This window comes from Mycobacterium sp. NPDC050551 (genome assembly GCF_040674075.1).
GTDB lineage: Bacteria > Actinomycetota > Actinomycetes > Mycobacteriales > Mycobacteriaceae > Mycobacterium.
Genome location: NZ_JBFARC010000004.1, coordinates 525,825 through 641,167, shown reverse-complemented (window position 1 = coordinate 641,167; position 115,343 = coordinate 525,825). Strand labels below are relative to the sequence as shown.

Below are 115,343 nucleotides of genomic sequence, written 5' to 3'. Positions count from 1 at the left end.
ACAGCGACTCGACGTACCGGCGCTGGCCCTCGGCGAAGATGGTGTCGAACGCCAGCGACGACTTGCCCGAGCCCGACAGCCCGGTGAAGACGATGAGGGCGTCGCGCGGCAGGTCAAGGTCCACACTGCGCAGGTTGTGCTCGCGAGCACCCTTGACGATCAGGCGGTCAGCCAACTGATATCTCTCCCATTCCGTCTGTGTCGCGGACCCGCATGACACAGCTCATGCCCATGCTATGTGCCCGGTCCGACAACCCGCCCGGACGGCGGCCGGTGGTCGGATACCGTTGCGGACATGACTGCCATCGACGACGACTACACCGGTCACGTGGAACCCCAGACCGCCGCCAAGCGCACGCTGCCTGGCGCCACGATCATCAAGATGTCGGTGGGCCCGATGGACAACAACAGCTACCTCATCACGTGTTCCCGCACCGGCGAGTCGTTACTCATCGACGCCGCCAACGATGCCGACCTGCTGACCGAACTGGTGGAGATGCAGGCGCCGAACCTGTCGCTGATCGTCACCAGCCACCAGCACTTCGACCACTGGCAGGCGCTGTCCGACCTCGTCGACATCACCGGCGCGCCCACCGCGGCCCACCGGCTGGACGCCGAACCGCTGCCGGTGCGGCCCGACCGGTTCATCGACGGTGGCGACACCATCGAGATCGGTGACCTCACCTTCGACGTGATCCACCTGCGCGGACACACGCCGGGCTCGGTGGCGCTGGCGCTGAGCGGGCCCGCCGCCGGCGACAGCGTGCAGCTGTTCACCGGAGACTGCCTGTTCCCCGGCGGCGTCGGCAAGACGTGGCAGCCCGGCGACTTCGAGCAGTTGCTCGGCGACGTCACCAGCCGGGTCTTCGACGTCTACCCCGACACCACCACGGTGTACCCCGGCCACGGCGACGACACGGTGCTCGGCACCGAGCGGCCGCACCTCGGAGAATGGCGCGAACGTGGCTGGTAGGCCGACCCCGGACAGGCCGCTGCCCGGCCAGGAGTCGGTGTGGGACTATCCGCGGCCGCCGCGGCTCGAGGAGTTCCCGGGCCGGATCACCGTCGAGCTGGGCGGCGAGACCGTCGCGTCCACCAACCGCGGCTGGCGGGTGCTGGAGACCAGCCACCCGCCCACCTACTACCTGCCCATCGACGACTTCCGTCCCGGCGCGCTGCGGGCCGCCGACGGCGCGTCGTGGTGCGAGTGGAAGGGCCACGCCCGCTACTACGACGTGCTCGGCGGCGACCAGGTGGCGCCGCGGGCGGCCTGGACCTATCCCGAACCGACCGCGGGTTTCCGTCCACTCGCCGGCGCGGTCGCGGTGATGGCGGCGCAGATGGACCGCTGCACCGTCGACGGCGAAGAGGTGTCCCCGCAGCCGGGCGGCTTCTACGGCGGCTGGATCACCAGCCGGGTGGCCGGCCCGTTCAAGGGCGTTCCCGGTTCGATGGGCTGGTAGGGCGCGTCAGGCGGGCGGGGTCCAGGCCACCGGCAGCCGCTTGATGCCGTGCACGAACGCCGACCTCAGGATCGCCGGTTCTCCCGTGGCGACGATGTCGGGCACCTGGCGGTGCAGCTCGCCGAACAGCATCCGGACCTCGCGGCGCGCGAGGTTCGCGCCGAGGCAGAAGTGGGCGCCGCCCGCGCCGTAGCCGATGTGCGCGTTCGGCGAACGGGTGACGTCGAAGTACCAGGGGTTGTCGAAGACCTGTTCGTCACGGTTGGCCGAGCAGTACCACATGGACACCTTGTCGCCGGCCTTCATCTGCACGCCGCTCAACTCGACGTCGCGGGTCAGGTTGCGGCGCATGTACATGATCGGTGAACCCCAGCGCACGATCTCCTCGACCGCGGTGGGTGCGACGGTGTCGAAGTCCGACCACCAGGTGCGGCGCTGATCCGGATACCGGGTGAGGGCCACCATGCCGTGACTGATCGCGTTGCGCGTGGTCTCGTTGCCTGCCGCGCACAGCAGGATGAAGAACGAGGCGATCTCCGTCGAGGACAACCGCTCGCCGTTGACCTCGGCCAGCACGAGGTTGGTCGTCAGGTCGTCGGCGGGCCGGGACCGCCGGTCCTCGGCTAGCTGCATGCCGTAGCCGGCCAGTTCGGTGGCCACCGAGACGATCTCGTCGAAGTCGCCGGACGCCTCGTCGTCGCCGATCCCCATGATCACCGACGTCCAGTGGAAGACCTTCTCCTCGTCCTCGTCCGGGATCCCCATCATGTCGCAGATGATCTGCAGCGGCAGGGGCGCGGCCACCTCGGCGACGAAGTCGGCGCTGCCGTCGGGATGTGCGGCGATCATGTCGTCGATCAGGCGGCGGGCCCGGTCCGCGACGCTGGCCTCGATCCTCGCCAGCATCTTGGGCGTGAACGCCCGGTTGACGATCGAGCGCAGGCGCTGATGGCGCGGATCGTCCAGCGTGATCATCGAGCCGAAGAACTCGGAGATCTCCGGCGCCTGGTCGCCCAGTGAGGTGCTCGTAGGGCTGGAGCTGAAGAGGTCGGGATGGCGGCTGGCGAAGTGCACGTCGGCGTGCGACGTCAGCGCCCAGTGCCCGGCGCCGGTCGGGAAGCCCGGGAACTCCGGCACCTCGAAGAAGCTGATCGGCGACTCGCGCCGCAGGGTGGCGAACGCGCCGTCACGGCGATCGTCGTCCCACGACCAGAAGTCGAGCGACCCGAGGTCGATGTCGCGCAGCGGCACCTCAGGTGGCGGAGCGCCGTTCTCCCGCGGAGAAAGGCCGATCGGGCGGACCGTAGACGTCATCGTTGACCTCCTCGACAGCCCGATTGTCACACGGGGAGGCGGCCCCTAGGGGGTGGTGTGCACAATCAGCACGTCGGTCTTCGACCGGCGCGCGACGTTGGCGGGCACCGATCCGAGGAGCCGGCCCGCGATGGTGCTCAGACCGACGTTGCCGACGACGAGCAGGTCGGCGTTGACTTCTTCGGCGAGTTCGACGAGGGCGTCGACGGGGGCGCCGACGATGGCCTTCTCCTCGATGTTCTCGGCGCCTGCGGCCTTCGCACGGTCGCGCGCCTCACGCAGGATGGCGTAGATGGGGGCGTTGCCCGACATCTTGTAGCCCTCGTCCTTGAGCACGTCAGCGGCCCGCTGGTCTTCGCTCTGCGGGAAGTACGCCGTCGACACGATCAGCTTCGCACCCGACCCGGCGGCGATCTGGCCGGCGCGGTCCACCGCGCGCAACGAGGAATCCGAACCGTCGGTGCCGACCACCACGGTCTGATAGGCGCTCATCCATGTCCTCCAAGTGTCAGTTGCATCGCCGCCACCCGAGACAGTAACCCGCGCCGCCGTGGAATCGGTGCGATTCACGACACCCGGCAATGGCGTCCGGTCCCGGCGACAGCCGTTCTACCGGCACTGATGTTAGTCACCCGGCGTTGCGCACCGCGCCGCACGGTGACCAACGCGACCCACTGCCCTGCCCCCGCGGCGAACTCGCATCTGGCAACCGACGTGATCCAGGTCATCACAACGAGTTTCATGTCTCCCGGTGGCGGGGATCGAAATTCGACGACGGCGCCTCCCCGACGTCGACGGCAAAGTCGGTGTCGGAGAACGTGTAGCGATACCACGGTTCGTCATCACAGCGGCCCAATTGCGGCCGCAGATTGCTGAACGCCCCGTAGACCACCCTGTAGGGCTGGCCGTTGTACTGCTGCAGGATCTCCTTCCAGGTCCGCGGCGCCGCGCGGATGAAGTCGCCCATGTCGGCGGTCAGGTCCTCCTCGGACATCACCACCACGTCCGGTGGCGGATCACCGAGTTCGAACACTGTGCTCCGGTCGAAATGCGAGCGCACGAATTTCGGACTGATCGGGATGGTGCAGTCCAGCCCGATCTTCGACGCGGTGCCGGGCGCCGCGTCCTCGGCGATCATCGGGTCGACCGTCATCGTGTTGCCGTTCGGGATGGTCACCGTGTCGAGGTGCGGCATGAACCGGAACGCCATCGCGAACTGCACGGCATTGTCGTCCCAGATGTCGACGTCCTCGTCGAACACCATCGCGATCTTCGGGAGCCCCTGCTTCGAGCACGTCAGCATCACCCCGAGCGCCTGCTTCGAGTCGCCGGCACCGCGCGGCCTGATCTTCGCGTACACGATGTTCGACAGCCCACCCAGTGGCGCGCGGACCTCCTTCACGTCGATTCCCGCCATTGCCAGGCCGCCGTACAGGTCGGACTCGATCATCGGCAGCTGCAACATGTTGTCGGTGTACCAGGGGTGTTTTCCGCCGATCGTGGCGTGCTGGAAGATGCCACCGCTGCGGAATGTCATCGCCTTGACCACTGCGCGGTAGTTCGCCTTGATCCCGCCGCCGTACATGCCGGTGAACTCGCCGTAGGGGCCCTCGTCGTGCGTCAGCCCCTCCGTTGCCATCAGCTCGCACTCGAGCACGATCTCCGCGTTGGCCGGCACCAGGAGGTCGATGGTCTCGCACTGCACCAGCTTCGCGGGATGACCGTAGAAGCTGCCGAGCACCTCGAAGTCGTCGGTACCCGGTGGCACGCCCGTCAGTGCGGCCACCTTGTCCACCAGCGGCCCGCCCAGGACGATCGCGAGTTCGAGGTTGTGCCCCTTGGCCTGTGCCGCTTGAGCATTCAGCCGGGCCCGGTGCGACGTGCACGTCATGTCGAACATCTTCTCGGTCCTGGTCCGGAACATGCTGCGGTAGATGCCCCAGTCGTAGACACCGGTGTCCGGGTGCTTGCTCACCACCAGGTTGTCGTTCGTGTAGGCGTGGCCGTCACGATCGTGGTGGAGGAACAGCGGAAGCCGGGTCAGGTCGACGTCGTCGCCGGTGAGGATGACCTCCTTGCACGGTGCGGTGTCGACGACCTCGGGCTTGATCCGGCCCTTGCCGAGCTCGACCATCCGCCGGCCGGTCTCACTCTTCTCGCAGCCCAGCGCCCACGCCGTCTGGTCCTGATTCGAGTACGCGTTGGCCAGGAACTGGAATTCGCAGTCCGTGACGTGCTCGACCAGCACCGCGGTCAGCGGGTTGGCCTCCATCACCGCGGGCAGCTCGTCCACCCGCTTCTCGTCGGTGATGCGGACCAGCATCCCCGCCTTCTCCATCTCGTCGACGAACTCGCTCAGGCTCTGCTGGGGCATGACGCGTTCCTTACTCGAATGCCGGTGCGGCGTCGCCGGTTTCGACATATTCCCGCAGGTGGTGCAGCAGCACGCCCCATGTCGTGTTGCACTTGCGGAAGTTGCCATGGGTACCGGGCCAGCCGGCGTGGACGTGCTCGACGAGCGTGCGGCCGTCATCGGTTCCGGTCAGCGTGAACGTGGCAGTGGTCCCCACCGAGTCGCCGGGACCGCGGGTACATCGCCACTCGACCAGGCGTGGCGAGTCGGAACGCACGATCTCCCAGCCGAATTCGGGATGATCCGCGAACCGGAACACCCATTCGCCACCCACCTCGCCGGTGCCCTCGGCCGCCGGGGTGTGCCACCCGGCCACACCGTCGCGGGTGGTCAACGCCTCGAACACGCGCTCGGGTGTCGCGCCGATCTTGATCTCGTGATGGATCTCGGGCATCGAGAGGCCTTTCGTCTCCGCGGGGTGATCAGGGCGCCAATTCCGGGAAGTCGTAATCGCGCCATCCCGGGACGTCGGCCACTTCTGTGAAGTGGCCGACGAATTCGGCGCCGTGCTCGGCGAGGGAGGGACCGCAGGCGTCGCCGGCGATCTTCACCACCGTGCCGTACGGGTAGGTCGCGTCGATACCGAGTGCGGATCCGGTGCGGCGATCGGGCTCCAGAGATTCGTCGAGCGTCGGATCAAGAGGCCCTCCGGGTAGCCCGTCGACGATGATCACGTCACGGGCCGGCTGGGAACGGAACGCGATGGCCCACTCGACCTCACCCGAATCCTGGACGTCGATGTCGGGGTCGACGACGATCACCGTCTTGGGCCGGACGTTGGAGCCCATTGCGGTGAGGATGGCGTTGCGCGCCTCACCGGTGAACCGCGGACGCATCGCCATCACCACCCGGAAGTTCACTCCTCCCGACGGCGGGATCGCCACCCGTTCGATCGTCGGGAACGTCGCCTGCATCGACTTGAGGAACGACGCCTCGAACGCCAATTGTTTGAGCACGTGGTTCTCGGTGGTCGGTTTGCCGGTGAGCAGCGCCTGGAAGTAGGGGTCGTTCCGGTGGGTCAGAGCCAGCGGCCGGGCGATCGGCTTCATCGAACCCGGCGTGTAGTACCCGGTGTACTCCCCCAGCGGACCCTCGAACACCGTCTCGGTGAAGTCCACCTCGAACTCGATGACGAACTCGGCGCGCGCGGGCACCTCCAGATCGATGGTGCGGCAGCGCACCAGTTCGACGGGCGCGCCGCGCAGTCCGCCCGCCACCTCGAAGTCATTCGTGTTCTCGGGCACCTGGATGGGGCCGGTGTAGGCGAGCATCGGATCGACGCCGATCACCAGCGCGGCGCGAAAGGTCTTGTCGCCACGGGCGAGCGCCTTGGCGAGATGCTTGCCGAAGCGGTGGTTGGGCATCGCCAGGAACGACAGCGTGCGGGAGTCGATGACCTCGAACCGGTAGTGCCCGATGTCCGGCACACCTGTTTCGGGGTCGCGGCTCACCACGATGCCCGGCGTGATGTAGGGCCCGCCGTCGTCGGGGCTGTAGCGGGGCACCGGCAACGTCGTCAGGTCGATGTCATCGCCCAGGATCACGTTCTCGTGCACGGGGGCGTCCTCGACGACCACCGGCGGGATCCGCCGGCCCAGTCCCGCGAGGATGTGCGCCATCACACCGTCCTCGTCGCAGCCGTACGCGATCAGCGCCTTGGCTCGCGAGTTGTACACCCCGCCGACCAACGGGAATCGGGTTCCGTTGTCCCGGAACACGACGGCCGGGCCGCTGACCGACGCGCTCTTGCGCATCGCCTTGGCCACCTCGAGTTCGAGCGCGACGGGCCGGGTGACGTCGATGAGCTCGCCTCGGGACCTCAGCGCATCGAGGAACTCCCGGAAATCCTGGAACGGCATCGCGCGGTGCCCCACTCCTGTCGCCCCGAATCCCCAGCAAAGACAAGCAGGACCTTACTGGGGCGTCGCGGCCGGTGGGCACTTTCGGCGGTGATCCCCAGCAGCCGCCGCTGCGGGCGACGCACCGGAAGAGGACGGACGGGCGAACGGGAACCCGCCGGGTTACGGTTTTGCCGGTCGTCGAGAGGGTAACGAGTCGAGCGCGTGGATCTGTCACTGAAACCGGAGCGTCGTGAGGACGCCCGTCGAGCACTGCGAGCCGGTCGGTTCGACCCCCTGGCGGTGGCGCTGTTCACCGGCGTGGTGAGCGCTGCCGGCGCCGCCCGGCCGTCGCTGTGGTTCGACGAGGCGGCGACGATTTCTGCCGCGACGCGGCCGGTGGCGGATCTGTGGCGGCTGCTGCACAACATCGACGCGGTGCACGGCCTCTACTACCTGCTCATGCACGGGTGGTTCGCCGTGTTCCCGGCGACCGAGTTCTGGATCCGGTTCTCGAGCTGCCTGGCCGCGGCGGGTGCGGCGGCGGGCGTGGTGGTGTTCGCCAGGCAGTTCTCCGGCCGGACGGCGGCGGTCTGCGCGGGGATCTGTTTCGCGATCCTGCCGCGCGTCACGTGGGCGGGGATCGAGGGCCGGTCCTACGCCCTTTCGGCGCTGGCCGCGGTGTGGGTGAGCGTGCTGCTCGTCGCCGCCGTCCGCCGAAGGCGCCGCTCGTGGTGGGCGGTCTACTCCTGCGCGCTGATCCTGTGCACGGTGTTGAACGTCTTCCTGGTGCTGCTCGCGCTGGTGCATGCGGTTCTGCTGGCCGTGCTCGCTCCCCGGCGCGCCGCGGTGCTCGGCTGGCTGGCGGCCACCGCTGCGGCGGTGCTGGCGGTGACACCGTTCCTCATCTACTGCCGCACGCAGATCATCCAGGTGCGGTGGATCGCTCCCCTGAGCACCGACACCGTGGTCGAGATCGCCGAGGAGCAGTACTTCGACCACAGCGTGCCGTTCGCGGTCCTCGCCGGCCTCACCCTCGCGGCTCCGGTGGTGCTGCGGCGGGTCCGGCTGATGACCGACGGCGACCGGCGGCTGGCCCTCCTGGCCGCCGCGTGGATCGCGCTCCCGACCGCGGTCTTGGTGGCCTATTCGGCGCTGGCCGGACCGATCTACTATCCGCGCTACCTGACCTTCACCGCACCGGCGATGGCGCTGCTCCTCGGCGTGTGTGTCACCACCGTCGGCCGCAGCCGCGAGCGGATCACCGCGTGGCTGGCGGTGTTCGCGGTGGCCGCCACACCGAACTACGTGTTCGTCCAGCGCGGGCCGTACGCCAAGGAGGGCATGGACTTCAGCCAGGTCGCCGACGTCGTCTCCGCCCATGCGCGGCCGGGCGACTGCCTGGTGCTGGACAACACCACCGACTGGCTGCCCGGCCCGATCCGGCCGCTGACCGCCGCACGTCCGGCGGCCTATGCACAGCTGGTCGATCCCGGGCGAGGCCGGCGCGCCGCAGAACGGGGCTGGTTGTGGGACACCCACCTCGGCATCCGGGGCGTCGCTGACCGCGTCCGCGAGTGCACCGTGCTGTGGACGGTCTCCGAGCGCGACGAGACGGTGCCCGACCGCGAGTCGGGGGCTGCGCTGGACCCCGGGCCGCGGCTGGGCGGGGCGCCGGCCTACCGGGTGCCCGAGCGGATGGGTTTCCACGTCGTCGAGCGCTGGCAGTTCAGCTTCGCCCAGGTGACCAAGTCGACCCGGTAGCCCGATAGAACTCCGTACAGGCGGGTAGTCCTGCCGACATGGCCGCTCGTCCACCCGGCGCTCAGGAATTCGTTCCCGCCACCGCCGATCTCGCGGTGCTCGCCGACGCGGCCCAGGGCTGCAAGGGCTGCGACCTGTACCTCGACGCCACCCGGACCGTCTTCGGGGCGGGCAGCACAGCGGCGACGATGATGCTGGTCGGCGAACAACCCGGCGACCAGGAGGACCGGGCGGGTGCGCCGTTCGTGGGTCCGGCAGGCAAGCTGCTCGACCGGGCGCTCGTCGCCGCCGGAATCGACCGCGACGCCGTCTATGTGACCAACGCCGTCAAGCACTTCAAGTTCACGCTGCCCGAGCGGGGCACGCGCCGGATCCACAAGACGCCGAGCCGCACCGAGGTGGTGGCCTGCCGCCCGTGGCTGATCACCGAACTGGACGCCGTCGAGCCCGACGTGGTGGTGCTGCTCGGCGCCACCGCCGCGAAAGCGTTGATGGGCAACGATTTCCGCGTCACGACCCATCGCGGCGAGGTGCTGCGCCTGCCGCCGTCGACCACCCACCTGGACGTCGACCCGCAGGTCGTCGCCACCGTGCACCCGTCATCGGTGCTGCGCGGCCCGCCCGAGGACCGCGAGAAGGCGTTCGAAGGCCTGACCGCCGACCTGCGGGTGGCCGCCGGCCTGCTGGCTCAGCCGCGACCGAAGTAGACCTCCTGGGTCACGGTGCACAGCAGTTCGCCGCCGCGGTTGAACATCGTGGCCGTGGCCAGCCCGCGGCCGTCCACACCGCTCGGCGAGACCTGGTCGGAGAGGATCCAGTCGGACAGCCGGGGCGGCCGGTGGAACCACATCGCGTGGTCGATCAGCGCGTTGAACACACTGGTCTGTGTGGTGCGCCGCATCGTCATCGTGGTCTCGAGCACGGTGGTGCCCGAGACGTAGACGAGCAGTGCGGTGTGGATCAGCGGGTCGGCCCCGGTCAGGATGTGCGCGTCGCCCGCCGGTCGCCACCACATCCGGATCCGCGGCGACGGCTCAGGGAGGTCGAGCGCGAGTCGCGGCGGCGGGTCGGCGTAGCGCAACTCGAACGGCTGCGGCCGCACCCAGTAGCCGTTCACCTCCTCGGCGTATGGCCGCAGCTGCTCCTGGATCGGCGTCAGATCCTCTGGCGCGGGCACCTCGGGCAGCGGCTGGTGATACTCCAGGCTGTCCACCGGCGTGGTGAAGGAGGCGAGTGCCTCGAGCAGCACCTTGCCGTCCTGGCGGCCCGTCAGCCGCCGCGTGGCCAGCGTGCCGCCGTCACGCAGCCGGCTCACCTCGAACTCCACCGGGTAACGGGCGTCGCCCGCACGCAGCAGGAAGACGTGGAAGCTGTGCGGCAACCGGCCGGTCGCCGTCCTTCCGGCGGCGACCAGCGCCTGACCGGCGATGTGGCCACCCACGATGTGGTGGTGGGCGTTGTCGAGCTGGGTGGCGAGGAACGCGTCCTCACCCACCTGCGCGACGTCCAGGGTGTCGACGATGTCGGCCAGTTGCGGGGACTGCACCGGGGCATCATGCCCGACGCCGCGCGGCGCGGCTCACCGCCGCCTCCCGGTCAGGCAAGATGACCACGTGGACGGACAGGGTCGCTGATGCGTGTCGATGACCGCATCTACCGGCTGCTGCGATCGCCGATGCCGGTGTTGTCCCTGCGCACGATCGTGATCGTCGCCGCGGTGTCGGTGGTCGCGCTGGTGATCACCCTGGGGGTTTGGGTGTGGGTCGGCGTCACCAACGACCAGTACAGCCAGCTCGACCGGCAGCTCGACTCCGTGAGCAGCCTGGGCGACATCAGCACGCTGCTCAACCCGCAGCCGCTGCCCACCGGGGGAACGATCCCGAACGGCACCCTGATCCGGACCGCCCGCATCAGCGGCGTCACGCTGTCGGTGCCCCGCGAGACCGTGCTGCCCCAGCTGCCGGACGGCTACGCCGACACCACGATCGACGGCGTCGAGTACCGGGTGCGCACCTTCACCGCGGGGCCGGCGTCGATCGCCCTCGGCGCGCCGCTGGCCGAGACGCAGAAGCGGATCGATCAGCTGCACCTTCGGGTGCTGCTCATCTGCGGCGGCGTCCTCACCGCGACGGTGGTCGTCGTCTGGGTGATGTGGCTGATCATGATCAACCCGTTCCGGCTGCTCGCCGAGCAGGCTCGGGCCATCAATGCGCAGTCGAATCCCGACGAGGTGCAGGTGCGCGGCGTGTGGGAGGCCGTCGAGATCGCCGAGGCGGTCGAGGGCATGCTGGCGCGCATCGGCGACGAGCAGGCGCGCACCAAGGCGGCGCTGGAGTCGGCGCGCGACTTCGCTGCGGTCGCCTCACACGAGCTGCGGACACCGCTGACCGCGATGCGCACCAACCTCGAGGTGCTCGCCACGCTGAACATGACCGACGATCAGCGGGCGGAGGTCATCGGCGACGTCATCCGGACCCAGAGCCGCATCGAGTCCACGCTGACCGCCCTGGAGCGGCTGGCACAGGGTCAGTTGATGACCGCAGCGGACCATGTGCCCGTCGACCTCACCGAACTCCTCGACCGGGCGGCCCACGACGCGGTGCGCAGCTACCCCGGCCTCGACGTGTCGCTGGTGCCGTCGGCGCCCGTGCACATCCTCGGGCTGCCCGCCGGGCTCCGCCTCGTGGTCGACAACGCCATCGCCAACGCTGTCAAGCACGGCAAGGCGACCGAGATCCGGTTGAGCGCAATACAGTCCGGCGGCAACGTGGAGATCGCCATCGACGACAACGGCGCGGGCGTGCCCGAGCAGGAACGCACGCTGGTGTTCGAACGGTTCTCCCGCGGGTCCACCGCCTCGCGGTCGGGGTCAGGGCTCGGCCTGGCGCTCGTCGCGCAGCAGGCCGAGTTACACGGCGGGACAGCGTCACTGGAGACCAGCCCGATGGGTGGTGCTCGGCTCTTGCTGAAGCTGCCCGCGGTGCGCTGAGCCGGATCTGCCGATATCGCCACGGCGGCTCGCGTCGGCGCTAACGTTCGAAATGGTGTGGCTTTTCCACGCCGGGGGGAGGTTCCGCATGCCCGAGGACGCCATCACCATCGGCGGTGTGGATTTCACCGATCCGGAGACCTATGCACGCGGCGCGCCATATGAGGCCTTCGCCGCGCTGCGCCGCCGCGCCCCGGTGGCCTGGCACCCGCACGGCGACAGCGGCTTCTGGGCGCTGACCGGGTACGACGAGGTGCGCGCGGTGTCGCGGGACAGTACGACGTGGTCGTCGCAGGCGACCGGAGTGTTCTTCGACGTGCCCCGTCCCGAGAACGCCTACCAGCTCGAACTGATCATGGTGAGCATGGACCCGCCGCGGCACACGGCGCTGCGCGCGCTGGTCAGCAAGGGATTCACGCCACGTCACGTCGCCCGGCTGAGCAGCCACCTCACCGACATGGCACGGAAGATCGTCGACGACGTGATCGAGCGTGGTGAATGCGACTTCGTCGAGGACGTCGCCGGGGCGCTGCCGTCGTACGTCATCGCCGAACTTCTCGGCATCCCGCTGCAGGACGGCCGCCGGCTGTATGCGCTCTCCGAACAGATGAACACCGGGGACATGAGCCCGGCCGTTGAGCGGGCTCAGATGCAGGTCTTCGAGTACGCCAACGACCTGGCGATCTGGAAGCGCGCCGAGCCTGCCGACGACATCGCCAGTGCGCTGCTGCATGCCGAGGTCGACGGCGAGCGCCTGACCGACTTCGAGTTCAACATGTTCTTCCTGCTACTGCTCAACGCGGGCGGCGACACCACCCGGAACCTGATCGCCGGAGGCACTGTCGCGCTGCTGGAGCACCCCGACCAGCGGGCCCGGCTGATGGACGACCCGTCGCTGCTGCCGTCGGCGATCGAGGAGATGCTGCGCTACACCAGTCCGGTCGCGGCATTCACCCGGACCGCGACCTGCGACACCGCGTTGGGCGGCATCCCGATCCGGGCGGGCGAACGGGTGGCGATGTTCTACCCGTCCGCCAACCGAGACGAGGCCCACTTCGACGATCCGGACCGCTTCGACGTCGGCCGGACACCGAACACGCACCTGGCCTTCGGTGGCGGCGGCACGCATTTCTGTCTGGGCGCCAACCTCGCGCGGGTGGAAGCCGCCGCGATCTTCCCCGAGGTGCTCACCCGGATGGCCGACCTGGAATTGGCCGGACCGGTCGAGCGGGTGCGTTCGGTGCTGATGAACGGGATCAAGTCGATGCCCGTCCGCTTCACCCCGGCCACGGTCGCGGTATGAAGAAGCTGCTCGAGATCTTCCTTCGCCACTTCGAGTTCATCTACGCGGATTCGCGGTACCGGTTGACCGACTCACGGACGCACGCGCCGAACGCATCGCTGACCGTTTCGGGGCCAGATCTCACCTGGTTGATCGTCCTCGACCGAGGGCAGCTCGAGCTGTCTGCGTCGCCGACCCGTCTTCCCGGCGATGGCTTCGGAATCTCGTTGATCAGGCAGTACGTGCTGGGCGACGACGACATCCGCTACCTGTCCGCCGCCGAGGAAGTCGACTGGGCGCGTGCGAACCTCGAACTGATCGAACGATTGTTCTCCGACATTTCGGACGTGGAGTCGGTCACGAGAACGCTCGCGGATCTTCGCCGGAGGAACGCGGAGAAATACTGGGGACCCGCAGCTTCGACGTAACGCCGCGTGCACTTATTCGGAGCGAGTGACGGGATTCGAACCCGTGTGAACGGCTTTGCAGGCCGGTGCCTAGCCACTCGGCCACACCCGCGATGTTCTCCACCATGTCAGCAGGTGAACGCCTCCGCCAGGGTTTCGATCACCGTGATCGGCGGTCGGCGCGGCACACCGGGCCCGGCCGCGGGTGCAGCTAACTTGATCGGCATGGAGGCGTGGCTGGCGGCCGGTGACCCGTTCTTCGGCGGTCCCGGGCAGGGGCCCCGGCAGATCGTCGAACTGTTCGTCGCATTCGCCCTGACCGCGCTCATCGGCATCGAACGCGAGATCCAGGGCAAGAGCGCGGGATTGCGCACCCAGACCATCGTCGGGACCGCCGCGGCGCTGATCCTGCTGGTGAGCAAGTACGGGTTCCTCGACGTCGTGGTGCCGGGCACCGTCGAGGTGGACCCGTCGCGGGTCGCAGCCCAGATCGTCTCGGGCATCGGATTTCTCGGCGCAGGCATCATCATCTTCCGTCGCGGCTCGGTGCACGGGCTGACCACCGCGGCCGCGGTGTGGGAGTCGGCCGCGATCGGCATGGCCGCAGGCGCCGGCCTGCTGCTCCTCGCCTGCACGGTGACGGCCATGCACTTCATGATCGTGCTCGGATTCATGCCGCTGACACGCCGCCTCGCCGCCCGGTTGAGCGGATCGATTCGCCTGCACCTGACGTATGCGGAGGGCCGCAGCGTGATGCGCGACGTGCTCGCTGCCTGCGACCGGCGGGGATGGCAGCTCTCCGAACTCGCCTCGGACACCGGCGGCGAGCCCCTCGGAGCGCCCGCCCACAGTGCCGGTGTGCTGTTGACGCTGTCCGGCAACGGAATTCTCAACGCGCCGACCGTGCTCGCCGCGATCGACGGCGTCACCTCGATCCGCCAACTCGAGGACGACCCCGACTAGGTGGTGCGACTCGCGCGGTAAGAGGCGAGCAGACCGATCGCCGCCAAGGCCGCGAACACGGCGAACAGCCATCGGGCTGCGCCCACATCGCCGCCGTCGGCCATGTTCACCACCACGCCGGCCAGCCCTGCGCCGATGGCGCCCGACACCAGTTGCACGGTGTTGATGGCCGCTGCGGCGGCACCGCTCTCGACCGGGTCGTCGTCGACCCCCATGATCCAGGCGGAGAGATGCGGCCACGCCACTCCGACACCCACACCGGCGACGAACAGACCGACCGCCCATACCGCGATCACCGGCCACCGTGGGCCGTCGTCGATCGTGAGTGCCGTCACCGCCAGCCCGACGGTCATCAGCAACGGCGCGACGGCGACCAGCCGGGCGGCGCGCCGTCCGTGCGCCGATGCACTCATGATCTCCGAGGTGGTCCAGCCGATCGCCAGCACCGCGCCCAGGAATCCCGCCATCACCGGCGCCATGCCGGCCAGCCGCTGGCCGAACAGCGGCACGTACATGTCGGCCATCGTCGCGGCCATCAGGATGCCGATCGTCAGGTACATCCACTTGAGCGGTCCGGGTCTGAACGCCGCGCGGGGCAGCACCCAGGCCTTCGCGCGGCGGTCGACGAACAGGAACGCGGCGATCAGCAGAGCGCCTGCGGCGAGCATGCCGGCCGTGGCCGCAGGGTGGTGCTGCACGCCGGCGACGCTGATGGCCAGCGCCGACGCGCCGAGCAGCAGCAGCGACCACAGCGGGATCCCGGTGCGCGCCGACGGCGCCGCGCCACCGGTGTCGGGCAGCGCGATCGGTACCAGGGCCATCATCGCCACGGCCAGGATCGCCAGTGAGCCGAATGCCCATCGCCAGAGCCCGAATTGGGCGAACAGGCCACCCATCGACGGGCCGATGATCACGCTGACACCCCACATGGCCGACACCAGCGCCGACGCCCTGGTCCACAGCCAACTCGGCAGCGCGGCGTTGATCACCGCGTAGCCGAGTCCGGCCAGCACGCCTCCCGCGGCACCCTGCAGCGTGCGGGCGAGGAGCAGCAGTTCCATCGAGGGGGCCAACGCGCAGCCGACGGTGCCCACCGCGAACGAGGTCAGCGTGACCAGGTATGACGCCCGCGCGCCGAATCGCAACAGCAACGGGTTGACCGCGGTGGCCGCGACCACCGAGCCCACCAGGTACACCGCGACGACCCAGGCGTAGAACCGTTGGCCGCCGATGTCGGCGACGGTGCTGGGCAAGAGGCTGATGGTGAGGAACTCGTTCGTCGCGTACAGCCCGACGCCGCCCGCCAGAAGCGTTGCGGTTCCCAGTCGTTCGCGGCCGAGCAGCGAGCGCCAACTGCCGGCCGGGACGGTGCTCACGTCATTCACATCCGCCACGCTAGGAGCTCAACCGCTGTTCAGGTCAAGCCCCGCGGCCGGTCACTTCAGCCCCGCGGCGTCCATGCCGCGCAGTTCCTTCTTCAAATCGTGGATCTCGTCGCGGATCCGGGCGGCCAGCTCGAACTGCAGATCCCGTGCGGCGGTCATCATCTGCGCGGTCAGGTCCTTGATCAGGTCGGCCAATTCGGCCCGCGGCATGTTGGACGTGTCGCGGCCCTCGATGATCCCCGCGCTCACCGCCCGGCCTGGCTCGCCCTGCGCGCGCCTGCCCCGAGAGGCGTTGCGACCCGAACCGCCGACCTCGACGGTCGCGTCGGTGTCGTCGGCCTCGCGGTACACCTGGTCGAGGATGTCGGCGATCTTCTTACGCAGCGGCTTTGGATCGAGCCCGTGCTGCGCGTTGTACGCGACCTGCTTGGCCCGGCGGCGGTCGGTCTCGTCGATGGCCTCTCGCATCGAGTCGGTGATCTTGTCGGCGTACATGTGCACTTCACCTGACACGTTGCGCGCCGCGCGACCGATGGTCTGGATCAGGCTGCGCGCCGAGCGCAGGAACCCTTCCTTGTCGGCGTCGAGGATCGACACCAGCGAGACCTCAGGCAGGTCGAGACCTTCGCGCAGCAGGTTGATACCGACGAGCACGTCGTACTCCCCCAGCCGCAGCTGCCGCAGCAGTTCGACGCGGCGCAACGTGTCGACCTCGGAGTGCAGGTAACGCACCCGGATGCCCGTCTCCAGCAGGTAATCGGTGAGGTCCTCGGCCATCTTCTTGGTCAACGTCGTGACCAGCACACGCTCGTCGGCCGCCGTGCGCTTGCGGATCTCGCCGATCAGGTCGTCGATCTGGCCCTTGGTCGGCTTGACGACGATCTGCGGATCGACCAGCCCCGTGGGACGAATGACCTGCTCGACGAACTCGCCGCCCGTCTGACTCATCTCGTAGGGCCCGGGGGTCGCCGACAGGTACACCGTCTGGCCGATGCGGTCGGCGAATTCCTCCCACGTCAGGGGGCGGTTGTCGACGGCGGAGGGTAACCGGAAGCCGAAGTCGACGAGATTGCGCTTGCGGGACATGTCACCCTCGTACATGCCGCCGATCTGCGGGACGGTGACATGCGACTCGTCGATGACGAGCAGGAAGTCCTCGGGGAAGTAGTCGATCAGCGTGGCGGGTGCGGTGCCCGGTCCGCGACCGTCGATGTGCCGCGAATAGTTCTCGATGCCCGAGCAGAACCCGACCTGCTTCATCATCTCGAGGTCGTAGTTCGTCCGCATCCGCAGCCGCTGCGCCTCGAGCAGCTTGCCCTGGCCTTCCAGTTCGGCCAGCCGTTCCTCGAGTTCCTTCTCGATGCTGGAGATGGCCTGGGCCATCCGCTCGGGCCCCGCGACGTAGTGGGTGGCCGGGAAGATGCGCAGCGAGTCGACCTTGCGGACCACGTCACCGGTCAGCGGATGCAGGTAGTAGAGCGCCTCGATCTCGTCGCCGAAGAACTCGATGCGCACCGCCAGCTCCTCGTAGGAGGGGATGATCTCGACGGTGTCGCCGCGGACCCGGAACGAGCCGCGGGTGAAGGACATGTCGTTGCGGGTGTACTGCACGTCGACGAGCAGGCGCAGCAGTGCGTCGCGCTGCACCTCGTGCCCGACCTGCAGTTCCACCGACCGGTCCATGTAGGACTGCGGCGTGCCCAGGCCGTAGATGCAGGACACCGAAGCCACCACGACGACGTCGCGCCGGGACAGCAGGCTCGACGTGGCCGAGTGCCGCAGCCGCTCGACGTCGTCATTGATCGAGCTGTCCTTCTCGATGTAGGTGTCGGTCTGCGCGATGTACGCCTCGGGCTGGTAGTAGTCGTAATACGACACGAAGTACTCGACCGAATTGTGCGGCAACATCTCCCGCAACTCGTTGGCCAGCTGAGCGGCCAGTGTCTTGTTCGGTGCCATCACCAGCGTGGGACGTTGCAGCCGCTCGATGAGCCAGGCGGTGGTGGCCGACTTGCCGGTGCCGGTGGCGCCGAGCAGGACGATGTCGCGTTCCCCCGCCCTGACCCGGCGCTCGAGTTCCTCGATGGCCGCCGGCTGGTCACCTGCGGGGTCGTAGGGGCTGACCACCTCGAACCGGTCACCGGTGCGCACCATCGCCTCGACAGGCCGGTACTCGGAGTGCGCGAGTACGGGATGTTCGGTAGCGAAAGCCATGTTCACCAGGGTAAGCGCGAGGTACGACAAGTTCATTCCCCGCGGCCCTCCGCACGCCTTATCCTGACGCCATCCACCCGCCGAAAACCGAGACATTCGACCTGCGCGCCCGCACGAACACCGACCCCAAGGGCATCGTGCGGGCCGTCGACGTCTACACGGTCACTCCGTGGGGGCTGTACCTCGCGCGCCCGACGCCCGGCCGCGAGCAGTTCCACTATCTCGAATCGTGGCTGCTCCCCGCGCTGAACCTGCGGGCCACCGTGTTCCACTTCAACCCGGGTCACGAACGCGACCAGGACCACTATCTCGACGTCGGCCACTTCACCGCCGGGCCCGACGTCTGGCGATCCGAGGACCACTACCTGGATTTGGCAGTACGCACGGGCCGCGGAGTCGACGTGCAGGACGTCGACGAGTTGCTGGCCGCGGTCCGTGACGGCCTGCTCGCTCCCGAGGTTGCTGAAAGGGCGGTGCGGACGGCGCTGGACACGGTCGAGGGACTGACCCGGCACGGCTATGACCTGCACAGCTGGCTGGCGGACAACGGCGTGGCCCTGACGTGGCGCGGGTAGTAAGGTCGGCTCATGAGTTTCGTGAAGCGCGGATGGGTGGTGGCCGCCGCGACGGCCACGCTGTTCGCGGGCGCGCAGCTGACCCCGGCTTTCGCGCCGGCCGATCCCGACGGCCAACCGCAGGTGGAGACCCCACCGGGTCCCGAGGTGCTGCACAACATCATCTACCGGGCCCGTGTCGACGGGGTGTCCCGCGGGGCGACGATCACCTACGCCGCCGAGGGCGACCAGACCCAGACCGCGAACCCGACGATGGTTCCCGGTCGGGTCGTCGACATCAACACCGTGCTGCCCGCTTCCGGCCTCGCCACGATGAAGGTCCAGGTCAAGTGGCCGTACTCGGCGAACCTGCACTGCGAGATCCTGGTCGACGACCAGGTGGTGGCCCAGGCGGACGACTTCGTCGCCCCGCGACTGATCCCCAACCGCGACGACCCGGACTTCGGCTCGCTGTCCTGCCAGGCTCCGGTGACCGCTGAGGCGCTGCCCGCACCGGCGGACCCGGCCGCCCCCGCGCCGCCCGCCGAACCGCCCGCCTGACCGATAGGACCGTCGCCCGGACGTCGCGCCCGGGGCGTGTCAGAGGGTCGTCGTACACTCGAACACATGTTCGAAAAGTTGGCGACGATTCCTCCCGGTGCCGGTGAGGCGCGGTTGCGGGCACGCCTCGAGGAGTTGGAGACGGCGAAATCCGCAGCCGCGGCCGGTCAGGCCCGGGTCACCGCCGAACTGGACCGGATGCGTCGCGCCGCCGAGGCCGCCGCCGGAATGCCCGCCGCCAAGCGGGGCCGCGGACTGGCCGCCGAGATCGCGCTGGCCCGCCGCGACTCCCCCAACCGCGGTGGCCGCCACCTCGGATTCGCCCGCGCCTTGGTCCACGAAATGCCGTACACCTTGGCAGCTTTGGAGTGCGGGGCGCTCTCGGAGTGGCGGGCCACCCTCATCGTGCGGGAATCGGCCTGCCTGAGCATCGCCGACCGCGGCACCCTCGACGCCGAACTGTGCGGGAACATGCGGCAGTTGCACGGGTGGGGCGACAAGCGGATTACCGCCGAGGCCAGAAGATCGCCTATCGCCTCGACCCTCAGGCCGTCGTGGACCGGGCCGCCAAAGCGGTCGGTGAGCGTACGGTGACCATCCGCCCCGCACCCGACACCATGACCTATGTGACCGCGCTGCTCCCCGTCGCCCAGGGAGTCGGCGTCTACGCCGCGTTGAAGAGGGCCGCCGACACCACCTTCGACGACCGCTCCCGCGGACAGGTGATGGCCGACACCCTCGTCGCTCGCATCACCGGCACCCCTGCCGACGTCGCGGCGCCGGTCGCGGTCAACCTGGTGATCTCCGATCAGACCCTGCTCGGCGGCGACGAGACACCGGCCCATCTGCAGGGCTACGGCCCCATCCCGGCCGCCGTGGGCCGGGGCCTGGTCAACGCCGCCGTGCGAGACAAACGGTCCAAGGCCACCCTGCGCCGACTCTACCGGCACCCGCGAAGTAATGCGTTGGTGGCGATGGAGTCCCGCTCCCGCTGCTTCCCCAAAGCACTCGCGACGTTCATCGACCTACGCGACCAGACCTGCCGCACCCCCTACTGCGACGCCCCGATCCGCCACCACGACCACGCCCACCCCCACCACAGCGGCGGACCCACCAGCGCACTCAACGGCCTCGGGGAATGCGCGGCCTGCAACTACACCAAAGAAGCCGACGGCTGGCAGGTCACCACCACCGAACGCGACCGCATCCACGGCGCCACCTTCAAAACCCCCACCGGCGGGACCTACCACTCCACCGCACCACCACCCCCGGGCACCATCGAGATCTACGACAGCCACGTCGAACTCCACATCGCCGTCGAGATCGCGAAAGCCGCCTGACGGAGCTACCTCACCGGGTGCTCGCGTTGCGGTAGCCGGCGACCATCGGCGCCGCGCACACCGCCGCCGTACCGACCGACCACACCAGCACGCTCAAAACAGGGGTAGCCACCGGGCCACCGAGGGCGAGGCCCTTCATCGCATCGATGGCGCAACTCATCGGCTGGTACTGAACCACCGGTTGCAACCACGCCGGGTACTGCGTGAGCGGGACGAACCCGGTCGAGAAGAACACCAGAAGTGCGATGCCGAGTCCGGTCGCCTCGGCGACCACGACATTGCTCAGCCGCACAGCCACGGTGACGACCAGCACCGAGAAGCCGAGTCCGAACAACACCGGTATGCACACGTACAGCGGCAGCACCCAAATACCTTGTGTGAAGCGGAAACCCAGCGCGACCCCGGCGACCAGCACCACCGCCACACTCAACAGGATGCGTGCGGCCTCGGCGGCGAAACGGGCCAACAGGCCCGAGGACCGGCTGATCGGCAACACCCACATCCGCGCGAGCAGACCCTCATCGCGTTCCCGCATCAGCGCGATGCCGGCAGCGGAGGATCCGAAGACCGCGCCGACGAGAGCCGTCATCGGCACGGTGCCGTAGAGCGCATCGTGGCCGGAGACCGCGGTCACCGGCCGCCCGAACACGAGGTCGACTGCCAGCAGGAACATCACCGGCAACAGCAGCGCCTCGATGACGGTGCGCGGGTCGTGTCGCCACGAGATCAGCAGCCGGTGCCACTGCACCCACGTCTCGACCGCGACCCGCCTCATCGTCGGTTCCTCGCCGTCAGCCTCCGGTGCCACACGACGGCGGCCACCGAGAGGACGACCACCCAGCCGCATGCGGCGGCCACCGCCCGACCCGACCCACCCGCGTCCCCGGCCAGTGCCCGTAGCGCCTCGACGAACACCGAGACCGGCTGGTGGCGGACGACCGGCTGGATCCAGCCGGGGAACTGCTCGGCGGGCTGGATGCCCACCGACAGGTAACCGAGTATTAACTGCGGCACCAGGAGCAGGTGCGGTGTCGCCTCCGGCCTGCGGACGGCCACGCCGATCACGTCGCCGACCAGAGACACGCTCAGGCCGATCGCGATCACCAGCATGCAGAAGCCCGCAGTGCTGTAACCGTTGCCGTAGAAGCGGAATCCGATGGCGTAGCCACAGCCGATGGCGACGGCGAGGGCGACCGTGCACCGATACCCGTTTGCGGTCATGCGCGCCGCCAACGGGACGAACGGCGACACCGGCAGGGTGCGGAAGCGTCGCTCGACCCCCTGCACGGCATCGGTGGCCGAGCGGATGGCGGCCGACATCGCCGCGAAGAACACCGCCTGTACGGCGATGAGCGGCATCAGGTACTGCGCATACCCGCCACGTCCCGACACGAACGCACCCATCACCTCTCGCAAGGGCACGTAGAAGCTGACGGTGAACACCGCGGAGAGTGCGATCGCGATGGCCAGTTCGCCGTTGCGCAACGTGGGGGCGACGACGCGCACGGTGAGCACCCACCACTGCTGCAGACTCGACGGATCAGGCCGCGTGACAATCGATCTCACGACAGCGCGTCGACGGCGGGGGCCGCCCCGTTCCCTGTCAGCGAGAGGAAGACATCGTCGAGTGAGGGCCTGCGCAGGACGACGTCGGCGACGTCGACACCGGATGCCGCCAGCTCGGTGAGTACACGAAGCAATGTGGTCGCTCCGTCCGGCGCCGGCATGGTCACCCGGTCCCCCGCCACCGCGACCGCCACATCGCCGCGGTCTGGCGGCAGCAGCGGCCGCATCAACGCGGCGACCCTCGCCACGTCGGCCGGGTCTCGCGGCACGACCTCGCAGAAGCTAGCGCCCGTGCGCCCCTTGAGCGTCTGAGGCGTGCCTTCGGCGATCACCACCCCCTGGTCGATCAGGATGATGCGGTCACTCAGCGCGTCGGCCTCCTCCAGGTACTGGGTGGTCAGCAGCGTCGTGATTCCTTCGGACTTGAACCGCCGCACCATGTTCCAGACCCCCTGCCTGCTGCGCGGGTCCAGCCCCGTCGTCGGTTCGTCGAGGAACACCACATCGGGGCGGACCACCAGTCCGCATGCGATGTCGATGCGGCGCCGCATCCCACCGGAATAGGTCGACACCCTGCGGTCCGCCGCCCCCGTCAGCTCGAACTCGGCGAGCAGTTCGTCGGCGCGAATCCGTGCCGCGGCTTTGCGCAGTCCCTGCAGACGGGCGAACATCACCAGGTTCTGCCGACCGGTGAGCATGGTGTCCACCGCGACCTGCTGACCGGTCAGCATGATCTTCTTGCGCACCTCGGCAGCCCGGGTGGCGACATCGAACCCCGCGACAAGGGCGCGGCCGGTATCGGGTCCGGTGAGGGTGGACAGGATGTCCACCAGGGTGGATTTGCCGGCGCCGTTCGGCCCGAGCAGTCCCACCACCTCGCCGCGGTCGATGTGAAAGGTGATGTCCCGCACGGCCGTCACGTCACCGAACGACTTGCCCACTCCCTCGACCGCGACCGCTGGGTGGGCGGCCCCAGCGGGTTCCGTGGTCACAGACCGGCCGCGCGTTCGAGATCTTTCAGAGCCGTTTCGAAGAGGTCGAGGAAACGCGCGAGCCCGGGCACCGACGCGGTGTTGCCGACCGCGGAGAACGTGACGTTCTCGCCGTCGCTGATGAGGCCGAAGTTCAGCGCCTGCCCGCTCAGCGTCGGGGCGAGCGCGTACGTCACGAGGAGTCGCGCTCCCCCGCGGTACAGCGCTTCCCGCGGCGCAGGAACCTGGGAGATGGACACGTTGAACACCGGCGGGATGCGGCCACTTCCCACCGGGGCGCAGATCAGACCGGCCAGGTGGATCGCGACCTGCTGCGGCAGCGATCTGATGAACCGCTTGTTGTAGTCCATCGAGCGGTTGATGATCCGCAGTCGCTGCGCGGGATCCTCGAGGTGTGTGCCGAGATTGCACACCGCGCTGCCGAAGATGTTGCGTTCGTTGGCCTCCGTCCCGGTCCGCATGCTCACGGGCAGCATGCCGAGCATCGGAGTGTCCGGCAGCGCGTCGCAGTCGGTCAGGTAATCGCGGAGCGCGCCGGAGATCATCGCGACCGACACGTCGTTCGGGCTGACGCCCACCGCCTTCGCCACGTCGGTGATCCGGGCCATCGGCCACGATCGCACCGCCACGCTGCGCTCGCCGCCGGCGGGCGCGTTGAACATCGTGCGTGGCGCGCGGAACACCGGGAACAACTCGCGCTCCCGCAGTGCCGCCCGGATCGCCGACGCCGACCGGCGCGCCGCCCTGGCGGTGCCGGCCGCCCTGGTCGCCCTGCTGCGGGGCGCGGGCCGCACGGCCGGAGCCACCGGGCTCGCGGGCTGCCTGGTCCAGGACGCCCGCACTTCGCGCTCCTCGGGGTCCGTACTCAGCGACTGGTGCAGCATGCGCATTCCGGACACACCGTCGAGCAGGGCGTGGTGGGTCTTGGTGTACACGGCGAACCGTCCGCCCTCCAGACCGCCGATGACCGTCGCCCTCCACAGCGGCCGGGTGCGATCGAGCAGGCCACTGTGCAGCCCGGACAGCACCCGGAAGAATTCCGCTTCCCCGCCGGGAGCGGGCAGCCAGAGCATCTCGAGGTGGTCGTCGAGGTCGATCTCGGTGTCGTAGGACCACCGCACCGCAGAGGTGCCGCGGCGCGTCTGCCGCGGGTGACCGGTGAAGACCGTCGCCACATCGGTGCAGGCCCGCATCTTCGCGAAAATTTGCTCGACGAAGCCGGGTCCGGCGTCGGCCGGTGGCTCGAAGATCTGCAGGGAGGCGATGTGCATCGGATGCCGAGCAGTCTCCAACGTCAGCATGACTGCCGCTTCCGGCGTGGCGAACTGCAGCAAAATAGTTTCCCCTTCAAGCGAATTCGTGCGGAAACGCAGACGGGCGCCCGGAGTCGGAACCAAGGAACCCAGCTGCGGCGGCACGATGTGCCGGCATCCGGTACCACCTGGTGACTCAAGCGCCCACCGCGATGCTACGCAGGGAATTGCTTAGCCGCGCGATGAAGCGGCAAATGGTGCCCGACGCTAAGGCCGCCAACCCGTGTCGTCGGCCCAGGCGCAGGCGCGCCGGTAGGCGTCGACGAACCAGGGCTCCTTGGCGTCCGCGTACTCGGCGCTGCCGGCCGGCGCAGCGGCCACCACCCGGCGTTTGAGCGCGAGGTACTCCTCGCGCGCCGATTCGTCGGCCCGCAGCCAGTCCCGGAAGATCAGTGCGAACCGCTGATTGGGCCAGCCGTCGACCCGAAGGTGCACATTGGTCGGCCGGCCGGGATCCGCCGACGCGTGAACCCGCTTCTGCCACAACGCCGCATCCTCGGTATGCGGGGTGTCCGCGGAGATCGGCGCGATCCGCGGGTAACCCGCCGCCGACAGTGCGTCGCGCAACTCGTCGGCGACATCCAGCGACGCGACGGTCACCTGCACGTCGATGACGTCCTTGGCGTCCAGGCCGGGCACCGCCGTCGAGCCGATGTGGTCGACGCGCACGGCGCGATGCCCGCAGGCGGTGGCCAACCGGGCCCGGATGCGGCCCGCCTGGTCCGGCCAGGTCGGATCGGCCGGCACCAGCCGCGGCTGAGCCGTCGCGCAGCGTCCGGCGTCGACGTTGGCCGCGAACGGAACGATCCGGTTGTGCCACAGGTCCCGCGCACGCGCGACGAGGTCGTCGGCGGTGCCGGAGTTGTCCAGCCACACATCGGCAACGGCGCGGCGCTGCTCCTCGGTCGCCTGGGCGGCGATCCTGGCCCGTGCGTCGGCCTCGGTGAAGCCGCGGTGTTCGATCAGCCGGGCCACCCGCACGTCCTCGTCGGCGTGCACGATGATCACCAGCGGGAACATCGGCGCCATCTGCGACTCGACCAGCAGCGGGATGTCCTCGACGATCACCGCGTCGGCGGGGGCGGCCGCGATGAGTTCTTCGCGGCGTCGCCCCACCAGCGGGTGCACGATGCCGTTGAGGGTCCTGCGCTTCTCGTCGTCGCTGAAGGCGACCGCCGCCAGTGCTGGGCGGTCGAGCGCACCGTCGGGCCGCAGGATGCCGTCGCCGAACGCCTCGACCAGCGCGGCCAATCCCTCGGTTCCGGGCTCGACCACCTCCCGCGCGATCACGTCGCCGTCGACGACGATGCCGCCCAGTTCGTCGAACGTCGACGACACCGTCGACTTTCCCGCACCGATTCCGCCGGTCAGTCCGATTCGCAGCACGTTGACAGTCTGTCAGGACCCGGTGAAGAGGAGCGAAGCGACTCGAGCAATCAATGCCCCGGCGACGACCGACGCCCCGGCTCAATGAGCCGGGGCGTCAGCCGTTCTGACAGGTCTGTCAGGTCAGGCAGCTGGATCAGGCGTTGCCTGCGAGCTTCTCCCGAAGCGCTGCGAGCTGCGCGTCGCTGGCGAGCGATCCGCCGGCCGACTCGCCCTCGGAGCGCGACGAACCGTTGGCCGATGCGGGCCGTGCGGCCTCCTCGGCCTCCGCAGCGGCGAACTTCTCCATCTGCGCGGTGTGCATCTTGTGCCTGCGCTCCGCCTCGGCGTAGCGGGACTCCCACTCCTCACGCTGCTTCTCGAAACCCTCGAGCCATTCGTTGGTCTCGGAGTCGAAGCCCTCGGGGAAGATGTAGTTGCCCTGGTCGTCGTAGCTGTCGGCCATGCCGTACTTCGACGGGTCGAACTCGTCGGTGTAGTCCTCGTTGGCCTGCTTGAGGCTCAGCGAGATCCGGCGACGCTCGAGGTCGATGTCGATGACCTTGACCATCGCGTCGTCGCCGACCTGGACCACCTGGTCCGGGACCTCGACGTGCCGCTCGGACAGCTCGGAGATGTGCACCAGGCCCTCGATGCCCTCCTCGACGCGGACGAACGCACCGAACGGCACCAGCTTGGTGACCTTGCCCGGCACGATCTGACCGATCGCGTGGGTGCGGGCGAAGTGGCGCCACGGATCTTCCTGAGTGGCCTTGAGCGACAGCGAAACCCGCTCGCGGTCCATGTCGACGTCGAGCACCTCGACGGTGACCTCGTCGCCGACCTGGACGACCTCGGACGGGTGGTCGATGTGCTTCCAGGACAGCTCGGAGACGTGCACCAGGCCGTCGACGCCGCCGAGATCGACGAACGCGCCGAAGTTGACGATCGACGACACGACACCCTTGCGGATGGCGCCCTTCTGCAGCTGGTTGAGGAACTCGCTGCGGACCTCGGACTGCGTCTGCTCGAGCCACGCGCGGCGGGACAGCACCACGTTGTTGCGGTTCTTGTCGAGCTCGATGATCTTGGCCTCGATCTCCTTGCCGATGTACGGCTGCAGATCGCGGACACGACGCATCTCCACCAGCGACGCGGGCAGGAAGCCGCGCAGGCCGATGTCGAGGATCAGGCCGCCCTTGACGACCTCGATGACGGTGCCCTTGACGGCCTCGTCCTTCTCCTTGAGCTCCTCGATCGTGCCCCAGGCGCGCTCGTACTGAGCACGCTTCTTGGACAGGATCAGGCGGCCTTCTTTGTCCTCCTTGGTGAGGACCAGGGCCTCCACCTCATCGCCGACGGACACAACCTCATTGGGGTCGACGTCGTGCTTGATGGAGAGTTCGCGGGAAGGGATGACACCTTCGGTCTTGTACCCGATGTCGAGCAAGACTTCGTCGCGATCGACCTTGACGATCGTCCCTTCGACGATGTCGCCATCGTTGAAGTATTTGATGGTCTTGTCGATGGCGGCGAGAAAATCCTCGGCCGAGCCGATGTCGTTGACGGCTACTTGCGGCGAGGTGGCGACGGGACTTGGCATATTGTTGGGTTGCTCCGGACAGCTTTGGTAGTAGGGACCGTGAATGGGACTGTGCTGAACCCGCGATAGTGCACACAGGTACGCATCGAGGCTACTCGACTAGGCACACGCAGGACAAACTCGGGTCTGCCGAGCGGCCGTCCGCTCAGACCAGCCGACCGTCGTGATCCTTCCAGTATTTCTCCCGCAACTGGCGCTTGTAGAGCTTTCCGGTGGGCAGGCGGGGCAGCTGCGCCTCGAAGTCGACGGTGCGCGGGAGCTTCTGCCGCGCGAGGTGGTCCGCACAGAAGCGGATCAGCTCCTCGGCGAGCTGCGGGCTGGGGGTGACTCCGTCGATCGGCTGCACCACCGCTTTGACCTCTTCCCCCAGATCCTCGTTGGGCACCCCGAACACCGCCGCGTCCGCCACCTTCGGATGCGTGATCAGCAGGTTCTCGCACTCCTGCGGGTAGATGTTGACGCCGCCGGAGATGATCATGAAGGTGGCGCGGTCGGTGAGGTACAGAAAGCCGTCGTCGTCGACATAACCGATGTCGCCCACGGTGCGCAGCGATCCGTCGGCGGAACTGCCCTCCGCGGTCTTCACCGGATCGTTGAAGTAGGAGAACTCGGCGCCCGCCTCGAACCACAACGTGCCGGGTTCACGGGTGGGCGACGGCCGCATGGCCTCGTCGAGCACGTGGAGTTCGCCGAACACCACCTTCCCGACGGTGCCGGGATGACTCAGCCACTCGTCGGCGTCACACGCGGCGAAGCCGAGCGCTTCGGTGGCGCCGTAGTACTCCATGATGATCGGCCCCCACCAGTCGATCATCTGCTCTTTCACCTGAACAGGGCAGGGCGCAGCGGCGTGAATGGCCACCTCCAGGGACGAGACGTCGTAACGGGCGCGGACGTCCGCGGGCAGTTTGAGCATGCGCCAGAACATCGTCGGCACCAGTTGGGTGTGGGTGGGCCGGTAGTGCTCGACGAGCCGCAGGAAGAGTTCGGGGTCGAAGCGCTCCATGATGACGGCGGTGCCGCCCATCCGGAGAGTGAGGTTCACCCCGGTCCAGGGCGCGGAGTGATACAGCGGCGCGGGCGACAGATACGTCATCCCGTCGCGGAACCGCCACAGCCCGGCCATGAAGTCCATCACCGGCAACGACCGTGCGGGTTCCTGCTCGGGTAGCCGGCGCAGGATCCCCTTCGGCCGGCCGGTGGTGCCCGAGGAGTACAGCATCGCGGTGCCGAGCGATTCGTCGGCGATCGGGATGTCCGGACAACCCACGGTCGCCTCGTCGAGGTTCAGGATGCGGCTGCCCGTTCCCGGTCCGTCGACGACGAGCGCGACCGTGACGTCAGGACACTGCTTCAACGCCTCGACGGCGACGGCGCGCTTCTCCTCCGAGAAGATCAGCACCTTCGATTCGCTGTTGTTGACGATGTAGGCCACCTCGTCCGCCGTCAGGAACGAGTTGACGCACGTGTAGTAGAGGCCGGACCGTTCGCCTGCCGCACAGCACTCGATGTGCCGCGGATTGTTCTCGGTGAAGACGGCGTAGTGGTCGAGGCGCCGGAGTCCACGGTCACGCAGGAAGTGCGCGAGCCTGTTCGAGCGGGAGTCGAGTTCCGCGTAAGTGACCGACTCACCCGTGTCCGCCATGATGAACGCCGGTTGTTGCGGGCGGAGTTGCGCGTGCTGACCTACGTACATCTGTTCCCGAGCCGATCCGGACCGTCGACGACACGGCGCGTGTGCCGTTGACCTGGAAAGTAGACCTCCGCCGGCGCAAGCACCGAGGATTCGGCAAAGCCGTCGGTGGGGACGCAACCGGACGCACCCACCCTCGCGGGTCGCCACAGATACCCTGCTCTGGTGTCCCATCCTGCGACGACACCGTATTCACACCCGTATCTGCCCGGCTTCCCCAGGCGCGTGCGCAAAGTCGGTGCACCGGTCGGCGTGATCATCCTGCTCGGCACCGTGGTGGGGCTGCTGATCATCGGCATGACCGCGCTCAACCCGGTCGGCGCGGCGATCGGTTTCGTCATGTCGAGCGTCGCCATCGCGGTCGTGGTGCTGGCCTACCTGTGGCTCGACCGCTGGGAACCCGAGCCGCTGCGGCTGCTGATCTTCGCCTTCCTGTGGGGCGCCTCGGTCGCGGTGGTGGTGTCGGTGGTGCTGGGAGCGATCTTCGAGGCGGTGCTCGACCCCGGCGGGGACGGGAACAGCGCCGTGTCGACGTGGCTGGGCGCGCCGCTGGTCGAAGAGGCCGCCAAGGGCGCGTTCCTGCTGCTGATGATGACCGGCAGACGGCGCAACGAACTGAACTCGCTGACCGACTGCCTGGTGTACGCGGGCATCGTCGCGGCCGGCTTCACCTGGCTGGAGGACATCCTCTACATCTCCGCAGGCGAATCGCTCGGCGACTCCCTGGCCACGGCGGCGATGCGGCTGGTGATGGCGCCGTTCGCGCACTCGCTGTTCACCACCATGTTCGGGATCGGGGTCTACTACGCGCTGCACCGGCGCGGCGCCGGCGCCAAGTTCGGCTGCATCCTGCTCGGCTACGCCGCCGCGGTGTTCATGCACGCCCTGTGGAACGGCTCGTCATTGCTGAGCTGGCAGTTCTACTTCGCGGTCTACCTGCTCTGGATGGTGCCGATCTTCGCGCTGGCGATCGCCCTTGGGGTGACCAGCCGGCGCAGAGAGCAGCAGATCGTGGCCTCGAAGCTGCCCGGCATGCTCGCGGCCGGACTCGTGACACCGAACGAGGCGACCTGGCTCGGGTCGATCGGCACCCGCAAGTCCGCGGTCACCGAGGCCTCCCGGCTCGGTGGCCGGCCCGCGGGTAAGGCGGTCAAGGAGTTCGCCGCTCAGGTCGTCGAGCTGGCGTTCGTGCGCGACCGCATCGACCGGGGCTTCGGCGATCCGCGGGTGTTCGCGCTGCAGAACGAGGAGGCGTACTGGGTCGGCGCCGCGCGTGCGGGCGCACCGGTGCTGCACACGATGGCGGGCTACCGCGCGATGGGCGGCCGGCCCCGCCGCTGAGCAGCGACTGGTCGCCTAATGGGCGGCGGCGTCCCAGCTGCGGCCGTATCCGACCGACACCTCGAGCGGGACGTCGAGCGGGTAGGCGCTGCCCATCTTGTCGCGCACCAGCGCCTCCACCGCGTCGCGTTCGCCCGGCGCCACCTCGAACAGCAGTTCGTCGTGCACCTGCAACAGCATTCGCGACGACAACCCGGCGTCCTCGAGCGCGGCCGCGGTGTCGATCATCGCGACCTTGATGATGTCCGCCGCGCTGCCCTGGATCGGCGCGTTGAGCGCCGCCCGCTCCGCCGCCTCGCGGACGTTGCGATTGCTGCTGTCGAGCTCGGGCAGGTAGCGGCGCCTGCCGAACACCGTTTCGGTGTATCCGACCTTGCGGGCCTGGTCGACGACGGACTGCAGGTAGTCGCGCACCCCGCCGAAGCGCGAGAAGTACTGATCCATCTGGACCTTCGCCTCTTCGGTCGAGATCTTCAGCTGAGCGGCCAGACCGTAGGCGCTCAGCCCGTACGCCAGGCCGTAGGACATCGCCTTGACCCGCCGCCGCAGCTCGGCGGTCACCTCGTCGATGGGCACCGAGAACGCCCGCGATGCGACGAACGAGTGCAGGTCCTCACCGGTGCGGAACGCCTCGATCAGGCCGTCGTCCTTGGACAGGTGGGCCATGATCCGCATCTCGATCTGGCTGTAGTCGGCCGTCATCAGTTCCGCGTAGCCCTCGCCGACGACGAACGCGTCGCGGATCCGCCGGCCGGCCTCGGTGCGAATCGGGATGTTCTGCAGGTTCGGCTCCGTCGACGACAGCCGGCCGGTCGCGGCGATGGTCTGGTTGAACGTGGTGTGGATCCGCCCGTCGGACGCCACCGAATTGAGCAGCCCGTCGACGGTGACCTTCAGCCGGGTCGCGTCGCGGTGGGTCAGCAGGTGCTGCAGGAACGGGTGCCCGGTCTTGTCGAACAGCGACTGCAGCGCGTCGGCGTCGGTGGTGTATCCGGTCTTGGTGCGCTTGGTCTTCGGCATCTCCAGCTCGTCGAACAGCACCGTCTGCAGCTGTTTGGGTGAGCCCAGGTTGATCTGCTTGCCGATCACTTCGTACGCCGCCTCCGCCGCATCACGGATCTGGTCGGCGAATTCGCTCTGCAGCTGCTGCAGCTGGTCGAGGTCGACGGCGATGCCCGCGTGCTCGAGGTCGGCCAGCACCCGCTGTACCGGCAGCTCCATCCGGTCCAGCAGCGACGAGGAGTCGATGCGGGCCAGTTCCTCGTCGAGCGCCTCGGCCAGGTCGAGCACCGCGACGGCGCGCAGGATGACCGTCTGGACGGCCTGGTCGTCGACGCCGTCGGAGTCGTCGAGCAGTGAGAGTTGTTGTTGCTCAGGGTTTTCCGCACGCAGCTCGCGGCGGAGGTACCGCAGCGACAGATCGTCGAGGGCGAAGCTGCGCTGACCGGGGCGCACCAGGTAGGCCGCCAGCGCGGTGTCCGAGGTGACGCCCCGCAGCGTCCAGCCGCGTCCGGCCAGGTCGTGCATGGCCAGCTTGGCCTCGTGCAGCGCCTTCGGCGGCCCGGGGTCCGCCAGCCAGGACGCCAAGGCCGCCTCGTCCTCGGGATCCAGTGTCGCGGTGTCGATGTAGCGGCCCTCCCCGTCGGCCGCCACGATGGCCAGTGCGGTCGCGTCCGCGTCGTAGGCCAGGTGGGTGCCGACGACGGCGAGTCCGAACCGGTTGCCCAGGCTGTGTTCGGAGAGCCAGGCCGCCAGCTCACCGCGCTCCAGGGCCCGTCCGCGGTAGTCGAATCCGTGCTCGACCTCGGGGTCGACCGAGGCGAGCGTCTCGAACAGCCGGTCGCGCAGCACCCGGAACTCCAGGTCGTCGAAGAGCCGGTGGATCTGGTCGCGGTCCCACGGCTGCATCTTCAGCGTGTCCGGGGTGTGGGCCAGCGGCACGTCCTTGACCAGGTCGGTCAGTTCGCGGTTGAGCACCACGCTGGACAGGTTGGCCCGCAGTGCGTCGCCGACCTTGCCCTTGACCGTGTCCACCTGGTCCACCAGCGCCTGCAGCGATCCGTATTCGGCGATCCACTTGGTGGCCGTCTTCTCCCCCACGCCCGGGATGCCCGGCAGGTTGTCGCTGGGGTCGCCCCGCAACGCGGCGAAGTCCGGATACTGCGCCGGGGTGAGGCCGTACTTCTCCTGCACGGCCTCGGGGGTGAACCGGGTGAGCTCGCTGACCCCCTTGCGCGGGTAGAGCACGGTGACGTTGTCGCTGACCAGTTGCAGGGCGTCGCGGTCACCGGTGACCACCAGCACCCGGTGCCCCTCGGCCTCGGCCTGGGTGGCCAGGGTGGCGATGATGTCGTCGGCCTCGAACCCCGGCTCGGCCAGGACGGCGATGCCGAGCGCGACGAGCACCTCCTTGGCGATGTCGATCTGGCCCCGGAACTCGTCGGGTGTCGACGAACGGCCGGCCTTGTACTCCGGGTACTTGTCGACACGGAACGTCTGCCGCGACACGTCGAACGCGGCCGCGACGTGGGACGGGCTCTCGTCACGCAGCAGGTTGATCAGCATGGCGGTGAACCCGTACACGGCGTTGGTGGTCAGGCCGCCCTGGGTCTTGAAGTTCTCGGCGGGCAGCGCGTAGAACGCCCGATACGCCAGCGAATTGCCGTCCAGCAGCATCAACGTCGGCTTGTCGTCCGTCGCGGCGGCGGCCTTCTTCTTGTCGGTGGCGGTACGGGCGGGGCTCACCCGCCTAACTCTAGGCACCGCCCCCGACACGCACGTGCTCCCGGGCCATGCCGACCAGGACGCGGGCCGCCGGGTTCATCGGACCCCTGGCCCGCCATGCCAGCACCAGGCGGCCGCGCAGCTGCGGCGTGATCGCCACCGGGTGCACGTCGTCGCGGGACCGCGACACCGACTGCGGCACGATCGCCACGCCCAGCCCGTGGGCGGCGAGGTCGGCGAGTGCATCGGGCGTGCTCGCCTCGAACGCGATCCGCGCGGTGACGCCAGCGGACCTGCATGCCTCGTCCAGCCTGCGGCGGATGCCCGTGCCCACCGGAAGCGCGATGAGGGGCCGGGCGCTCAGCGCGGGCACCGACGCCCGCGAGCGGCCCCACCACGGGTCGCCGCGCCCGACGACCGCCTCGATCGCCTCGTCGGTGGTCACCTCGACGGCCAGGCCCGCGGGCACCTCATCGGAGCCGACCGACACGATCGCCAGGTCGAGCCGTCCGGACAGCAGGCCGTCGACCAGCGCGTCGGAATCCTCGCTGCCGAGCGTGATCTCCACCGCCGGGTGCGCCGCGTGGAACGCCGCGAGCAACGCGGGCATGTCGACGTTGTGCGCCGTCACGGTGCCGATCGCCACCGAGCCGCGCACCAGGTCGCCGATCTCCTCCATCGCGGTCCTCGCGTCGGCCACGGCGGCCAGCGCGGCACGCGCGTGCGGCAGCACCGCCGCACCCGCCGCGGTGAGCCGTACCGCCCGGCGGGTGCGGTCCAGCAGCGGCTGGCCCAGCTCGCGCTCCAGGCGGGCGATCTGCGCGCTCACCGCGGGCTGGGCGACGTGTATCCGCGCAGCCGCCCGGGTGAAGTTGGCCTCCTCGACGACTGCGACGAAGTACTCGAGCTGCCGGAATTCCATAAGCGTTGATTATAGTTTTTCGCAGATACTGGTATTGGACTTATAGCCGGCCTTCCCGCACCGTCGAGGTATGAGCGAAACGACGGTGCTGATCGCCGGTGCGGGCATCGGAGGGCTGACCACAGCGCTCACCCTGCACCGGCGCGGGATACCCACCCTCGTCGTCGAGCGGGCGCGCGAACTGCGCCCACTCGGCGTCGGCATCAACCTGTTGCCGCACGCGGTGCGCGAACTCGACGCGCTCGGGCTCACCGGCGCGGTGGCCGCCGCGGCGATCGCGCCGAGGGCGATCGGATACTTCGACAGCACCGGCACCGAGTTGTTCCGCGAGCCACGCGGCGTCGACGGCGGATACCGGCATCCGCAACTCTCGGTGCACCGCGGCCTGCTGCAGATGATCCTGCTCGACGCGGTCCGCGACCGCCTCGGCGGCGACGCGGTGACGACAGCGGCAGCGCTGCGGTCGTTCACCCGCGACGGCGCCCGGATCGTCGCGCACACCGACTCCGGCGACGTCACCGCCGACGTCCTGGTCGGCGCCGACGGCATCGACTCCGCCGTGCGCACGGCCCTGCACCCCGTCGGCGACCCGTTGCTGTGGTCGGGAGTGCGGATGTTCCGTGGGGCGGCCGCGCGGCCGGCCTTCCTCGACGGGCGGACGATGGCGATCGTCAAGGGCGACAACGGCATCGACCTGATCGCCTACGCGATCGGCGAACACCTGGTGAACTGGGTGCTTCAGGTTCCCGCAGGCGACCCCGGCGTCCTGCGCGGTGGTGCCGGTTGGAACCGTCCCGCCGACCCGGCCGCCGTCGCCGGCCTCGTCGGGCACTGGCGCGTCGACTGGCTCGACGTCGCAGAGATGGTCGGCACGACGGCCGAGGTGTTCGAGTACCCCATGGTCGACAGGGATCCGTTACCGCACTGGGGCGACGGACGGGTGACGCTGCTGGGCGACGCCGCGCATCCGATGTACCCGGTCGGCGCGAACGGCGGCTCACAGGCCATCCTCGACGCCCGCGTGCTGGCCGACGAGCTCGCCGCCGGTGACACCGAGCGCGCGCTGCGGCGCTACGAGGATCAGCGCCGCCCGCAGACCGCCGACGTCGTCGCCGCCAACCGCCGAATGCTCTGTGAGGGCACGACTTTTCGTCCCGACAAGCTGGCCCGGGTGACCGCCCGGTACCGGTCCGACACTCACGCAGACAGGAGACGAGCATGACCACCTACATCCTCATCCCCGGCGCCTGCCACGGCGCCTGGTGCTTCGACGACCTGACCGACGCGCTGCGCGGGCGCGGCCACCGGGTGTTCGGCTACACCCTCACCGGTGTCGCCGAGCGCGCCCACCTGGCGCACGCCGGCGTCAATCTGGACACCCACATCACCGACGTCGTCACGGCATTGGCCGCCGACACCGACGCCGACGATCTGGTCCTCGTCGGCCACAGCTACGGCGGCATGGTGATCACCGGTGTCGCCGACCTCATCCCGGACCGGGTCGACGCGCTGGTGTACCTCGATGCGCTGGTGCCCCGTGACGGCGAATCGTGCTGGCACCTGGTCAACGACGAGGAACGCGAGTGGTACCTCGACGTCGACGACACCGGCTACGGGGTGCCGCCGATGCCGTTCTTCGACCCCAGGGCCACCGCGCACCCGCTGGCGTCCTTCCTGCAGCGGATCAAGCTCACCGGCGACCTCGGCCGGTTCCGTCGTCGCGACTTCGTCTACGCCCTCGACTGGCCCGGTGAATCACCGATGCGGAAGTCCTACGATCGCGTCCGCGACGACGACTCCTGGAGGGTCCACGAACTCGACGGCAAGCACAATCTGATGCGCGACAATCCCGACGACGTGCTGCGGATCCTGCTCGACGCGGGGACTCAGTAGCCGAGGAGCTTGCGGAACCGCTGCCCCACCGCCATCGACTGGCCCATCCGCTGCACCCAGCCGTCGAGCGCCGCCTTGGTGTCGGCCGGCTCGAAGCCCTTCTCCTGCGCGATGGCGATCATGCCGGCCTCATCGGTGACGCCGCGGGCCTGCGCCTGGCGGGCGAGGTCCGCGTAGTCCTGCAGCGAGAAACCGTTGATCGGCTGCCAGATCGCGTCGTCCGCGGCGACCGACCGGGTCGACGGCCCACCGAAGATGGCCGGGTCGAGGGGTCCTGCGCCCCGCACATGCACGGTGCCGGCCTGCTGTGCCTTCTTGAACAGTCCCATGATCTCTCCGATGCTCTCCCGGCTCCCCGACGCTGGTGTCGAGGCGAATTTCCGGTGCGAGGCCCAGTCCACCCGGCGGTGACCGCTACCGATCCCGACTTCGCAACGATGATCAAACTGGAACACGTTTCAGTTCTGCCCGGTGGATCGGTACGCTGACCGCGTGTCAGAAGCAGCAACGCAGCCAGCCGTCGACGGCTGGTTCGCCACCGACGGGTCCGGAACTCCCTATCTGCTCGGCGGCAAGTGCCACCAGTGCGGCACCTACGTGTTCCCGCCGCGTTCCGGTAACTGCCCCAACCCCGGTTGCGACGGCGACGACCTGGCGCAGGTGCCGCTGTCACGGCGCGGCACCCTGTGGAGCTACACCGAGAACCGGTACGCCCCGCCACCGCCGTACCCGTCCCCCGATCCCTTCGAGCCGTTCGCCGTGGCCGCCGTCGAGCTGGCCGACGAAGGCCTGATCGTGCTCGGCAAGGTGGTCGACGGCACGCTCGCCGCGGACCTGCGGGTGGGCATGCAGATGGAACTGACCACCATGCCGCTCTACACCGACGACGGCGGCGTCGAACGCATCGTCCACGCCTGGAGGATCGCCTGATGAGCCCAGCAACAGCCCCCGAGCCGCTCTACATCCTCGGCGCAGGCATGCACCCCTGGGGCAAATGGGGCCGCGACTTCACCGAGTACGGCGTCGTCGCCGCCCGCGCCGCGCTGGCCGAATCAGGACTGGACTGGACCCAGATCCAACTGGTCGCAGGCGCCGACACCATCCGCAACGGCTACCCCGGCTTCGTGTCCGGGGCGACCTTCGCCCAGAAGCTCGGCTGGAACGGCGTGCCGGTGTCGTCGAGTTACGCGGCGTGCGCCAGCGGATCGCAGGCCCTGCAGAGCGCGCGCGCCCAGATCCTCGCCGGATTCTGTGACGTCGCACTGGTGATCGGCGCGGACACCACGCCCAAGGGCTTCTTCGCGCCGGTGGGTGGCGAACGCCGCAACGACCCCGACTGGCAGCGCTTCCACCTGATCGGCGCCACCAACCCGGTGTACTTCGCGATGCTGGCGCGCCGCCGGATGGACCTCTACGGCGCCACCCTGGAGGATTTCGCGTCGGTCAAGGTCAAGAACGCCCGACACGGCCTCGAGAACCCGAACGCCCGGTTCCGCAAGGAGACCTCGGTCGACGACGTGCTGGCCAGCCCGGTGGTCTCCGATCCGCTGCGGCTGCTCGACATCTGCGCCACCTCCGACGGCGCGGCCGCGCTGATCGTGGCGAGCAAGGCGTTCACCGAGAAGCACCTGGGCTCCACCGAAGGAGTGCCCTCGGTGCGGGCCGTCTCCACGGTCACGCCGCAATACCCGCAGCACCTTCCAGAACTCCCCGACATCGCCACCGACTCCACCGCGGTGGTGCCCGCGCCCGAGCGCGTCTTCAAGGACCAGATCCTCGACGCGGCTTACGCCGAGGCGGGCATCGGACCCGAGGATCTCAGCCTCGCCGAGGTGTACGACCTGTCCACGGCGCTGGAACTGGACTGGTACGAGCATCTCGGCCTGTGCCCGAAGGGTGAGGCCGAGCAGCTGCTGCGCAGCGGCGCGACGACCGTCGGCGGGCGGATCCCCGTCAACCCGTCGGGCGGACTCGCCTGCTTCGGCGAAGCCATTCCCGCACAGGCGATCGCGCAGGTCTGCGAACTCACCTGGCAGCTCAAGGGCCAGGCCACCGGGCGGCAGGTCGACGGCGCGAAGGTCGGCGTGACGGCCAACCAGGGGCTGTTCGGCCACGGGTCGTCGGTGATCGTGGCCCGCTGACGGTCCTGCGGCTCAGCGCTTTCCGACGTCGTAGAGCCAGACGGTGGGATCGCTCAGCTCACCGTCGGCCGCCCACCGGTAGCGGTGCGCCACACCCTGTCCGTCGTAGCCGCGGAGCCAGTCGGCCATCTGCGGCCGGGTCAGCATGCCGGCGTCGATGCCGCGCAGCATGATGGTCGCCAGGTCATAACCCACGGCCGTCAGATCGCCTGGCGCACGGTCGAACTTGGCCGCGAAGTCGTCGGAGAACCAGACCGGATCCGGACCGTACGGCAGCGCCACCGACACCCCGCGCGGGTCTTCGCCGACGTAGCCGAACAACGCCGCACCGTCGGCCTCGGCAGCCGACAGCAGCGCCGCACCGACACCGCGCTCCCGCAGCCGCCGCAGCAACTCGCCGGCCTGCGTCGCCGATCCGCCGAAGTACACGGCGTCGGGCGCCGCGGCGCCGATGGACTCGGCGATCGCGTCGATGCTGTTGTCGCGCAACGTCTGCGGTCCCCCGCAGCCGACACGGGACGGATCGATCGCGGTGCTCACCGCCTGTGCGAGCCCCGAGCCGTGCGGCGTCCCGTCGTCGGCTACACAGACCCTGCGGTAGCCCGCAGGACCGGTCAGATAGCGGGCGACGGCGCTGCCCTGTGCGGTCAACCCGGCGAGGCCACGGAAGAACGCGGCGCGCCCGCCCGCAGGCGCGGTGTGGGTGCCCGCCGACGCGGCGACGGTGGCAAGACCGCTGCGGGCCAGGGCGTCTCGCAACTCGCCGCTGATCTCCGAGGCCGCGGGTCCGATCAGCCCGATGGTGTAGACGTCGTCCACGATCTGCAGGCCCGCGCCCGGCGGCATCTGGTCGGCGCCGTCGGTGTCGAGTTCCTTGAGCTGCACCTGGCAACCGGGGTTGGCGTCGTTGTGGTCGTCGACGGCCATCCGCACCCCGTCGCGGACGGCCGCTCCGGTCGGCGCGCGGGCGGCGGTCAACGGCCCCGCCACGGCGATCGACACCAGGGCGCACACGGCCCCGCCGTCACCGGCCGGGTTCACCGGCCCGGGCGCCGGATCCGGCCTGTCGACAACCGCGCCGTCCACCCCGATCTCGGCCCTCGGCACCAGGGCGAATCGGGTCGGTTGCAGCCGCACGGCGGCCACCACGCCCGCGACGAGCAAGCCCGCCAACACGACCGCGGCCAGCACGGTCACCCGGCGGCGCGACCGCGGCACCCCCGGCTCACTCACGCCGCACTCTCTTCCCCCCGCTCACCACCGACGAGCCCCTACGCTCACCCCACCTTAGGGCGTGCGAGCGCGGCTTCGCCGGTTTCAGGCGACGCCGAGGTAGGCGGCCCGCACCGCGTCGTCGTGGAGCAGTTCGCGCGCCACACCCTCCCGGGTGATCTCACCGGTCTCCAAGATGTAGGCCCGGTCCGACCGGCTCAGCGCCTGCTGGGCGTTCTGCTCGACGAGCAGCACGGTGGTGCCCTCGGAGTTGATCTGGGCGATGATGCCGAAGATCTGCGAGATCACCATCGGGGCCAGGCCCATCGACGGCTCGTCGAGCAGCAGCACCCGCGGCCGCGCCATCAGGGCCCGGCCGATGGCGAGCATCTGCTGCTCACCGCCGGAGAGGGTGCCGCCGACCTGGTCGCGCCGCTCCCCCAGTCTGGGGAAGGTCTCGAACACCCAGTCCAGCCGCTCGCGATGAGCGGCCCGGGTCGGGAATTTGCGTCCGTAGCAACCCATCTCGAGGTTCTCGGTGACGGTCATTCCGGGAAAGACGCCGCGGCCCTCCGGCGCCTGGATGAGTCCGTCGCCGACCCGCTTGTGCGCCTTGACCCTCGAGATGTCGCGGCCCTCGAACCAGACGGAGCCGGAACTCAGCGGGCGCAGACCCGAGATCGCCCGCATCGTGGTCGTCTTACCCGCCCCGTTGCTGCCGAGCAGCGTGACCAGCTCGCCCTCCCGCACGGTCAGCGAGATCCCGTGCAACGCCTGGATTCTGCCGTAATGGACGGCGACGTCGCGCAGCTCGAGGATCGGGTCGCCACTACTCGAGCTCGTCATCGGGCACCCCCAGGTAGGCGGCGATCACCGCAGGATTCTCACGGATCTCGGCCGGCAGGCCGTCGGCGATCTTGCGGCCGAACTCGAGCACCACGATCCGGTCGGTGACACCCATGACCAACCGCATGTCGTGTTCGATCAGCAGCACGGTGTAGCCGTCGTCCCGGATCTTCTGGATCAGCTCGATCAGCGCCGACTTCTCGCCCGGGTTGAACCCGGCGGCGGGTTCGTCGAGGCACAGCAGCTTCGGCTCGGTCGCCAGTGCGCGGGCGATCTCCAGCCGGCGCTGATCGCCGTAGGGCAGGTTCTTCGCCTTCTCCTCACCGCGCGCGGCGATGCCGACGAACTGCAGGAGTGCGGCCGCGCGTTCCACGGCGTCGCGCTCCTCCCTGCGGTGCCGCGGGGAGCGGATCAGCGCTCCCGGCACCGAGGTCTTGTGCCGGGCGTCGGTGCCGACCACGACGTTCTCCAGGGCGGTCATCTCGCCGAAGAGCCGGATGTTCTGAAAGGTGCGGGCGATGCCGCGGCGGGTGATCTGGTGCCGCTTGATGCGGCCCAGCGGCGCGCCGTCGAAGGTCACCGTTCCGCCACTGGGGCGGTAGACGCCGGTGATGGCGTTGAAGCAGGTGGTCTTGCCCGCCCCGTTGGGACCGATGAGGCCCAGGATCTCGCCGCGCCGGATGTCGAAGTTCACCGCGTCGAGCGCGACCAGCCCACCGAACCGCACCGTGAGGTCCTGCACCTTCAGCAGCGCCTCGCCCTCGTCGACGGCGATCTCGCGGTGCAGCGCGGCGAGTTCCTCGTCGATCAGCGTGCCGTCGCCGGCGACGGGTTCGGTCACGGCGTCGCCTCCGTCGTGTCGGTGGTGGACCGCAGCATTCGTTTGGCCGCCCTGCTGTAGGCCAGTAACTGCTGGCGCACCGGGAACAGGCCCTCCGGGCGGAAGATCATCAGCACCACCAGTGCGAGTCCGAAGAACAGGAACTTGAGCTGGTCCATGTTGACGCCGAGGAACTCGACGCCCATCAGCCGGTTCGGCAGGTAGACGATGACGAAGGCGCCGAAGACGACGCCGAGTTTGTTGCCGGACCCACCGAGCACCACCGCGCACAGGAACAGCATCGAGTTGATGATGTTGAAGCTCATCGGCGAGACGAACTGGACCTGCCCGGCATACAGCGCGCCGGACAGGCCGCCGATGCCCGCGCCGATCACGAACGCCCACAGTTTGAACTTGAAGGCGTTGACGCCCATCACCTCCGCGGCGTCCTCGTCCTCGCGGATCGCCACCCATGCCCGGCCCACCCGGCTGCGTTCCAGGTTCCCGACCAGCAGCAGCACGGCCGCCAGCAGGACCAGGCCCAGCCAGAACCACCAGGTGCCGGAGTTGGTGTTGGCGGCGGTGTTCCCGCTGGAGAAGTAACCGGGGAACCCGGGGTGCTCACCGACGTGGGGGTATGCCAGGCCGCCGAGCCCGCGCGGGCCGTTGGTCACGCTCTGCAGGTTGTCGGCGACGAGGCGGATGATCTCGCCGAAGCCGAGTGTCACGATCGCGAGGTAGTCGCCCCGCAAGCGCAGGGTCGGCGTGCCGAGGATCAGGCCCGACAGCGCGGTGAACGCCATGGCCAGCGGCACGCACGACAACCACGCCCAGTCGGAGTTGAAGAAGGCGTTCCAGCCCATCAGGTTCCACGGGCTCGACGGGCTGGTCAGCAGGGCGACGGTGTAGGCGCCGACCGCGTAGAAGCCGACGTAGCCGAGGTCGAGCAACCCGGCCTGGCCGACGACCACATTGAGGCCGACGGCGATCAGCGCGATCATCACGAACTGCGCCATCGTCACCCCCAGGCTGGTGCCCGGCGTGTCCAGGAACGGCGGCGGGAACAGCGGCAGCAGCGCCAGGAATCCGAAGAGGAAGACGCCTGCCACCCACTTGGCGGGCCGCGGCAGATCATCCCAGCGGCGGCGAAGCGCGTCGCCGGGGGCCAGCAGTGCCTTCGACTTCGGGGTCGTCGGGGCGGTCATGCGCGTGCCTTCCCGAGGCTCTCGCCGAGGATGCCCGTCGGCCGGATGAGCAACACCAGCACCAGCAATCCGAACGCGATGACGTCGCGCCACTGTGTGCCGAACAGCGCCTGGCCGTAGTTCTCGATGACGCCGAGCAGCAGCCCGCCGAGCAGCGCGCCACGCAGGTTGCCGATACCGCCGAGCACCGCCGCCGCGAATGCCTTGATGCCGAGCACGAATCCGCCGTAGAACACGATCGCCTGGGGCACCTTGAGCGTGTACAGCAGCGCGGCCACGCCTGCCAGCAGGCCGCCGATGAGGAACGTCAGCATGATCACCCGTTCGCGCGACACCCCCATCAGTGTCGCGGTGGTGGGATCCTGTGCGACCGCTCGGATCCCGCGACCGAACTTGGTGCGGTTGATGGCGGTGTCGGCCAGCAGCGCGAACGCCATGGCGGCGATCACGATGATGAGCGTGATGTTGGTGACCGGCGCGCCGAAGATCCGGAACTGGATCTCGGGTTCCACCAGCCGGATCGGCTGCTGTGCGTTCGGGCCGCCGTAGCCGGGGATGATCCGCGGCAGGATGAACAGCACGAACTGCTGGAGGATGAAGGACATCCCGATCGCCGTGATGAGGAACGTCAGCGGCCGCGCATTGCGTTTCCGCAGCGGCCGGTAGGCGACGGCTTCCAGGCCGACCGCGGCGCCGCCGGACACCAGCATCGCGAACACCGCTGCGACGATGAGATAGAAGATCGTGCTGACGATCCCGACCGCGTAGGCGTTGCCGCTCGGCCGGAAACCGAGGACCATGTCGAGCGCGAAATAGGCGCCGAACATGCCCAGCATGAAGATCTCGGAGTGGGCGAAGTTGATCAGCCGCAGCACGCCGAACACCAGCGTGTAACCCACCGCGACGAGCGCATAGATCGCCCCCCACGACAACCCGTCGATGGTGAGGCCCAGGAAGCCACTCCGTAGCGCGTCGACATCGAAATTGATGTCGGCCGCGGACATCACGCACTGGGCCAGGCAGTCGTGAATCATCCTGCGCGAGAGCTCCTTTTCACATCTGTTCGACGGGTTCGGAAACGAGAACGCGCCCGAGCCTTTCGGTCCGGGCGCGTCCCGTCGTCACCGTGCTGTTACGACTGGACCTTGTAGATCCAGATCAGATTCGTGGTGAGCTCACCGTTGGGCGTCCACTGGTAGTTACGCGCCACGCCGGGGGCGTTGTACGTGCGGACGTGCTCCAGCAGGTCCGGGCGGGCGACCTTGCCTGCGTCGATGCCCTTGAGCAGGATGGTGGCCAGGTCGTAGCCCTCGGTGCTGTACGTGCCCGGCTCGGCGTCGAACTTCTCGGTGTACTCCTTGGCGAACTCAGCCGGGGCGGGCCCGCACGGGCAGGACAGCAGCGCATCCTTGGAGGAGTCGCCCGCCTGGTCGACGAACTGCTGATCCTTGGTGCCGTCTGCCGAGACGAATGTCGCGGTCACGCCGCCGTCGCGCAGCTGCTGCACCAGCGGTGCGGCCTCGGAGTAGTAGCCGCTGAAGAAGATCGCATCGGGCGAGGCGCTGCTGACCTTGTTCACCGTGGCCGAGAAGTCCTTCTCACCCTTCTTGATCTGGCCGCTGCAGCCGGCGTCGGCGGCAGGCCCGAGGGTGGTGCGCAACGTCTCGGCCAGGCCGGTGCCGTAGGCCGTGCTGTCGTCGATGACGCAGACCTTCGAGTACTTCAGGTTGTTCTTCAGGTAGTTCGCGACCGCCGGTCCCTGCACCCCGTCGTTGGCGAGCCCGCGGAAGAAGGTGCGCCAGCCGTTCTCGGAGAGCGAGACCCGGGTCGCCGAAGCGGTGGTGGCGACCAGTCCGGCATCGCTGAACTGCTTGCCGGTGGCCTCGGTCTCGCCGGAGAACGCCGGCCCGATCAGGGCCCGGATCGACGCGTCGTTGATGATGCGCGGCGCGATACCGCTGGCGGTCTGCTCGTTGCCCTGGGTGTCGAAGGTCTGCAGGTTCACCTGGCAGTTGGCGTTGGCGGCGTTGTGCTTGTCGATGGCCAGCCGTGCGCCACGCTCGATGTTGATGCCGAGCGCCGCGTCCGGACCGGTGAGCGCACCGGCCATGGCGATCGAGACCGGCTCGCAGCGGGCCTGCCCGTCACCGGCCGGGTCGGCAGGCGTGCCCGTGTTGCCCGCAGGCACCTCGGCGCCCGCCTGGTCGATCTGAACCTGTTCGACGATCTTCAGATTCGATTGGCCGCCGCCCTCCTGTTCGGGCGCGGACTGCTCGGAGCAGCCGGCGATGCCGAGGACGAGCAGGCCTGCAGTGGTCAGAGCGAAAGCACTCCGTGTCGCGCTACGGCGCACGTGTCACCTCCTGGTCGAGGGGCAATTCGGGGCAGAGCATGGATCGGGCATACGTCGATCGGAAAAAGTACGTCGTTTCGGGAAAGAACATAGCCGCCGCATGGCCGCGGTGCGTCGTGTTGGGAAATGCGTGCCGCGATCGACGCCTGGTGACCGCGCCGAACGACGCGTTGGGAAACGCAGTGTTTACGTGTGCTGCGGCGGCTGGCCGGCCGCGGGCCCGCCTGCCGGCTCGTCGAGCGTCTCCAGAACCACCTCGGCGACGCGCTTCATGGTGGTCCGGCGGTCCATGGCCGCACGCTGGATCCACTTGAACGCCTCGGGTTCGGTCATCCCCTGCTTCGACTGCAGCAGGCCCTTCGCCCGCTCGACCAGCTTGCGGGTCTCCAGCCGCTCCGACAGCGAGGCGACCTCGGACTCCAGCGCACTGATCTCACTGAACCGGCTGACCGCCACCTCGATCGCCGGGATCAGGTCGGAGGCGTTGAACGGCTTGACCAGATAGGCCATCGCGCCGGCGTCGCGGGCCCGCTCGACCAGGTCGCGCTGGCTGAACGCGGTGAGGATGACGATCGGCGCGATCCGCTTGCCTGCGATCTCGGAGGCCGCGTCGATGCCGTCCCGGCGCGGCATCTTGACGTCCATGATCACCAGGTCGGGGTTGAGGCGCTCGGCCAGTTCGACGGCTTCCTGCCCGTCACCGGCCTCGCCGACGATCTCGTAGCCCTCCTCGCGCAGCATCTCCGCCAGATCCATCCGGATGAGCGCCTCGTCCTCGGCGATGAGAACCCGGCGTGCTGGCGCTGCGCCCGAAGGGGGTCCGGTGTGGGATGCCGTCATGGCTCACATTGTGGCGGTTACCCACGCGATCAGCGACCTCGGGGCCATCCTCTATCGTGGTAGGCCGCCAGGCCCTCGTATCCCAACTGGCAGAGGAAACGGATTCAAAACCCGTGCAGTGTGAGTTCGAATCTCACCGAGGGCACCAACCCGCGTCTCCTGCGGCGATACGCTTCGACCGTGGCGATCAGCGAGTTCCGGCGGGCGATCTGCATGCCCGACGTGGCCCGCGAGAATCGCATGCCTGCCCGCACCCAGCACTACGCGCAGAGCGTGCTCAGCCGGCTGCGGGTGCTCACGATCGCGACGTACATCTCCGCCGCGGTGTCCGGCCTGTTCGGGCTGTTCCAGCTCACGTTCGCCGGCAAGTTCGCGGCGCTCGGCTGGCTCAACCTCGCGTCCACGGCGGTGTTTCTGCTGATCCCGGTGCTGTACCGGTTCGGCGCGCTGGTCGCGCCGCTGGCGTTCTTCTTCTCCGCCTACCTGTCGGTGGCATTCATCTGCTTCTCGATCGGCACCGACTCCGGCCTGCAGTTCTACTTTTTGGTGTCGGCGTCGCTGGTGGTGCTGGTGCTCGGGATAGAGCGGCTGGCACTGTCGGCGATCCTGGTCACGCTGGGCGTGGCGGGCACCATCGCGCTCGAGCTGACCGTGCCCCACGACCGCGGGATCGCACCCGCGTGGACGTTGACCGTCGGCTTCATCTCCTCCGCCGTCTTCTCGACGGTGATGGTGTTCGCGACGGTGTGGTTCGCGCTGCGCGAGATCGACCGGGCCGAGGCCGCCATGGAATCGGAGTACCAGCGGTCGGAGAAGCTGCTCGCCAACATCCTGCCCGCCAGCATCGCGGCGCGACTCAAGGACCCGGCGCACACGATCATCGCCGACAAGTACGACGACGCCTCGATCCTGTTCGCCGACATCGCGGGCTATACCAGGTGGGCCAGCGACACCTCACCGACCGACCTGGTGCGGTTCCTCGACCGGCTCTACACCGACCTCGACGCACTCGTCGACCGGCACGGCCTGGAGAAGGTCAAGACCAGCGGCGACTCGTACATGGTGGTCAGCGGGGTGCCCAGGGAGCGGCCCGACCACGTCGAGGCACTGGCCTGCCTGGCTCTCGACATGGCCGCCGCGGTGGCGGATCTGACCGACCCGGACGGGCGGGCCGTGCCGCTGCGGATCGGGCTCGCGGCCGGACCGGTGGTGGCCGGCGTGGTGGGCGCGCGCAAGTTCTTCTACGACGTGTGGGGCGACGCCGTCAACATCGCCTCACGAATGGAGAGCACCGACGTCGAGGGCCGGATACAGGTCCCCCATCAGGTCTACGAACGCATCCGCCATGCGTTCGAGTTCGAGGAGCGCGGCGACGTGGACGTCAAGGGCAAGGGCCTGATGCACACCTGGTACCTGACGGGCCGCCGCGACGACGAGGCCGTCCGGGACGCGGTCGAGGTGCCCGCGCCGACCATATCGTCACCCCTCGGCTGACGCCCGCCGCTCGGCGATGAACGCCAGCCGCCGCAACGACTCCCGGTTTCGCGGCCAAGCCGCCATGTCGGAGAGCTTGTCGGGCATCAGCTTGCCCAGTCCGCTGACCGGATACTCCTCCATCTCCACCCGGCAGCCGTCGGGGGTGTCGGACAACGTCAGGATCACCCGGGCGCCGCCGAACGGCCTGCCCTTGGCGTGCAGCACCAGCTCGGCGGTCGGAACGGCTTTCTCCACCACGGTCTCGTCGTCCAGGACGGCGGGCCACACCCCGATGGAGTGGTGGATCTTGCTGCCGGGGCCGGGCCAGTTCGGATCGACGGCCCGCATCCGGCTGTTGCCCACGACCCACTGGGAGTAGGTCCATCCGTCGGCCAGCACGTCCCACACCTGTCGGCGTGACGCGGCGATGTCTCGTGTCACAGTCACGCCGCAGGTGTACCCGCCCGTCGCGTCGGCTAGACCTTGCGGTTCTCGGATTTGATCAGCCAGGCCAGCTTCTCGAGTCCGTCGATCAGTCCGTGCAGCATGTCGGCGGTGCTGGGATCCTCGGCGTCGACCGCGTCGTGGACGCTGCGCAGGGTGCCGACCGTGGCGTAGATCCGGGCGGTGATGAAGTCCACCACGTCGGCGGTGCTGTGCTCGTAGGCCGGGAACTCCGGCAGCGTGGTGGTCGCCGCCACGGTGTCCGACCGGCCGTCCGGAACGGAGTCGAGTGCACGCATCCGCTCGGCGACGGTGTCGCTGCCCTCGCGCGCGAAGTCGACGAGTTCGTCGAGTTGCAGGTGCAGGTCGCGGAAGTTGGTGCCCACGACGTTCCAGTGCGCCTGCTTGCCCTGCAGGTGCAGTTCGACGAGGTCGACGAGGACCCGTTGCAGGTTGGCGCTCAGTTCGGTGGAGGCCACAAAGCCCTGGATCTCTGCTTCGGTGCGGCGTGCCGCCGTCTTCACTGTCGTTGTCGTCATGATCGATACAACGCCGCCTTTTCTGGAATGAGTCCAGTTAATGTGGTGAGTCATGTCACACCCTGCTGGTCCTGCTGTGCGAGCAGCCGCGCATATCCCGCACCCATGCCGAGCAGCACGAGACCGGTGACGATGAAGACGGCGACCCGGAAGATGCCGTCCAGCGTGCCGAGGTCGAACAGGAACAATTTCGCCATGGCGGCCACCACCAGCGCCAAGCCCCCGGCGATCGGCAGTGATCGCTGCGCCTTGGGTCTGCGTGCCGCGAAGCGGAACAGCCCGGCCGCCATGGCGATCCAGAGAATCGTCGCGGCCATGTGCCCGGCGAAGAAGCCGCCTCCGGTACCGCCGAACAGCACGCCCGCCGTGACCGCGAACGTCGTGACGGCATATCCGCACGCCGCCGCCGCGGACAGGCACAGCAGCCGCAGCACGTCCGCGTCGATCCCGTCGCGGCGGGCCCACGACCACCCGATCGCCGCCGCGGCGCCGACCAGCAGGACGCTGGCGGCCAGGATGGACACCGCGTCCGGAACGCTCGACTCGGTGGCCGTCACCAGCAGGCTCGGCGGCGCATAACCGAGGTACAGGCCGGATCCGACGACGGCGAAGGCGATGGCAACCCAGCGTGCCGCATCGGTGCGGCGGCCTCCGGTGCAGGCGTGAACGGCGACCACGAACGCCATCGCCAGCAGCAGTGGCGCCGCCACCTCACCGTCGAAAGCGACGTTGACGGCGATCAGGGTGCAGACCGCTGACAGCGCTGTCCAGATCTGCCGCACCGCGCCGGGCACACCGGGCAGCCGGTCGCCGATGGCGACGACGGCCAGCAGGGCGGCGGCCAGCGCACCGATCATCAGCGCGGCGACCGTCCGGTCCACCGCCAGCGGCACACACAGCACCGGCGACATTCCTGCGCTCGCCAGCAACGCCAGCATCCCCCGGTTGGCGGTGCCCGGCAGCACCAGCAGTGCCCCGGCGAGCGCCAGCAGCGCGGCGATGCCGCAGGCACCGGCGAGCCAGAGGTCGTGCCGAGAGCCGACCCCCGCCGCCGCGAGCGCGATCAGCAACGGCAATGTCGGAGCGGCCGTGCGGGACGCGTGCAGCCAGAGCCAGTCCCTGCCCAGCTGCACCAGCAGGGCAGCGGCCGACAGCGACAGCATGAAGCCGACCAGCAGCAGTGTGATGCCGTCGGTGACCACCGGCGCCAACCCGATCAACGGGACCAGCACCAGCACCGCGAGATGCTCGGAATCCCATCGTCGGGCCAGGGTCAGTCCAGCCGCGCCGACCGCGGCGGCGAGCAGCAAGCCGGCCGGGGCGGGCACCCAGCTGTAGACGGTGGTGACGGCGATCAGGTCGATGTAGGCGGCGGCCACCCCGGTGGCGGCCAGCGCAATCGCTCCGACCCGCCCGCCTGGCCGCGACATCATCCGCGTCGACATCGCGACCAGCACGCCGGCCAGCACCGCGCCCGCGGCCACCCGGAACTCGGGCCGCAGCACGCCGGCCTGGGCGGCCAGCACCAGCAACAGCACCACACCGATCAGCGTGACGGCGACTCCGGCGACCGCCAGCACCTTGCCGATCCAGCCTTCCGACGCGGCGTTCCGCGGCGCGCTGGGCACCGGCCCCGGTGCCGGCGGCGGAGGCGGGGGTGGCAGTGGCGGCGGGGTCGGCGGCCCGTATTGCGGTGCGTAGTACGGCGCGTAGTACGGCGTCGGCGGGGCGGGCGCCTGCTGCGGAGCGGAATTCGCGGCGGCCAGCAGCCGGTCGAGCTCACCCAGTTCGCCCGACACCCGTACCAGCTGCTGGGACAGTGCGGCGAATTCCGCGGACAGCCGGGCGATCACGGCGCGATGCGGTTCGGTCATGGCGCCATCGTCGCAACGCGACCACCGCGGGCGGATGAGTAGGACTACCCGATCCGGCTACTCGTCGAGGCCGTGCTCGATCGCATAACGCGCCAGTTCCACCCGGTTGGCCACCTGGAGTTTGCGGAATGTCGCCTGCACGTGGTTCTCCACCGTGCGGTGACTCAGCGACAACCGGCTCGCGATCTGCTTGGCGGACAATCCTTTCGCGACGTGACGGAGCACCTCGGTCTCCCGTTCGGTGAGACTCGGCGTCGCCGGGCCGTCCGCGGGCCGCTGGGCGATCTTGCGGTACTCCCCCAGCACGAGTCCGGCCAGGCCCGGCGTGAACACCGCCCGGCCTTCGGCGGTCGCCCGCACGGCCGCACCGAGTTCGGTCTTCGACGCGCTCTTGACCAGATATCCGGTGGCGCCGGCCTTCACCGCCTCCAGCACATCGTCGCGCTCGTCGGAGGCCGACAGCACCAGGATCCGCGACTCGGGTGACACGGTGAGCACCTCGGCCGTGGCCTGGGCGCCGTCGCCGTCGCCGAGTCGCATGTCCATCACCACCACCCGCGGTTGCACGACGGCGGCCCGCCGCCTGGCCGACGCCACACCGTCCGCCGTGGCCACCACGTCGAAGCCGTCCTCGGCCAGATCGCGGGCCACCGCGTCGCGCCAGATCGGGTGGTCGTCGACGACCATCACCGTCGTCGGCCGGTCCTGCTCAACCATCGTGCCCTCTCGTGTGTCCGTCCCGCCGCGGCACCGTCAGTTCCCACTCCGTTCCGCCGCCGGGTTCGGTGTGCAGCACCGCGCCGCCTCCGAGCCATTCCATCCGTCCGACGATCGAGGCGGCGACCCCGAGCCGCCCTTCGGCCCTGGCCTCCGCCAGCCGCCCGGTCGCGATGCCGGGCCCGTCGTCGCGCACACTCACGGTGACGGTGTCACCGAGGTCTTCGACGAGGACGTAGGCGTGCGCGTCGGGGCCGGCGTGGGCGGCGACGTTGTCGAGCGCATTGCCCACTGCCGCACAGAGTTCCGCGGCGACGGCAGCGTCGAGCTGCACCGGATCGGCGGGCAGGCTCACCGACACCCGGTCGGACGCCCTGCGGCGCAGTTCCGCGCCGACATCGGTGACCGCGCCTGCCTCGGGTGCCGCCGGTCCGGCACTCATCAGCCGCCGCAGCGCGCGCTCCTGCTCACCGGCCAGTTCGGCCAGTTCGGCTGTGGCTCCTCCGATCTCGCGTCCACGACGGGCCACCAGCGCGAGCACCTGGATGGCACCGTCGTGCACCTGCCGCGACAGCCGTTCACGCTCCTCGAGCGCGGCGGCCAGCCGGGTGGCCCGCTGCAGTTCGGCATGTGCGCGCCGGGCCGTCTGCGCGGCCATCCCGACCGCCAGCCCGACGGCCAACTCGATGACCACCGTCGCGTTGCGGCCGAGATTGATGCTGACGTAACCCTTCAGCCCGGCGTACGCGGCCATCACCAGCAGCCCGGTCGCCATCCCGACGAGCGGGCCGCGCAGGATCGCCGCCGAGATCACCGCGTTGGTGACCCACAGTGTGGTGGGCCAGGACTGGTTGTCCTGCACCCATTGATCGGACGCGACGAACTGCGTCGACGACATCAACGCGATCGCGACCACGACCTCGGCCACCACCCACGCCGCCCGGCGCCCGAAACCGACCAGGTAGGCCACCGCGCACGCCGCGCTCCACGCGATCAGCACGCCGAACAACACCCAGGCGGTGACGGGCCGCCGCAGGTCGTCGTTGATCGCGATGTGAAAACCCAACGCGTAGAGACAACTCAGCAGCCGGAAGACCTGAGCCGCCCGCCACAGCGGGGTGGTGGGGTCCCGTCGTGGATCTGCCGTGACGGCCGCAGCCACCTACATCACCTTGGACAGGAACGCCTTCGTGCGGTCTTGCTGCGGGTTCTCCATCATCTCGCGGGGGTCGCCGCTCTCGACGATGACGCCACCGTCCATGAACACCAGCTTGTCGGCGACCTCGCGGGCGAATCCCATCTCGTGGGTGACCACCAGCATGGTCATTCCCTCACCGGCCAGCTTCTTCATCACCGCGAGCACCTCGCCGACGAGTTCGGGGTCGAGCGCCGAGGTCGGCTCGTCGAAGAGCATCAGCTTCGGGTTCATCGCCAGTGCCCGGGCAATCGCGACGCGCTGCTGCTGCCCGCCGGAGAGTTGCGCGGGGTACGCGGTCGCCTTCTCTGCCAGACCGACCTGTTCGAGCAGGTCCTTGCCACGGGCGACCGCTTCGTCCTTCTTCACCCCCTTCACCTGGATCGGCGCCTCGACGACGTTTCCGAGCGCGGTCCGGTGCGGGAACAGGTTGAAGTGCTGGAAGACCATGCCGACATCGCGCCGCTGCCGTGCCGCCTCACGGGGCGGGAGCTCGTACAGCTTTCCGCCGCGCTCGCGGTAACCCACCAGTTCGCCGTCGACGTAGAGCCGGCCGGCGTTGACCTGCTCCAGGTGGTTGACGCAGCGCAGGAATGTCGACTTGCCCGACCCGGACGGGCCGACGATGCACAGCACCTCACCCTTCTCGACCTCGAGTGTGACGCCCTTGAGCACGTGCAGGGCGCCGAAACTCTTGCAAACGTTCTCGGCCTTGACCATCGGCGTCATGGGTGCGGTTCTCCCGTCTGCGCATTGGCCAGCACTTGCAGCTGTTTGGTGGTCAGCTTCCGCGACGCGCCGCGGGCGAAGTACCGCTCCAGGTAGAACTGGCCGATCATCAGCACGCTGGTGATCGCCAGATACCACGTCGAGGCGACCAGCAGGAGCGGGATGGGCTGAAACAGCTCCACACCGATGTCGCGGGCACGGCCGTACAGCTCGAAGCTGTAGGGCACCGCGGTGACCAGCGACGCGGTCTTGAGCATGCTGATGAACTCGTTGCCGGTCGGCGGGATGATCACCCGCATCGCCTGCGGGAGCACGGTGCGCCGGATGGCCAGCCCCCACGACATGCCAAGCGCTATCGAGGCTTCCGCCTGCCCTTCGGGCACCGAGTTGATGCCGGCCCTGATGATCTCGGCCATGTAGGCGGCCTCGTTCAGCCCCAGGCCGATCACAGCCAGCATGAAACCGACCGACAGCGCCTGCAGGTTCAGGTGGAACAACGACGGGCCGAACGGCACACCGAACTGGAGGTTGGCGTAGATGGTCGGCACCAGGCCCCAGAGCACCAGCTGCACGTACACCGGTGTGCCGCGGAAGATCCAGAGGTAGCCCCAGGAGACCGCCTTGAGCACCGGATTGGGGGACAGCCGCATCACGGCCAGCAGCACGCCGAGCGTCAGCGCCAGCAGCATCGCGAGGATGGTGAGCTGCAGCGTATTGAAGGCTGCTTCCGAGATGCGTTGGTCGAACAGATATTTGGCGTACGTCTCCCAGCCGTACGCCTCATTGGTGGCGGCGCCGTAGATGAACAGCCCCAGCAACGCCAGGATGACGAACGCCGCCACCCACCGCCACGGATGTCTCAGCGGGACAGCGTGTATGGCAGGCGGCGGCGATGCGTCGGTCATCGACGACTCAGCTGATCGCGCCGTTGATGACGGGCTTGTCGATCATCCCCTGCTCGGCGCCCCAGTTCTTGGCCACCTGCTCGTAGACGCCCGATTCGATCAGATGCTCCAGCGCAAGCTTGAGCGGCTCGGCGAGTGGTGATCCCTTCTGGACCGCCCAACCGTAGGGCGCCGAGTCGAAGAGCTCACCGGCCGCCTCGAGTTTGCCCTCGCTCTGCTTGATCGCATACAACGTCACCGGGGAGTCGGCCGACATCGCATCGGCCTGACCCAGCCTGACCGCGGTGGTCGCCGCGGTCTGGTCGTCGAACTTCACCACGTTGATCGCCGGCTTGCCCTCCGAGATGCACTTCTGCGTACGCTTGGGCATCTCGTCGGTGTCCTGCACGGTGGCCGTCTGCACGGCGACGCGCTTGCCGCAGGCGTCCTCGGGGTTGATCCCCGCACCCGCCCGCTGAGCCCAGGCGGACCCGGCCTCGAAGTAGGTGACGAAGTCGACCTGCTCCTCGCGCTCCTTGGAGTCGGTGAACGACGACATGCCGACGTTGTACGTGCCGCCCTGCACGGACGGGATGATCTTGTCGAACGCCGACTGCCGGTACTCGGCGGTGAGCCCGAGTGTGGCGGCGATGGCGTTCATCAACTCGACGTCGAAACCGATGACCTGCCCCGCGGAATCCTTGAACTCGTTCGGCGGGTAGGTCGGATCGGTGCCGACGACCAGCTTGCCGGTCGACGTGACGGCGTCGGGGACGGAATTGGCGATCTCGTCGACCTTCGTCGCGGTGGCCGCGGTGTTACCGCTCCCCTGTTCCGAGGATTCGGAGTTGTCGACGCAGCCGGACAGGGCCAGCGCGCCGCTGGCGGCGAGCACCGTTGCGATGCGCCACAGCTTGCCTCGCCGGGTGCGACATTCAGCTAACACGATTGCCTCTTTCTCCTAGCTCGGGTCGTCTGGTCGTCCCGAACCGACGACGTTAACGACCGTGGACCCGGCGCGCAGCGCCGGTAACGGAACATTAACGACCGCGCACCGCCGCCACAGCCGTACTACCAAATCCGCCCTGGCCAGGCGGCGTTGTGCCACACTCCGATCATGGAATCCACCACTGCCCCAACCATGTTGCCGCACCTGTGGAAGGCGGCGCTGTTCACCGGCGTCGCGGCGCTGATCCTGGGCGTTCTGGTGTTCGTCCGGCCGGGCGCGGCGATCCTCGTCACCGCCATCTTCTTCGGCGCCTACCTGCTGGTGACCGGGGTGTCGCAGGTGGTGCTGGCCTTCAGCGTGCGCTCGTCGCTGGGTGGCCGGGCACTGCTGTTCATCAGTGGCGCTGCCGCACTCGTGCTTGCCGTGCTGTGCTTCATCAACCTGCAGAACTCGATCGATCTGCTGGCGATCTGGATCGGCGTCGGCTTCATCTTCCGCGGCGTGGCCACGCTGATGTCGGCGATCGCGGACAACACCCTGCCGGGCCGGATCTGGGAGATCATCGTCGGCGCGCTCGGGATCGTGGCGGGCATCATCATGTTCGCCGCCCCGCTCGAGGGCCTGGTGGCCGTGACCCAGGTGACCGGCATCATCCTCGTCGTGCTGGGCGTGGTGGAGATCGTGACGGCGCTGCGAATCCGCAAGGAGTCCCAGCTCGCCGGCCCGGCGAGCGGTCCGGCGGCGGGCGCCGGCACCACGGTGAGCTAACGCACAGGGCATCTACTACAAGTTGTCGTAGCCCTGTCGTAGGCTGGTCTCACAGCCCACGGAAGAGGGTCAGATGGACGCGCTCGATGTGTCACGGTGGCAGTTCGGGATCACCACCGTCTACCACTTCATCTTCGTCCCGCTGACCATCGGCCTGGCCCCGCTCGTCGCGCTCATGCAGACGCTGTGGCTGGTCACCGACAATCCCGCCTGGTACCGGCTGACCCGGTTCTTCGGCAAGCTGTTCCTGATCAACTTCGCCATCGGCGTGGCCACCGGCATCGTCCAGGAATTCCAGTTCGGCATGAACTGGAGCGAGTACTCCCGCTTCGTCGGCGACGTGTTCGGTGCGCCGCTGGCGATGGAGGGCCTCGCGGCGTTCTTCTTCGAGTCCACGTTCATCGGCCTGTGGATCTTCGGCTGGACCCGGCTGCCCCGCCTGGTGCACCTGGCGTGTATCTGGATCGTCGCCCTGGCGGTCAACGCGTCGGCGTTCTTCATCATCGCCGCGAACTCCTGGATGCAGCATCCGGTCGGCGCACGGTTCAACCCCGACACCGGCCGCGCCGAGCTCACCAGCATCGTCGGGCTGCTCACCAACAACACGGCGGTGGCGGCGTTCTCGCACGCGGTCGCCGGGTCCTTCCTGACCGCGGGCGCCTTCGTCGCGTGCGTGTGCGCGTGGTGGATGGTGCGGGCGCACCGCGCGGACAAGCCGGAGACGCCGCCGCCCGGCATGTTCCGTCCGGCGATGCTGCTCGGCTGCGTGGTGACGCTGATCTCCGCCGGTGCACTCGCATGGACCGGCGACGTCCAGGGCAAGCTGATGTTCGAGCAACAGCCGATGAAGATGGCGTCGGCGGAGTCGTTGTGCCACAGCGAGACCGACCCTGACTTCTCCGTCCTCACCGTGGGTACGCACAACAACTGCGACAGCGTGGTGCACGTCGTCGAGGTGCCCTACGTGCTGCCGTTCCTGGCCGAGGGCCGATTCGACGGCGTGCATCTCGAGGGGGTCGAGGACCTGCAGCAGCGGTACGAGGCCACGTTCGGACCCGGCGACTACCGGCCCAACCTGTTCGTCACCTACTGGTCCTTCCGGGCGATGATCGGACTGCTCGCGGTGCCCGCCCTGTTCGCCCTCGTGGCGCTCTGGCTCACCCGCGGTGGGCGCACCACCGACCGGGCCTGGTTCTCCCGCTTGGCGTTGCTGACCATCCCCACACCATTCCTGGCCAACAGTGCGGGCTGGGTGTTCACCGAGATGGGCCGTCAGCCATGGGTGGTGGTGCCCAACCCCACCGGGGACCCCGACATCCGGCTCACCGTCGCCGAAGGGGTGTCCGGCCACGCCACCGGAATGGTGCTCACCTCACTGGTGAGCCTGACCCTGGTCTACGGGGTGCTCGCGGTGATCTGGTTCGGGCTGCTGCGCCGTTACGTCATCGCGGGTCCGCAGGAACACGATTCCGAACCGGCGCCGCCCACACCGCCGAAAGACGATGACGTGGCCCCGTTGTCGTTCGCGTACTGAGGAGGCACCGTGGCTGACATCTGGTTCGTCCTGCTGGCGCTGCTGTTCCTCGGCTTCCTGGTGCTGGAGGGCTTCGACTTCGGCGTCGGCATGCTGATGGGTCTGATCGGCCGGATGGGCGCCGAGTCGGGCGCCGATGCGGTCGAGAAGCGCAGGCGCGCGGTACTCAACACGATCGGACCGGTGTGGGACGGCAACGAGGTCTGGCTGATCACCGCCGCCGGAGCGATGTTCGCCGCCTTCCCGGACATGTACGCCACCATGTTCTCCGGGCTCTATCTGCCCCTGCTGCTCATCCTGTGCTCGATGATCCTGCGTGTCGTCGCGATCGAATGGCGCGGCAAGATCGACGATCCCCGCTGGCGGTCGCGCGCCGACCTCGCCATCGCCGCCGGCTCCTGGGTGCCCGCCGTGCTGTGGGGCGTCGTATTCGCGGCACTGGTGCGGGGCCTGCCCGTCACCGCGGACAAGCAGGTCAGCCTCACCGTGGGAGACCTCCTCGGCTACCCGCTTCTCGGCGGGCTGGCCACCGGCGGCCTGTTCCTGCTGCACGGCGCCGTCTTCATCACCCTCAAGACCGAGGGCGGTGTGCGCACCGACGCGTTGCGGGTGGCGACGCGGCTCTCAGTGCCGGTGACCGTGGTGGTCGCCGGATTCGGGCTGTGGACCCAGCTGGCATACGGCAAGAGCTGGACCTGGCTGGTGCTCGCCGCCGCCGCGGTCGCGCTGCTCGCAGCGACGACCCGCATCTGGAGCGGCTCGGGTGACGGCTGGGCATTCGTGCACACCACCACCGCGGTCGCCGCGGTCGTGGTGCTGCTGTTCGCATCGCTGTACCCCGACCTCATCCCGTCCACGCTCGACCCCGCCTGGAGCCTCACCGTCGACAACGCGTCGTCGTCGCCGTACACGCTGAAGATCCTGACCTGGGCCGCGGTGATCCTGGCGCCGCTGGTGATGGTCTACCAGGGCTGGACGTACTGGGTGTTCCGGCAACGCATCTCGGCCGAACGCATCCCCGAGCCGACAGGATTGTCATGGCGGAGTCGCTGAGCCTGCCCCGGGTCGTCGCCGCCTCACCGGCGGTGCGCCGTCACGTCATCGCCTCGGTGGCGTGCGGTGTGGCGACCGCCGCCGCAACCATCGCCTCGGCCGTGCTGCTCGCCCACCTGGTGGCCGGCATCGTCACCGACCCCGGATCCGGCGGCCTGGCGCGGTGGACTCCCGCGCTGTCGTTGCTGGCCGCGCTCTACGCCGTGCGCGTCGCGGCCCAGTGGGCGCAGGGACGGTTGTCGCAGCGCGGGGCGACCGCGCTGATCGCGGACCTGTCCGGCCGGGTGCTGCGCGCGGTCACCGCTGCGCCGCCCCGCCGGCTCGCCGCCGACCGGGATGCCGCGGCGGTCCTCGTCAGCCGCGGACTCGACGGGCTGCGACCGTTCTTCACCGCCTACCTGCCCGCCCTGCTGCTCGCGGCGGTCCTCACACCGGCCGCCGCGCTGGCCATCGCCGTCTACGACTGGCGCTCCGCGCTGATCGTGCTGATCGCCCTGCCCCTCATCCCGGTGTTCATGGTGCTGATCGGCCTGCTGACCCGCGACCGGTCGGCCGCCTCGCTGGCCGCGCTGACCACACTGCAGTCACGCCTGCTCGACCTCATCGCAGGCATCCCGACGCTGCGTGCGCTGGGACGGGCCGACGGCGCCGCCGGGCGCATCGCCGAACTGTCGGCCGCGCACCGCCGTTCGGCGATGGCCACGCTGCGGATCGCCTTCCTGTCCGCACTGGTGCTGGAACTGATCGCCACCCTCGGCGTGGCGCTGGTGGCGGTCGGTGTCGGCCTGCGACTGGTGTACGGCGAGCTCACCCTGTCGGCGGGGCTGACCGCGCTGCTACTGGCACCCGAGGTGTTCTGGCCGCTGCGCCGCGTCGGTGTGGAGTTCCACGCCGCCCAGGACGGAAAGGCCGCCGCGGAGCGGGCTTTCACCCTTCTCGACCAGCCGGCGCCTCCGAGCGGCAGCACCCGCGTCCACGCGGCGGGCGCCACCATCACCGTCGACGACCCCGCGGTGGAGATCGTCCCCGGTGCGGTCACCGTGCTGACCGGACCGAACGGGTGCGGCAAGACCACCACCCTGCACACCATTCTCGGACTGGCCCCGCCGGCATCGGGCCGGGTGCGCGTCGCAGGTGTCGACGTGGCCGACCTGGACCTGCCCGCCTGGTGGGCGCAGGTGTCCTGGCTGGACCACCGCCCGGTTGTGGTGCCCGGCACGGTGGCCGACAACCTCGAGCTGTTCGGCCCGCTCATGAACATCGACGAGGTATGCCGCGCAACGGGATTCGATGCGGTGCTGGCCGACCTGCCCGCGGGGGCGCAGACCGTGGTCGGACGCGACGGTGTCGGCCTGTCACTGGGCCAGCGCCAGCGGCTCGGGCTGGCGCGCGCGCTGGGCTCGTCGGCACCCGTGCTGCTGCTCGACGAACCGACCGCGCACCTGGACGCCGCCTTTGAGGCCCGGGTGCTCGAGGCGATCACCGCGCGGGCACGCGCCGGGGCGACCGTGGTGGTGGTCGGACACCGCGACCCGGTGCTGGCGATCGGTGACCAGGTGCTGCACATCGGGGGTGATGTCGGTGCCGACGCCGTTGCCGCACGGTGACTTCCTCCGGCTGGCGGTCGCGCTGCTGCGGCCGCGATTGTCCCGACTCCTGGTGGCGACGACGCTCGGGGTGCTGTCGCTGGGTAGCGCGCTCGCGCTGACCGCCGTGTCGGCGTGGCTGATCACCCGCGCGTGGCAGATGCCGCCGATCCTCGATCTGACCGTGGCCGTCGTCGCCGTCCGGGCGCTGGGCATCTCCCGCGGTGTCCTCGGGTACTGCCAGCGGCTCGCCGCACACGACACCGCACTGCGGTCGGCCGGGAACGTCCGCGTCGACCTGTACCGGCGGCTAGCGGCGGCGCCCACGGAGGTCGTGATGCGGCTGCCGAGCGGCGAACTGGTGGCCCGCGCAGGCGCGTCGGTGGACGAGCTGTCCGATGTGCTGGTGCGCGCCGTGCTGCCGATCGCGGTGGCGGCGGTGCTGTCCGTGGCCGCGGTCGGCCTACTGGTGGTCATCTCCCCCGCCGCCGCCGGTGTGCTGGCGGTCTGCCTGCTGATCGCCGGCGTCGCGGCGCCCGCCGTCACCGCCAGGGCCGTCGGCGCCGCCGAAACCGTTGCCGCCGAACATCACTCGCGCCGTGACGTGGCCGCGATGCTGGCCCTGGAGCACGCGCCGGAACTGCGCGTCGGCGGCAGGCTCGACGACGTGCTCGCCGAGGCGCACCGCAGGCAGTGCGACTGGGGCGAGGCCACCGACCGCGCCGCGGCGCCCGCCGCCACCGCCGCGGCCACGCCCACCGCGGCGACGGGTGTCAGCGTGCTGGCCGCCGTCGTCGCCGCGGTGTCGCTCGCCGGTGCCGTCGCGCCCACCACGCTCGCCGTGCTGATGCTCGTCCCGCTGGCGGCCTTCGAGGCGACCGGCGCCCTGCCCGCCGCCGCGGTGGCGCTGAACCGCGCGCGGATCGCCGCGCACCGACTGCACGACCTGGTCGACCCGCACGACGTCGCACGGCGTCGCCCGCCGGTGCCGCCGCTCGACGTCCGGCCCGGCGACCGCATCGCCGTCACCGGCCCCAGCGGGTCGGGCAAGACCACGCTGCTGCTCGCCATCGCCGACAGCGAACGCGAAAACGGATCGTCCGCAGGCTTTTTCGGTGAGGACGGGCATCTGTTCGCCACCACGGTCCGGGACAACCTGCTCGTCGCCCGCGGCGACGCGACCGATGACGAGCTGCGATCGGCACTGGACCGCGCCGGCCTGACCGACTGGCTCGAGGCGTTGCCCGCCGGCCTGTCCACCGTGCTGGTGGGTGGCGGCGCGGCGGTGTCGGCCGGCCAGCGCAGGCGGCTGCTGCTGGCGCGCGCACTGGTGTCGACCTTCCCGGTGGTGCTGCTCGACGAACCGACCGAACACCTCGACGCCGCGGACGCGCAGCGACTGCTCGCCGAACTGCTCACCCCCGGTGCCCTTTTCCCCGCCGATCGCGCGGTGGTGGTGGCCACCCACCACCTGACACGCGACATCGACTGTCTGCGACTCGACCTCACCCCCGGGCGGGTAACCTCCGACGCATGACCGACCCGGACAAGCCAGAGCAGTCGCCGCCACCAGGGCCCCCGCCGGGCTACCAGTACGGCGCACAGCCCGGTGCCTATCCGCCGCCCCCGCCACAGCCCTACGGCGGCTACCCCTACTCTCAGCCGCCGACCGCTCCGAAGAACGGCATCGGGATCGCCGCGCTCGTCGTCGCGATCATCGGGCTGTTCACCGTGTTCGGCGGCATCGTGCTCGGCGCCGCCGCCATCGTCCTCGGCTTCGTCGGGCGGGGCCGGGCCAAGCGCGGTGAGGCCACCAACGGCGGCATCGCCACCGCGGGCATCGTGCTCGGATTCCTCGGCGTGATCGTGTCGATCGTCGCCATCGCGCTGTCGATCTGGGGTTTCAGTGAACTCGGCGGGGCCGACCTCGTCGACTGCCTGCAGCGCGCGGGCAACGACGTCGAGGCTCAGCAGCAGTGCGAGGAAGAGTTCACCAACAACATGGAGGACCAGTTCAGCGTCACGCTGACACCGACGCCCACTCCTTAGCGGCCGGGGAAGTACTTCACCACACCCTCCTGCACCACCGTGGCCAGGATCGCGCCGGACCGGTCGAAGAAGTGCCCGGTGCCGAGTCCGCGGGACTCCGCGGCGACTGGTGAGGTGGTGGAGTAGAGCACCCATTCGTCGAAACGCACCGGGCGGTGGAACCACACCGAGTGGTCCATCGTCACCGCGAAGATGCGGTCATGGCCCCAGGACAGGCCGTGGGTGGTGATGATCGAGTCGAGCACCGTGGTGTCCGAGCTGTAGACGAGCGCCGCGGTGTGCAGCACCGGGTCGTCGGGCATCGTGCCGTCGGCCTTGAGCCACACCTGGTTGTAGTCGAGCCGCTCGCCCTTGTCGCGCATCACCCAGGCCGGGTCGTTGGTGTAGCGCCACTCGATCGGGCGCAGCGCCTCCACGAAGTGCGGCACCGTCTTCTCGTAACCGCGGAGCAGGTCGTCGATCGTGGGCAGGCTGTCCGGTCCGGGAACCGGCGGCGCCTCGACGGCGTGCTCGAGGCCGCGGCCGCCGTTCATGAACGACACCATCGCCGTGGTCAGCAGCAGGTCACCCTGGCAGACGTCGACCCGCCGGTTCGCGAACCGGCGCTCGTCGCGCAACCGGTGCACGTGGAACTCGAGGTCGCGGGTGGGATCACCGCCTGCGATGAAGTGCGCCGACAACGCACTGGGCGCGATCGGGACGTCCAGCGACCGGCCCGCCGCCACGAACGCCTGCGCCATCATCTGGCCGCCGAACGTGCGGATCGGGTTCTTGCTCGGATGCCTGCCGAGGAACGTCGCGTCGTCGACGCGGTGGAGGTCGAGGACCGCCAGCAGCTCGTGGAAATCCGCTGCCGCCAAGAGTCCCCCTCATCCCGTCGTCCGACTAGACCCGCACCGGACTACACATCGTCCTCCCCGATCCGGTGCACATGGATCAGATTGGTGGAGCCTACTGTGCCGGGCGGAGCGCCCGCGATGATGACCACCAGGTCGCCGCGCTTGTAGCGGCCGAGTTCCAGCAGCGACTTGTCGACCTGCCGGATCATCCCGTCCGTGGTCTGGATGTGCGGGACGATGAACGTCTCGGTGCCCCAGCTCAGGGCCAGCTGACTGCGGACCTCGGGCAGCGAGGTGAAGGCCAGCAACGGCAGCGGCGTGTGCAGCCGGGCCAGCCGGCGCACCGTGTCCCCCGACTGGGTGTAGGCGACCAGCGCCTTGGCGTCGAGGCGCTCGCCGATGTCGCGGGCCGCATACGAGATGACCCCGCGTTTGGTGCGCGGCACGTGGGTCAGTGGCGGCACCACCACCGAGTTCTCCTCGACCGCGCAGACGATGCGCGCCATGGTCCTGACGGCGTCCAGCGCGTACTTGCCGACCGACGTCTCACCGGAGAGCATCACGGCGTCGGCGCCGTCGAGCACGGCGTTCGCGACGTCGGACGCCTCGGCGCGGGTGGGCCGGGAGTTCTCGATCATCGACTCGAGCATCTGGGTGGCGACGATCACCGGCTTGGCGTTCTCCCGCGCCATCTGGATGGCCCGCTTCTGCACCAGCGGCACCTCCTCGAGCGGGAGCTCGACACCGAGGTCACCGCGGGCGACCATGATCGCGTCGAAGGCCAGCACGATCGCCTCGAGGTTGTCGATGGCCTCGGGCTTCTCCAGCTTGGCGATCACCGGGACCCGCCGGCCGACGCGGTCCATCACCTCGTGCACCAACTCGATGTCGGCCGGTGAGCGAACGAACGACAGCGCGACCAGGTCCACGCCGAGCCGCAATGCGAACTCGAGGTCCTCGATGTCCTTCTCCGACAGCGCGGGCGCCGAGACGTTCATCCCGGGCAGCGACATGCCCTTGTTGTTGCTGACCTTGCCGCCCTCGGTGACGGTGCACACGACGTCGGTGCCGTCGATGCTCTCGACCGTCAGCCCGACGTTGCCGTCGTCGACCAGCACCCGGTCACCCGGGTTGGCGTCCTCAACGAGCCGCTTGTACGTGGTGGAGACCCGGTCGTGGGTGCCCTCGATGTCGTCGACCGTGATGCGGACCGTCTCGCCCGCGGCCCACTCGGTCGGACCGTCGGCGAAGCGGCCGAGCCGGATCTTGGGCCCCTGCAGGTCGGCGAGGATGCCGACCGCGTGGCCGGTGGCGTCGGAGGCCGCGCGCACCCACTTGTAGTTGGCCTCGTGGTCCGGGTAGTCGCCGTGGCTGAAGTTCAGCCGCGCGACGTCCATTCCCGCCGTCACCAGCGCTTTGACTTTCGCGTCGCTGGCGGTGGCCGGGCCGAGGGTACAGACGATTTTTCCGCGTCTACTCACGTTGCCTCAATATAGTCCCTAATCGATTCAGACGACGGCCAACGGCAGCGCACCGGGGATGACGGGTGCGGGCAGATCCGATTCACCCATCAGGTGGGCGTCGACGGCGTGCGCCGCGCTGCGGCCCTCCGCGATGGCCCACACGATCAGCGATGCGCCCCGGTGTGCGTCACCGCACACGAACACGCCGGGGGCGTCGGTCTGCCAGTCCGAACCGCACGGCAGCGCGCCGCGCCGGTTCAGTGCCAGGCCCAGTCCGTCGAGCAGCGGCATGTGGTCCACACCGTCGAACCCGATCGCCAGCAACGCCAGCTCGCACGGGATCTCCAGGGACTCCCCGACCGGCACGATGTGCCGCCTGCCCTCGGCGTCGCGCTCCACCTTGACCTCGGCGATCTCCAGCGCCCGCAGGTTGCCGTCGCCGTCGCCGATGAACCGCTGCACGGCCACCTCGTAGCGCCGGTGCCCACCCTCGGCGTGTGCCGGTGAGAGCCGGGTGCGCAGCACCAGCGGCCACGTCGGCCACGGTGAACGCGTGTCGTCGCGCTGCTCGGGCGGTTCGGGGTTGTAGTCCAGCTGGGTGACCGACGCCGCGCCCTGTCGGTGCGCGGTGCCCAGGCAGTCGGCGCCGGTGTCGCCACCGCCGATGATGACGACGTGCTTGCCCGCGGCCGAGATCGCCGACGGCCCGTCGCCCTCGCACTCCTTGTTGGCAGGCACCAGGTGCTCCATCGCCAGGTGGACGCCGTTGAGCTCGCGGCCCTCGACGTCGTTGTCACGAGCGCGCAGCGCGCCGACGGCGAGCACCACCGCGTCGTAGCGGGCACGCAGCTGCTCGACGGTGAGGTCGACACCGACCTCGCACTCGGTGACGAAGCGGGTGCCCTCGGCGCGCATCTGGGCCAGCCGCTGATTGAGCGTCGACTTCTCCAGCTTGTACTCCGGGATGCCGTACCGCATCAGGCCGCCGAGCCGGTCGTCGCGCTCGTAGACGGTCACGTCGTGGCCGGCGCGGGTGAGCTGCTGTGCGGCCGCCAGGCCCGCGGGCCCGGAGCCGACCACCGCGACACGCTTACCGGTGGCGATGGCGGCAGGCTGGGGTTCGACGATGCCCATCGCCCAGGCATGGTCGGCGATGGTGTTCTCGATGCGCTTGATCGTGACGCTGCCGCCGGTGCGGTCCTCCCCGATCGACAGCACGCAGGCCGCCTCGCACGGCGCCGGGCACAGCCGCCCGGTGAACTCCGGGAAGTTGTTGGTGGCGTGCAGCCGGTCGCTGGCGGCGTCCCACCGGCCGCGGCGCACCAGGTCGTTCCACTCCGGGATCAGGTTGCCCAGCGGACAGCCCGCGGTTCCGGAGTGGCAGAACGGGATTCCGCAGTCCATGCAGCGGCGGGCCTGCTGGGACACCTCCGCGGCGCGGTCCTGCGCGCTCTGCCGTTCGTAGACCTCGCGCCAGTCGCCGACCCGTTCGTCGACCGGCCGCTTGGGCGCCTCGACCTTGTGCACCTTGAGAAATCCGCTGGGATCAGCCACGGCTCGCCTCCATGATCGCGGTGTCGACGTCGCGGCCCTCGGCCTTGGCCATCCGGGTCGCCTGCAGCACGCGCTGGTAGTCGCGCGGCATCACCTTGGTGAACTGGGCGCTGCGGCGCGGCCAGTCCGACAGCACGGACGTCGCCAGTGTGCTGCCGGTGCGGCGGGCGTGCTCGGCGACCACGCCGTGCAGCCACACCAGGTCCTCGGGTTCCAGGCGTTGCAATTCGACCATCGCCGGGTTCACTCGCGCAGGGTCGAGGCCGAGCACGTAGGCGATGCCGCCGGACATTCCCGCCGCCATGTTGCGCCCGGTGCGGCCGAGCACGACGACCCGCCCGCCGGTCATGTACTCGCAGGCGTGGTCGCCGACGCCCTCGACGACCGCGAGTGCGCCGGAGTTGCGGGCGCAGAACCGTTCTCCGACACGGCCGCGCAGGAACACCTCACCGGAGGTGGCGCCGTAGAGCAGGGTGTTGCCTGCGATCACGTTGTCCTCCGGCAGGAACAGCACGTCGTCGGGCGGCCGCACGATCACCCGGCCGCCGGAAAGGCCCTTGCCCACATAGTCGTTGGCGTCGCCGACCAGCTCGAGGGTGATGCCGGGCGGCAGGAACGCCCCGATCGACTGGCCGGCCGATCCGGTGAGGCTGATGTGGATGGTGCCGTCGGGCAGCCCGGCGGCGCCGTAGCGCCGGGTCACCTCGGCGCCGAGCAGGGTGCCGACGGTGCGGTTGACGTTGCGGATCGGCAGTTCCAGCCGCACCGGGTGGGCGTCCTCGAGCGCGCCCTCGGCCAGCTGGATCAGCGTCTGGTCCAGCGCCTGATCGAGTGCGTGGTACTGGTCCTTGACCTTGTGCCGCTGGGTGATCTCGGCACCGTGCGCGTCGGTCGGCACCGCGAAGATCGGGGCCAGGTCGAGCCCCTTGGCCTTCCAGTGCGCGACGCCTGCGGCGGTGTCGAGCATCTCGGCGCGCCCGACGGCCTCGTCGATGCTGCGGAACCCGAGATCGGCCAGGTAGCGGCGGATGTCCTCGGCGATGAACCGAAAGTAGTTCTCCACGAACTCCGGCTTGCCGTTGAACCGGGCCCGCAGCTCGGGGTTCTGGGTGGCCACGCCGACCGGGCAGGTGTCGAGGTGACAGACCCGCATCATGATGCAGCCGGACACCACCAGCGGTGCGGTGGCGAAGCCGAACTCCTCGGCGCCGAGCAGCGCGGCGACGATCACGTCGCGAGCGGTGCGCATCCCGCCGTCGCACTGCACGGTGATGCGGTCGCGCAGGCCGTTGAGCATCAGCGTCTGCTGCGCGTCGGCCAGGCCGATCTCCCACGGCGCGCCTGCGTGTTTGAGCGATGTCAGTGGCGCCGCGCCGGTGCCGCCGTCGTAGCCGGAGATCAGCACCACGTCGGCGTGCGCCTTCGACACCCCCGCGGCCACGGTGCCCACCCCGACGCTGGCGACCAGCTTGACGTGGATGCGCGCCTGGTCGTTGGCGTTCTTGAGGTCGTGGATGAGCTGCGCGAGGTCCTCGATGGAGTAGATGTCATGGTGCGGCGGCGGCGAGATGAGCCCGACTCCCGGGGTGGAGTGCCTGGTCTTGGCGATGTTCGGGTACACCTTGTAGCCCGGGAGCTGGCCGCCCTCACCGGGTTTGGCGCCCTGGGCCATCTTGATCTGGATGTCGCTGGCGTTGACCAGGTAGTCGCTGGTGACGCCGAACCGGCCGGAGGCCACCTGCTTGACCGCACTGCGTCGGCGGGGGTCGTAGAGGCGGTCGACGTCCTCGCCGCCCTCGCCGCTGTTGGACCGGCCGCCGAGGTTGTTCATCGCGATGGCCATGGTCTCGTGCGCCTCGGCGCTGATGGAGCCGTAGCTCATGGCGCCGGTGTTGAACCGGGTGACGATCGAGTCGACGGACTCCACCTCGTCGAGCGGGACCGGCGGGCGGACGTCGGTGCGGAATTCGAACAGCCCGCGCAGTGCACCGCCGTCGCGGGCCAGCCGGTTCACCTCGTCGGAATACTGGCGGAACACCTCGTGGCGGCCGGTGCGGGTCGAATGCTGAAGCAGGAAAACGACTTCGGGGGTGAACAGGTGGAGCTCGCCCTCGCGGCGGAAGGCGTATTCACCGCCGACCTCGAGGCGCCGGTGTACGCGTTCGGTGGGATTCTCCGGGTAGGCGCGGCGGTGCCGCAGCTTGACCTCCTCGGCGATGACGTCGAGGCCGATGCCGCCGAGCTGGGTGGGGGTCCCGGTGAAGTACTCGTCGATCACGTCACGGTCGATGCCGACGGCCTCGAAAGCCTGGGCGGCGGTGTAGGACGCCACGGTGGAGATGCCCATCTTGCTCATCACCTTCGTGACGCCCTTGCCCAGCGCCTTGAGGTAGTTGCGGACGGCGGTGGCCGGTTCGATGCCGGTCAGTTCGCCCTCGCGGATGAGGTCCTCGATCGACTCGAAGGCCAGATACGGGTTGACGGCGGCGGCGCCGAAGCCGATGAGCATCGCGATGTGGTGGACCTCGCGGGCGTCGCCGGATTCGACGACCAGCGCCACGGCGGTGCGCTCCTTGGTCCGCACCAGGTGGTGGTGCACCGCCGACACCGCAAGCAGCGACGGGATCGGGGCGCGGGTGTGGTCGGAGTCGCGGTCCGAGATCACCAGGGTGCGGGCGCCTTTGGCGATGGCGTCACAGGCGCGGTTGCGGAGCTCGTCGAGGGCGTCGGCCAGACCTTCGCCGCCGCGCTCGACGTCGTAGAGCGCCTTGAGCACGGTGGTGCGCAGACCGGGGTGCTCGCCGTCGGCGTTGATGTGGACGATCTTGTTGAGTTCGTCGTTGTCGAGCACCGGCCACTTGACCAGGATCTGGCGACACGACGCGGCGGTGGGTTCGAGCAGGTTCTGCTCCGGGCCCATCACCCGGGACATGCTGGTGACGACCTCCTCGCGGATGGCGTCCAGCGGTGGGTTCGTCACCTGGGCGAACAACTCGACGAAATACTCGTAGAGCAGGCGCGACCGTTCCGACAGCACCGCCGTGGGGGTGTCGGTGCCCATGGAGCCCAGCGGTTCGGCGCCGGAGGCGGCCATGGGGGTGAGCAGGATGCGGAGCTCTTCCTCGGTGTAGCCGAAGGAGATCTGCCTGCGCACCACCGACTCGTGGTTGGGCTGCACCCGGGCCCGGTCGGGCAGGGTCGCGAGGTCCAGGAGGCCGGCATGCAGCCATTCGCCGTACGGTTCGGCCGCCGAGAGCTGTTCCTTGATCTCGTCGTCGGGAACGATGCGACCCTGGGCGGTGTCGATGAGCAGCATGCGGCCCGGCTGCAGGCGGCCCTTGGCGACGATCTGGCCGGACGGCACGTCGAGCACTCCGGCCTCGCTGGCGAGGATGAGCCGGTCGTCCACCGTGCGCCACCAGCGGCCGGGCCGTAAACCGTTGCGGTCCAACACCGCTCCGACGACGGTGCCGTCGGTGAACGTGACGCAGGCCGGACCGTCCCACGGTTCCATCAGAGAGGCGTGGAACTGCCAGAACGCCCGCTCGGCGGGGTCCATGGCGGAGTCGTTCTCCCACGCCTCGGGGATCATCATCAGGACGGCGTGCGGCAGCTCACGGCCGCCGAGGTGCAGCAGTTCGAGCACCTCGTCGAACGACGCCGAGTCGGACGCCTCGGGCGTGCAGATCGGTGAGAGCCGGGTGATGTCGCCGGGGATCTTCGCGCCGGCCAGCATCGCCTCGCGGGCGTGCATGCGGTTGCGGTTGCCGCGCACGGTGTTGATCTCGCCGTTGTGGGCGACGAACCGGAACGGGTGGGCCAGCGGCCAGGACGGGAAGGTGTTGGTGGAGAAGCGGCTGTGCACGATCGCCATGGCGCTGATGCAGCGCTCGTCGCGCAGGTCGGCGAAGAACTGCGGCAGCTGGACCGTGGTGAGCATGCCCTTGTAGGCGATGGTGCGGCTGGACAGCGTCGGGAAGTAGGCCTGCGCCTCGGCTTCGGCGCGCTTGCGCAGGGGGTAGACGCGGCGATCGAGCTCGATGCCGCCGGGACGGGTGCCGTGGTGTTCGGGGGCGGCGACGAAGAGCTGGGAGAAGTAGGGCATGCAGCTCAACGCGGTCGCGCCGACACCGGCGCCCTCGGGGGCGACGGGCAGCTTGCGCCAGCCGAGGACCTCGAGACCCTCTTCACCGGCGATGACCTCGATGCGCTGGGTGGCGGCGGCCCGGGCGGTCGAATCCTGGGGCAGGAAGCAGAGTCCCGCGGCGAAGGTGTTGCAGCCGTCGTCGGTGGGGTCGGGGAGGTCGAAGTCGACGACGTCGCGGAAGAGTTCGACCGGGAGCTGGATGAGGATGCCTGCGCCGTCGCCGCTGTTCGTCTCCGCGCCGGCAGCGCCACGGTGGTCGAGGTGTTCGAGCGCGACCAGGCCGTCGGCGACGATGGCGTGGGTGCGGCGGCCCTGGATGTCGGTGATCATGGCGACGCCGCAGGAGTCGGCCTCGTTGGCGGGGTCGTACAGACCCTGCGGTTGAGGAAATGCCGAGAACAGCATTCGTTTGGTACCTCCGCAGTCCGGATTCTTTCGATTCCGGGACTGCACCGGCCCGAAGAGCAAGTGTATCAGCGGAGGTGGGTTGCTACCCGTCGAGAAGAGTCGGGACCAGCGGAAACCCGGGGAGGTTGCGCACCACGGTCCAGGTCGTCACGGTGACCACGAGCACAGCGATGGCCGCGACCGGCATGAGACGGCGCCCGAGCCGCCAGCGCATTGCGAACCACAGCGCCAGCAGCGGCAGCCCGACGAGCAGGAAGACGTTGTCGGTCACCGCCGCCGCGACGTCGCCGTGCAGCAGGTCGTGCGTCATGCGCAGGCCGCCGCAGGCCGGGCAGTCCCACCCCGTCAGCTGTTTGAAGGGACAGCCGGGGAACAGGAAGCCGGGGCGGTGCGGGTCGGCGATGCCGATGTAGGCCAGGGAACCGGCCACCACCGCGCCGGCACCGAGCGCGCCGTACAGCCGGGTGCGGCTGCTCGATGCGACGCTAGGTTCCATCGCGCAGCGGACGTCCCAGCGGATCGCGCACCTTGTCGGTGAGGATGAGGATGGCGTCGATGATGCCCCAGATGACGGCGCCGATGCCGCACGTCACGAGACCGACGACGAGCTGAATGACGCCCAGTTTGGTGTCACCCATGTAGATGCGGCCGATGCCGACGAGCCCGAATAGCCCGATGAGCTGCAGTAGTCCTGCGACGATCTTCGACTTGTCGGAGAACGGCTCACCGGTGAAAGGGTGGCGGCCGTAGGGCGCCGTCGGGTCGTACTGGCCTGTTGCCGGCGGCGGGTACTGGCCGGGCGGGGTGCCGTACTGACCGGGCGGAGTGCCGTACTGACCCGGCGGGTTGCCGTACTGGCCGGAGGTGCCGTACTCGCCGGGCGGGGTGCCGTACTGGCCGGGAGGTGTTTCGTGCTGGCCGGGAGGTGGCGGGTACTGCCCCGGCGGAGGGGGCGGGTTCGTGCCCTCTGAGCTGCTGCCGAACTGCGCGGGGTCGGTCATGCCGCCAGCATGCCAGAACCCCCGGTTCCCCATAAGGGAGGGAAACCGGAAAAGGTCGTGGTGGCTTTCAGAAGGGAGGGGGTTCGTCACCGGGTTGGGGAAGGCAGTGCCGGAGCGAACAGTGCGTCGAGTGCTTACCGGCGGGCGCGGCGGCGGGCTTCGCGGTGGTCGCGATTTTGTTGGCGTTCGGCGGCGATGCGGGCTGCTTTGTTCTGGGCTCGGGTGCGTTGCCGTTTCGGCATCATCGCGGTGCGTTCACCGCATGGGTCGTCGGGCCGCGGGGTGATCACCGCCGGGGCGGTCGGGGTGCACAGGTACGGAAACAGCAGCGCCGCTCCGGGTCGGGTGGTGTAGGTCTGCCCGGCGGGGCTGGTCCAGATGACGGTGCCGTCGCGGTGTTGTCGGTCGTGCCAACCCCAGAACGTTTTGATCAGATGGTGCAGGCGGCACAGGCATTTGAGGTTCGATGCCTGGGTCGGTCCGCCCTGGCTGTAAGGGATGGTGTGGTCGATGTCGGTATTGAAGGCCGGCACATCGCAGCCGGGGAATCGGCAGCCCATGTCGCGGCACCGCACGAACTCCGCCAGATTCCGCGACGGGGTGTAGCGCGGCTCGGGGGCGGCGTCACCGGGGTGGATCAGTGGCCGGGTGGCGGCGTGTTCGGCGAGGCCGGTGAGCTGTTCAGGCGGGAGGATGCCGTCGTTGTGCACGAGGCTCGCCACCGACTGATCGGTATCGGCATCGGCGGCATCGGCAGCGGCGGCATCGGCAGTCGAGTTGGCATCGGTGTAGGTGGCGGCATCGGCGTCGACCGTGACATCGGTCTCGCCGGCCTCGGTATCCACGTCAGCCTCGGCATCCGCGTCGTCGGCGTGGGCATCGGCGTCAGTGCTGGGGCCGGTGATGGTGTGGATGACGAAGGGGGCGGGGACTGCGTCCTTCTCAGGGCACTCGGGGTTCTCGCATTGGCAGGGCAGGCGTTGGGCACCGCTGCACACCGCGGCGATCGCATCGACACGACGCTGCCGCTTGGTGCGGGGGTCATCGGGGCACACGGTGCCGGCCATCGCGTCGACACTCCGCTCGAACACCCGGGCATCGACAGTGCTCATGGTGCCGCCGAAGGTGCTCATCCCATCGAGTCCGTCGTTGACCCAGAACTCACGGAGCTCCCGGGCTCTCTTACGCCGCCGCACCGCATCCCGATCCACCCGGGCGATGATTCGGTCGACGTGCCCGCACAGCTGACCGGGACTCATTGCCATCAACCGCACCGCCGCACCGGCCAACCGTGCGTCAACGCCGGCCAAGTTATCGGGATCAGTGATCAAGCTGGTGCGATGCAACAACACATCGACCACAGCCAGGCTCAGATCACCGGCCCGGAACACGGCCGCCACCAGCGGGAGCCGTTCCCGCAATCCGCGGGCCAGGTTGACCTGAATCGACGCCGACCCGGGGCCGATGTTCAGCGCGGCAGCGACTTCGGCGGCCACCGCGCATTCGGTGTCAACCGCCCACTGGTCACTGATCTCGTCGCGCTGAGCGAACCGCACCCCGTAGAGCTCACCGATGATCGTCAACCGGGCCGCGGCCTGCTGGTTCTCCCGACGCGTCGTCGTCACCAGGTCGGCGATCAGGGCGTCGACTGCGGCCGGGCGTGGGCGCGGCGAGGTCAGTACCTCGTCGAAACTCGCCTGCGCCGGATCGAACATACATTCGATTATTGCAGAGGGGTGTGACACGCGAAAGCAGCGAAAAGGAGTTGTGGATAACCGATCAGCGGTTGCGACGCCACCAGCGCCGCCGCGGCGTCGAGGGCGGCGGGGCGACCTGGATCTCGTACTTCGACGCCTCTGCCTCGTCGACACCGGCGACTGCACTGTCGTGGGCTTCCTCAGCCGCAGCCTCGGCATCGACGGCGTCCTCGCCCTCGACCGAGCCCACCCCGCCCACGTCGGCGGTCTCAGAGACCGCCACCGCACTGTCGGCTGACGTTTCGTCACCGGCTTCGGTGGCCACGTCGTCGGCGTCGACAGCGGGCGTGTCCCCAACAGGCTGAGCGTGATCGTCAACCGGCTCCGCGACCTCGGTAGCCGCTTCGTTAGCGGCGCCGGCCTGCTCGTCGGCTGCGAGATCATCGGCTTCTGCAGCCGCCGTGGCGTTTTCACCCAACGGTTGCTCCACGTCGGCCTCGGCTACCTCTGCCTCAACCGCCTCAGCCTCATCGACACCCTCGACCGCCGCCTCATGCACCTCCGCGGCAGCCACCTCAGCCTCGACCGCCTCCTCGCCCTCGACCGAACCCACACCACCGACATCATCGGAAGACTCGGCCAGTGGCTCGTCGGCGACAGCATCGGCCTCGGCTACCTCTGCCTCGACCGCCTCAGCCTCATCGACACCCGCGACCGCCGCCTCATGCACCTCCGCGGCAGCCACCTCAGCCTCGACGGCATCCTCGCCCTCGACCGAGCCCACACCGCCGACCTCGGCGGACGTGTCGCTGTCCTGATCCACGGCGATGTCTTCGGCGTCGGTCGCAGCCGCGGCGCTCTCGCCTACGGGGAGCGGCTCTTCGACGACATCATCGGCTTCGGCGCCCTCGTCGGCGACAGCATCGGCCTCGGCTACCTCGGCCTCGACCGCCTCGGCCTCATCGACGCCCGCGACCGCCGCTTCATGCACCTCCGCGGCAGCGACCTCAGCCTCGACCGCATCCTCACCCTCGACCGAACCAACACCACCGATGTCGTCGGGAGTTTCCGCCGACGACTCATCGAGGCTCGCCAGGGCGGCCTCATGCGCTTCCTCGGCGGCCTTCTCGGCCTCGGCCGGATCATCGCCCTCGACCGCACCGAGGCCCGTCTCGTCCGCTTCGTCACCTGCGACGGCGAACTCGTCGGCCTCGGCGATCTCCTCGGCGGGCGCCTCCTCGACATCGGCGGTCAACGCCTCCGCCTCGAGCACCGCCTCCGCCTCGCCGCTCTCACCGTCGGCTTCGTCACCCGCAGCCGCGAACTCGTCGGCCTCGGCGATCTCCTCGGCCGGCGCCTCCTCGACGTCGACCGCCAGCGCATCGGCCTCCAGCGCTGCCTCGGACGACGATTCGTCGTCTCCGGCCCCGTCGGAGTCATCCTCGCGGCCCGCGACTTTCGCCGCGGCGACCACGGCGCCAGCGGCGGCGGACGTCCCGGCGACCACCTTCACGAGCTCCTCGACGTCGGACTCCTCGTCGTCGGTCTTCCCGCGCAGCGTCGCCGGATCCTCCCGACCGCGTGGCGCGGCCATGATGTAGATGATCGCCCCGATGAAGACGAATCCCGACGTGAACGAGTTCACCCGAATCCCGGCGAACTCCGTGGCGAAGTCGCTGCGCAGCAGCTCGATCCAGAACCGGCCCAGGCAGTAGCCCGCGACGTACAACGCGAACAGCCGACCATGACCGATCCTGAACCGGCGGTCGATCACGATGAGCAACGTGAAGATCAGCAGGTTCCACAGCAGCTCGTAGAGGAACGTGGGGTGGACGGTCTGCACCAGCGTGCCGTTGGACACGCCGTTGAGGTCGTCGGGCACCCGCTGGTAGATCTCCAGCCCCCACGGCAGCGTGGTCTGCCTGCCGAACAGCTCCTGGTTGAAGTAGTTGCCGAGCCGGCCGATGGCCTGCGCCAGGATGATTCCCGGCGCGATGGCATCGCCGAACGCAGGCAGCGGGATGCCGCGCCGCCGGCAGGCGATCCACGCACCGACGCCACCGAGCGCCACGGCGCCCCAGATTCCGAGGCCGCCCTCCCAGATGCGCAGCGCACCACCGAGTCCGACGCCGTACTCACCGAAGTACTTCTCCCAGTCGGTGATCACGTGGTAAAGCCGCCCACCGATCAGCCCGAACGGGACCGCCCACAGCGCGATGTCGTAGATGACGCCCGCTTCACCGCCACGGTTCTGCCACCGGCGGTCGCCGATGATCAGCGCGGCGACGATGCCGACGATGATGCAGAACGCGTACGCGCGGATCGGGAGCGGACCGAGATACCACACGCCCTGGGCCGGGCTGGGAAATGAGGCCAACATCGATGTCACGCGGTGATCCTCTGCCTTACCCCGTCCGCAAGTTCCTCGGTCAGTGCCCGCATCGCGGGGATGCCGTCGGTCAGCGCCGACACCAGGGCCGACCCGACGATGACGCCGTCGGCGTACGCGCCGATCTCGGCGGCCTGCTCGCGGGACCGCACGCCAAGGCCGACACCGACCGGAATGTCGGTGACCGACTTGACCCGGGCGACCAGCTCGGGTGCGAGGTTGGACACTGCATCGCGGGCACCCGTCACGCCCATGGTCGATGCCGCGTAGACGAATCCGCGCGACGCCTCCACCGTCTTCGCCAACCGCTCCTGCGTCGACGACGGCGCGACCAGGAAGATGCGGTCGAGGTCATGGGTCTCCGACGCGGAGAGCCACTCGTCGGCCTCGTCCGGGATGAGGTCGGGCGTGATCAGCCCCAGGCCGCCTGCCGACGCGAGATCACGGGCGAAGGCGTCGATGCCCAACCGCAGCACCGGATTCCAGTACGTCATCACCACGGCGCGGCCACCCGCACTACTGATCGCCTCGACCGCCGCCAGCGTGTCCCGCACGCGTACCCCGCCCTGCAGCGCGACCTCGGTCGCTGCGGCGATGGTCGGCCCGTCCATCCCGGGATCCGAGTAGGGCACCCCGACCTCGATGAGGTCACAGCCAGCCTCGACCAGCGCCGTCATCGCCTCGATCGACCCCGGCACGTCAGGGTAACCCGTTGGCAGATAACCGATCAGTGCTGCACGGCTCTCCGCGCGGCACTGGTCGAACAGCGCTGCCAGCCGGCTCATGGCGCCGCCTTGTCGAGCAGTCCGAACCACTTCGCCGCCGTCTCGACATCCTTATCGCCACGGCCGGACAGATTGACCAGGATCACCGCTCCGGCACCGAGTTCGACGCCCAGCTTCAGCGCACCGGCGATCGCGTGCGCCGACTCGATCGCGGGGATGATGCCCTCGGTCCGGCACAGCAGCGAGAACGCGTCCATCGCCTCGGTGTCGGTGATCGGCCGGTACTCGGCACGGCCGATGTCCTTCAGGAAGGCGTGCTCGGGACCCACCCCCGGATAGTCCAGGCCCGCCGAGATCGAATGCGACTCGATGGTCTGCCCGTCCTCGTCCTGCAGCAGGTAGGAGAACGAACCCTGGAACGCACCCGGCGACCCGCCGGTGAAAGTCGCTGCGTGCCTACCGGTTTCGACGCCATCGCCGGCGGCTTCGTATCCGATGAGCCGGACGCCGGGATCGTCGATGAAGGCGTGGAAGATGCCGATCGCATTGGAACCGCCACCGACGCAGGCGGTCACCGCGTCGGGCAGCCGGCCGGCCTGGTCCTGGATCTGCACCCGCGCCTCGAGCCCGATGACCCGCTGGAAGTCACGCACCATGGTCGGGAACGGATGCGGTCCGGCGGCCGTGCCGAAGCAGTAGTAGGTGTCGTCGGCGTTGGTGACCCAGTCGCGGAACGCCTCGTTGATGGCGTCCTTCAACGTCTTCGAGCCCGCCTCGACGGACACCACCTCGGCGCCGAGCAACCGCATCCGGGCCACGTTCAGCGCCTGCCGGGCGGTGTCGACCGCGCCCATGTAGATCACGCAGTCCAGATCGAGCAGCGCGCACGCGGTCGCGGTCGCCACCCCGTGCTGGCCGGCGCCCGTCTCGGCGATGACCCGGTTCTTGCCCATCTGCCGGGCCAGCAGCGCCTGCCCCAGCACGTTGTTGATCTTGTGAGAACCGGTGTGGTTGAGGTCTTCCCGCTTCAGGAAGATGCGCGCACCACCGGCGTGCCTGCCAAGGGCTTCGGCCTCGTACAGTGGCGACGGCCGCCCGCTGTAGTGCCGCTGCAGCCGGTCGAGTTCATCGAGGAATGTCTGATCGCCGCGGGCCTTCTCGTAGGCGGCGGTGACCTCCTCGATCACCGCCATCAACGCCTCGGGGACGAAACGTCCTCCGTAGGCGCCGAAATGGCCACGGGCGTCGGGTTCATGGCCGCTGGGTTCTGCCACGGCCGCGCTGGAGCGCGGCAACTCCGGGCCGGCGAGGTCCGCCACGGGCTAGCGTGCGGGTTTCGGGCAGGACGGATGCGTGCCTGCGGTGACCAGATCGGCGACGGCGCTGCGCGGGTCGCCGCTGGTCACCAGGCCTTCGCCGACGAGCACCGCGTCGGCGCCCGCGCCCGCGTAGGCCAGCAGGTCACCGGTGCCGCGCACCCCCGACTCGGCGACCCGGATGACATTCGAGGGCAGCCCGGGCGCGATGCGCGCGAAGCAGTCCCGGTCGACCGCCAGGGTCTTGAGGTCGCGGGCGTTGACGCCGATCACCTTGGCTCCGGCCTGCAACGCGCGGCTGGCCTCCTCCTCGGTGTGCACCTCGACCAGCGCGGTCATCCCGAGTGACTCGGTGCGCTCCAGCAGCGACTCGAGCGCCGGTTGCTCCAGCGCTGCGACGATCAGCAGCAGCATGTCGGCGCCGTGCGCCCTGGCCTCGTGGATCTGGTAGGGCCGGACGATGAAGTCCTTGCGCAGGACCGGGATCGACACCGCGGCCCGCACGGCGTCGAGATCGTCGAGCGAGCCGTGGAAGCGCCGCTCCTCGGTCAGCACGCTGATCACGCGCGCGCCACCCGATTGGTACGCGCGGGCGAGTTCGGCGGGGTCGGCGATCGAGGCGAGCGCCCCACGCGACGGGCTGGCCCGCTTGACCTCGGCGATGACGCCGATACCGGGTTCCCGCAACGCCGCCATCACGTCCAGCGGCGCCGGCGCACGGCCGGCCCGTTCCTTGATCTCGTCGAGGCTGACGAGGGCTTCCCGAGCGGCGACGTCGGCGCGGACTCCTTCGATGATGGAGTCGAGCACGGTGGCCGAACTCATAGCCCCTCGGTTCCCTTCCGGTACGCCGCCCCCAGCGACGGACGATCTTCTCCGAAGGGTAGTCGGCACCCCACGATCCGCTGTCACCGACCCTGGTTGTCGGGACCGGTCGGGTCGCGCCCCTCGTCGAGTGCGTCCCAGATCATTCGTTCCGACATCCCGCCGGGCCCCGAAGCACCCTCGCCGTCCTCCTGGCGGGCGGCCGCTTCGCGTCGCGCGGCCGGTGCCGCGTACTTCCCCGGCGTCGCGCGTGCCCTGGCGGCCGAACGCATCAGCAACACCGCGCCGACCAGCGCGCACACCGCCGCCACCACGGTGATCCCCGCCCCGGTGTGGTACCTTTGCGCGCCGGTGAGGTCGGCCACCGGCACCTCGGCCAGATCGGCGCCACGCGGCCCGACGTCGCGCACCACCCACAGGCTGATCGCCAGGTAGGCCATGCCCGCGCTGGCCAGCGCCACCAGCAGGGCCAGCAGCCGCAGCGGCCAGCCCCGCACCGCCAGCGCGGCGACCGCGGCGGCCAGCACCAGCAGCGCCAACGGGATCAGCGCGGTCGACCAGGTCGCCCCGGTCAGCGCAGTCGTCCGAGGGTGGGTCAGCCCGTCGAACGAACTCACCTGCACCCACGTCATCCGCGATGCCAGCCACAGCGCCGCCGCGGCGAGCACCAGGAGCAACTGCGCGACCCGGATCACGGCGCGGGCGATTCGGCCTCGGGTGCGGTCAGCGTCTCCGCGGCGGCGATCGCGTTGAGGACCGCGCGGGCCTTGTTCGCCGCCTCGGTGTACTCGTAGGGGCCGTTGGAATCGGCCACGACTCCCCCGCCGGCCTGCACATATGCGGTGCCACCGCGGATCAGCGCCGTGCGGATGGCGATCGCGAAGTCGGCGTTGCCCGCGAAGTCGAGATAGCCGAGCACGCCGCCGTACAGCCCGCGCCGGGTCTTCTCGACCTCCTCGATCAACTCCATCGCGCGGACCTTCGGAGCCCCCGACAGCGTGCCCGCCGGGAAGCAGGCCGTCACCGCGTCCAAGGCGGTCCGGCCGTCGGCCAGGCGACCCTTGACCGTCGAGACCAGGTGCATGACATGGCTGTAGCGCTCGATGTGGCTGTAGTCCTCGACGCGCACGGTGCCCGGTTCGCAGACCCGGCCCAGGTCGTTGCGGCCCAGGTCGACCAGCATCAGGTGCTCGGCGCGTTCCTTCTCGTCGGAAAGCAGTTCCTTCTCCAGCAGCAGGTCGTCCTCCTCGGTGTCGCCGCGCCACCGGGTGCCCGCGATCGGGTGGGTGGTGACCTTGCGGTCCTTCACCGTGACCAGCGCCTCCGGGCTGGACCCGACGATCGAGAAGTCCAGGCCCCCCGTGTCGTCGGGGACGTTGAGCAGGTACATGTACGGGCTGGGGTTGCTCACCCGCAGCATCCGGTACACGTCGAGGGGATCGGCGTCGGTGTCCATCTCGAACCGCTGCGACGGCACCACCTGGAACGCCTCGCCGGCCTCGATGTCGCCGACCAGCTTGTCGACGATGGCCGTGTACTCCTCGACCGTCCGCTGCGCCCGATGGCTCGGAGCGGGCCGGGTGAACGTCGCCACCGTCGAGTGCAGTGGTTGACCCAGCGCCTCGGTCATCACGTCGAGCCGCGCCACCGCGTCGTCGTAGGCCCAGTCCACCCGCTCGTCGGTGCCGTTCCAGTTGACCGCGTTCGCGATCAGCGTGATCGTGCCCTCGTGGTGGTCCACCGCGGCGACGTCTGTCGCCAGCAGCAACAGCATGTCGGGCAGGCCGAGGTCGTCGACGGCCAGTTCGGGCAGCCGCTCCAGCCGGCGCACCATGTCGTAGGCGAAGAAGCCGACTAGCCCGGACGACAACGGCGGCAGACCCGGCAGGGCGGCAGTCTCCAACAGCGTCAACGTGTCTCGCAACGCCTGAAGGGGATCACCGCCGCGCGGTGCGTCCTGCGGCGTCACACCGAGCCAGACCGCCTCGCCGTCGCGAACCGTCAACGCCGACGGCGCACCCGCACCGATGAACGACCAGCGCGACCACGAGCGGCCGTTCTCGGCCGACTCCAGCAGGAACGTGCCCGGCCGGTTCGCGGCGAGTTTGCGGTACGCCGACAGCGGTGTCTCACTGTCGGCCAGGACCTTGCGCGTCACCGGCACCACGCGGTGTTCGGCGGCCAGCGCGCGGAAGTCCGCCCGTGAGGTCGTCACTGTCGTCTGCACGGGCCGATTCTCCCAGACCGGTCCGATCACACCGACAGTCAGTGCGCGTAGCGTGAGCGCCATGAAACGTGGTGACCAGGTCACAGAGTTCGAACTGCCCGACCAGACCGGCGCCGTGCGCAGCCTCACCAGTCTGCTCGCCGACGGTCCGGTGGTGCTGTTCTTCTACCCCGCCGCGTTGACACCGGGCTGCACCAAGGAGGCCTGCCACTTCCGCGACCTCGGCGCCGAATTCGCCGCACTCGGCGCATCGCGGGTCGGTATCAGCACCGACGCCGTGGCCAAGCAGGCCAAGTTCGCCGACACCCAGCGCTTCGACTACCCGCTGCTCTCGGACGCCGACGGCGCCGTGGCCAGTCAGTTCGGCGTCAAGCGCGGCCTGCTGGGCAAGTTCATGCCCGTCAAGCGCACCACCTTCGTGATCGACACCGACCGCACGGTGCTCGAGGTGATCTCCAGTGAGATCAACATGGACACCCACGCCGACAAGGCGCTGGAGGTGTTGCGCCAACGGCAGTCCGCCTGACGGGCGCACGCAGGCATGACTCCCGTTCTCGAGCTGGCCGACGTCACCTTCCGCCGCGACGGCAAGCAGATCATCGACGGCATCTCGCTGACCGTGCAGCCCGGCGAGCACTGGGCGTTGCTGGGTCCCAACGGCGCGGGCAAGAGCACCCTGCTCAACTTCTGCGCCGCGGAGACGTTCCCCAGTTCCGGCACGGTGCACGTGCTCGGCGAGCAGATGGGGCGCACCGAGCTGGCCCGGCTGCGCCGGTCGATCGGTCACGTCAATCCCCGCCACCGCCTGCAGTATCCGCTGACCGTCCGCGACGTCGTCCTCACCGGCATCACCGCGACCATCGACACGCCGAACCACTGGACGCCCTCGCCCGGCGAGCAGCGCCGCGCCGACGCCCTGCTTGAGACGGTGGGGCTCACCCGACTGGCGGACCACGTCTGGCCGACGCTGTCGCAGGGTGAACGCGGCCGCACTATCATTGCCCGCGCGCTCATCTCGGACCCGCGGCTGCTGCTGCTCGACGAACCGACCACCGGTCTGGACGTCGCGGCGCGCGAACAACTGCTCGAGACCATCGACTCCCTCGGAGACGCGCACCCCGACGTGGCGTCGATCCTGGTGACCCACCACCTCGAGGAACTGCCGACCACGACCACTCATGCGCTGCTGATCGCCGGCGGCCGCACCGTCGCGTCCGGCCCGGCGCGCGACGTCGTCACCACCGACAACGTCACCGCGGCGTTCGACCACCCGGTGCGGGTGACCTACGACGACGGCCGCTGGACCGCCCGTGCCAAGGCCAGCCGCATCGTCTGATCAGAGGTACGTGCGCAGGTGGCCGATCATCGCGGCCTGGAAGTCCCTCATCACCTCGGACTGCCGGCCGAACAGTTCCGCCCCGTGGTACATGCCCGGTACCGCGACCAGTTCGCACGGCACACCGCACGCCGTGAGCCGATCGGCGTAGTCGACGGACTCGTCGTACAACAGGTCCTGGTCGCCGACACCGATCCACGCGGGCGCCAGGCCGGTGAGATCCGTCCTGCGGGCCGCTGCCGAATACGGTGGCGCCGCCGAATGTGCGGGTTCGCGACCGAGGTAGGCGTGCCAGCCGAACCGGCTGCCCGCAGCGGTCCACAGGAAACGCCCGCGTCCGCCGTTGTCCCGCAGGGTGACCCGGTCGTCGAGCATCGGGTAGACGAGCGCCTGCGCCCGCAGCGTGATGCCCTCGTCGAGACAGCGTTGGGCCACCGCGGCCGACAACCCGCCGCCTGCGCTCGGGCCCGCGACCGCGATCCGGTCGGCATCGATGCCCAATTCACCTGCGTGCGTACGCATCCAGGCCAGCGTCGCCATGCAGTCGTCCAGCGCCGCGGGGAACGGATGCTCGGGCGCCAACCGGTAGTCCGGCAGCACCACGACCGCGCCGAGCTCACGCACGAGCGGGCCGGCCAGCCCCAACTCGAACTGCGGTGAACCCACCACCAGCCCGCCGCTGTGGATCCACAGCACCGCGGGCCGCAACGGGACCCGCTCGACCGGTTCGGCGACGAGCACCCGCAGCCGCACGCCGTCGCCCGCGTCGCGCTCGGTCACCGAGACGCCGGGTCCCGGTGGCGTCCGCAGACGTGAAACGGCCCGAACGACAGGCAGGGTGCGGGCAGTCACGCCGGGGATGAACGGCAGCAACGGGCTGCGCAGCTCCGGCCGGACGGCGGCGAGGGCCTCCCTTGCCGACCACCACCGCCGCAATACCGCACCCGCGACTGCTCCGGCCGCCACCCCGGCGGCGATCCCCCTCATGACCGGGGAAGTCACCGCGGGTCGGCGGGCGCGAGCAGCAGATCGGCGTCGAAGCAGGTGTGGGTACCGGTGTGACAGGCCGCGCCGACCTGGTCGACCTCCAGCAGCACGGTGTCGCCGTCGCAGTCCAGCCGCACCGAGTGCACGTACTGGGTGTGGCCGGACGTCTCGCCCTTGACCCACTGCTGCTGCCGGGACCGCGAAAAGTAGGTTCCCCGACGGGTTTCGAGCGTGTGCGCCAGCGCGGCGTCGTCCATCCACGCGACCATCAGCACCTCACCGGTGCCGCGTTGCTGTACGACGGCGGTGAACAGCCCGTCGGCGTTGCGTTTCAGCCGCGCCGCGATGTCCGGATCCAGGCTCATCGCACCGTGATCCCTTCCGCGGCCATCGCCGCCTTCACCTGGCCGATGGTCAGCTCACCGAAGTGGAAGACACTTGCCGCGAGCACGGCGTCGGCACCCGCCTCGACCGCTGGCGCGAAGTGCCCCAAGGCACCCGCCCCGCCGCTGGCGATCACCGGCACCGTCACCGCGCCGCGCACCGCGCGCAGCATCGGCAGGTCGAATCCCGCCTTGGTGCCGTCGAAGTCCATCGAGTTCAGCAGGATCTCACCGACACCGAGTTCCGCACCGCGGGCGGCCCACTCCACCGCGTCGATCCCGGTCCCCCGTCGCCCACCGTGGGTGGTGACCTCCCAGCCCGACGGCGTCGGCTGCTCGCCCTGCGGCACGGTGCGCGCGTCCACCGACAGCACGATGCACTGCGAGCCGAACTGACGGGCCAGTTCGGCCAGCAGCTCGGGGCGGGCGATCGCGGCGGTGTTCACCGACACCTTGTCCGCGCCTGCGCGCAGCAGCGAGTCGACGTCGGCCACCGACCGCACGCCACCGCCGACCGTCAGCGGGATGAACACCTGCTCGGCGGTGCGCCGCACCACCTCCAGCATCGTGGTCCGGCCCGACGACGACGCCGTCACGTCGAGGAAGGTCAGCTCGTCGGCGCCCTCGGCGTCGTAGACGGCCGCCAACTCGACGGGATCCCCTGCGTCGCGGAGGTTCTCGAAGTTCACCCCCTTGACCACGCGGCCCGCGTCGACATCGAGGCAGGGGATGATGCGCACCGCGAGCCCCGCGCCGGCCGTCACCGGTACCCCTGCGGGTCGCCTGCGGACTTCACGATGTCGAGGATCTCGCCGTGCACGCGGGGCAGCCCGGCGAGCGCCGAGCGCGACCGCGGCGTCCACGGCGCTCCCTCGAGGTCGGTCACGACGCCGCCGGCGGCGCGCACCAGCGCCACCCCCGCCGCGTGATCCCAGACGTGGTGGCCGAAACTGATGGAGCCGCCGAGGATTCCGGCGGCGGTGTAGGCGAGGTCGACTCCGGTCGCGCCGTGCATGCGCATCCGGGAGCACTGCCGGCTCAGGCCCTCCAGCACCGCGATGCGGTAGCGGCCCGGGAAGCGGCCCTTGGAGTCGACGTTGAACGTGCCGGTGCCCACCACGCACTCGCCGAGCGCAGCGGCATCCAGCGGCTTCTGCGCCACACCGTTGGCGTACAACGGTTCACCGACCACGGCGGTGTACCGCTGCGAGGTGAACGGCAGCCAGGTCAGCCCGGCGACGGGCTCTCCGTCGCGCAGCAGGCCCAGCAGGATCGCCGACGTCGGCAGGCCCGCGGCGTAGTTGAAGGTGCCGTCGATCGGGTCGAGCACCCACACCAGCGGCGACTCGATGTCGGCGCCGCCGTACTCCTCGCCGTGCACACCGATACCGGTGGCGGACTCCAGCCTCTCGACCACCTGACGTTCGATGGCCAGGTCGACCTCGGTGGCGAAGTCGTTGCCCTTCTTCTGCACCGCGGAATCCGCGCCGTGGCCCGCCACGAACGGGACGGCCGCCTCGTCGAGGATGGCCGCAGCCTCCCTGACCAGACCCTGCAAGTCGGCCGCGCCGAGTGCCATCGAGTGTTACTCGCCCACTGCTGCCAGCGCCTGCGGCAACGTGAATCGCCCCGCGTACAGCGCCTTGCCGACGATCGCGCCCTCGACGCCGCGGCCGGTGAGGGTGGCGATCGCGCGCAGGTCGTCGAGACTGGAGACGCCGCCGGAGGCGATCACGGGTGCGTCGGTGCGCTCGGCGACGGCACCGAGCAGATCGAGATTCGGTCCGGTGAGCGTGCCGTCCTTGGTCACGTCGGTGACCACGTAGCGAGAGCAGCCCTCCCGGTCGAGCCGGTCGAGCACCTCCCACAGGTCACCGCCGTCGGTCTCCCAGCCACGCCCGCGCAGCCGCTGCCTGCCGTCGTCGATGAGCACGTCCAGGCCGACGGCCACCTTGTCACCGTGCTCGGCGATCGCCTGCGCGCACCACTGCGGGTTCTCCAGCGCGGCGGTGCCGATGTTGACCCGGGCGCACCCGGTGGCGAGCGCCGCGCGCAGCGACTCGTCGTCGCGGATACCGCCGGACAGCTCCACCGCGACGTCCAGGCGGCCGACCACGTCGGCGAGCAGTTCCCGGTTGGAGCCGCGGCCGAAGGCGGCGTCGAGGTCGACGAGGTGGATCCAGTCGGCGCCGTCACGTTGCCAGCCCAGCGCGGCGTCGAGCGCCGAGCCGTACTCGGTTTCACTGCCCGCCTTGCCCTGTACCAGGCGCACGGCGCGGCCCTCGACCACGTCGACGGCGGGCAGCAGGATCAGCGGGGTGTCGGCAGGCACGGTCGGCAACCTTAGCTCAGCCCGCGGACCCAGTTGCCCAGCAGCGTCGCCCCGGCGTCACCACTTTTCTCCGGGTGGAACTGCGTCGCCGCCAGCACCCCGTCCTCGACGGCGGCCAGGAAGGGGACGTGGTGGGTGGCCCACGTCAGCTTCGCGGCGGGGTCGCCCTCCCACTGCTGCGCGGCGTATGAGTGCACGAAATAGAACCGGGTGCCGGGGTCCAGTCCCGCGAACAACGTGGTGCCCGCAGGCGCATCCACCGTGTTCCAGCCCATGTGTGGGGTCACCGGGGCGTCGAGGCGGACCACCGAACCCGGCCACTGCCCGCAGCCGGCGCTCTCCACCCCGAACTCGACACCGCGGGCGAACAGGATCTGCATGCCCACGCACACCCCGAGCACCGGCCGGCCCGCCGTCACCCGTTCGGCGATGATCTTCTCGCCGCCGATCTCGCGCAGCCCCACCATGCACGCCTCGTACGCACCGACTCCCGGCACCACGAGGCCGTCCGCGTTCAGGGCGGCGTCGGCGTCGGCGGTGACCTCCACGTCCGCGCCGGTGCGTTCCAGCGCGCGCTGGGCGGAGCGCAGATTGCCCGAGCCGTAGTCGAGCACGACGACTCTTGCTGTCACAGCCTGCCTTTCGTGGACGGGACGCCGGTCACCCGGGCGTCGTACTCCACGGCCTGGCGCAGCGCCCTGGCCACCGCCTTGTACTGCGCCTCGGTGATGTGGTGCGGGTCGCGGCCGTAGAGCGTGCGGACGTGCAGGGCGATGCGCGCGTTGAACGCCAGTGACTCGAACACGTGCCGGTTGATGACGGTGTGGTACGGCGCGCTCGAGCCCGCGATCGTGAACTCCACCATGAACTCCGGCTCACCGGTGTGCACGAAGTACGGTCGCCCCGACACGTCCACCGCGGCATGGGCGAGCGTCTCGTCCATCGGGATGAACGCGTCGCCGAACCGGCGGATGCCCCTCTTGTCGCCCAGTGCCTCACCGAGGGCCTGGCCGAGCACGATCGCGGTGTCCTCCACCGTGTGGTGCGCCTCGATGTCGACGTCGCCGGTGGCGTGCACGCTGAGGTCGAAGCTGGCGTGGCTGCCGAGCGCGGTCAGCATGTGGTCGAAGAACGGCACGCCGGTGGCGATGTCGACGATGCCGGTGCCGTCGAGGTCGAGTTCGACGACGATGTCGGACTCCTTGGTCTTGCGTTCGATCCGGGCGCGGCGGGTGCCGGCGAGGATGTCGGTCATGATGCTCCTAGGGGCTGGACCAGCTCGGCGGCGGCGAGTTCTGCGCTGGCCGCCAGCAGCGCGTCGTTCTCTTCGGCGAGACCCGTGGTGGCCCGCAGATAACCCGGGATGCCGACGTCGCGCACCAGGATGCCTTCGTCGAGGTAGCGCTGCCAGCTGGCGGGTGCGTCGGCGAACTCACCGAACAGCACGAAGTTCGCATCGCTGGGGATGACGCGAAAACCCATGCCGGACAACGCCGCCGACACCCGGTCACGCTCACTGATCAGTGTGGCCACGCTGGCCAGCGTGTCGTCGGCATGCCGAAGGGCCGCCCGGGCGGCGGCCTGGGTGACCGACGACAGGTGATAGGGCAGCCGCACCAGCAACATCGCCTCGATAACGGCGGGCGCGGCGATCAGGTAGCCGAGCCGACCGCCCGCGAACGCGAAGGCCTTGCTCATCGTCCGGGTGACGACCAGCCGGGTCGGATACTCCTCGACCAGTCGCACCGCGCTGGGCTGTGCGGAGAACTCGCCGTAGGCCTCGTCGAGGATCAGGATCCCGGCCGGCATCGCGTCGAGCAGCCTGCGCAGGTCGTCGAGCGGGACGCTCTCGCCCGACGGGTTGTTCGGGCTCGCCACGAACACGATGTCGGGCCTGCGCTCGGTGACCGCGGCGACCGCGACCGACAAATCGAGGCCGAAGTCGTCGGAGCGGGCGGCCTGCAGCCACTCGGTCTGGGTGCCGTCGGCGATGATCGGGTGCATCGAATAGGACGGCACGAATCCGATCGCGGCGCGGCCGGGGCCGCCGAACGCCTGCAGCAGCTGCTGCAGGATCTCGTTGGAACCGTTTGCCGCCCAGAGATTCTCGACGCCGACCGGACAACCGGTCTGCAGCCCCACGTAGTCGGCGAGGTCGGTGCGCAGTGCGACGGCGTCGCGGTCCGGGTAGCGGTGCAGGTCGGCGGCGGCCGCGGCAACCGACCGGGTGACGTCGTCGACCAGCGCCTGGCTCGGCGGGTGCGGGTTCTCGTTGGTGTTCAGCCGCACCGGCACCGCCAGTTGCGGTGCGCCGTAGGGCGACTTGCCCCTCAGGTCGTCGCGCAGCGGCAGGTCGGCCAGGCCGACGCGTTCTCCGACGGTCATCTCTCGAACCTCCGGCGCACCGCTTCGCCGTGGCCGGGCAGGTCCTCGGCGTTGGCCAGGGTGATGACGTATCCCGACACGTCCTTGAGCGCGGCCTCGGTGTAGTCGACCACGTGGATGCCGCGCAGGAATGTCTGCACCGACAGGCCGCTGGAGTGACGCGCGCATCCCGCCGTGGGCAGCACGTGGTTGGAGCCCGCGCAGTAGTCGCCGAGGCTGACCGGCGAATACGGTCCGACGAAGATCGCCCCCGCCGACCGGATGCGCAGCGCCACCTCGGGGGCGTCGACGGTCTGGATCTCGAGATGCTCGGCGGCGTAGGCGTTCACCGTGCGCACACCCGCGTCGAGGTCGTCGACGAGCACGATCGCCGACTGCCTGCCCGCCAGCGCCGTCGCGACCCGCTGCCGGTGCACGGTGGTCCTGAGTTGTTCGGCCAGTTCGCGTTCGGTCGCGTCGGCGAGCGCGATGCTGTCGGTGACCAGCACGCTGGCGGCCATCTCGTCGTGTTCGGCCTGACTGATCAGGTCGGCGGCGACGTGCACGGGGTCGGCGGTGTGGTCGGCCAGGATCGCGATCTCGGTCGGTCCGGCTTCGGCGTCGATGCCGACCTGCGAACGGCAGATACGCTTCGCGGCGGTGACGTAGATGTTGCCTGGCCCGGTGATCATGTCGACCGCGGCGAGTTCGGCGCCGTCGGTGTCGGCGCCGCCGTAGGCCAGCAGCGCGACGGCCTGCGCACCGCCCACCGCCCACACCTCGTCGACGCCGAGCAGCGCGGCGGCGGCGAGGATCGTCGGGTGCGGCAACCCGCCGAACGCGGCCTGCGGCGGCGAGGCGATGACGAGTGACTCCACGCCGGCGATCTGCGCGGGCACGACGTTCATCACCACGCTGGACGGGTAGACCGCGTTGCCGCCGGGCACGTACAGCCCGACCCGCTCGACCGGAACCCAGCGCTCGGTGACCGTGGCCCCCGGCCCCAGCGTGGTGGTGGTGTCGGTGCGGCGCTGGTCGGCATGCACCGCGCGGGTGCGTTCGATCGCGACCTCGAGCGCGACCCGCACGTCGGCGGGCAGTGCCTCCAGTGCGGCGCCCAATTCGGCGACCGGGACCCGCACGGCCGCGGGGCGGACGCCGTCGAACGTCTCCCCGTACTCCAGGGCGGCCTCGGCGCCGCGCTCGGCCACCGCGTCGACGATCGGACGGACCCTCGGCACCACGGACTCCACGTCGACGCCGCCGCGTGGCAGCGCGGCCCGCAGCTGCGCCGCGGTCATGGTGCGGCCGCGCAGATCGGTACGGGCGATCACCGTTGCCGCGCTGGTGGCGACCTCGGAGCCGGTCGGCGATACATTCACATCGACCATTGTCCCAGAGCTGCACAAATCGATATGGAGGCGTCGTGGCCGACCTGCCGAGAATGTTCCCCGAGTGGCTGGACCGCATCCAGATCAAGTTCATGAACCCGGTGATCAGGCCGCTCGCCGGCAGGCTGCCGGGCATCGCGAAGCTCACGCATCGCGGCAGGCGGAGTGGCCGCAGCTACCAGACCCCGGTCACGGCCTACCGCAGCGGCGGCGAAGTGGCGATCGTGCTCGGCCACGGCGAAACCGACTGGGTGCGCAATGTGCTCGCCGCCGGTGAGGCCGACCTCCAGCTGTTCCGTGACCGCGTGCACCTCGGCAATCCCCGCGTGGTCCCGCCCGGCTCACAGGTCGCGGCGCTGCCCGGATTCGCCCGGCGTCAGGCCAAGAATCTCGCGGTGTTCGTGGCGGACGTCACCTGACAGACTGCTGACATGGCTTTCCAGGTGTGGCTGACGTTCCTGGGCGCGGCGGTGCTGATCGCGTCTCCCCGGGGGCGGGCGCCGTGCAGTGCATGGCGACCGGCCTCACCCACGGGGTCCGGCGCGGGTACTGGTCGATCGCCGGCCTCGAGGTCGGGCTGATGCTGCAGTTGGCGCTGGTCGCCGTCGGACTCGGCGCGGCGGTGGCCAATTCGATCCTGGCGTTCCACGTCATCAAGTGGATCGGTGTGGCCTATCTGCTCTACCTCGCGGTGCACCAGTGGCGCGCCGCCGCTGTGGATTTGCGCGCCCAGGTCGGCAGGACCGTCGACGGCGGCCGCGTCGCGCTGCTGGTCCGCGGCTTCCTGGTCAACGCCACCAACCCCAAGGGCCTGGTGTTCTTCCTCGCGGTGCTGCCGCAGTTCGTCATCCCCACCGCGCCGCTGATGCCGCAGTACCTGGCGATCGGGGCGACGATGGTCGCGGTCGACCTCGTCGTGATGGGGCTCTACACCGGGCTGTCGGCCCGGCTGATCCGCTGGCTGCACACCCCGCGGCAGCAGACAGTCCTCAACCGGACGCTGTCCGGGTTGTTCGCCACCGCCGCGGTGGTGCTGTCACTGGTCCGCCGCGGCGGGCCCGCGACCGCCTGACGCACTTCAGACGTCCAGGCCGACGTCGAGCACCCGCACCGAGTGGGTGAGAGCGCCGACCGCCAGGTAGTCCACCCCCGTGCGGGCGTAGTCGGCCGCCGTGTCGAGGGTCAGCCCGCCCGAGGACTCCAGCCGGGTGGCAGGTGCGGCGTTGTTGCGGCGCTGCACGGCGATCTGGGTCTGCCAGACCGGGAAGTTGTCGAGCAGCACCAACCCGTCGGCGCCCAGGCCTTCCGCCAGCACGTCGTCGAGCTGTTCCAGCGAGTCGACCTCGACCTCGCACGGCAGGTCGGGCGCCGCGGCCCGCACCTGGCGCAGCGCTGCCACCACCGAGCCTGCCGCCGCGACGTGGTTGTCCTTGATCAGCGCGGCGTCGCCGAGGCCCATCCGGTGGTTCTCCCCGCCACCGACCCGCACCGCGTACTTCTGCAGCGCCCGCAGGCCCGGCAGCGTCTTGCGGGTGTCGCGGATCCGGGCGTCGGTGCCGGACACCGCGTCCACCCATGCGGCGGTGGCGGTCGCGATGCCCGAGAGGTGGCAGACCAGGTTCAGCATGGTGCGCTCGGCGGTCAGCAGGCCGCGGGTGGGCCCCTCGACCGTGAGCAGCGCGTCTCCGGCGTCGAGCCGGGCACCGTCCTGCACCCGGTGGGTGATCCGGTAGCCGTCGCGGCCGATCACCTCGTCGAGCACGAGCACCGCGAGGTCGAGTCCGGCGGCTACGCCGGGTTCGCGGGTGACCATCGCCGCGGTGGTGGTGGCGTGCTCGGCGACCGTGGCCCGGGTGGTGACATCCGGGCCGTAGCGCAGGTCCTCGTCGAGCGCGCGGGCGACGATGTCGCGGGCCTCGCGCAGTTCCGCCTCGCTCAGCGTCGTCAGCAGCATGCCGCGATCTCCTCCTGTGCGTGCACCCGGCCGTCGGCGTCGCGGGTGATGCCGATGCTGACGGCCTGCTGCGGGTCGGTGTCCGGGTGGTCGACGCGGTGGTGACAGCCCCTCGACTCGGTGCGGTGCGCGGCGGCCACCGCCACCGCCCGCGCGGTCAGCGTGAGTGCCGCATCCTCGGCGTCGGCGCGACCGCGGATCCGCCGTACCGGCGCGCCGTCGAGCGTGTCGACCAGGTGCCGTAGACCCGCCGCGTCGCGGACCACGGAGGCGTGCGCGCTCATCGCGGACTGGAGTTCGGCGCGAGGGACCGCGAGCACCGGGGCCCGGTCGGTGACCTCGGCGCGCGGGGCGCCGGACGCCGCGGCGTGCCCGGCGGCCGCACGGCCCGCGCGGCCGCCCACCACCAGGCCTTCGAGCAGGCTGTTCGACGCCAGCCGGTTCGCGCCGTGCATGCCGGTGCGGGCCACCTCGCCTGCCGCGAACAGTCCGGGCAGCGAGGTGCGGCCCGCGACGTCGGTGACCACGCCGCCGCAGCTGTAGTGCGCGCCCGGAACCACCGGGATGGGCTCGCGAGCGGGGTCGACGCCGGCCTCGCGGCACGCCGCGGTGACCGTGGGGAACCTGCGCTCGAAGTCGTCGATGCGCCGGGCGTCCAGGAACACGCATGGGTCACCGGTCCGGCGCAGCCGGTCGTCGATCGCCGCGGCGACCACGTCGCGCGGCGCGAGATCCCCCATCGGGTGCACCCCGGCCGTCACCGGAGCACCTCGCCCGTCGACCAGGTTCGCGCCCTCACCACGGATCGCCTCGGTGACCAGCGGGCGGCGGCCGCCGCCGGGCCCGGTGTACAGCATGGTCGGGTGGAACTGGATGAACTCGACGTCGCTGACCGCGACGCCCGCCTCCAGCGCCAGTGCGACGCCGTCACCGGTGGACCCCTCCGGATTCGTGGTGGCCGAGTAGAGCTGGCCGAGTCCGCCCGTCGCCAGGATGACCGTGGGGGCGTGCACCACCCCGAGGCCGTCGGCGTTGAGCACCAGCAGGCCGGTCACCGCGGCGCCGTCGTGCAGCACCTGCAGCGCGACGTGGTCACGGCGGATGTCGAGGCGGGCCGCCGCCCGGTCGAGCGCCCGCTGCACCTCGGCGCCGGTGGCGTCGCCGCCCGCGTGGATGATGCGCCGCCGGGTGTGCCCGCCTTCGCGAGTCAATGCCCAACGCCCGCTTGCACTTTCGTCGAAGCGTGCGCCGTCGTCGACCAGGTCGGCGACGGCACGGTAGCCGTCGGCGACGATCGACCGGACCGCGTCCGGATCACACAGCCCGCCACCTGCGGCCAGCGTGTCGGCGACGTGCGCGGTCACCGAGTCGTCGGTGTCGGCCAGGCCGTCCGGCAGCACCACCGCGATGCCACCCTGGGCGTAGAAGGTGGCCGTCACCCCTTCGGACTCCGAGGCCTTGCTGAGCACGAGCACCCGGCTGCCGCGGCGCTGCGCGGTGAGCGCGGCAACGAGTCCCGCAACCCCGGTGCCGACCACCACGACGTCGGCGCGGACCTGCCACATGCCGCCGCCGCACGCGGCCTGCCGCGTCATTCCCCGCCGCCGGGCTGACCGATCTCGATCATCCGCTGAACGCTGCGCCGGGCCAGCCGGGCGGTCTCGGGGTCGACGTCGACGACATCGGTGCCGTGGGTCAGGCTGCGCAGCAGCGCACCGGCGGTGATCATCTTCATGTACTTGCACGACGCCCGGTCGTTGACGGCCTGGAAGTCGATCTCCGGTGCGGCGCGGCGCAACTGGTGCAGCATGCCGACCTCGGTGGCTACCAGCACCTGACGTGCCTTGGACTCGCGAGCGGCGTCGAGCATCCCGCCGGTGGACAGGATCTTCACCCGGTCGGCGGGGAACGACCCCTCGCCGGCCAGGTAGAGAGCCGATGTGGCGCAACCGCATTCGGGATGAACGAACAGCTCGGCATCGGGGTGGGTGCGGGCCTGCTCGGCCAGCTCGTCACCGTTGATGCCTGCGTGCACGTGGCACTCGCCCGCCCACACGTGCAGGTTCGTCCTGCCCGTGACGCGCCGGACGTGGGCACCCAGGAACTGGTCCGGCAGGAACAGCACCTCGCGGTCCTCCGGAATGGAGGCCACCACCTCGACGGCGTTGGACGACGTGCAGCAGATGTCGGTCAGCGCCTTCACCGCGGCGGTGGTGTTGACGTAGGACACCACCACGGCGTCGGGGTGTTCGGCCTTCCACTCCCGCAGATCGTCGGCGGTGATGGAGTCCGCCAGCGAGCAGCCCGCCCGCTGGTCCGGGATGAGCACCGTCTTCTGCGGCGAGAGGATCTTGGCGGTCTCGGCCATGAAGTGCACGCCGCAGAACACGATCGTGTCCTCGGGCGCCTCCGCGGCGATCCGCGACAGCGCGAGTGAGTCGCCGACGTGGTCGGCCACGTCCTGGATCTCGGGCAGCTGGTAGTTGTGCGCCAGCACGGTGGCGCCGCGCTGCCGGGCCAGCCGCCGGATCTCGGCCGCCCACTCCTGCGTGGGCACGACGTCGTCTGCCAAGCTTCCGGAGTGGTCTCCTGCGAACGTCCGGTCCAGAACCGTCACGGTCGCCCCCTTCGATCGGTGAGGTTTTCGACTTATGATCGAAAACATGCCCAATCGTAGCACTGCCCACGAGGTTCTCGCCGTCGTGTTCCAGGTTCGCGGGCTCGACACCCGGCAACCCGCCCTCCACGTGCTGTTATGGCAACGCGCGCTGGCTCCCGAACGCGGCAGGTGGTCACTGCCGGGCGGACGGCTCGGTGACGACGAGGACCTGATCAGCTCGGTGCGGCGCCAGCTCGCCGAGAAGGTCGACCTGCGTGAACTCGCCCACCTTGAGCAGCTGGCAGTGTTCTCCGACCCGTCCCGGGTGCCGGGTCCACGCACGATCGCCTCCACCTTCCTCGGCCTGGTGCCCTCCCCCGCCACGCCTGCCCTGCCCGCCGACACCCGCTGGCACCCGGTCAGCGCACTGCCGGAGATGGCGTTCGACCACGAACCGATGGTGCAGCACGCCCACGCCCGGCTGGCGGCCAAACTCTCCTACACCAACATCGGATTCGCGTTGTCTCCCAAGGAATTCGCACTGTCCACGCTGCGTGACATCTACGGCGCCGCACTCGGCTACCAGGTCGACGCCACCAACCTGCAGCGGGTGCTGGAACGCCGCCAGGTGATCAGCCGGACGGGCACCACCGCGCGCTCGGGCAAGAGTGGCGGCCGCCCGCCTGCGCTGTTCCGATTCGCCGAATCGCGCTACCGCGTCACCGACGAGTTCGCCGCATTGCGCCCGCCGGGGTGAGTCGACTGGCTTCTTAACGACCTCTTAAGGGATAGTGGCCGGATGGACTTGGGCAATGTGGCACGGGACACCGGCGCCGAGTGGATCGGCCAGCCACTGCACGAGGACGTCGTGCCCAGGACCCGACCGGTGCTGCCGAACAGGGATCCCTTCTATCAGCCACCCTCCGGTTTCGAACACGCCCGGCCCGGCACCGTGCTGCGCTCGCGCGACGTCGAGCTGGCGTTTCTCGGCCTGGTCCCGCAGAAGTTCACCGCGACCCAGCTGCTGTACCGCACCACCGACCTGCACGGCGCCCCGTCGGCGTCGGTGACCACCGTGGTGGTGCCCACCGAGCGCACATCGGAGAAGCCCTGCCCGATCGTGTCCTACCAGTGCGCCATCGACGCGGTGGCAGGGCGCTGCTTTCCGTCCTACGCGCTGCGCCGCGGCGCCAGGGCCGTCGGCGCGCTTGCGCAGTTCGAGTTCCTGCTGGTCGCCGCGGCGCTCGCGGAGGGCTGGGCGGTTTCGGTACCCGACCACGAGGGCATCAACGGCATCTGGGGCGCTCCCTACGAGCCCGGCTACCACATCCTCGACGGCGTGCGGGCCGCCCAGAACTGCGAGCGTCTCAACCTCTCGGCGAACGCGCCGGTGGGGCTGTGGGGATACTCCGGCGGCGGGCTCGCCACCGCATGGGCGGCCGAGGTGTGCGCCGAGTACGCGCCCGAACTCGACGTCGTCGGCGCGGTCCTCGGGTCACCGGTCGCCGACCTCGGCCACGCTTTCCGCCGGCTGAACGGCAGCTTCTACTCCGGCCTGCCCGCGATGGTGGTGGCCGCGCTGACCCACATCTACCCCGAACTCGACGAGGTGATCCAGGAGCACGCCACCGAAGAGGGCAAGGCGATGCTGCTGCGCATCGAGAAGATGACCACCGCACACGCAGTGCTGCGCTGGATCGGCATGGACATGGACAAGTTCGTCGACGCGCCGCTCGAGCAGATCCTGCAGACGCCGCAGGTGCAGGGCGTGTTCGACCGCATCAAGCTCGGCACCGCCGTGCCCACCCCGCCGGTGCTGATCGTGCAGGCCGTGCACGACCGGATCGTGTCGGTCGACGACATCGACGAACTGACCGAGACCTACTGCAGCGGCGGCGCCAACGTCACCTACCACCGCGACATGTTCAGCGAGCACATGCTGCTGCACCCGATGTCGGCGCCGATGACGCTGCGCTGGCTGCGCGACCGGTTCGCCGGCAAGCCGCTGCGCGCGCACCTGACACGGACCAAGTGGCCGACCATGCTGAACCCGTCGACCTACCGCGGCATGCTGAGGCTCGGTGTGATCAGTGCGAAGGTGATCGCGGGCCGACGGGTCGAGCGTCGTCCGCTGTCCCAGTTCGATCAGTAGCTGGCTGCCAGCCATCCTGCGGCGGCCATCCGCCCAGATCATCACGCGCGGTGGACACCGCCAGCAGCGCGTACACCAGCGCCGCGACGGCCGCCGGGAACAGGATCGTCACCAACACCTGCAGCGGCGAGTGACCGAAGAACACCGCGGGCGCCTCGGTGACGTAGTGCACCCGGTGCTCGGGTGAGACCGGGGCGGCGGCGACGTCGACCGCGCCGTAGCGCAGCCGCGCGATCCCGGCGCCGACACCCGCGGCCACCGCGGCAGCGCCACCACATCCCACGCTGAGGGCGGCGACCAGCACGGGCCCGCGGTGTGCCCGCCACTGCCAGAGCAGGACCGCGGCCACCACCGCGACCACCAGCAGCATGCCGACGAGCAGGGCGGCGGAGGTGAAGAAGTGGTCGGCCTCGTCGCCGAGGAACGCCTTGACGCGCTCGCCTTGGCGGCTGAGCACCACCACGCCCTGCACCGGCGGCGCGAGGAACGCCCACAGCGCCCCCACCAGCGCGCCCGTGACGACCAGCCCTCCGATCACCAGCAGCACCGCGCGCCGGCGGCCTGCGTCGAGCGGCAACGGCGCGCTCACCGCTGCGATTCCAGATCGTGGGAGTCGACCAGACCGTGCCGCGAGCACTTGGCCCACCACCCGTCGGGCCGCACCTGGACGATCATCCGGCGCCCGCAGCCGGCACAGAAGCGGGGCGGCTCGAGTCCCAACTGGGCTGCCGTCGGCACGACGCTGCCCGCGGGCCCGCCGGTGTAGACGTTGTAGACACCGGCGCTCACCGGCGCGGGCAGTTCGTGGGTCATCACCTACGGTTCTACAGGGTCGCGTTGAGAGCCTTGATCGGCATCTGCAGATCCTCGAGCAGCGCGAGGTCGGATTCGGCGGGCCGGCCCAGCGTGGTCAGGTAGTTGCCGACGATCACGGCGTTGATGCCGCCCAGGATGCCCTGCTTGGCCCCCAGGTCCCCGAGCGTGATCTCGCGGCCGCCGGCGAAGCGCAGCATGGTCCGCGGCAGCGCCAGCCGGAACGCCGCGACCGCCTTGAGTGCCTCCGACGCGGGCAGCACATCGAGGTCGCCGAACGGTGTGCCGGGACGCGGGTTGAGGAAGTTCAGCGGCACCTCGTGCGGGTCCAGCTCGGCGAGGTTGGCGGCGAACTCCGCGCGCTGCTCCAGCGACTCCCCCATGCCGAGGATGCCGCCGCAGCACACCTCCATGCCGGCCTCGCGGACCATCCGCAGCGTGTCCCAGCGTTCCTCCCACGAGTGGGTGGTGACGACGTTGGTGAAGAACGACCGCGCGGTCTCCAGGTTGTGGTTGTAGCGGTGTACGCCCATCGCCGCCAGCTGCTCGACCTGCTCCTCGGTGAGCATGCCCAGCGAGCACGCGATCTGGATGTCGACCTCGTTGCGGATGGCCTCGATGCCCGCGGCGACCTGCGCCAGCAGCCGCTCGTCCGGGCCGCGCACCGCCGCCACGATGCAGAACTCCGTCGCGCCGGTCTTGGCGGTCTGCTTGGCGGCCTCGACCAGGCTGGGGATGTCCAGCCAGGCGCTGCGCACCGGCGAGGCGAACAGCCCGGACTGCGAACAGAAGTGGCAGTCCTCGGGGCAGCCGCCCGTCTTGAGGCTGATGATGCCCTCGACCTCGACGTCGGGTCCGCACCACTTCATCCGCACGTCATGGGCGAGCGCGAGGAGGTCGTCCAGGCGATCGTCGCCCAGCTGCAGCACCTGCAGCGTCTGGTCCTGCTTGAGGCCCTCGCCGCGTTCGAGCACCTGCTCGCGTGCCACTGCCAGAATGTCGCTCACCCGTACTCCTCACGTCTTGAACAGTGTTCAGGTTAGGGTAATCGTGTGCAGCTGCACAAACGCGACGTGGTCGACGCGGCGACCACCATCCTCGACGAGTACGGCATCAGCGACCTGACCATGCGCCGGCTCGCCCGTGAGCTCGCCGTCACCCCGGGGGCGCTGTACTGGCACTTCGCCAACAAGCAGCAGCTCCTCGGCGCGGTGGCCGACCGCATCCTCGAGCCGGTCGGTGAGGTGCGCGGCGACTGGCGCGACCGCGTCGCCGGCCTGTGCGGGACGCTGCGCGACGCGCTGTTATCGCACACCGACGGCGCCGAGCTGGTCTCGGCGAGTTTCGCCGCAGGCCAGTCCGAGGCGATGATTCGGATCGTCGGCCACCTCGGCGCGGCGGCGGCCGATGCCGGTGTCGACCCCGCGCACACCGGCCTGGCGGCCCGCACGGTCGTGTACTACGTGCTCGGCTTCACCGCCGACGAGCAGTCCCGGCTGCAGTGGGACGCCGCAGGCGCAGAGCTTCCCGATGGCCAGTCCCCGTTGGCCGACGATGCCAGCGGCCGGTTCCGCTTCGGCGTCGAACTGCTCGTCAACGGCATCGGGGTCGCCGAACACGAATGGGTGCGCGGGATGCGACCGTGATCACCGTCGACGACGTGCGCGCGCTGTCTGGCGGCGACGGTCAGCTGATCGGGTACTCGACCTTCTCGTCGCCGTCCCAGTGCCGCAGCCCGACCGCGTGGCCACGCACGTCGCGCGCCACCGACGGAAGCGCGAACGCAGTGGGCAGCTGATCGGCCGGAACCCGCCGCGCCAGCGTCACGTGTGGCGTCCAGTGGCCCGGATCAGCGTGCGGCAGAACGCCGTTCGGCATGTGCGGCAGGCACAGCCGATGGACCTCCTCGTGCAGCGCCAATAATTCGGTCGAGGGAACGAGAAGCCGCACCAGGGTGAAGGCGCGGCCGCCGAACAGCATCGGCGCGCCGATCGTGCACTCCAGCGGCAGTCGCTGCAGCACCGGCCGCAGCGCCGTGTCGACCTCGGCGTCCATCCGTTCGGCCACCGTCACCGTCGTGTGCGGACGGTTGCTCGGTGACCTGTGCCCCGCCTGACTCCGCACGCCCGCCGCCATCAGGTCGTCCCACACCCGCCGGATCGCGGCGTCGGTGTCGTCGTCGAAGATCAACTCGACGCTGTGCACCATCTACAGGCTCGCGATCCAGCCGGGGTCGAACGCCGCGGCGCTCATCGCCTCGAACTCCGCGGCGCTCATCGTTCCCGCGCCCGCAGGCAGGACGGCCCGCACCGGGGCAAGCACCGACAGCGAGTCCCGGTTGTCCGTCTCGGCCACACCGGGCTGCGCGGGCCACGCACCGATCACCACGCCCGCACACGAAACACCTTCGCGGGCGAGCGCTTCCAGCGTCAGCGCGGTGTGGTTCAGCGTGCCGAGGCCGGCCTTGACCACCACCAGCACCGGCGCGGACAGCGAGACCGCGAGGTCGCGCAGCGTCGCGCCGTCCGCGCCGACGTGCACGAGCAGGCCGCCCGCACCCTCCACCAGCGTCAGCCGGCCCGGGGCGTCCACCGCGCGCACCGAGTCCGCCAGCTCGTCGAGGGTGGGCAGCGGCAGGCCGGCCCGGCGGGCCGCGGCCACCGGTGCCAGCGGTTCGGGATAACGCCAGGACCCGTGCAGCGCCGTCACCCCCGAGAGGCGGCGCACCTCGGCCAGGTCGTCGTCACCGGGACCGTCGTCCGACCGGGCGCCCGTCTGCACCGGCTTGCACACTGCGACGTCGACGCCGGCCAGCCGCGCCGCGCAGGCCAGAGCGGCGGTCGCGACCGTCTTGCCGACTCCGGTGTCGGTGCCGGAGACGAGGCAGACGGTCACCCGCGGGCCGCGGCCAGCGCGCGGGTCAGCACGTCGCGGGCGAGGCTCATGTCGTCGTCGGTGAGCGACGCCCGTGCGGTCAGCCGCAGCCGCGACGTCCCTGCGGGCACCGTCGGCGGCCGGAAACACCCGACCCGCACGCCGTGGTCCAGGCAGTCGGTCGCCGCCGCCAGTGCGACCTCCGGCTCGCCCAGCACCACGGACACGACCGCGGACTCCGGGCGTTCGGTGACACCGCACACGTCGGCCAGGCCTGCTGCCCGATCCAGCACCGCCCCGGCCCGCCACGGCTCGGCGGTCAGCACCCGCAGCGCCGCCCACGCCGCGCCGACCGCGGCCGGGGCCAGCCCGGTGTCGAAGATGAACGGCCGCGCCGCGTCGATCAGATGCGCGCGCACCGCCGCCGGGCCGAGCACCACGCCGCCCTGACTGCCGAGCGCCTTGGACAGGGTGGTGGTCATGACCACATCGGGGGCGCCCGCAAGGCCGACCTCCTGCAGCAGCCCACGTCCGCCGCTGCCGCGCACCCCGAGGCCGTGCGCCTCGTCGACGACGAGCAGTGTGCCGTGGCGCCGGCACACGTCGTGCAGCGCGCGCAGCGGCGCCATCACACCGTCGGCGGAGAACACCGAGTCGGTCAGCACAACGGCGCGGGCCTCGGTGCGCCCGGCCAGCGCCTCGGCGACGGCGTCGACGTCGCGGTGCGGCGTCACGGCCACCCTGGCCCGGGACAGCCGGCAGGCGTCGACCAGGGAGGCGTGCGTGAGCGCGTCGGAGACCAGCAGCGTGCCGGGCCCGGAGAGCGCGACGACGGCGCCGAGATTGGCGGTGTAGCCGGACGAGAAGACCAGCGCCGACTCGGCTCCGACGAAGTCGGCGAGCGCACGCTCGAAACCCTCGTGCAGCTCGGTGTTCCCGGTGACGAGCCGCGAGCCGGTGGAGCCTGCGCCCCAGGTGCGCAGCGCGTCGACGCCGCCGGCGATGACGTCGGGATGTTGGGACAGGCCCAGGTAATCGTTGGACGCCAGGTCGAGTTCGGCGCCGACGGGCGGGCGGGACCGCAGCGAGCGGCGCAGTCCGTCGGCGCGGCGTTGCTGCTCGACATCGGCCAGCCAGGCCAGCGGCGAGAGGCCTGCGCGCGTCATCCAGCCCCTCCTCTCGACGACTTGAACACCGTTCAGGTTAGCGCACGGGCGACCGCGACCATCGCGGCGGTGATCGTGTCCACCTCGTCGGCGGTGCAGATGTACGGCGGCATCACGTACACGAGGTCGCGGAACGGCCGCAGCCACACGCCGTGCTCCAGCGCGGTCACCGTCGCCAGCGGCACGTCGACGGGCCGGTCCAGCTGGATGACACCGATCGCGCCGAGCACGCGCACGTCGGCGACACCCGCCAGGTCCCGAGCCGGGGCCAGGCCGGCACGCAGGCCCTCCTCGATGGCGCGCACCCGGGCCCGCCAGTCCCCGGCGAGCAGCAGCTCCACCGACGCCACCCCGACCGCGCACGCCAGCGGGTTGGCCATGAACGTCGGCCCGTGCATCAGCGCGCCGGGCTCCCCCGCGCTGATGGTGTGCGCGATGTCGGCGGTGCACAACGTCGCGGCCAGGGTGATGTACCCGCCGGTGAGTCCCTTGCCGACGCACATCACGTCGGGCCGCACGCCGGCGTGGTCGGCGGCGAACAGTTCGCCGGTGCGCCCGAAGCCGGTGGCGATCTCGTCGAAGATCAGCAGCACGCCGTGCCGGTCACAGATCGCCCGCAGGTCGGTCAGGTAGCGCGGGTCGTGGAAGCGCATGCCTCCCGCACCCTGCACCACCGGCTCGACGATCACCGCGGCCACCTCGTCGGCGTGGGCGGCCAGCAGCCGCTCGAACTCCGCGGAGTAGGCCGGGTCGTGGCGTGCGGGCACCGGCGGCGCGAACACCTGCCGCATCATCACGTCGGTCCACAGCGAGTGCATCCCGCCATCGGGGTCGCACACGCTCATCGGGGTGAACGTGTCGCCGTGATAGCCGCCCCGCCAGGTCATCAGCCGGTGCTTACCGGGCCTGTCCAGGCTGCGCCAGTACTGCAGCGCCATCTTGGCGGCCACCTCCACCGACACCGAACCGGAGTCGGAGAAGAACACCGTGTCCAGACCTTCGGGCGTCACCTCGACGAGCAGCTGCGCCAGCCGGGCCGCCGGTTCGTGGGTCAGGCCGCCGAACATCACGTGGTTCATCGTCGCCAGCTGGTCGACGATCGCCGCGTCGAGCACCGGGTGCCCGTGGCCGTGGATGGCGGTCCACCACGACGCCATCGCGTCGAGCACCTCGAGCGGGCGCTCCTCGTGCACCACGGTCAGGTAGGCACCCCGCGCACCCACCGCGACCACGGGCGGAAACGCCTCGGCGCCGATGGTGCTGTAGGGGTGCCACACGTGGGCGGCGTCGATCGCGCTGATCTCCGCGGGCGTCAGGGGCACGGGCTCCGAGCCTACTTTCCCGCTCCGGAGCAGGGCGGCGACCACCGCGACATGAGTCAGCGGCCGAAGTTGGGTAAATTGCTTGTCGACCATGATCACCCTCGCCGCCCCCAGGCCGGCGCCCACCAAAACCGGTTCCGGTCCGCGCGCCGCCATGGGTTCCCGAACGTCGGGCTTCTACCGACACGACCTCGACGGTCTTCGTGGTGTCGCGATCGCGATGGTGGCGGTGTTCCACATCTGGTTCGGCCGGGTGTCCGGCGGAGTCGACGTCTTCCTGGCGCTCTCGGGTTTCTTCTTCGGCGGCCGGCTGCTGCGCGCGGCACTCACCCCCGGCGTGTCGCTGCGGCCGGGGCGCGAGGTCATCCGGCTGGGCCGGCGGCTGCTGCCTGCGCTGGTGGTGGTGCTCGCCGCCGCCGCGGTCCTGACGATCCTGGTCCAGCCCGAGACCCGGTGGGAGACCTTCGCCGACCAGAGCCTGGCCAGCCTGGGTTACTACCAGAACTGGGAGCTGGCGAACACCGCGTCGGACTATCTGCGCGCCGGCGAGACGGTCAGCCCGCTGCAGCACATCTGGTCGATGTCGGTGCAGGGCCAGTTCTACATCGCCTTCCTGGCGCTGATCCTCGGCCTGGCAGTGCTGCTGCGGCGCATTCTGCGCCGCCACCTCAAGGCCGTGTTCGTGGTGCTGCTGACCGCGCTGACCGTCGCGTCCTTCGTGTACGCGATCCATGCCCATGACGCCGACCAGGCCACCGCCTACTACAACAGTTTCGCGCGGGCCTGGGAGTTGCTGCTCGGTGCGCTGGCCGGCGCACTGGTGCAGTACGTGCGCTGGCCCATGTGGTTGCGGACGATCATCGCGACGGTGGCGCTGGCGGCGATCCTGGCCTGCGGCGCCCTCATCGACGGGGTCAAGGAGTTCCCCGGCCCGTGGGCACTGGTACCGGTCGGCGCCACCATCCTGTTCATCCTGTCGGCCGCGAACCGCCTGGCCGACCCGCACACCGGCGGCCGGCTGCCCGCCCCCAACCGGCTGCTGGCCACCAAGCCGTTCGTCGCCCTCGGTGCGATGGCCTACTCGCTGTACCTGTGGCACTGGCCGCTGCTCATCTTCTGGCTGTCCTACACCGGCCACCAGCGGGCGACCCTCCTCGACGGCGCGGGCGTGCTGCTGGTGTCGGGGGTGCTGGCCTGGCTGACCACCCGCTACATCGAGGAGCCGCTGCGTTACCGCGCGCCGGTGGCGACCAGCCCCGCGGTGCCGCTGCGTTCGCGGTTGCGCAGGCCCACGATCGTGCTCGGCTCGGTGGTCGCGCTGCTCGGCGTCGCACTGACCGCAACCTCCTTCACGTGGCGCGAACACGTCACCGTCGAACGTGCCAGCGGCAAGGAGCTGTCCGGGCTGTCGGCCCGCGACTACCCCGGTGCGCGGGCACTGCTCAACCAGGCGAAGGTCCCCAAGCTGCCGATGCGGCCCACCGTGCTCGAGGCCAAGAATGACCTGCCCGCCACCACCAACGACGGCTGCATCAGCGACTTCGACAACATCGGTGTGATCAACTGCACCTACGGCGACAAGACCGCGACCCGCACCATCGCCCTTGCCGGCGGCTCGCACGCCGAGCACTGGGTCACCGCGCTCGACCTGCTCGGCAGGCTGCACAACTTCCGGGTGGTCACCTACCTGAAGATGGGCTGCCCGCTCACCACCGAAGAGGTGCCGCTGGTGATGGGCGACAACCGGCCATACCCGAAGTGTCACCAGTGGAACGAGCGGGTGATGGACAAGCTGATCGCCGACCACCCCGACTACGTCTTCACCACCTCGACCCGGCCGTGGATCACCAAGCCGGGCGACGTCATGCCGGCGAGCTACCTCGGCATCTGGGAACGGTTGTCGCAGAACCAGATCCCGATCCTGGCGATGCGCGACACGCCGTGGCTGGTGCGCGACGGCGAGCCGTACTTCCCGTCCGACTGCCTGGCCGGCGGCGGCGATGCGATCTCCTGCGGCATCAAGCGCGCCGAGGTACTCTCCGACCACAACCCGACACTGGACTTCGTCGCTCGATTCCCGATGCTGAAAGCCCTCGACCTCAGCGATGCGGTGTGTCGCCAGGACTACTGCCGCGTAGTGGAGGGAAACATATTGCTGTACCACGACTCTCACCACATCTCGGCGACGTACATGCGCACCATGACCAACGAACTGGGACGACAGATCGCCGCTGCCACCGGCTGGTGGTGACCCCGTGACCGCAGCATCCCCCGCGCCGAACCCGCGCAGCGCCACCACCGTCTGGCCGGGTGAGGCCTATCCTCTCGGCGCCACCTATGACGGTGCAGGCACCAACTTCTCGCTGTTCTCCGAGGTCGCCGATCGCGTCGAACTCTGCCTGATCGCCAAGGACGGCACCGAGGAGCGGATCGACCTCGAAGAGGTCGACGGATACGTGTGGCACGCCTACCTGCCCACCGTCACGCCGGGACAGCGCTACGGGTTCCGTGTGTACGGCCCGTGGGATCCGCCCGCGGGGCACCGGTGCGATCCGAGCAAGCTGCTGCTCGACCCGTACGGCAAATCCTTCCACGGCGACTTCGCGTTCGGCCAGGAGCTGTTCTCCTACGATCTTGCCGCCGACGACCTGGCGAGCGGTGGCACCCCGCCGCGGATGGATTCCCTCGGGCACACCATGACCAGCGTGGTGATCAACCCGTTCTTCCAGTGGGGATCGGACCGGGCGCCGCGCACGCCGTACCACGAGACGGTGATCTACGAGGCACACGTCAAGGGCATGACGCAGACCCACCCGGGCATCCCGGAGGAGCTGCGCGGCACCTATGCGGGCCTGGCCCATCCGGTCATCATCGACCACCTCAAGTCGCTGAACATCACGGCGATCGAACTGATGCCCGTGCACGCCTTCATGCACGATCACCGGCTGCTCGACCTGGAATTGCGAAACTACTGGGGCTACAACACCTACGGGTTCTTCGCGCCGCACCACCAGTACGCGTCCAATCGGCACGCAGGCGGCGCCGTCGCCGAGTTCAAGACGATGGTGAAGGCCTTCCACGAGGCGGGCATCGAGGTCATCCTCGACGTCGTCTACAACCACACCGCCGAAGGCAACCACCTCGGGCCCACGATCAACTTCCGCGGGATCGACAACGCGGCCTACTACCGACTGCTCGACGGCGACCTGCGGCTGTACAAGGACTTCACCGGCACCGGCAACAGCCTCAACGCCCGCCACCCGCACACCCTGCAGCTGATCATGGACTCGCTGCGCTACTGGGTGCTCGACATGCACGTCGACGGATTCCGGTTCGACCTGGCCTCCACCCTGGCCCGCGAGTTCTACGACGTGGACCGGCTGTCGGCGTTCTTCGACCTGGTGCAGCAGGACCCGGTGGTCAGTCAGGTCAAGCTGATCGCCGAACCGTGGGACATCGGCGAAGGCGGTTACCAGGTCGGCAATTTCCCAGGTTTGTGGACCGAGTGGAACGGGAAGTATCGCGACACTGTGCGTGATTACTGGCGGGGCGAGCCCGCGACCCTCGGCGAGTTCGCCTCGCGGCTGACCGGATCGTCCGACCTCTACGAGGCCACCGGACGCCGGCCCAGCGCCAGCATCAACTTCGTCACCTGCCACGACGGCTTCACGTTGAACGACCTGGTGTCTTACAACGAGAAGCACAACGAGGCCAACGGCGAGGACAACCGCGACGGCGAGAGCCACAACCGGTCGTGGAACTGCGGCGTCGAGGGGCCTACCGACGACCCCGACATCACGGCGCTGCGCGGCAAGCAGATGCGCAACATCCTGGCGACACTGATGTTGTCCCAGGGCACCCCGATGATCGCCCACGGCGACGAGATCGGCCGCACCCAGCGCGGCAACAACAACGTGTACTGCCAGGACTCCGACATCGCCTGGATGGACTGGTCGCTGTGTGAGACCAACGCCGACCTGCTGGACTTCACCCGCAAGGTGATCGGGGTGCGCAAGAAGCACCCGGTGTTCCGGCGCAGGCGGTTCTTCGAGGGCAACCCGATCCGCAGCGGCGACGAGGTGCGCGACATCGCGTGGCTGACACCGGCGGGCACGGAGATGACGCCGCAGGACTGGGGCACCGGACTGGGCAAGTGCGTCGCGGTGTTCCTCAACGGCGAGGCGATCTTCGCGCCGAACGCGCGCGGCGAGCGGGTGGTCGGCGACTCGTTCCTGCTGTGCTTCAACGCCCACGACCGCGTGCAGGACTTCGCCGCGCCGGAAGGCTTCTACGCCAACGAGTGGACCGCCGAACTCGACACCGCCGATCCCGCCGGCGCCACCGAGCTGGTGGTGGCGGCGGGCGAGAAGGTCTCGCTGCCGGCCCGTTCGGTCCTCGTGCTGCGCAAGACGGCCTGACCGATGGATCGTGTGCTCTCGACGTACCGACTGCAGATGCGCGGCGACTGCTTCACCTTCGCCGACGCCGAGAACGTGCTCGACTACCTCGACGCGCTGGGTGTCTCGCACCTGTACCTGTCGCCGATCCTGACCGCGACCGAGGGATCCACCCACGGCTACGACGTCACCGATCCCACCACCGTGTCCGAGGCACTCGGCGGCCCCGACGGGCTCGCGCGGCTGTCCGCCGCCGCCAGGGCACGCGGCATGGGCCTGGTCGTCGACATCGTGCCCAACCACGTCGGCGTCGACTCGCCCGCGCAGAACGCCTGGTGGTGGGACCTGCTCACCCATGGTCGCGAATCCCGCTACGCCACCTACTTCGACATCGACTGGGATCTCGATCCCGATCATCGGATCGTGTTGCCGGTGCTGGGTTCCGACGACGACGTCACCGATCTGACCATCGACCGCAGCGGTGTCGAACCGGTGCTGCGCCTCGGCGATCTGGCCTACCCGATCGCGCCGGGCACCGCAGGCGACGACGCCACCGGCGCACAGGTGCACGACCGCCAGCACTACCGCCTGATCGGCTGGCGCAACGGCATCTGCGGGTACCGCCGGTTCTTCTCCATCACCTCGCTGGCGGGGCTGCGCCAGGAGGACCGTGCGGTGTTCGAGGCGACGCACGCCGAGGTGGGCCGATGGGTCGCCGACGGTCTCGTCGACGGTGTGCGCATCGACCATCCCGACGGCCTGTCGGACCCCGCCGGCTACCTCGCATGGCTGCGGGACCTGCTCGGGGACGACGCCTGGATCGTGATCGAGAAGATCCTCGCTGTCGACGAACCGCTCGACCTGAGCCTGCCCGTCGCCGGCACCACGGGATACGACGCGCTGCGCGAGGTGGGCGGGGTGTTCCTCGATCCGGCCGGCGAGGCGCCGCTGACCGACCTCTACGAATCCACCGGCGTCGACTACGCGTCGATGCCCGCGGAGGCGCGCCGGCTCAAGGCGCAGGCGGTCACCGACACGCTGGGCAGCGAACTGGCCCGGCTGCACCGGACCGTCACCGGTGCGACGGGCGTCGACCACCCGCAGCTGCGGACCGCGATCGCCGCCCTGCTGAGCCACGTCGGGGTGTACCGGTCGGACTACCCGTCACTGTCCCTGGTGCTGCCCGTCGCCATCGAAGACACCCTGGCTGAACGCCCGGATCTCGCGGAGCCACTGGCGATTCTGAGCGCGGCGGTGACGGCGAATCGCGAGACGTCGGTGCGGCTGCAGCAGCTGTGCGGCGCCTCCACGGCGAAGTCGATGGAGGACTGCCTGTTCTACCGGGACGCCCGGCTGGTTGCGCTCAACGAGGTGGGCAACGAGCCCGAGAAGTTCGGGGTCAGCACCGCGGAGTTCCATCAGCGCGCCGACGGCAGGGCCCGGCTGTGGCCTTCGGCGATGACCGCGCTCACCACGCACGACACCAAGCGCGGTGAGGACGTCCGGGCGCGGATCGGGGTGCTCTCGCAGGTGCCCGCACTGTGGGCGCAGTACGTCGAGGCCTGGTTGGAGCGCACCTCTCCGCCCGATTCCGCAACCGGAATGTTCCTGCTGCAGAACATCTTCGGCGTCTGGCCCACCGACGGAACGGTCACCCCGGAGCTGCGGGAGCGGCTGCACGGCTACGCCGAGAAGGCCATCCGCGAGGCCGCGCTGAAGACCACCTGGAACGACCCGGACGAGACGTTCGAATCGGCGGTGCACCGGTGGCTGGACACCGTGCTCGACGGACCTGTCGGCGCCGAGCTGACCCGGTTGCTCGAACAGCTCGACCGGCATGCCCGCAGCGACAGCCTCGGCCAGAAGCTGGTGGCGCTCACCGCGCCCGGCGTGCCCGACGTCTATCAGGGGACCGAACTGTGGGAGGACAGCCTGGTGGATCCGGACAACCGACGACCGGTCGACTACGCCGAACGGCGGGCGGCGCTGGAGGCGGCCACCCACCCCAAGATGCGGGTGGTGCGCGAGGCGCTGCACCTGCGCCGCGAGCGCCCCGAGGCGTTCCTCACCGGTGACTACCGGCCGGTGCTCGCAGGCGGTGCCGCCGCCGAGCACGTGCTGGCGTTCACCCGAGGCGCCGACGTGCTCACCGCGGTGACCCGACACAGTGTCGGGCTGAGCGAATCCGGTTGGGGCGACACGACTCTGCCGTTACCGGCCGGTGAGTGGACCGATCGGATCGGAGGCGGCCGGTACAGCGGTTCAGTCTCGGTGGGTGAGCTCTTCGCCGAACTGCCGGTGGCGCTGCTGGAGCGCACGAATGGTTGAGTTCGCAGTCTGGGCGCCGCGACCCGAGCGGGTGCGTCTCGACGTGGACGGCACGCTGCACCCGATGGTCGCCTCCGGCGACGGCTGGTGGCGCGCCGACGTCGACGCCGGCGTCGACGCGCGGTACGGCTTCGTGCTCGACGACGATCCGAAGGTGCTGCCCGACCCGCGGTCTCCGCGCCAGCCCGAGGGCGTGCACGAACGCTCGCAACGCTGGCGGCCCGCGCCCGACGCGTGGACCGACTCCGACTGGGCGGGCAGGTCGATCGAGGGTGCGGTGATCTACGAGCTGCACGTCGGTACGTTCACGCCGGAGGGCACGTTCGACGCGGCCATCGACAAGTTGGACCATCTGGTCGATCTCGGAATCGACGTCGTGGAGCTGATGCCGGTCAACGCATTCGGCGGTAGCCACGGCTGGGGTTACGACGGCGTGCTCTGGTATGCCGTGCACGAACCCTACGGCGGTCCCGACGGCCTGATCCGGCTGATCGACGCGTGCCACCGTCGCGGTCTCGGTGTGCTGATCGACGCGGTGTTCAACCACCTTGGGCCGTCGGGCAACTACCTCCCCAAGTTCGGCCCCTACCTGTCCAGCGGCAGCAACCCGTGGGGCGAGTCGGTCAACATCGCCGACGCCGACGCCGACGAGGTGCGCCGCTACATCATCGACTGCGCCCTGCGGTGGATGCGCGACTTCCACGCCGACGGGCTGCGCCTGGACGCGGTGCACGCCCTGGTCGACACCACCGCGATCCACATCCTCGAGGAGCTGTCCGCCGAAACCGATGCACTGGCAGCCGAAGTCGGCCGCCCGCTGTCGCTGATCGCCGAGAGCGACAAGAACGACCCGCGGCTGATCACCCCGCGCGAGCAGGGCGGCCTGGGGATGACCGCACAGTGGGACGACGACATCCACCACGCCATCCACGCCGCGGTGTCCGGCGAGACACAGGGCTACTACGGCGATTTCGGCTCACTCGAGACGCTGGCGCAGACGCTGCGGAACGGATACTTCCACGCGGGCACGTACTCGTCGTTCCGGCATCGCAAGCACGGCAGACCGCTGGACGCGTCGTCGATCCCGGCGACCCGGCTCCTCGCGTACACGCTGACCCACGACCAGGTCGGCAACCGCGCCGTCGGCGACCGCCCGTCGCAGAACCTGGAACCGGGTCAGCTCGCGGTCAAGGCGGCGCTGGCGCTCGGATCGCCCTACACCGCCATGCTGTTCATGGGCGAGGAGTGGGCGTCTTCCTCACCGTTCCAGTTCTTCAGCTCCCATCCCGAACCGGAACTCGCGCGGGCCACCGCCGAGGGCCGCAAGGCCGAGTTCGCCGAACACGGCTGGGACGCCGACGAGATCCCTGACCCGCAGGACCCCGAGACGTTCCTGCGATCGAAGCTGAACTGGGACGAGGTGACCGACGGCGATCACGCCCGGATGCTGGCCGTCTACCGCGAGCTGATCGCGCTGCGGCACCGCGAACCCGATCTGGCCGATCCGTGGCTGGACCACCTACGGGTGGACTACGACGAGGAGCAGCGCTGGCTCGTCATGCACCGCGGCGCATTCGCCGTGGCCTGCAACCTCGGCGCCGACCCGGTGTCGGTGCCGGTCGCCGGCGAGGTCGTGCTGTCGTGGGACGAGCCGGCGGTCGAGGGCGAGGCGACCCGGCTGCCGGGGCACTCGTTCGCGGTGCTGCGCACCGCCTGAGCCCTCAGGTCAGATAGCGGTAGACCGGCGAACCCGGCTCCAGTGTCTCCACGTGCATGTCCGAGCTGCGCATGCGCACCAGCAGCCCGTCGAGGTCGGCGGCCGAACCGAGCTGGATGCCGACCAGCGCCTCGCCGGTCTCCCGGTTGTTGCGCTTGACGTACTCGAACAGCGTGATGTCGTCGCCCGGACCGAGCACATCGTCGAGGAAGCGCCGCAACGCGCCCGGCTCCTGCGGGAAGTCGACCAGGAAGTAATGCTTGAGCCCGAGGTGTACCAGTGAGCGTTCGAGGATCTCGTTGTAGCGGGAGACGTCGTTGTTGCCGCCCGAGATCAAGCACACCACCGTGGCGCCCGGCTCGACCGTCGTCTCCAGCAGCCCCGCCACCGCGAGTGCCCCGGCGGGCTCGGCGATGATGCCCTCGTTCTGATAGAGGTCCAGCATCGCGGTGCACACCGCGCCCTCGTCGACCGTGGTGAGCGACACCATGTCCCCCGCGGCGGTCAACGCGGCGAACGGCAGCGTGCCGGCGCGGTTCACGGCGGCGCCGTCGACGAACTGGTCGACGTGGTCGAGGGTGACCGGCTCACCTGCGGCCAGTGCCGCGATCATGGCGGCCGCACCCGCCGGCTCCACACCCAGCACCGCGGTGTTGGCGGTGCGTTCGGCCAGATAGGTGGTGATGCCGGAGATGCACCCGCCGCCACCGACCGGGACGATCACCAAGTCCGGCTCGACGTCGAGCTGGTCGAGGATCTCCGCGGCGATGGTGCCCTGTCCTGCCATCGTGCGCAGGTCGTCGTACGGCGGGATCAGCGTGGCGCCGGTGCGCGCCACGTCGTCGAGGGCTGCCGCCGCGGCCAGGTCGTAGGTGGCGCCGACCGCGATCAGGTCGATGAACTCGCGGCCGTGGTAGCGGATGCGGTCACGCTTCTGCTTGGGCGTCTTGGTCGGCACGTACACCCGGCCCCTGATCCCCATCGACCGGCAGGCCAGCGCGAACCCCTGGGCGTGGTTGCCCGCCGAGGAGCAGACCACGCCAGCGGCCAGCTCGTCGTCGGTCAGCTGCGTCAGCAAGTTGTAGGCGCCGCGCAGCTTGTAGGACCGGACGGCCTGCAGGTCCTCGCGCTTGAGGTACACCGTCGCACCGGTGGCCTCCGACAGCCGTTCGGACAGGTGCAGGGGGCTACGCACCACGATGTCGGCGATCCGCTGGGCGGCCTCGTCGATGTCGGCCGCGGTCAACGGCGACGTGACGGGCTGGCTCAGGTCGGCGGACACCGCTCAATGGTGCCATCCGCCCGTCCCACGGGTACAGGCGGTTTTGCCGTGCCCGGTCTACTCGGCCGGGGTCAGCACGAACACCGGGATCTCCCGGTCGGTCTTCTCCTGGTACTCCGCGTACTCGGGCCAGGCCTCGACGGCCCGCTCCCACCACTGCGCCTTCTCGTCGCCGAACACCTCGCGGGCGTCGTAGTCCCGGGTGGCCGGGCCGTCCTGCAGTTCGACGCGCGGGTTCTTCTTGATGTTGTGGTACCAGACGGGATGCTTCGGCGCGCCGCCGAGCGACGCCACCACCGCGTACTCCCCGTTGCTCTCCACCCGCATCAGCGGGGTCTTGCGGAGCTTGCCGGTCTTGGCGCCGACGGTGGTCAGCAGGATGACGGGGCGGCCCTTGAGCTCGGTGCCCTCGGTTCCCCCGGAGGCCACGTACTGCTCGGCGTTCTCACGTGCCCAGTCCGACGAGCTCGGTTCGTATTCTCCGGTCAGCGGCATGAAACCAGCTTAGGCGGGTACAGAAACCCGGTCCCCGTATTGAGAGTTTCGGCTGGCCGAAACCATGGTTGAGAGGTACCCTCGAACTATGACCACCGCAGGCCACTTCCGCTCCACGGTCTCCCGTGCGACGTGTGACGTGAGTGTCGCCGGTGTGCCGTGGCCGGCCTACAAGGTGATCGCGCTGATGCTCGGGGCCCTGGTGACCGTGATCGTCGGTCTCGCCGCCATGAGCGCCGCGCCCGCGGTGCTTGCCGGCGCCGCGGCCGCCACCGTCGCCTGGCTCGGCCTCGGCGTCTTCTGCACCGACCGCCAGTAGCTCAGCGCTCCAGCAGCCTGCGCAGTTGCTGCAGGTCCGCGGTCACCGCTGCGACGTCGGCCTCGAACTCCTCGTCGGTCATCCCGGCGCGCTGCCGCACGGTGAACACGACCTCGCAGCGCGGCACACCGGCGCCCGCGGGCAGGACGCGCAACGCGTTGTACACCGCCTCTCCGGACGGCATCCGCACCACGTGGTCGATGACCCCGAACTCGTTCACCGGCGCGAACTCGACGGTCACCTGCCCCATCGGCGAGTCGGCCACCCAACCCTCGCCGCTTCGCCGCAGTTCACCCTCGGCCAGCCCGGCCGCCCAGCGCGGCATCTGCTGCGGGTCGGACGCGAACGCGTACACCACATCCGGCGGCGCCTCGATCCATACCCCGATGTGACGGGAGGTCGGTGTGGTCGTCTCGTCGGTCACCACTCCATGGTGACGCAGGTGGGTGTCATCCGGCAGGCGCGCCGACCGCGTGCACCCCGCACGTGCAGTCGTCGATCGAGGGACAGGTGCAGGCCATCCCCCACTCGACGATCTCCCTCGCCCGGCGCAACTCGTCGATCCTGGCGTCGATCTCGACGAGCTTCGCCCGCGCCAGCGCCCGGCTGACCGGCCGCCCCGGTGCATCGTCGGCGAACAGCACCACGATGTCGTCGAGTGCGAAACCCGCCGACTTGCACAACCGGATCACCTCGAGCCGGGCCAGGATCGCGTCGCCGTAACGGCGCTGCCCTCCCACCCGGGCCGCGGGCGCCAGCAGCCCGATCTGCTCGTAGTACCGCAGCGTGGTCGCCGCGATCCCCGCGCGGCGGGCCACCTCGCCGATCGTCAGGCTCGCTGTCATCCGTTTCGTCCTCACCCTTGACTTGGAGTCAACTCTAAGTGCTGGACTCAATGTCATGCAGACCCTCGACGACCTCCGCAGTTCCCGTTACGCGCTGCTGCGCAGCTACCGCCGCGACGGCATCCCCGTCGACACCCCGATCTGGTTCGCGTTCGACGGCTCCACCCTGGTGTTCCGCACGAAGATCGGCCCGAAGACCCGGCGACTGACCCGCGACCCACGCGTGCAGCTGCAGGTGTACGACCACCGCGGCCGGGTCGGCCACGACGGCACGACCGCCGACGGGCGGGCGTCGATCCTGGACGGTGCCGCAGCGGACGCGGCCAACGAGCTGCTGCGCCGCCGCTACGGCTGGCAGTACAACGTCGTCCCGCTGCTGAAGATCCCGGGCGTGCGCAACGTGCACAGCAACCTGCCGTGGCGCGAGAAGCTCCGGCGGGCCCGCGACCGCGGCCTGTGGAACGACAGCGCGATCGTCCGGATCGACCTCTAGCCGCCCAGGCAGCCCGGACCGAGCAGCGCCTTGAGGTCACCCATCAACGCCGGCGACGGCGTGACCCGCAAGGCCTGATCGAGTTCGAGCGTGGTGATGCGCTCACCGCTGATCAACCGCAGATGCACCTGGGACACCCCCGGATGGTTGGCCAGCACCGCCTTGAGCGCGCTCACCTTGTCCACGGTGCACTGGCGCGTCGGCAGGCTCACCGCGAGCGGGCGGTTCACCTGCGCGCTCGAGAAGTCCGGCACCACCAGTTCATGGGCGATCAGCGCGATCCGGTCATCCCGGGCGGCGACCTTCGCCTTCACCAGCACCACCACGTCGTCGGCGATCTCGGCGCCGAACAACGAGTAGGTCTGCGGGAAGAACAGCACCTCGATGCCACCGGTGAGGTCCTCCAATTGGGCCGAGGCCCAAGGCAACCCGTTCTTGTTCACCCGCCGGTTCACCGAGGCGAGGATGCCGCCCACCAGCACCTGCGCGTCGTTGGCGACGTCGCCGTCGAGGATCGCCGGGATCTGGGTGTCGACCTGGTTGGCCAGCAGGTGCGCCACCCCGTTGAGCGGATGCCCGGACACGTACAGCCCCAGCATCTCCCGTTCCAGGGCGAGCTTGTGCTTGTCCTCCCACTCCTCGTCGGGCACCTTGATGGTGAACACCGCATCGGTGGCGGTGTCGGCCCCGCCGAACAGGTCGAACTGACCCATCGCCTCGGCCTTCTTGGTGCCCAGCACCGAGTCCACCGCGTCGGTGTGCACCAGGAACAGGCCCTTGCGCGGATGACCGAGCGAATCGAAGGCGCCCGCCTTGATCAGCGACTCCGTCACCTTCTTGTTGCACGCCGAGATGTCGATCTTGTTCAGGTAGTCCGAGAAGTCGGTGTACTTGCCCTTCTCGGCGCGGGTGTTCACCAGCGACGCCACCACGTTCGCGCCGACGTTGCGCACCGCGCCGAGCCCGAACCGGATGTCGGTGCCCACCGAGGCGAAGTTCTGCACCGACTCGTTGACATCCGGTGGCAGCACGGTGATCCCGAGCTTGCGGCAGTCGGCCAGGTAGACCGCCGCCTTGTCCTTGTCGTCACCGACGGAGGTGAGCAGACCGGCCATGTACTCGGCCGGGAAGTTGGCCTTGAGGTACGCCGTCCAATAGGAGACCAGACCGTACCCGGCGGCGTGGGACTTGTTGAACGCGTAGTCGGCGAACGGCAGCACGGTGTCCCACAGCGCCTTGACGGCCGCCGCCGAGAACCCGTTGGCCTTCATGCCCTCGGAGAAGCCCTCGAACTCCTTCTCCAGCACCTCGCGCTTCTTCTTGCCCATCGCCTTGCGCAGGATGTCGGCTCGTGCGAGCGAGTAGCCGGCCACCTTCTGCGCGATGCGCATGATCTGTTCCTGGTAGACGATCAGGCCGTAGGTCTCGGCGAGGATCTCGCGCAGCGGTTCCTCGAGCTCGGGATGGATCGGCTTGATGGCCTGGCGGTTGTTCTTGCGGTCGGCGTAGTCGTTGTGGGCGTTCATGCCCATCGGCCCGGGCCGGTACAGCGCGATGACCGCGACGACGTCCTCGAACCCCGTCGGCTGCATCCGCCGCAGCAGGTCACGCATCGGGCCACCGTCGAGCTGGAACACCCCGAGTGTCTCACCGCGGCCCAGCAATTCGAAGGTCGCCGGGTCGTCGAGGGGCACCGCGTCCAGGTCGAGGTCGATGCCCCGGTTGGCGCTGATGTTCTCCAGGCAGTCGCCGATGATCGTCAGGTTGCGCAGGCCCAGGAAGTCCATCTTCAGCAGGCCGATGGCCTCACATGACGGATAGTCCCAGCCGGTGATCACCGCGCCGTCCTGCGGTCGCCGCCACAGCGGGATCGCGTCGACCAGCGGCTCGGAGCTCATGATCACCGCGCAGGCGTGTACGCCGGCGTTGCGGACGAGGCCCTCCAGCCCTCGGGCGGTCTCGTAGATGGTCCGCACGTCGGGATCGGTGTCGATCAGCCCGCGGACCTCGGTGGCCTCCTTGTACCGGTCGTGGGCCGGGTCGGTGATGCCCGAGAGCGGGATGTCCTTGGCCATGATCGGCGGCGGCAG

General features: G+C 69.7%; 105 protein-coding genes, 2 tRNA genes and 2 pseudogenes (2 of these 109 cut by a window edge). 37 read left to right on the top strand and 72 right to left on the bottom strand.

Translation table 11 applies throughout. The features are described from left to right. On the bottom strand, window positions 1–175 hold the 5' portion of the coding sequence (uvrA, locus tag AB0K11_RS19575) for an excinuclease ABC subunit UvrA (protein WP_364980233.1). Its footprint begins 2,720 nt before the window's first position; 175 of the gene's 2,895 nt are visible here — the first part of the coding sequence; it begins with the start codon at window positions 173–175; its stop codon lies off the left edge, out of view. A gap of 120 nt (window positions 176–295) precedes the next feature. Between uvrA and AB0K11_RS19570 the strand changes: the two genes are divergently transcribed. Together AB0K11_RS19570 and AB0K11_RS19565 are read left to right on the top strand one after the other, a co-directional pair. Further along, on the top strand, window positions 296–973 hold the full coding sequence (locus AB0K11_RS19570; protein ID WP_364980231.1) for an MBL fold metallo-hydrolase: 678 nt from the start codon (window positions 296–298) through the stop codon (window positions 971–973). Further along, window positions 963–1,463 (top strand): DUF427 domain-containing protein, encoded by a 501-nt coding sequence (locus AB0K11_RS19565; protein ID WP_364980228.1) that lies wholly within the window; start codon window positions 963–965, stop codon window positions 1,461–1,463. Before AB0K11_RS19570 ends, AB0K11_RS19565 begins: the two co-directional genes overlap by 11 nt. Before the next feature lie 6 nt (window positions 1,464–1,469). Here AB0K11_RS19565 and AB0K11_RS19560 read toward each other — a convergent pair whose 3' ends face one another. The 5 genes from AB0K11_RS19560 to AB0K11_RS19540 form a co-directional block, all read right to left on the bottom strand. After that, entirely contained in the window at window positions 1,470–2,777 is a 1,308-nt protein-coding gene (locus AB0K11_RS19560; RefSeq protein WP_364980225.1) for a cytochrome P450, read from the bottom strand. Window positions 2,778–2,822: 45 nt separating this feature from the next. Beyond that, complete coding sequence (locus tag AB0K11_RS19555) at window positions 2,823–3,269, bottom strand: universal stress protein (RefSeq protein WP_264013418.1); 447 nt, start codon at window positions 3,267–3,269, stop codon at window positions 2,823–2,825. A 247-nt stretch (window positions 3,270–3,516) separates the two neighbouring features. Continuing rightward, entirely contained in the window at window positions 3,517–5,151 is a 1,635-nt protein-coding gene (locus tag AB0K11_RS19550; RefSeq protein ID WP_364980221.1) for a UbiD family decarboxylase, read from the bottom strand. 10 nt (window positions 5,152–5,161) lie between these two features. Beyond that, window positions 5,162–5,584, bottom strand: a complete 423-nt coding sequence (locus tag AB0K11_RS19545) for an SRPBCC domain-containing protein (protein ID WP_364980218.1) — start codon at window positions 5,582–5,584, stop codon at window positions 5,162–5,164. A 28-nt stretch (window positions 5,585–5,612) separates the two neighbouring features. Continuing rightward, window positions 5,613–7,049: a UbiD family decarboxylase gene (locus tag AB0K11_RS19540; protein ID WP_364980216.1), complete on the bottom strand. Its 1,437-nt coding sequence runs from the start codon at window positions 7,047–7,049 to the stop codon at window positions 5,613–5,615. 204 nt (window positions 7,050–7,253) lie between these two features. Here AB0K11_RS19540 and AB0K11_RS19535 point away from each other — a divergent pair, with 204 nt between their 5' ends. Together AB0K11_RS19535 and AB0K11_RS19530 are read left to right on the top strand one after the other, a co-directional pair. Continuing rightward, a complete protein-coding gene (locus tag AB0K11_RS19535) occupies window positions 7,254–8,792 on the top strand; it encodes a hypothetical protein (RefSeq protein WP_364980213.1) in 1,539 nt (512 codons plus the stop codon). Window positions 8,793–8,830: 38 nt separating this feature from the next. Continuing rightward, window positions 8,831–9,499 carry a UdgX family uracil-DNA binding protein gene (locus AB0K11_RS19530; protein WP_364980210.1) on the top strand — a complete coding sequence of 223 codons (669 nt, stop codon included), beginning with the start codon at window positions 8,831–8,833 and terminating at the stop codon, window positions 9,497–9,499. Here the strand turns inward: AB0K11_RS19530 and AB0K11_RS19525 are convergent. Continuing rightward, the gene (locus AB0K11_RS19525) at window positions 9,481–10,338 is read right to left on the bottom strand and encodes an acyl-CoA thioesterase domain-containing protein (RefSeq protein WP_364980207.1); all 858 of its coding nucleotides are present in this window, start codon (window positions 10,336–10,338) and stop codon (window positions 9,481–9,483) included. The genes AB0K11_RS19530 and AB0K11_RS19525 overlap by 19 nt on opposite strands. 87 nt (window positions 10,339–10,425) lie before the next feature. Between AB0K11_RS19525 and AB0K11_RS19520 the strand changes: the two genes are divergently transcribed. The 3 genes from AB0K11_RS19520 (at window position 10,426) to AB0K11_RS19510 (ending at window position 13,491) form a co-directional block, all read left to right on the top strand. Beyond that, the gene (locus tag AB0K11_RS19520; RefSeq protein ID WP_364980204.1) at window positions 10,426–11,781 is read left to right on the top strand and encodes a HAMP domain-containing sensor histidine kinase; all 1,356 of its coding nucleotides are present in this window, start codon (window positions 10,426–10,428) and stop codon (window positions 11,779–11,781) included. Between the two features lie 118 nt (window positions 11,782–11,899). Beyond that, window positions 11,900–13,084, top strand: coding sequence for a cytochrome P450 (locus AB0K11_RS19515; RefSeq protein ID WP_364980533.1), 1,185 nt, complete (start codon window positions 11,900–11,902; stop codon window positions 13,082–13,084). Then, entirely contained in the window at window positions 13,081–13,491 is a 411-nt protein-coding gene (locus AB0K11_RS19510; protein WP_364980201.1) for a hypothetical protein, read from the top strand. Before AB0K11_RS19515 ends, AB0K11_RS19510 begins: the two co-directional genes overlap by 4 nt. A 20-nt stretch (window positions 13,492–13,511) precedes the next feature. On the opposite strand, the gene AB0K11_RS19505 is transcribed toward AB0K11_RS19510, so the two are convergent. Then, window positions 13,512–13,582 (bottom strand) — tRNA-Cys (locus AB0K11_RS19505). Window positions 13,583–13,695: 113 nt separating this feature from the next. Between AB0K11_RS19505 and AB0K11_RS19500 the strand changes: the two genes are divergently transcribed. Further along, entirely contained in the window at window positions 13,696–14,433 is a 738-nt protein-coding gene (locus AB0K11_RS19500; protein WP_364980198.1) for an MgtC/SapB family protein, read from the top strand. Here the strand turns inward: AB0K11_RS19500 and AB0K11_RS19495 are convergent. Next, window positions 14,430–15,818, bottom strand: a complete 1,389-nt coding sequence (locus AB0K11_RS19495) for an MFS transporter (RefSeq protein WP_364980195.1) — start codon at window positions 15,816–15,818, stop codon at window positions 14,430–14,432. The two genes, AB0K11_RS19500 and AB0K11_RS19495, sit on opposite strands and share 4 nt — an antisense overlap. Before the next feature lie 51 nt (window positions 15,819–15,869). Further along, the gene (gene uvrB, locus AB0K11_RS19490) at window positions 15,870–18,032 is read right to left on the bottom strand and encodes an excinuclease ABC subunit UvrB (RefSeq protein WP_364980192.1); all 2,163 of its coding nucleotides are present in this window, start codon (window positions 18,030–18,032) and stop codon (window positions 15,870–15,872) included. 71 nt (window positions 18,033–18,103) lie between these two features. Between uvrB and AB0K11_RS19485 the strand changes: the two genes are divergently transcribed. From AB0K11_RS19485 to AB0K11_RS19475, 3 genes and pseudogenes are all read left to right on the top strand, one after another. Continuing rightward, entirely contained in the window at window positions 18,104–18,607 is a 504-nt protein-coding gene (locus tag AB0K11_RS19485; protein WP_364980530.1) for a DUF402 domain-containing protein, read from the top strand. A 12-nt stretch (window positions 18,608–18,619) separates the two neighbouring features. Further along, on the top strand, window positions 18,620–19,147 hold the full coding sequence (locus AB0K11_RS19480; protein WP_364980189.1) for a hypothetical protein: 528 nt from the start codon (window positions 18,620–18,622) through the stop codon (window positions 19,145–19,147). 66 nt (window positions 19,148–19,213) lie between these two features. Further along, window positions 19,214–20,487 (top strand): annotated as a pseudogene (locus tag AB0K11_RS19475) (DUF222 domain-containing protein). 10 nt (window positions 20,488–20,497) lie between these two features. Here the strand turns inward: AB0K11_RS19475 and AB0K11_RS19470 are convergent. From AB0K11_RS19470 to AB0K11_RS19440, 7 genes are all read right to left on the bottom strand, one after another. Further along, window positions 20,498–21,262, bottom strand: a complete 765-nt coding sequence (locus AB0K11_RS19470) for an ABC transporter permease (RefSeq protein WP_364980187.1) — start codon at window positions 21,260–21,262, stop codon at window positions 20,498–20,500. Then, complete coding sequence (locus AB0K11_RS19465; RefSeq protein ID WP_364980185.1) at window positions 21,259–22,053, bottom strand: ABC transporter permease; 795 nt, start codon at window positions 22,051–22,053, stop codon at window positions 21,259–21,261. The genes AB0K11_RS19470 and AB0K11_RS19465 overlap by 4 nt, the downstream gene beginning before the upstream one ends. Further along, the gene (locus AB0K11_RS19460) at window positions 22,050–23,045 is read right to left on the bottom strand and encodes an ATP-binding cassette domain-containing protein (RefSeq protein WP_364980183.1); all 996 of its coding nucleotides are present in this window, start codon (window positions 23,043–23,045) and stop codon (window positions 22,050–22,052) included. The genes AB0K11_RS19465 and AB0K11_RS19460 overlap by 4 nt, the downstream gene beginning before the upstream one ends. Beyond that, window positions 23,042–24,346 (bottom strand): wax ester/triacylglycerol synthase family O-acyltransferase, encoded by a 1,305-nt coding sequence (locus tag AB0K11_RS19455; protein WP_364980180.1) that lies wholly within the window; start codon window positions 24,344–24,346, stop codon window positions 23,042–23,044. Before AB0K11_RS19455 ends, AB0K11_RS19460 begins: the two co-directional genes overlap by 4 nt. A gap of 219 nt (window positions 24,347–24,565) precedes the next feature. Continuing rightward, the gene (coaE, locus tag AB0K11_RS19450) at window positions 24,566–25,744 is read right to left on the bottom strand and encodes a dephospho-CoA kinase (RefSeq protein ID WP_364980177.1); all 1,179 of its coding nucleotides are present in this window, start codon (window positions 25,742–25,744) and stop codon (window positions 24,566–24,568) included. A 136-nt stretch (window positions 25,745–25,880) separates the two neighbouring features. Next, window positions 25,881–27,326, bottom strand: coding sequence for a 30S ribosomal protein S1 (gene rpsA / locus AB0K11_RS19445; protein ID WP_364980174.1), 1,446 nt, complete (start codon window positions 27,324–27,326; stop codon window positions 25,881–25,883). Between the two features lie 145 nt (window positions 27,327–27,471). Then, window positions 27,472–29,022 carry an AMP-binding protein gene (locus tag AB0K11_RS19440; protein WP_364980171.1) on the bottom strand — a complete coding sequence of 517 codons (1,551 nt, stop codon included), beginning with the start codon at window positions 29,020–29,022 and terminating at the stop codon, window positions 27,472–27,474. Between the two features lie 159 nt (window positions 29,023–29,181). Between AB0K11_RS19440 and AB0K11_RS19435 the strand changes: the two genes are divergently transcribed. Further along, window positions 29,182–30,360, top strand: a complete 1,179-nt coding sequence (locus AB0K11_RS19435; RefSeq protein WP_364980527.1) for a PrsW family intramembrane metalloprotease — start codon at window positions 29,182–29,184, stop codon at window positions 30,358–30,360. A 15-nt stretch (window positions 30,361–30,375) separates the two neighbouring features. Here the strand turns inward: AB0K11_RS19435 and polA are convergent, their stop codons facing one another. Together polA and AB0K11_RS19425 are read right to left on the bottom strand one after the other, a co-directional pair. Further along, window positions 30,376–33,036 (bottom strand): DNA polymerase I, encoded by a 2,661-nt coding sequence (gene polA, locus AB0K11_RS19430; RefSeq protein WP_364980524.1) that lies wholly within the window; start codon window positions 33,034–33,036, stop codon window positions 30,376–30,378. Window positions 33,037–33,115: 79 nt separating this feature from the next. After that, window positions 33,116–34,006: a LysR substrate-binding domain-containing protein gene (locus AB0K11_RS19425; protein WP_364980168.1), complete on the bottom strand. Its 891-nt coding sequence runs from the start codon at window positions 34,004–34,006 to the stop codon at window positions 33,116–33,118. 70 nt (window positions 34,007–34,076) lie between these two features. Here AB0K11_RS19425 and AB0K11_RS19420 point away from each other — a divergent pair, with 70 nt between their 5' ends. After that, entirely contained in the window at window positions 34,077–35,228 is a 1,152-nt protein-coding gene (locus AB0K11_RS19420; protein ID WP_364980165.1) for an FAD-dependent monooxygenase, read from the top strand. Beyond that, complete coding sequence (locus AB0K11_RS19415) at window positions 35,225–35,899, top strand: alpha/beta fold hydrolase (protein ID WP_364980162.1); 675 nt, start codon at window positions 35,225–35,227, stop codon at window positions 35,897–35,899. Before AB0K11_RS19420 ends, AB0K11_RS19415 begins: the two co-directional genes overlap by 4 nt. Here the strand turns inward: AB0K11_RS19415 and AB0K11_RS19410 are convergent. Further along, window positions 35,893–36,228, bottom strand: coding sequence for a hypothetical protein (locus tag AB0K11_RS19410; RefSeq protein ID WP_364980159.1), 336 nt, complete (start codon window positions 36,226–36,228; stop codon window positions 35,893–35,895). The two genes, AB0K11_RS19415 and AB0K11_RS19410, sit on opposite strands and share 7 nt — an antisense overlap. 163 nt (window positions 36,229–36,391) lie before the next feature. On the opposite strand from AB0K11_RS19410, the gene AB0K11_RS19405 reads away from it, so the two are divergent. Continuing rightward, a complete protein-coding gene (locus tag AB0K11_RS19405) occupies window positions 36,392–36,829 on the top strand; it encodes an OB-fold domain-containing protein (RefSeq protein WP_364980156.1) in 438 nt (145 codons plus the stop codon). After that, window positions 36,829–38,040 (top strand): lipid-transfer protein, encoded by a 1,212-nt coding sequence (locus tag AB0K11_RS19400; RefSeq protein ID WP_364980153.1) that lies wholly within the window; start codon window positions 36,829–36,831, stop codon window positions 38,038–38,040. The genes AB0K11_RS19405 and AB0K11_RS19400 overlap by 1 nt, the downstream gene beginning before the upstream one ends. A 12-nt stretch (window positions 38,041–38,052) precedes the next feature. Here AB0K11_RS19400 and AB0K11_RS19395 read toward each other — a convergent pair whose 3' ends face one another. The 7 genes from AB0K11_RS19395 to AB0K11_RS19365 form a co-directional block, all read right to left on the bottom strand. After that, window positions 38,053–39,273, bottom strand: coding sequence for a branched-chain amino acid ABC transporter substrate-binding protein (locus AB0K11_RS19395; RefSeq protein WP_364980150.1), 1,221 nt, complete (start codon window positions 39,271–39,273; stop codon window positions 38,053–38,055). An 84-nt stretch (window positions 39,274–39,357) separates the two neighbouring features. After that, window positions 39,358–40,098 (bottom strand): ABC transporter ATP-binding protein, encoded by a 741-nt coding sequence (locus tag AB0K11_RS19390; protein WP_364980147.1) that lies wholly within the window; start codon window positions 40,096–40,098, stop codon window positions 39,358–39,360. Beyond that, a complete protein-coding gene (locus AB0K11_RS19385; protein ID WP_364980520.1) occupies window positions 40,082–40,909 on the bottom strand; it encodes an ABC transporter ATP-binding protein in 828 nt (275 codons plus the stop codon). Before AB0K11_RS19385 ends, AB0K11_RS19390 begins: the two co-directional genes overlap by 17 nt. 26 nt (window positions 40,910–40,935) lie before the next feature. Further along, on the bottom strand, window positions 40,936–42,123 hold the full coding sequence (locus AB0K11_RS19380; RefSeq protein ID WP_364980144.1) for a branched-chain amino acid ABC transporter permease: 1,188 nt from the start codon (window positions 42,121–42,123) through the stop codon (window positions 40,936–40,938). Beyond that, window positions 42,120–43,157 (bottom strand): branched-chain amino acid ABC transporter permease, encoded by a 1,038-nt coding sequence (locus AB0K11_RS19375; protein WP_364980141.1) that lies wholly within the window; start codon window positions 43,155–43,157, stop codon window positions 42,120–42,122. The genes AB0K11_RS19380 and AB0K11_RS19375 overlap by 4 nt, the downstream gene beginning before the upstream one ends. 98 nt (window positions 43,158–43,255) lie before the next feature. Beyond that, entirely contained in the window at window positions 43,256–44,476 is a 1,221-nt protein-coding gene (locus tag AB0K11_RS19370; protein WP_364980138.1) for a branched-chain amino acid ABC transporter substrate-binding protein, read from the bottom strand. Window positions 44,477–44,662: 186 nt separating this feature from the next. Next, window positions 44,663–45,316, bottom strand: coding sequence for an ANTAR domain-containing response regulator (locus AB0K11_RS19365; RefSeq protein ID WP_364980135.1), 654 nt, complete (start codon window positions 45,314–45,316; stop codon window positions 44,663–44,665). A 71-nt stretch (window positions 45,317–45,387) separates the two neighbouring features. On the opposite strand from AB0K11_RS19365, the gene AB0K11_RS19360 reads away from it, so the two are divergent. Both AB0K11_RS19360 and AB0K11_RS19355 read left to right on the top strand, forming a co-directional pair. Beyond that, a tRNA-Leu gene (locus AB0K11_RS19360) sits at window positions 45,388–45,464 on the top strand. A 65-nt stretch (window positions 45,465–45,529) separates the two neighbouring features. Further along, window positions 45,530–46,810, top strand: a complete 1,281-nt coding sequence (locus AB0K11_RS19355) for an adenylate/guanylate cyclase domain-containing protein (protein WP_364980517.1) — start codon at window positions 45,530–45,532, stop codon at window positions 46,808–46,810. On the opposite strand, the gene AB0K11_RS19350 is transcribed toward AB0K11_RS19355, so the two are convergent. From AB0K11_RS19350 to AB0K11_RS19315, 8 genes are read right to left on the bottom strand one after another with little or no spacing between them, the layout of a single operon-like run. Next, window positions 46,796–47,239: an SRPBCC family protein gene (locus tag AB0K11_RS19350; RefSeq protein WP_364980132.1), complete on the bottom strand. Its 444-nt coding sequence runs from the start codon at window positions 47,237–47,239 to the stop codon at window positions 46,796–46,798. The two genes, AB0K11_RS19355 and AB0K11_RS19350, sit on opposite strands and share 15 nt — an antisense overlap. 29 nt (window positions 47,240–47,268) lie before the next feature. After that, window positions 47,269–47,775 carry a DNA starvation/stationary phase protection protein gene (locus tag AB0K11_RS19345; RefSeq protein WP_364980129.1) on the bottom strand — a complete coding sequence of 169 codons (507 nt, stop codon included), beginning with the start codon at window positions 47,773–47,775 and terminating at the stop codon, window positions 47,269–47,271. Between the two features lie 50 nt (window positions 47,776–47,825). Continuing rightward, window positions 47,826–49,649, bottom strand: a complete 1,824-nt coding sequence (locus tag AB0K11_RS19340; protein ID WP_364980126.1) for a DUF2339 domain-containing protein — start codon at window positions 49,647–49,649, stop codon at window positions 47,826–47,828. A gap of 57 nt (window positions 49,650–49,706) precedes the next feature. Continuing rightward, the gene (locus AB0K11_RS19335; RefSeq protein ID WP_364980123.1) at window positions 49,707–50,366 is read right to left on the bottom strand and encodes a response regulator transcription factor; all 660 of its coding nucleotides are present in this window, start codon (window positions 50,364–50,366) and stop codon (window positions 49,707–49,709) included. Next, window positions 50,359–51,528: a DUF5931 domain-containing protein gene (locus AB0K11_RS19330; protein WP_364980120.1), complete on the bottom strand. Its 1,170-nt coding sequence runs from the start codon at window positions 51,526–51,528 to the stop codon at window positions 50,359–50,361. The genes AB0K11_RS19335 and AB0K11_RS19330 overlap by 8 nt, the downstream gene beginning before the upstream one ends. Continuing rightward, entirely contained in the window at window positions 51,529–52,290 is a 762-nt protein-coding gene (locus AB0K11_RS19325) for an amino acid ABC transporter ATP-binding protein (RefSeq protein WP_364980117.1), read from the bottom strand. Further along, the gene (locus AB0K11_RS19320) at window positions 52,287–53,195 is read right to left on the bottom strand and encodes an amino acid ABC transporter permease (RefSeq protein WP_364980114.1); all 909 of its coding nucleotides are present in this window, start codon (window positions 53,193–53,195) and stop codon (window positions 52,287–52,289) included. The genes AB0K11_RS19325 and AB0K11_RS19320 overlap by 4 nt, the downstream gene beginning before the upstream one ends. Before the next feature lie 7 nt (window positions 53,196–53,202). Further along, entirely contained in the window at window positions 53,203–54,120 is a 918-nt protein-coding gene (locus tag AB0K11_RS19315; protein WP_364980111.1) for an ABC transporter substrate-binding protein, read from the bottom strand. Between the two features lie 171 nt (window positions 54,121–54,291). Here AB0K11_RS19315 and AB0K11_RS19310 point away from each other — a divergent pair, with 171 nt between their 5' ends. From AB0K11_RS19310 to AB0K11_RS19285, 6 genes are all read left to right on the top strand, one after another. Continuing rightward, window positions 54,292–54,891, top strand: a complete 600-nt coding sequence (locus tag AB0K11_RS19310; protein ID WP_364980108.1) for an HdeD family acid-resistance protein — start codon at window positions 54,292–54,294, stop codon at window positions 54,889–54,891. Window positions 54,892–54,964: 73 nt separating this feature from the next. Then, window positions 54,965–56,425 (top strand): cytochrome ubiquinol oxidase subunit I, encoded by a 1,461-nt coding sequence (locus tag AB0K11_RS19305; RefSeq protein ID WP_364980105.1) that lies wholly within the window; start codon window positions 54,965–54,967, stop codon window positions 56,423–56,425. Window positions 56,426–56,434: 9 nt separating this feature from the next. Continuing rightward, complete coding sequence (gene cydB / locus AB0K11_RS19300; RefSeq protein WP_364980102.1) at window positions 56,435–57,478, top strand: cytochrome d ubiquinol oxidase subunit II; 1,044 nt, start codon at window positions 56,435–56,437, stop codon at window positions 57,476–57,478. A gap of 32 nt (window positions 57,479–57,510) precedes the next feature. Then, window positions 57,511–59,085: a thiol reductant ABC exporter subunit CydD gene (cydD, locus tag AB0K11_RS19295; protein ID WP_364980514.1), complete on the top strand. Its 1,575-nt coding sequence runs from the start codon at window positions 57,511–57,513 to the stop codon at window positions 59,083–59,085. Beyond that, a complete protein-coding gene (locus AB0K11_RS19290) occupies window positions 59,060–60,601 on the top strand; it encodes an ATP-binding cassette domain-containing protein (RefSeq protein WP_364980099.1) in 1,542 nt (513 codons plus the stop codon). The genes cydD and AB0K11_RS19290 overlap by 26 nt, the downstream gene beginning before the upstream one ends. Beyond that, the gene (locus AB0K11_RS19285) at window positions 60,598–61,113 is read left to right on the top strand and encodes a DUF4190 domain-containing protein (protein ID WP_364980096.1); all 516 of its coding nucleotides are present in this window, start codon (window positions 60,598–60,600) and stop codon (window positions 61,111–61,113) included. Before AB0K11_RS19290 ends, AB0K11_RS19285 begins: the two co-directional genes overlap by 4 nt. Here AB0K11_RS19285 and AB0K11_RS19280 read toward each other — a convergent pair. The 13 genes from AB0K11_RS19280 to AB0K11_RS19220 all read right to left on the bottom strand — a co-directional run bounded on the left by AB0K11_RS19280 (window position 61,110) and on the right by AB0K11_RS19220 (window position 79,704). Next, window positions 61,110–61,973: an acyl-CoA thioesterase II gene (locus AB0K11_RS19280; protein WP_364980093.1), complete on the bottom strand. Its 864-nt coding sequence runs from the start codon at window positions 61,971–61,973 to the stop codon at window positions 61,110–61,112. The genes AB0K11_RS19285 and AB0K11_RS19280 overlap by 4 nt on opposite strands. A gap of 41 nt (window positions 61,974–62,014) precedes the next feature. Continuing rightward, window positions 62,015–63,433, bottom strand: a complete 1,419-nt coding sequence (gene pyk / locus AB0K11_RS19275; protein ID WP_364980090.1) for a pyruvate kinase — start codon at window positions 63,431–63,433, stop codon at window positions 62,015–62,017. A 27-nt stretch (window positions 63,434–63,460) separates the two neighbouring features. Further along, window positions 63,461–64,969: a glutamate synthase subunit beta gene (locus AB0K11_RS19270; RefSeq protein ID WP_364980087.1), complete on the bottom strand. Its 1,509-nt coding sequence runs from the start codon at window positions 64,967–64,969 to the stop codon at window positions 63,461–63,463. Further along, the gene (gene gltB, locus AB0K11_RS19265; protein ID WP_364980084.1) at window positions 64,962–69,521 is read right to left on the bottom strand and encodes a glutamate synthase large subunit; all 4,560 of its coding nucleotides are present in this window, start codon (window positions 69,519–69,521) and stop codon (window positions 64,962–64,964) included. The genes AB0K11_RS19270 and gltB overlap by 8 nt, the downstream gene beginning before the upstream one ends. Window positions 69,522–69,606: 85 nt before the next feature. Continuing rightward, window positions 69,607–70,020 (bottom strand): DUF2752 domain-containing protein, encoded by a 414-nt coding sequence (locus AB0K11_RS19260; protein WP_364980081.1) that lies wholly within the window; start codon window positions 70,018–70,020, stop codon window positions 69,607–69,609. Continuing rightward, complete coding sequence (locus AB0K11_RS19255; protein ID WP_364980078.1) at window positions 70,010–70,525, bottom strand: NINE protein; 516 nt, start codon at window positions 70,523–70,525, stop codon at window positions 70,010–70,012. Before AB0K11_RS19255 ends, AB0K11_RS19260 begins: the two co-directional genes overlap by 11 nt. Window positions 70,526–70,659: 134 nt before the next feature. Continuing rightward, the gene (locus tag AB0K11_RS19250; protein WP_364980075.1) at window positions 70,660–72,240 is read right to left on the bottom strand and encodes a DUF222 domain-containing protein; all 1,581 of its coding nucleotides are present in this window, start codon (window positions 72,238–72,240) and stop codon (window positions 70,660–70,662) included. Window positions 72,241–72,304: 64 nt separating this feature from the next. Beyond that, the gene (gene lgt, locus AB0K11_RS19245; RefSeq protein ID WP_364980511.1) at window positions 72,305–74,602 is read right to left on the bottom strand and encodes a prolipoprotein diacylglyceryl transferase; all 2,298 of its coding nucleotides are present in this window, start codon (window positions 74,600–74,602) and stop codon (window positions 72,305–72,307) included. Window positions 74,603–74,607: 5 nt separating this feature from the next. After that, entirely contained in the window at window positions 74,608–75,396 is a 789-nt protein-coding gene (gene trpA / locus AB0K11_RS19240) for a tryptophan synthase subunit alpha (RefSeq protein ID WP_364980072.1), read from the bottom strand. Beyond that, entirely contained in the window at window positions 75,393–76,655 is a 1,263-nt protein-coding gene (gene trpB / locus AB0K11_RS19235; protein WP_364980069.1) for a tryptophan synthase subunit beta, read from the bottom strand. Before trpB ends, trpA begins: the two co-directional genes overlap by 4 nt. Before the next feature lie 3 nt (window positions 76,656–76,658). Further along, entirely contained in the window at window positions 76,659–77,477 is an 819-nt protein-coding gene (gene trpC / locus AB0K11_RS19230) for an indole-3-glycerol phosphate synthase TrpC (RefSeq protein ID WP_364980067.1), read from the bottom strand. An 83-nt stretch (window positions 77,478–77,560) separates the two neighbouring features. Continuing rightward, window positions 77,561–78,172, bottom strand: a complete 612-nt coding sequence (locus AB0K11_RS19225) for a TIGR02234 family membrane protein (RefSeq protein ID WP_364980064.1) — start codon at window positions 78,170–78,172, stop codon at window positions 77,561–77,563. Beyond that, window positions 78,169–79,704, bottom strand: a complete 1,536-nt coding sequence (locus AB0K11_RS19220; RefSeq protein ID WP_364980061.1) for an anthranilate synthase component I — start codon at window positions 79,702–79,704, stop codon at window positions 78,169–78,171. Before AB0K11_RS19220 ends, AB0K11_RS19225 begins: the two co-directional genes overlap by 4 nt. Window positions 79,705–79,765: 61 nt before the next feature. Here AB0K11_RS19220 and AB0K11_RS19215 point away from each other — a divergent pair, with 61 nt between their 5' ends. After that, a complete protein-coding gene (locus AB0K11_RS19215; protein WP_364980058.1) occupies window positions 79,766–80,230 on the top strand; it encodes a peroxiredoxin in 465 nt (154 codons plus the stop codon). 15 nt (window positions 80,231–80,245) lie between these two features. Beyond that, entirely contained in the window at window positions 80,246–81,040 is a 795-nt protein-coding gene (locus AB0K11_RS19210; protein WP_364980055.1) for an ATP-binding cassette domain-containing protein, read from the top strand. Here the strand turns inward: AB0K11_RS19210 and AB0K11_RS19205 are convergent, their stop codons facing one another. Genes AB0K11_RS19205 through hisD form a run of 9 tightly spaced genes read right to left on the bottom strand, consistent with a single transcriptional unit; the run spans window position 81,041 to window position 88,440 of the window. Then, window positions 81,041–82,027 (bottom strand): alpha/beta hydrolase, encoded by a 987-nt coding sequence (locus AB0K11_RS19205; RefSeq protein WP_364980052.1) that lies wholly within the window; start codon window positions 82,025–82,027, stop codon window positions 81,041–81,043. A gap of 11 nt (window positions 82,028–82,038) precedes the next feature. Beyond that, a complete protein-coding gene (gene hisI / locus AB0K11_RS19200) occupies window positions 82,039–82,392 on the bottom strand; it encodes a phosphoribosyl-AMP cyclohydrolase (RefSeq protein ID WP_364980049.1) in 354 nt (117 codons plus the stop codon). After that, window positions 82,389–83,174: an imidazole glycerol phosphate synthase subunit HisF gene (hisF, locus tag AB0K11_RS19195; protein WP_364980046.1), complete on the bottom strand. Its 786-nt coding sequence runs from the start codon at window positions 83,172–83,174 to the stop codon at window positions 82,389–82,391. The genes hisI and hisF overlap by 4 nt, the downstream gene beginning before the upstream one ends. Beyond that, window positions 83,171–83,989: an inositol monophosphatase gene (locus AB0K11_RS19190; RefSeq protein WP_364980043.1), complete on the bottom strand. Its 819-nt coding sequence runs from the start codon at window positions 83,987–83,989 to the stop codon at window positions 83,171–83,173. The genes hisF and AB0K11_RS19190 overlap by 4 nt, the downstream gene beginning before the upstream one ends. 6 nt (window positions 83,990–83,995) lie before the next feature. Further along, window positions 83,996–84,742: a bifunctional 1-(5-phosphoribosyl)-5-((5-phosphoribosylamino)methylideneamino)imidazole-4-carboxamide isomerase/phosphoribosylanthranilate isomerase PriA gene (priA, locus tag AB0K11_RS19185; RefSeq protein WP_364980040.1), complete on the bottom strand. Its 747-nt coding sequence runs from the start codon at window positions 84,740–84,742 to the stop codon at window positions 83,996–83,998. A gap of 11 nt (window positions 84,743–84,753) precedes the next feature. Then, window positions 84,754–85,374: an imidazole glycerol phosphate synthase subunit HisH gene (gene hisH, locus AB0K11_RS19180; RefSeq protein WP_364980037.1), complete on the bottom strand. Its 621-nt coding sequence runs from the start codon at window positions 85,372–85,374 to the stop codon at window positions 84,754–84,756. After that, the gene (gene hisB, locus AB0K11_RS19175) at window positions 85,371–85,997 is read right to left on the bottom strand and encodes an imidazoleglycerol-phosphate dehydratase HisB (protein WP_364980034.1); all 627 of its coding nucleotides are present in this window, start codon (window positions 85,995–85,997) and stop codon (window positions 85,371–85,373) included. Before hisB ends, hisH begins: the two co-directional genes overlap by 4 nt. Beyond that, window positions 85,994–87,127, bottom strand: a complete 1,134-nt coding sequence (locus AB0K11_RS19170) for a histidinol-phosphate transaminase (RefSeq protein WP_364980031.1) — start codon at window positions 87,125–87,127, stop codon at window positions 85,994–85,996. Before AB0K11_RS19170 ends, hisB begins: the two co-directional genes overlap by 4 nt. Next, window positions 87,124–88,440 carry a histidinol dehydrogenase gene (gene hisD / locus AB0K11_RS19165; RefSeq protein WP_364980508.1) on the bottom strand — a complete coding sequence of 439 codons (1,317 nt, stop codon included), beginning with the start codon at window positions 88,438–88,440 and terminating at the stop codon, window positions 87,124–87,126. The genes AB0K11_RS19170 and hisD overlap by 4 nt, the downstream gene beginning before the upstream one ends. Window positions 88,441–88,532: 92 nt before the next feature. Here hisD and AB0K11_RS19160 point away from each other — a divergent pair, with 92 nt between their 5' ends. Next, complete coding sequence (locus AB0K11_RS19160; RefSeq protein WP_364980028.1) at window positions 88,533–88,916, top strand: nitroreductase family deazaflavin-dependent oxidoreductase; 384 nt, start codon at window positions 88,533–88,535, stop codon at window positions 88,914–88,916. 12 nt (window positions 88,917–88,928) lie between these two features. Further along, window positions 88,929–89,569 (top strand): annotated as a pseudogene (locus tag AB0K11_RS19155) (LysE family transporter). Between the two features lie 6 nt (window positions 89,570–89,575). Here the strand turns inward: AB0K11_RS19155 and nadC are convergent. Genes nadC through nadA form a run of 3 tightly spaced genes read right to left on the bottom strand, consistent with a single transcriptional unit; the run spans window position 89,576 to window position 93,068 of the window. Further along, on the bottom strand, window positions 89,576–90,451 hold the full coding sequence (gene nadC, locus AB0K11_RS19150; protein ID WP_364980025.1) for a carboxylating nicotinate-nucleotide diphosphorylase: 876 nt from the start codon (window positions 90,449–90,451) through the stop codon (window positions 89,576–89,578). Beyond that, window positions 90,442–92,046 (bottom strand): L-aspartate oxidase, encoded by a 1,605-nt coding sequence (locus AB0K11_RS19145; RefSeq protein ID WP_364980022.1) that lies wholly within the window; start codon window positions 92,044–92,046, stop codon window positions 90,442–90,444. The genes nadC and AB0K11_RS19145 overlap by 10 nt, the downstream gene beginning before the upstream one ends. After that, the gene (nadA, locus tag AB0K11_RS19140) at window positions 92,043–93,068 is read right to left on the bottom strand and encodes a quinolinate synthase NadA (RefSeq protein ID WP_364980019.1); all 1,026 of its coding nucleotides are present in this window, start codon (window positions 93,066–93,068) and stop codon (window positions 92,043–92,045) included. The genes AB0K11_RS19145 and nadA overlap by 4 nt, the downstream gene beginning before the upstream one ends. A gap of 46 nt (window positions 93,069–93,114) precedes the next feature. On the opposite strand from nadA, the gene AB0K11_RS19135 reads away from it, so the two are divergent. Both AB0K11_RS19135 and AB0K11_RS19130 read left to right on the top strand, forming a co-directional pair. Beyond that, window positions 93,115–93,807 (top strand): NUDIX domain-containing protein, encoded by a 693-nt coding sequence (locus AB0K11_RS19135; RefSeq protein WP_364980016.1) that lies wholly within the window; start codon window positions 93,115–93,117, stop codon window positions 93,805–93,807. Window positions 93,808–93,849: 42 nt separating this feature from the next. Further along, a complete protein-coding gene (locus tag AB0K11_RS19130) occupies window positions 93,850–95,202 on the top strand; it encodes a lipase family protein (protein ID WP_364980013.1) in 1,353 nt (450 codons plus the stop codon). Here AB0K11_RS19130 and AB0K11_RS19125 read toward each other — a convergent pair. Genes AB0K11_RS19125 through bioB form a run of 3 tightly spaced genes read right to left on the bottom strand, consistent with a single transcriptional unit; the run spans window position 95,138 to window position 97,022 of the window. Continuing rightward, window positions 95,138–95,791 carry a DUF2567 domain-containing protein gene (locus tag AB0K11_RS19125; RefSeq protein WP_364980010.1) on the bottom strand — a complete coding sequence of 218 codons (654 nt, stop codon included), beginning with the start codon at window positions 95,789–95,791 and terminating at the stop codon, window positions 95,138–95,140. The two genes, AB0K11_RS19130 and AB0K11_RS19125, sit on opposite strands and share 65 nt — an antisense overlap. Next, a complete protein-coding gene (locus tag AB0K11_RS19120; RefSeq protein WP_364980007.1) occupies window positions 95,788–96,015 on the bottom strand; it encodes a hypothetical protein in 228 nt (75 codons plus the stop codon). The genes AB0K11_RS19125 and AB0K11_RS19120 overlap by 4 nt, the downstream gene beginning before the upstream one ends. Window positions 96,016–96,026: 11 nt before the next feature. Then, a complete protein-coding gene (bioB, locus tag AB0K11_RS19115; protein WP_364980004.1) occupies window positions 96,027–97,022 on the bottom strand; it encodes a biotin synthase BioB in 996 nt (331 codons plus the stop codon). A gap of 45 nt (window positions 97,023–97,067) precedes the next feature. Between bioB and AB0K11_RS19110 the strand changes: the two genes are divergently transcribed. Further along, a complete protein-coding gene (locus tag AB0K11_RS19110; protein ID WP_364980001.1) occupies window positions 97,068–97,661 on the top strand; it encodes a TetR family transcriptional regulator in 594 nt (197 codons plus the stop codon). Window positions 97,662–97,701: 40 nt separating this feature from the next. Here AB0K11_RS19110 and AB0K11_RS19105 read toward each other — a convergent pair whose 3' ends face one another. From AB0K11_RS19105 to AB0K11_RS19090, 4 genes are read right to left on the bottom strand one after another with little or no spacing between them, the layout of a single operon-like run. Next, complete coding sequence (locus tag AB0K11_RS19105; protein WP_364979998.1) at window positions 97,702–98,223, bottom strand: 2'-5' RNA ligase family protein; 522 nt, start codon at window positions 98,221–98,223, stop codon at window positions 97,702–97,704. Beyond that, entirely contained in the window at window positions 98,224–98,910 is a 687-nt protein-coding gene (gene bioD / locus AB0K11_RS19100; RefSeq protein ID WP_364979995.1) for a dethiobiotin synthase, read from the bottom strand. Continuing rightward, window positions 98,907–100,055 (bottom strand): 8-amino-7-oxononanoate synthase, encoded by a 1,149-nt coding sequence (locus AB0K11_RS19095; RefSeq protein ID WP_364979992.1) that lies wholly within the window; start codon window positions 100,053–100,055, stop codon window positions 98,907–98,909. Before AB0K11_RS19095 ends, bioD begins: the two co-directional genes overlap by 4 nt. A 32-nt stretch (window positions 100,056–100,087) precedes the next feature. Further along, the gene (locus AB0K11_RS19090) at window positions 100,088–101,377 is read right to left on the bottom strand and encodes an adenosylmethionine--8-amino-7-oxononanoate transaminase (protein ID WP_364979989.1); all 1,290 of its coding nucleotides are present in this window, start codon (window positions 101,375–101,377) and stop codon (window positions 100,088–100,090) included. Window positions 101,378–101,468: 91 nt separating this feature from the next. On the opposite strand from AB0K11_RS19090, the gene AB0K11_RS19085 reads away from it, so the two are divergent. From AB0K11_RS19085 to treZ, 4 genes are read left to right on the top strand one after another with little or no spacing between them, the layout of a single operon-like run. After that, entirely contained in the window at window positions 101,469–103,628 is a 2,160-nt protein-coding gene (locus AB0K11_RS19085; RefSeq protein WP_364979986.1) for an acyltransferase family protein, read from the top strand. 4 nt (window positions 103,629–103,632) lie between these two features. Next, entirely contained in the window at window positions 103,633–105,795 is a 2,163-nt protein-coding gene (gene glgX, locus AB0K11_RS19080; RefSeq protein WP_364979983.1) for a glycogen debranching protein GlgX, read from the top strand. 3 nt (window positions 105,796–105,798) lie between these two features. After that, window positions 105,799–108,102, top strand: coding sequence for a malto-oligosyltrehalose synthase (gene treY / locus AB0K11_RS19075; protein WP_364979980.1), 2,304 nt, complete (start codon window positions 105,799–105,801; stop codon window positions 108,100–108,102). Continuing rightward, on the top strand, window positions 108,095–109,819 hold the full coding sequence (treZ, locus tag AB0K11_RS19070) for a malto-oligosyltrehalose trehalohydrolase (RefSeq protein ID WP_364979977.1): 1,725 nt from the start codon (window positions 108,095–108,097) through the stop codon (window positions 109,817–109,819). The genes treY and treZ overlap by 8 nt, the downstream gene beginning before the upstream one ends. A gap of 4 nt (window positions 109,820–109,823) precedes the next feature. On the opposite strand, the gene ilvA is transcribed toward treZ, so the two are convergent. Then, complete coding sequence (gene ilvA, locus AB0K11_RS19065) at window positions 109,824–111,101, bottom strand: threonine ammonia-lyase IlvA (RefSeq protein ID WP_364979974.1); 1,278 nt, start codon at window positions 111,099–111,101, stop codon at window positions 109,824–109,826. 57 nt (window positions 111,102–111,158) lie between these two features. Continuing rightward, on the bottom strand, window positions 111,159–111,596 hold the full coding sequence (locus AB0K11_RS19060) for a nitroreductase family deazaflavin-dependent oxidoreductase (protein WP_364979971.1): 438 nt from the start codon (window positions 111,594–111,596) through the stop codon (window positions 111,159–111,161). 88 nt (window positions 111,597–111,684) lie between these two features. Here AB0K11_RS19060 and AB0K11_RS19055 point away from each other — a divergent pair, with 88 nt between their 5' ends. Beyond that, window positions 111,685–111,915 carry a hypothetical protein gene (locus AB0K11_RS19055; protein WP_364979968.1) on the top strand — a complete coding sequence of 77 codons (231 nt, stop codon included), beginning with the start codon at window positions 111,685–111,687 and terminating at the stop codon, window positions 111,913–111,915. Window position 111,916: 1 nt separating this feature from the next. On the opposite strand, the gene AB0K11_RS19050 is transcribed toward AB0K11_RS19055, so the two are convergent. Both AB0K11_RS19050 and AB0K11_RS19045 read right to left on the bottom strand, forming a co-directional pair. Continuing rightward, window positions 111,917–112,339: an SRPBCC family protein gene (locus AB0K11_RS19050; protein ID WP_364979965.1), complete on the bottom strand. Its 423-nt coding sequence runs from the start codon at window positions 112,337–112,339 to the stop codon at window positions 111,917–111,919. Window positions 112,340–112,364: 25 nt separating this feature from the next. Continuing rightward, window positions 112,365–112,760 carry a MerR family transcriptional regulator gene (locus AB0K11_RS19045; protein WP_364979963.1) on the bottom strand — a complete coding sequence of 132 codons (396 nt, stop codon included), beginning with the start codon at window positions 112,758–112,760 and terminating at the stop codon, window positions 112,365–112,367. 55 nt (window positions 112,761–112,815) lie between these two features. Here AB0K11_RS19045 and AB0K11_RS19040 point away from each other — a divergent pair, with 55 nt between their 5' ends. Beyond that, window positions 112,816–113,253, top strand: a complete 438-nt coding sequence (locus tag AB0K11_RS19040; protein ID WP_364979961.1) for a PPOX class F420-dependent oxidoreductase — start codon at window positions 112,816–112,818, stop codon at window positions 113,251–113,253. On the opposite strand, the gene dnaE is transcribed toward AB0K11_RS19040, so the two are convergent. After that, window positions 113,250–115,343 carry the 3' portion of a DNA polymerase III subunit alpha gene (gene dnaE / locus AB0K11_RS19035; RefSeq protein ID WP_364979958.1) on the bottom strand. The gene runs 1,452 nt beyond the window's last position, so 2,094 of the gene's 3,546 nt are visible here — the last part of the coding sequence; its start codon lies off the right edge, out of view — the gene reads right to left on this strand; its stop codon occupies window positions 113,250–113,252. The genes AB0K11_RS19040 and dnaE overlap by 4 nt on opposite strands.

Coding starts and splice junctions, on each gene's coding strand:
- AB0K11_RS19335 (WP_364980123.1), bottom strand. CDS start 50,366: ATGGTTGAGCAGGACCGGCCGACGACGGTGATGGTCGTCGACGACCAC.
- AB0K11_RS19530 (WP_364980210.1), top strand. CDS start 8,831: ATGGCCGCTCGTCCACCCGGCGCTCAGGAATTCGTTCCCGCCACCGCC.
- AB0K11_RS19210 (WP_364980055.1), top strand. CDS start 80,246: ATGACTCCCGTTCTCGAGCTGGCCGACGTCACCTTCCGCCGCGACGGC.
- AB0K11_RS19455 (WP_364980180.1), bottom strand. CDS start 24,346: ATGCTGACGTTGGAGACTGCTCGGCATCCGATGCACATCGCCTCCCTG.
- AB0K11_RS19540 (WP_364980216.1), bottom strand. CDS start 7,049: ATGCCGTTCCAGGATTTCCGGGAGTTCCTCGATGCGCTGAGGTCCCGA.
- AB0K11_RS19365 (WP_364980135.1), bottom strand. CDS start 45,316: ATGACGGCATCCCACACCGGACCCCCTTCGGGCGCAGCGCCAGCACGC.
- AB0K11_RS19130 (WP_364980013.1), top strand. CDS start 93,850: ATGGACTTGGGCAATGTGGCACGGGACACCGGCGCCGAGTGGATCGGC.
- AB0K11_RS19135 (WP_364980016.1), top strand. CDS start 93,115: ATGCCCAATCGTAGCACTGCCCACGAGGTTCTCGCCGTCGTGTTCCAG.
- AB0K11_RS19380 (WP_364980144.1), bottom strand. CDS start 42,123: ATGACCGCCCCGACGACCCCGAAGTCGAAGGCACTGCTGGCCCCCGGC.
- lgt (WP_364980511.1), bottom strand. CDS start 74,602: ATGTTGGCCTCATTTCCCAGCCCGGCCCAGGGCGTGTGGTATCTCGGT.
- AB0K11_RS19325 (WP_364980117.1), bottom strand. CDS start 52,290: ATGACGCCGATGGTCAAGGCCGAGAACGTTTGCAAGAGTTTCGGCGCC.
- AB0K11_RS19045 (WP_364979963.1), bottom strand. CDS start 112,760: ATGACAGCGAGCCTGACGATCGGCGAGGTGGCCCGCCGCGCGGGGATC.
- AB0K11_RS19320 (WP_364980114.1), bottom strand. CDS start 53,195: ATGACCGACGCATCGCCGCCGCCTGCCATACACGCTGTCCCGCTGAGA.
- AB0K11_RS19170 (WP_364980031.1), bottom strand. CDS start 87,127: ATGACCGTCGGAGAACGCGTCGGCCTGGCCGACCTGCCGCTGCGCGAC.
- AB0K11_RS19520 (WP_364980204.1), top strand. CDS start 10,426: ATGCGTGTCGATGACCGCATCTACCGGCTGCTGCGATCGCCGATGCCG.
- AB0K11_RS19085 (WP_364979986.1), top strand. CDS start 101,469: ATGATCACCCTCGCCGCCCCCAGGCCGGCGCCCACCAAAACCGGTTCC.
- AB0K11_RS19510 (WP_364980201.1), top strand. CDS start 13,081: ATGAAGAAGCTGCTCGAGATCTTCCTTCGCCACTTCGAGTTCATCTAC.
- AB0K11_RS19305 (WP_364980105.1), top strand. CDS start 54,965: ATGGACGCGCTCGATGTGTCACGGTGGCAGTTCGGGATCACCACCGTC.
- AB0K11_RS19345 (WP_364980129.1), bottom strand. CDS start 47,775: ATGACGACAACGACAGTGAAGACGGCGGCACGCCGCACCGAAGCAGAG.
- AB0K11_RS19470 (WP_364980187.1), bottom strand. CDS start 21,262: ATGAGGCGGGTCGCGGTCGAGACGTGGGTGCAGTGGCACCGGCTGCTG.
- AB0K11_RS19310 (WP_364980108.1), top strand. CDS start 54,292: ATGGAATCCACCACTGCCCCAACCATGTTGCCGCACCTGTGGAAGGCG.
- hisI (WP_364980049.1), bottom strand. CDS start 82,392: ATGAGCCTGGATCCGGACATCGCGGCGCGGCTGAAACGCAACGCCGAC.
- AB0K11_RS19040 (WP_364979961.1), top strand. CDS start 112,816: ATGCAGACCCTCGACGACCTCCGCAGTTCCCGTTACGCGCTGCTGCGC.
- trpC (WP_364980067.1), bottom strand. CDS start 77,477: ATGAGTTCGGCCACCGTGCTCGACTCCATCATCGAAGGAGTCCGCGCC.
- treZ (WP_364979977.1), top strand. CDS start 108,095: ATGGTTGAGTTCGCAGTCTGGGCGCCGCGACCCGAGCGGGTGCGTCTC.
- AB0K11_RS19205 (WP_364980052.1), bottom strand. CDS start 82,027: ATGAGGGGGATCGCCGCCGGGGTGGCGGCCGGAGCAGTCGCGGGTGCG.
- AB0K11_RS19415 (WP_364980162.1), top strand. CDS start 35,225: ATGACCACCTACATCCTCATCCCCGGCGCCTGCCACGGCGCCTGGTGC.
- treY (WP_364979980.1), top strand. CDS start 105,799: ATGGATCGTGTGCTCTCGACGTACCGACTGCAGATGCGCGGCGACTGC.
- AB0K11_RS19410 (WP_364980159.1), bottom strand. CDS start 36,228: ATGGGACTGTTCAAGAAGGCACAGCAGGCCGGCACCGTGCATGTGCGG.
- AB0K11_RS19120 (WP_364980007.1), bottom strand. CDS start 96,015: ATGACCCACGAACTGCCCGCGCCGGTGAGCGCCGGTGTCTACAACGTC.
- AB0K11_RS19480 (WP_364980189.1), top strand. CDS start 18,620: ATGAGTTTCGTGAAGCGCGGATGGGTGGTGGCCGCCGCGACGGCCACG.
- AB0K11_RS19060 (WP_364979971.1), bottom strand. CDS start 111,596: ATGCCGCTGACCGGAGAATACGAACCGAGCTCGTCGGACTGGGCACGT.
- AB0K11_RS19545 (WP_364980218.1), bottom strand. CDS start 5,584: ATGCCCGAGATCCATCACGAGATCAAGATCGGCGCGACACCCGAGCGC.
- AB0K11_RS19425 (WP_364980168.1), bottom strand. CDS start 34,006: ATGGAATTCCGGCAGCTCGAGTACTTCGTCGCAGTCGTCGAGGAGGCC.
- AB0K11_RS19095 (WP_364979992.1), bottom strand. CDS start 100,055: ATGACGCGCGCAGGCCTCTCGCCGCTGGCCTGGCTGGCCGATGTCGAG.
- gltB (WP_364980084.1), bottom strand. CDS start 69,521: ATGCTGTTCTCGGCATTTCCTCAACCGCAGGGTCTGTACGACCCCGCC.
- uvrB (WP_364980192.1), bottom strand. CDS start 18,032: ATGGCTTTCGCTACCGAACATCCCGTACTCGCGCACTCCGAGTACCGG.
- nadC (WP_364980025.1), bottom strand. CDS start 90,451: ATGCTGCTGACGACGCTGAGCGAGGCGGAACTGCGCGAGGCCCGCGAC.
- trpA (WP_364980072.1), bottom strand. CDS start 75,396: ATGAGCCGGCTGGCAGCGCTGTTCGACCAGTGCCGCGCGGAGAGCCGT.
- AB0K11_RS19340 (WP_364980126.1), bottom strand. CDS start 49,649: ATGACCGAACCGCATCGCGCCGTGATCGCCCGGCTGTCCGCGGAATTC.
- hisB (WP_364980034.1), bottom strand. CDS start 85,997: ATGACCGACATCCTCGCCGGCACCCGCCGCGCCCGGATCGAACGCAAG.
- polA (WP_364980524.1), bottom strand. CDS start 33,036: ATGCTGCTGGACGGCAATTCGCTGGCGTATCGGGCGTTCTACGCGCTG.
- AB0K11_RS19145 (WP_364980022.1), bottom strand. CDS start 92,046: ATGACGCGGCAGGCCGCGTGCGGCGGCGGCATGTGGCAGGTCCGCGCC.
- AB0K11_RS19375 (WP_364980141.1), bottom strand. CDS start 43,157: ATGATTCACGACTGCCTGGCCCAGTGCGTGATGTCCGCGGCCGACATC.
- AB0K11_RS19260 (WP_364980081.1), bottom strand. CDS start 70,020: ATGGAACCTAGCGTCGCATCGAGCAGCCGCACCCGGCTGTACGGCGCG.
- AB0K11_RS19105 (WP_364979998.1), bottom strand. CDS start 98,223: ATGGTGCACAGCGTCGAGTTGATCTTCGACGACGACACCGACGCCGCG.
- AB0K11_RS19255 (WP_364980078.1), bottom strand. CDS start 70,525: ATGACCGACCCCGCGCAGTTCGGCAGCAGCTCAGAGGGCACGAACCCG.
- AB0K11_RS19560 (WP_364980225.1), bottom strand. CDS start 2,777: ATGACGTCTACGGTCCGCCCGATCGGCCTTTCTCCGCGGGAGAACGGC.
- AB0K11_RS19570 (WP_364980231.1), top strand. CDS start 296: ATGACTGCCATCGACGACGACTACACCGGTCACGTGGAACCCCAGACC.
- AB0K11_RS19190 (WP_364980043.1), bottom strand. CDS start 83,989: ATGGCACTCGGCGCGGCCGACTTGCAGGGTCTGGTCAGGGAGGCTGCG.
- AB0K11_RS19250 (WP_364980075.1), bottom strand. CDS start 72,240: ATGTTCGATCCGGCGCAGGCGAGTTTCGACGAGGTACTGACCTCGCCG.
- AB0K11_RS19550 (WP_364980221.1), bottom strand. CDS start 5,151: ATGCCCCAGCAGAGCCTGAGCGAGTTCGTCGACGAGATGGAGAAGGCG.
- AB0K11_RS19500 (WP_364980198.1), top strand. CDS start 13,696: ATGGAGGCGTGGCTGGCGGCCGGTGACCCGTTCTTCGGCGGTCCCGGG.
- AB0K11_RS19285 (WP_364980096.1), top strand. CDS start 60,598: ATGACCGACCCGGACAAGCCAGAGCAGTCGCCGCCACCAGGGCCCCCG.
- AB0K11_RS19055 (WP_364979968.1), top strand. CDS start 111,685: ATGACCACCGCAGGCCACTTCCGCTCCACGGTCTCCCGTGCGACGTGT.
- AB0K11_RS19215 (WP_364980058.1), top strand. CDS start 79,766: ATGAAACGTGGTGACCAGGTCACAGAGTTCGAACTGCCCGACCAGACC.
- AB0K11_RS19420 (WP_364980165.1), top strand. CDS start 34,077: ATGAGCGAAACGACGGTGCTGATCGCCGGTGCGGGCATCGGAGGGCTG.
- AB0K11_RS19555 (WP_264013418.1), bottom strand. CDS start 3,269: ATGAGCGCCTATCAGACCGTGGTGGTCGGCACCGACGGTTCGGATTCC.
- AB0K11_RS19355 (WP_364980517.1), top strand. CDS start 45,530: ATGCCCGACGTGGCCCGCGAGAATCGCATGCCTGCCCGCACCCAGCAC.
- AB0K11_RS19440 (WP_364980171.1), bottom strand. CDS start 29,022: ATGTACGTAGGTCAGCACGCGCAACTCCGCCCGCAACAACCGGCGTTC.
- rpsA (WP_364980174.1), bottom strand. CDS start 27,326: ATGCCAAGTCCCGTCGCCACCTCGCCGCAAGTAGCCGTCAACGACATC.
- AB0K11_RS19390 (WP_364980147.1), bottom strand. CDS start 40,098: ATGACGAGCTCGAGTAGTGGCGACCCGATCCTCGAGCTGCGCGACGTC.
- AB0K11_RS19400 (WP_364980153.1), top strand. CDS start 36,829: ATGAGCCCAGCAACAGCCCCCGAGCCGCTCTACATCCTCGGCGCAGGC.